This is a genomic window from Streptomyces verrucosisporus (assembly GCF_017114865.1).
GTDB lineage: Bacteria > Actinomycetota > Actinomycetes > Streptomycetales > Streptomycetaceae > Streptomyces > Streptomyces fenghuangensis.
Genome location: NZ_JADEYH010000003.1, coordinates 225,657 through 338,446 on the forward strand (window position 1 = coordinate 225,657; position 112,790 = coordinate 338,446).

The window sequence follows — 112,790 nt, forward strand, 5'->3', positions numbered from 1 at the left end:
GCGTGTTCACCACCGACGCGATGTGGTCGCGCCCGATGCGCATCGCCGCGCCGTAGAGCCTGCGCCACCCGGCCGACGGGTCGGCCTGACGCAGCTCCCACACCGCCGAGGTCTGCGTCACCGTCACGTCGTCCAGCACGCCCAGCGAACCGATCAGCACACCGGCCAGCAGCAGGCCGCGGATCTCGATGTCCGGGTAGAGGCCGTGCACCAGCCCTGTCTGGTCGTCGGTGTTGCCCGTCAGCGCGGCCCAGCCGATGAACGCCGAGCCCAGCAGACCGATCAGCAGCAGCGACACCAGGGTGCCCAGGACGGCGACGGAGGTACGGGCGTTGACGCCGTGGCACAGGTACAGCGTGGCCAGCATGATCGCGCTGCCGCCCACCACCGCCACCAGCAGCGGGTTGGAGCCCTGGAGGATCGCGGGCAGGATGAACAGCGTCAGCACCCCGAAGCTGACCGCCAGCCCCACCAGCGCCAGCACCCCGCGCAGCCGCCCGACGACTACGACCGCCAGCGCGAAGACGCCCGCCAGCACCACCATGGGCACCCCGCGCGCCACGTCCACCACGCTGTACTGGAACTCGCGCGGCGCGTCGGGCGCGTACGCCACTACCACGTCCTGACCGGGGCTCAGCCGGCGCGTGGCGTCCGGGGTGACGATCTCCGGGAAGGTGTGGCCCGCGTCCTTCCCCTCGGCGACCTCGACGGTGGCCCGCAGACAGGCGCCCTCCCCGGTGTCCTCCCCGGTGTCCTTCCCGGAACCTTCTCCGGAGCCCTCCGGGAGAGCGCCCGGACCCCCGCTTCCGCCCTCCTGCGCGCCTCCTGCGCCCCCACCGCCTCCGTCGGCGCCCCCCACGCCGCCGGGCGGCCGGGCGGCGCCCACCTCCTCGCAGTCGACCTCCTCGACCGCGGTGACCCGGGCGCCGAGCGTCTGCCGGTCGAAGCCGACACCGCTGGGCGAGCCCTCCCCCTCGGGCGCGCCGCCCGGCCACAGCACGACCAGCCCGGCGAGCACCGCGACGGCGAACGGGACCAGCACCGCCGCGACCACCTTGCGCAGCCGCGCCGAGACGGGGGCGGGCGGCCCGTGCGAGTGGCCGTGCCCGTGCGAGTGCCCGTGCGGCGTATGCCCGTGACCGGGCGGCGGACGCCTGGGCGGCGGGGCGGAGGGCGGGGCCGGCGGCACCCGCGGGGGAACCGGGGGACGGGACGGCGGGGGGAGCGGGGAGGAGGAGTCCACGGTCCGATCATCGCAGGCGCGGCACCGGGCACCCTGGCGCGCTCCCGGTGTCAGCCGTTAGCGTGGGGGGCGCTTTTGCACATCGCGGGAGCTCCGAGCACGGGGCTGAGAGGGCGCTGACCTCCGTGGACATCCACGGAAACGGCTGCGTCGACCGCCGAACCTGTTACCGGGTAATGCCGGCGTAGGGAGTTGGGTCTCATGACCACGCAGGACGCACGCACGCCCGAAAACGCCTCCGGGAGCGCCGAGGAGCGCGCGACCGGCTGGCACAAGGGCTATCTGAGCGGTTCGCGCCCCGACATCCGGGTGCCCGTCCGCCGAGTGCACCTGACCAACGGCCGCGACGTGACGCTGTACGACACGTCCGGCCCGTACACCGATCCGAACATCGACACCGACGTCCGCCGCGGCCTGGCGCCGCTGCGGGAGAACTGGATCATCGCCAGAGGGGACACCGAGGAGTACCCGGGCCGCGAGGTGCGGCCCGAGGACGACGGCCTCAGGCACACCTCGCCGCGCGGCGGGCTGCGCAACCTGGACGCCGTCTTCCCCGGCCGCCCCCGCCTGCCGCGCCGGGGACGCGGCGCCACCACCGCCGTCACACAGCTCGCGTACGCCAAGCGGGGCGAGATCACCCCCGAGATGGAGTTCGTGGCCGTCCGCGAGGGCTGCTCGCCGGAGCACGTGCGCGACGAGATCGCCGCGGGCCGTGCCGTCCTCCCGGCGAACGTCAACCACCCGGAGACCGAGCCGATGATCATCGGCAAGAACTTCCTGGTGAAGGTCAACGCCAACATCGGCAACTCCGCCGTCACCTCCTCCATCGAGGAGGAGGTGGAGAAGATGACGTGGGCCACCCGCTGGGGCGCCGACACCGTCATGGACCTCTCCACCGGCCGCAACATCCACACCACCCGCGAGTGGGTGCTGCGCAACTCCCCCGTCCCCATCGGCACCGTCCCCCTCTACCAGGCGCTGGAGAAGGTCGACGGCAAGGCCGAGGAGCTGACCTGGGAGATCTACAAGGACACCGTCATCGAGCAGTGCGAGCAGGGCGTGGACTACATGACCGTCCACGCCGGCGTCCTGCTGCGCTACGTCCCGCTGACCGCCCGCCGCAAGACGGGCATCGTCTCGCGCGGCGGCTCGATCATGGCCGCCTGGTGCCTGGCCCACCACAAGGAGAGCTTCCTCTACACCCACTTCGAGGAGCTCTGCGAGATCCTGCGCGCCTACGACGTCACCTTCTCCCTCGGCGACGGACTGCGCCCGGGCTCCATCGCGGACGCCAACGACGAGGCGCAGTTCGCCGAACTGCGCACGCTGGGCGAGCTGAACCGGATCGCCAAGTCCCACGACGTGCAGACGATGATCGAGGGCCCCGGGCACGTCCCGATGCACAAGATCAAGGAGAACGTCGACCTCCAGCAGGAGATCTGCGACGAGGCGCCCTTCTACACCCTCGGCCCGCTCACCACCGACATCGCCCCGGCGTACGACCACATCACCTCCGGCATCGGCGCGGCGATGATCGCCTGGTGGGGCACGGCGATGCTCTGCTACGTCACGCCCAAGGAGCACCTGGGCCTGCCGGACCGCGACGACGTGAAGACGGGCGTGATCACGTACAAGATCGCCGCCCACGCCGCCGATCTGGCCAAGGGCCATCCCGGCGCCCAGGAGTGGGACGACGCCCTGTCCGACGCCCGCTTCGAGTTCCGCTGGGAGGACCAGTTCAACCTGGCCCTCGACCCGGACACGGCCCGCGCCTTCCACGACGAGACGCTCCCGGCCGAACCGGCGAAGACGGCGCACTTCTGCTCGATGTGCGGTCCGAAATTCTGTTCGATGAAGATATCCCAGGACATCCGCCGCGAACACGGCGGCGACCTCGCCCTGGACCCGGAGGAGGGCATGAGGCGGAAGTCCGAGGAGTTCGCGGCGAGCGGCAACCGCGTCTATCTGCCGCTGGCGGACTGACTCCGGCTGGTCCTGGCCGGTCCCGGCCGGCATCGGGCGTCCGCGGTGGACCGTCCGCCGCCTCCGGCCCGTGGGGTCACGAGCCGGAGGCGGCCCGGGGGTGTGCGCTCAGTGGCCCCGGCACGGCGCTCCGGACCGTGTCAGAGGCCGTCCCCCCGTCGGCGCGGGCGCGGGCGTAGTGCGTCAGCGAGCGGCGGTACTCCGGCAGGTGGGGGACGAGGGCGGTGAGGGCGAGGGCCACCGCCTCCCGCTCCCGTCCGGCGTCGGCGAGAGCCAGGGAGAGGAAAGCGGCGACCGCGTCGTCCAACTCATCGGAGCGCAGGTCCCGTTCGGCCGTCAGCAGTGTGACGCTCTCCTCCGTCCGGCCCAGGTTGCGCAGGGTGCTGGCCAGTTGGATCACCGCACGTCGGCGCCGCCCGCCGGGCAGGCCGGCCGCGAGGGCCCGGCGGTAGAGGCCGGCGGCCTCCTCCTCGCGGCCGAGTGCGTCGTGGGCGGAGGCCAGGGGGTCGGGACCGCGCCATCGCCGCTGTACCGGGGGTCCAGATCGGTCACCGGCCCGGCGCCGCTTGCGGTCGTGTTCTCCATCCGTCCTCCTCGTGCCCCGCCGGTTCCCAAGGATCCCGTCGGTCCCTGCGGTCGGGGGCGTCTGCGGAGGTATGACGCCGGCCGCCGGCGGAACTCGTCGGCGGCCGGGGGAATCACCCGTTCGGTTCATCCGTGCGAGGAGCCTTCGGCCCGCCGGGCGAGCTTGCCGGTGACGTCCTCGGTCTTCTCGGCAGGAGGCGGGGAGACCTCGACCTCGGTGCCGAAGTCGCTGAACTCGATGACGGTGCGGATCTTCGCCTCGCTCGCCTCCCGCGACGGCGGCTGGGACCGGGCCCGGGAGTTCGACCGTGCCGCCTCGCCGTCGAGGGGGATCTCGAACTGCTGGCGGCGGATGCGGTCCTGGTCGTCGAGCCACAGATGCATCGGCAGGGAGTCGCCGAGCTGCTGCCGCAGGCGCTCGGCCTCGGCCGTGTCCCCGTCGGCGAGTTCGTCCACGTCGACGTTCACGCGGTAGTGGGTGGTCTCCACCCCGCCGATCTCCTCGGTGCCGACGCGGGTGGCGTCGTCGTCCAGGGTCCGGGCGTAGTCGAGGCCCTGGACGGGGTCGTTGACGCGCACGCCGCCCACGGTGCCGTCGCTTCCGGCGAGTTCCCGCAGGTCGACGCTGATCCACGGCTTGCCCACACCGAGCTGCTCCCGCGCCTGGTCCGGCAGCCGCTGGTAGAGGGTCTCGTCCACCACCCGCTGCTCGATCCGCTCGCCGCCGCCCGCCTCGACGGTCAGGTCGCTCGTGCCGTCGGCCAGGTCGACGGTGCCGTCGCCGGTGAGGGTCTGCTGCTGCCCGCCCATGGCGGCGCGCACCTTCAGCGTCATCCTCGCGGTCTCGGCCGCGACCGTCTTCTCGTGCGCGGTCCGTACGACCTCGGCGGCCGCTTCGTCGGCTTCCCCGCCGTCCCCGCCGTCCCCGCCGTCCCCACCTCCGGTCCCCGCATCCCGCTCGGCCTCGGTGCCGGTGGCGGTGCCGGTCTCGGCCTCGGGCCCGGTCTCCTGTCCGCCGCAGCCGCCGATCAGCGTCGTACCGGCCAGCAGTCCGGCCGCCGCCACCACACCCGTCCTGGTCCCGCGTGACACGCGCGCCATCGTGTCTCCTCCGCTCCCGTGAAGGGGTCGTCGTCCGATGCGCTACGCGTTTCCCGGGGCAGTCCCGGCAATCGTCCCGAACCGATCGGTTCAGGCCAATCGCCTTGTGGAGAGGTGGGGTCGGCGCGATCGTGCGGGGAGGTCCCGGGCGGATGCCCGGGACCTCCCCGCACCCGGGGTGCCGCCGCGGGCCGCCCGGTACCGGGCGGCCCGCGCTTCCTCCGTCCGGCCCGCGCCGGCCCGAGCGTGTGTCAGAGAGTGCTCTTGAACAGCAGGCGGTTGGGCGTGCCGCTGACGTTTCCGCTGATCACGTTGGCGGTGGCGTTGCTGATCAGCCAGTTGTTGACGGTCGAGGACGAGGCGTCGCCGTACGCGGACTTGTACAGCGCGGCCACCCCGGCGGCGTGCGGGGACGCCATCGACGTGCCGTTCAGCGCGGTGCTGCCGCCGCCCATGCGGGTGGAGGTGACGGATACGCCGGGGGCGTACAGCTCGGTGCAGGAGCCCCAGTTGCTGAAGGACGCCTTGCGGTCGGAGCTGTCCGAGGCGGCCACGGTGAGGACGCCGGAGGCACTGGCCGGGGAGACGTTGCAGGCGTTCTGGTTCTCGTTGCCGGCGGCGACGGAGAGGTGGACGCCGGAGTTGGCCAGGTTGGTGGCGGCCGTGTTCACCGCGGACGAGTAGCCGCCGCCCAGGGAGGCGTTGGCCACGGCGGGCTTGACGGCGTTCTGCCGGACCCAGTCGAAACCGGCGATGATGCCCGAGTAGGTACCGCTGCCCTGGCAGTTGAGCACCCGGACACCGCGCAGCGCCACGCCCTTGGCGACGCCGTACGTCGCGCCGCCGACGGTGCCGGCGACATGGGTGCCGTGACCCTGGCAGTCCTGGCCGTTGCCGCCGAAGGCGTCGAAGACGTTGCGTGCCCGGCCGCCGAAGTCGGGGTGCGAGGTGTCGATGCCGGTGTCGATGATGTACGCCGTCACCCCGGCACCGTTGCGGTTGTACGTGTAGGCGCCGTTGAGCGGGCGGTTGCGCTGGTCGATCCGGTCCAGGCCCCAGGGCGGGCTGTACTGGGTGGCGCTGGCGGTGACCTTCCGGTCCTCCTCGATCGCCGCGACGGAGGGGTGGCGCTGGAGCGCCTTGAGCTGGCCGTCCGTCAGCTTCGCGGCGAATCCGTTGAGCGCCTCGGAGTAGACGTGCCGGGTCTTGATGTCCCTGTCTCCGGCGAGACTCGTGGCCTTGGCGCCGGGCTTCAGGGTGACGATGTAGTTCCCCTCGACGGCCAGCGCGTCCGGGGCCTGCGCGACCTTGACCAGCGGTGCCTCGGCGCGCGCGGAGTCGGCGGCGGGGGCCGCGGAGGCGACGGCGGGTATCAGCGCGGTGGGGATGGCGAGCAGCAGCGCGCCCAGGTGCGTTCGTCTCATGGGGGTGCACACCTTCCGGTGGTCGGCCGGCGCTGTGGGTGCGCGCCGGCACGTTGAGGGGGGACACCGCGTGACGCGGCGGCGGCCGCCGGTTCCCGGTGCCGCGGCGCCACGTTAAGCCCGGCGGTCCGGTGCGGGGACCGGGTCGGAACCGGCGTGGCCGGACCCGGCCAGCCCCGGATACGGCCCCGTGCCGGACGCACTGTGGAGAAGGGCCGGGTCACGGGCTACTTTTTTGGCATGTCCGCTGACAGCGACGACGCGGCCGAGACCGGGACCGAGGCCAGGCAGGTCTACACGCAACTGGTCGGAACGCTCAGGGGCACCCGCGCGACACGAGTCCCGCAGCCGGAGGAGATGCCCGAGGACGTCAGGCGCTGGCTCGCCGAGCGCAGGCTCCTCGACCCCGAGTGCCAGGGGATCAGCTCACCGGAGAGGGCCCTGCGGGAGCTGTTCGGCGAGCAGCGCGCCTGGCTGCGGTCGGCCGCCGAGACCCTGGACCGCAACCTCCGTGCCGTCGACGACATCCTCGACCTGCTCCCGGAGTTCCGGGGAGCGGGGCACGAGAGCGTCGAGGTGGAGTTCGTCGAGGACCGCGACCGGCTCCGCAGGCGGCTGGACGAGTTCGAGCCGGTGGGGCGCCGGGAGGTGCTGTGCATGCGGACCGCCTTCCCCGGCCCCGGGGTGCTGGAGGCCAGCCTCGTCCACGACCGCCGCATCCTGGCACAGGGAACCGAGATCAGGATGCTGGCCACCGTCGGCGCGACGCGCGGGCCGGGGGCCGCCGCCTACCTCGACGCCCTGCGGGAGGCCGGCGCCCGGGTCCGCGTCGCCGCCGCCCTGCCCCTCTACCTCCACGTCGTGGACCGCACGGTCACGCTGATGCCCGCCGGTGACGACCCCCTGGGCGGCGACGGCGACGTGCTGCTGCGCAGTTCGCGGATCGCGCTGTGTTTCGCGCAGGTCTTCGAACACGAGTGGGACGTGGCGCTTCCCTACCCCGAGGGCGCGGGCCGGGCCCGGCCCGCCGACGGCTCCCACCCGGCCGACGGGTACACCGAGCAGGAGCGGGAGATCCTCGCCCTGCTCGCGACCGGCACCAAGGACGAGAGCATCGCCCGGCGGCTCGGCTGCTCCGAACGGACGCTGCGGCGGATGATGACCCGGATCACCGAGAAGCTGGGGGCGGGAAGCCGGTTCGAGGCGGGGGTGCGCGCGGCGCGCCTGGGACTGGTCGACTGAGTGCCTACGGCGCGTCGGCCTCCCGCTCGCCCGCCGTCCCGGCGGCCTCCGCGACCAGCGCCTCCAGCCGGTCCCCGTGGGCCCCGCGCCAGTAGACGCGGCCGCAGTCGCGGCAGCGGGCGAAGGTGTCGTAGGTGCGGCGGGTGCCGGGGCGGAGCAGATGCTCGACCTCGGCCTTCGGCACCTCGGCGAGGAGCCCGTTGCACGCCGTGCACCGCGTCCACGGCGCCAGCGGCAGGTCGAACCGGTCCAGGACGTCGGCGAGCTGGTCGTCCGGGCGCGAACCGCGCACGTAGGCGCCCATCCACAGCTGCCGCCGCATCAGCAGCCCGCGGTCCTGGGTCAGCAGGACGCGCCGCTCGGCGTTGGCCTGCTCGACGAGGGCGGGGTCGTCCATGTCGTTGTGGTACGCGGTGTCGGCGCCCGCCACCAGCCGCAGCCGCCGCGCCAGCGTGCCCAGGTGGACGTCCAGCAGGAAGCGCGGCGGCCCGTGGGGGATCCGCTGCGGGCGTACGACGGGCTCGATCCGGACCGTCCGGCCCGCCTCGGGGCGGTACGAGGGCTCCACCCGCCGCCCGTCCTCGCCGCTTCCGGGGGAGTCCTCCAGGACGAGCGCGCCCACTTCCGTCAGCGGGATGCCGGCGGACTGCACGACGTGGACGAGCGAGGAGGTGCCGTCGTGGGGCACGGGGAGGAGCTCGGTGCCGCGGTGGCGCGAGGGCAGGAAGATCCGCAGTCCGGGGGAGACGCGGAGGAGCAGTTCACGGGGCGGCGGTGTGCCGCCGGGGGGCTGTGGTCGGTCCGTCACCCTCCCCAGGATGCCAGCGCGGGCCCGCCGGTCCCACCGCTTTACGGACCCTGCCCCCGCCCCCGCCCCGGGCTCCTGCCCTGCCCCGGGCTCCGGCTTCCGGCCGTGACTTCAGTCGGGGGTCCGGTCCGGGTACCGGTCGAGGGGGTGCTCGGTGCCCCCGAAATCGGGGCTGGTGAAGTCAGGGCCGGTGAAGCGGGCCCCGGCGTCCGTGTCGCGGGGCGTCTCCCCGCCCGGGCTGGAGAAGCCCGGGTGGGTGTAGCCCAGTCTGGGGTGGCGGCTTTCCCGCCATGCCTTCCCTGCCCCCGGGGCCCCGGAGGTCTCCAGGGTGCCCGCGGTGTCCGAAGCCGGCCCGGCCCCTGCCGCCGGCGCGGCCAGCGCCTCGTGGAGGAAGGGCAGTACCCCGCGCTCCAGCAGCGCCGTGCGCCAGGCCGTGCGCGCCCGCGCCACCTCCTCGGCGAGTGCGCTCTGCCCGCTGGGGCCGCCCGCCCGGATCGCGCCGGCGCCGTGGCGCACCGCGGTGACCAGCAGTCCGACACACGCGGCCAGCAGCGAGGCGGCGGTCAGGGCGGCGAAGGCCCAGCCCGCGTCGCGCAGTTGCGCGGCGATGGACGGCTCGGGGTCCAGCACCCGCAGCAGATGGCCGGTCAGGAGGAAGATCAGAGCCGCGGCCCCGGCCAGTACGGGCGCCAGGACGGAGAGCGTGGCGAGCAGCCCGGCACCGCCCGGACCGGAACCGGAATCCCCGGGCGTACCCGGTGCCGCCTCCCGCGCAGGTCCCTGCGAGGAGGGCGCGTGGCCGGGCAGGCGCAGCTCGTCGCGGAGCGCCACGAAGTGCTCGTACTCCGCCGCCGCGCAGGCCGCGATCGCCGCGGCCGCGCCGATCGCGGCGGCGCGCAGCTGCTCGGTGTTCAGCCGCCTTCCGGCGGCCGGTTCGGGGCGGTCGCGTGCGGCGCGCAGTGCCTCGTCGAGGACGCGTTCGAACTCGGGGCGGTCCTCAGGACGCAGGTGCGGAGCGGTGTTCATGTGCATCCCCCGGTGCTCCGTAAGGCCCTGGGGCCGGAAACGGAGGAGAGCTCGCTTGAGACAGGGACCCGATGGTAGAGCGGTTCCTTCCGGCAGTGACAGGGTGTTTCCGGAAAACACGCGCCACCGCCGGGCGGTGTTCACCCTCGGGGCGGTGTGTACGGGTGCGTACGGGGAGGATCAAGCGGACACCGGGGGAGACAACGCTCAGGCCGGGAGGGGAAGCCGGGACACCAGTAGCTTTCCGGCCATGGTCACCCCGCCGTCCATGGCGATCGCGAGCGAGTCGGCGTAGACGTGCGGCCCGTGCACCTGGGGCGCGGCGTCCTCGCCGTCCTCGGAGCCGACCTCGCCCAGCAGGTAGGGGATCGGGCTGTGGCCGTGGACGACACGTCGCCCGCCGTAGGTGTCCAGCAGTTCGCGGGCCGCCATGGCACCGGCGTCGTCACGGAAGGCGAAGCGCTTGGTGAACTTGCGGAACAGGTCCCAGGTCTCGTCGGCGTCGTGGTGGGTGAGGGCCTCGGTGATCGCGTCGTTGACGCCGGCGATGGTGTCGCCGTACTCCAGGTAGGCGGTGGTGTCGGAGTGCACCAGCAGGTGGTCGTCGGCCAGGGCCATGGCGTCCAGCCGGGACATCCACTGGACGTGGTGCTCCTGGAGCCGCTCCATGTCGGAGCGCTGCCCGCCGTTGAGCAGCCAGGCCGCCTGGAAGGAGGCGGTGCCCGCACCGGAGCCGACGGGGGTGTCGCCGAAGCGCTTGGCGCCGATCAGCAGCAGCTCGTGGTTGCCCATCAGCGCCTTGCAGTAGCCGCCGGCGGCGGCGGCCTCGGCGGAGAGCTGCATCACCAGGTCGATGACGCCGATGCCGTCCGGGCCGCGGTCGGTGAAGTCGCCCAGGAACCAAAGCCGGGTGTTGCCCGCGGTCCAGTGGTCCTCGGTGTCGACGATCCCCTGGTTCAGCAGGGCCGCACGCAGCTCGTCCAGATAGCCGTGGACGTCGCCGACGACGTACAGCGGGCCCTGCTCGCCGCCGCCGGCGGCGGGGGAGGGCGTGTCGACCAGCGTGGGGGTGGGGACGGCGGGGGCCGCTCCGATGACGGGCAGGTCGCGCCGGGTGGGGGTGTACCCCTCCGGGTGCGGCTCGGCGGCGCCCGCCGCACCCGGACCCGCCGCACCCGGACCCATGACGCCTGAACCCACGGCACCCGGCCCCGTGAAGCCCGAATTCACCGGGCCCGAACCCGTCGCGCCCGCGCCGCCGTGCCACACGTCGGATCCCCGACCGGCCCCCTGAGTCATCGGCCCCTCCACCATCGCGCGCGCCTGCACCTGCCGGACCTCTCTCCGCCTCCCGAGGGTCGCCCCGTGTCGAGAGCCGGTCCCGGTGTCGTGGGCCCATCATAGGAACGCAGGTCGCGCCTTGTGACGCACCCGGGGGACGGCAATTCGGACCGGGTCCGGGCAGGAGCCGGTCAGCGGCCGGTTCGCCCCGGAATGAGCGGGCCCCTACGCCTGCCCGCGCTGTTCGGGGGAGCGGGGGGCGCTCACCGTCGTCCGCCGGCGCCGGCGCTGCGAGGACGTGCGGACGATCAGGTCGGTGGGCATGATCCGCTGGACGGGGTCGCCGCCGCCGGTGCCCTCGATGGCGTCGATCAGGAGCTGGACGACGGTGGTGCCGATGCGCCCGGGTTTCAGCGACAGGGTGGTGATGGGCGGCTCGGTGCCGGCGTAGACGGCGGACTCGCTGCAGCACACCAGCAGCAGGTCGTCGGGGACGCGCAGCCCGTAGCGGCGGGCGGCGGCGAGCAGGTCGGTGCCGTTGGGGTCGAAGAGCCCGTACACGGCGTCGGGACGGTCGGGCCGGGCCAGCAGCCTGTCGGCGGCGACGGCGCCGGCGCAGGGGTCGTGGGCGGGGTAGGCCTCGTACACCGGGTCCTGCCCGGCGCGTTCGCACCAGCGCAGGTAGGCCTCGGTGGACAGCCGGGTGTAGGTGTCGGTGCTGGTGCCGGTGAGCAGGCCGATACGGCGGGCGCCGGCGGCGGCGAGGTGGTCGAGCAGGCCGGTGACGGCGGCCTCGTGGTCGTTGTCGACCCAGGCGGTGACGGGCAGGTCGCCGCAGGGTCGGCCGTCGGAGACCACGGGGACGCCCTGGCGGACCAGCTCGGCGACGACGGGGTCGCGGTCGGAGGGGTCGATGACGACGGTGCCGTCGAGGGCGACGTTGGACCAGACGTCGTAGGGGCTCTGCCGGGTGCTGCCCGGGAGGATCACCAGGGCGTAGCCGCGGGCCAGTGCGGCGGAGGAGGCGGCGCGTGCCATCTCGGCGAAGTAGGCGAACTCGGTGAAGGTGAAGGGCTCCTCGCCGTAGGTCGTGACCGTCAGCCCGATCAGCCCGGACTTTCCGGTGCGGAGCGTGCGGGCCGCCGCGGAGGGGCGGTAGCCGAGCCGGTCGGCGACTTCGCGGACATGGCGCCGGGTGGCGTCGGGCAGGCGGCCCTTGCCGTTGAGTGCGTCGGAGACGGTCGTGATCGAGACGCCGGCCGCCGCGGCCACGTCCCGGATGCCCGCGCGCCCCAGCCGACGGCCGTGAGCCCGGCTCACCTGGTGCTTCCCTGCTGCTGTCATGGCGTGCTGATACTAGGGCCGCGCAGCGCCGTTTGCTGGGGTGTACAGAACAACGTCGGAAGAGACGATTCTGCAAGCCGCTCTGTGGTAACGACCATGGAAAAGGCGGGAGTTGAGCTTCTGCCTCATCGTTTCTGCTGATGCTTCACCGCTTGCCGCAGCAGAAGTGGGGATGTCTCAAAGCTGTCTCAACTCACCTTCACGGGCGATGCGCGCTACGGAGCGCGCCACCGGCGCACGCTTCTGCGAATGCGCCCCCTTCTTCCGGCCCCTACGCCGTTCCGGCGAATCCTTCTAAGGTGTGCAGCATTGGTGGTACGGGCGGCGGCACGGCCGCCCCACGACTGGCCCCGAAGGGTCGAGGAGGACCTGGCATGACGGAGATGGCCCCGAAACTGCGCGCGGTGCTGGAGGGTATCCCCACCTACAAGCCCGGCCGCCCGGCCGCCGATGGCCCCACGGCGTACAAGCTGTCCTCCAACGAGAACCCCTACCCGCCGCTGCCCGGCGTCCTGGAGGCCGCCACCGCCGCCGCCGGCTCCTTCCACCGCTACCCGGACATGGCCTGCGGCCTGCTGACATCGGAGCTGGCGCACCGCTTCGGGGTGCCGATGAGCCACATCGCGACCGGGACCGGATCCGTCGGCGTCGCACAGCAGCTCCTCCAGGCCACCGCCGGCCCCGGCGACGAGGTGATCTACGCCTGGCGCTCCTTCGAGGCCTACCCGATCATCACCCAGATCTCCGGCGCGGCCTCCGTCCGGGTGCCGCTGGACGCCGACGAGAGGCACGACCTGGACGCGATGGCCGACGCCGTCACCGAGCGCACGCGCCTGGTCTTCGTCTGCAACCCCAACAACCCCACCGGTACCGCCGTCCGCCGCGCGGAGCTGGAGCGCTTCCTGGACCGCGTCCCCCGCGACGTGCTGGTGGTGCTGGACGAGGCCTACCGCGAGTTCGTCCGCGACGAGGAGATCCCGGACGGCATCGAGCTGTACCGCGACCGCCCGAACGTCTGCGTGCTGCGCACCTTCTCCAAGGCGTACGGCCTGGCCGGGCTGCGGGTCGGCTTCGCCGTCGCCCACGAGCCGGTGGCGGCGGCGCTGCGCAAGACCGCGGTGCCGTTCGGCGTGAGCCAGATCGCGCAGGACGCGGCGGTCACCTCGCTGCGCAGCGAGGCCGCGCTGCTGGAGCGTGTGGACGCCCTGGTCGCCGAGCGGACGCGGGTGGTGCGCGAGCTGACCGCGCAGGGCTGGACGGTCCCCGAGACCCAGGCGAACTTCGTCTGGCTGCGGCTGGGGGAGCGCACGGGCGACTTCGCCGGGGCCTGCGAGGCGGCGGGCGTGATGGTGCGGCCGTTCGCGGGTGAGGGGGTCCGCGTCACGATCGGCGAGACGGAGGCCAACGACCTCTTCCTCAAGGCCGCACAGGACTTCCGCAGGGACCTCTAGCCACCTCTAGCCACCGCCCCCGGCCCGCCCGGGGACCAACGGCCCTCCGAGCAGGACTTTCGTTCCCTCCCACCCCCCGGTGGGAGGGAACGAACATAAGTGGGTCATACTTCTTGTGAATGTGAACTCATTCACGAGCGCGTGTGCTACGTCACACCATGTCCACTTTGGGAGAGTGCTGTGGACCTAGCTCTGGCCCCGGAGACCCTGGCCCGGTGGCAGTTCGGGATCACCACCGTCTACCACTTCCTCTTCGTCCCCCTGACCATCTCGCTCGCCGCCCTCACCGCCGGCCTCCAGACCGCCTGGGTGCGCACCGGCCGCGAGGTCTATCTGCGGGCGACGAAGTTCTGGGGCAAACTCTTCCTGATCAACATCGCGATGGGCGTCGTCACCGGCATCGTGCAGGAGTTCCAGTTCGGCATGAACTGGTCCGACTACTCCCGCTTCGTCGGCGACGTCTTCGGCGCCCCCCTCGCCTTCGAGGCACTGATCGCGTTCTTCTTCGAGTCCACCTTCATCGGCCTGTGGATCTTCGGCTGGGACAAGCTGCCGAAGAAGATCCACCTGGCCACCATCTGGATGGTCTCCATCGGCACGGTCCTGTCCGCGTACTTCATCCTGGCCGCGAACTCCTGGATGCAGCACCCGGTCGGCTACCGGATCGACCCCGAGTCCGGCCGCGCCGAACTCACCGACTTCCTCGCGGTGCTCACCCAGAACACAGCCGTGGCGCAGTTCTTCCACACCATGACCGCCGCCTTCCTCACCGGCGGCGCCTTCATGGCCGGCATCGCCGCGTACCACCTGATGCGCCGCCGCCACATCCCCGTGATGCGCACATCGCTGCGCCTCGGCCTGGTCACCCTCGTCGCCGCCGGCGCGCTCACCGCCGTCAGCGGCGACCACCTCGGCAAGATCATGTACGAGCAGCAGCCGATGAAGATGGCCGCGGCCGAGGCCCTGTGGGAGACCGAGGGGCCCGCCCCCTTCTCCGTCTTCGCCTACGGCGACGTCGACGAGGGCCACAACAAGGTCGCCGTCGAGATCCCCGGCCTGCTCTCCTTCCTCGCCCACAGCGACTTCGACACCCCCGTCCCCGGCATCAACGACACCAACGAGGCCCTCCAGGAGCGGTACGGCCCCGGCGACTACAAGCCCAACATCCCAGTCGCCTACTGGGGCTTCCGCTGGATGATCGGCTTCGGCATGGCCTCCACCGCCCTGGGCACCCTCGGCCTGTGGCTCACCCGCCGCCGCTTCCTCCTGGCCGAACACCACCGCACCACCGAGGACGAGGTCCCCAACCTCGCCCTCACCCCCAACCGGCTGCTGGGCCCCGCCATCGGCCGCCGCTACTGGCAGCTGGCCTTCCTCACCCTCGGCTTCCCGCTCATCGCCAACGCCTGGGGCTGGATCTTCACCGAGATGGGCCGCCAGCCCTGGGTCGTCTACGGCCTGCTGCGCACCTCCGACGCCGTCTCACCCGGCGTCTCCCAGATCGAGGTGCTGATCTCGATGACCGTCTTCACCCTCCTGTACGCAGTCCTCGCCGTGATCGAGGTGAAGCTCCTGGCCAAGTACGTGAAGGCCGGACCGCCCGAACTCACCGAGGCCGACCTCGACCCGCCCACCCGGATCGGCGGCCACGACAAGGACGACGCCGACCGCCCCATGGCCTTCTCCTACTAGGTCCGACCGAGGTTTCCCGATGGAACTCCACGACGTCTGGTTCGTCCTGATCGCCGTCCTGTGGACCGGCTACTTCTTCCTGGAGGGCTTCGACTTCGGAGTCGGCGTCCTCACCCGGCCGCTGGCCCGCGACCGCCGCGAGCGCCGCGTACTGATCAACACCATCGGACCGGTCTGGGACGGCAACGAGGTCTGGCTGCTGACGGCCGGCGGCGCCACCTTCGCCGCCTTCCCCGACTGGTACGCCACCCTCTTCTCCGGCTTCTACCTGCCCCTCCTGATCATCCTCGTCTGCCTGATCATCCGCGGCGTGGCCTTCGAGTACCGCGCCAAGCGCCCGGAGGAGAAGTGGCAGACCAACTGGGAGCGCGCCATCTTCTGGACCTCCCTGATCCCCGCCTTCCTGTGGGGCGTGGCCTTCGCCAACATCGTCCGCGGCGTCGCCATCGACGCGAACAAGGAGTACACCGGCGGCCTGCTGGACCTGCTGAACCCCTACGCCCTGCTCGGCGGCGCGACGACCCTCGCCCTGTTCACCTTCCACGGCGCAGTCTTCACCGCCCTGAAGACCGTCGGTGACATCCGCGTCCGGGCCCGCGCCCTCGCCGTACGCCTGGGCCTGCTCACCGCGGCCCTCGCCGTCGCCTTCCTCGGCCGGACCCAGCTCGACCGCGGCGACACCGCCACCCTGATCGCCCTGGCCGTCGCAGCCCTCGCCCTGCTCGCGGCCGTCCGCGCGATCGCCGCCGGACGTGAGGGCTGGTCCTTCACCCTCTCAGGCGTCACCGTCGTCGCGGCCGTCGCCATGCTCTTCCTCGCGCTCTACCCGAACGTCATGCCCTCCACGCTCGACCCCGCCTGGAGCCTGACGGTCACCAACTCCGCGTCCTCCCCCTACACCCTGACGATCATGACCTGGCTGGCCGCCCTGGCCACTCCGCTCGTGCTCCTCTACCAGGGCTGGACGTACTGGGTGTTCCGCAAGCGCATCGGCACCCAGCACATCTCCGACACCCAGCACCCGGAACCGGAAACCACCCGCACATGAAGCCCGTCGACCCCCGCCTGCTCCGGTACGCCCGCACCACCCGCGTCTTCCTCGCGGCCACCGTGGTGCTGGGTCTGGCCGGAGCGGGCCTGGTCATCGCCCAGGCCATGCTCATCGCCGAGATCGTCGTACGGGCCTTCCAGCACCACACACCCCCCACCGGACTCACCACCCCCCTCGTCCTCCTCGCCGCCGTCTCCCTCGGCCGCGCCCTGGTCTCCTGGCTCACCGAACTGGCCGCCCACCGCTCCTCCGCGGCCGTCAAGTCCGAACTGCGCCTGCGCCTGCTCGCCCACACCACCGCCCACACCACCGCCCGCCCGGACAGGCCCACCGGCGAACTGGCCAACCTCGCCACCCGCGGCATCGACGCCCTCGACGACTACTTCGCCCGCTACCTCCCCCAGCTCGCGCTGGCCGTCGTCGTCCCCGCCGCCCTGATCGCGCGCATCCTCACCGACGACTGGATCTCGGCGGCGACCATCGCCGTCACCCTCCCCCTGATCCCGGTCTTCATGATCCTGATCGGCTGGGCGACCCAAGCCCGCACGGACCGCCAGTGGCGCCTGCTGTCCCGCCTGTCCGGCCACTTCCTCGACGTCGTCGCGGGCCTGCCCACCCTCAAGGTCTTCGGCCGGGCCAAGGCCCAGGCCGAGAACATCCGCGCCATCACCGCCGACTACCGCCGCGCCACCCTGCGCACCCTGCGGATCGCGTTCCTCTCCTCCTTCGCCCTCGAACTGCTCTCGACGATCTCCGTCGCCCTCGTCGCCGTCGGCATCGGCATGCGCCTGGTCCACGGCGAACTCGACCTCTACACCGGCCTGGTCGTGCTGATCCTCGCCCCCGAGGCGTACCTCCCCCTGCGCCAGGTCGGCGTCCACTACCACGCCGCCGCCGAGGGCCTCGCCGCGGCGGAGGACGTCTTCTCCACCCTCGAAACCGACGCCCCCGCCCCCGGCACCGCCCCCGCCCCCGACGCGCGCACCGCCACCATCGCCCTGGACGGCCTCACCGTCCGCCACGAGGGCCGCACCACCGACTCGCTGCCCCCCACCACCCTCACCGTGGCCCCCGGCGAGAACGTCGCCGTCACCGGCCCCTCCGGCGCCGGCAAGACCACGCTGCTCAGCGCCCTCCTCGGCCTCACCACCCCCACCGCCGGCCGCGTCCTGATCGCCGGCCGGGACCTGTCCACCCTCTCCCCGGCCACCTGGCACTCCCAGATCGCCTGGGTCCCCCAGCACCCCCACCTCTTCGCCGGGACGATCGCCGACAACGTCCGCCTGGCCCGCCCCGACGCCACCGACGCCGAAGTCCTGCGCGCCCTCCGGGACGCCGGAGCCCCTGACCTCTCCCCGCACGCCCTCCTCGGAGAGGCCGGCACCGGCCTCTCCGCCGGCCAGCGCCGCCGCGTCGCCCTGGCCCGCGCCTTCCTCGCCGACCGCCCGGTCGTCCTCCTCGACGAACCCACCGCAGCCCTCGACATCGCCACCGAAGCCCGGGTCGTCGACGCGATCGCCCGCCTCACCCGCGACCGCACGGCCATCCTCATCGCCCACCGCCCCGCACTCCTCCCCCTCGCCGACCGCGTCATCCGCCTCACACCCACCGGCGCGACGGCGGCGCCCCCCGGCGCGAGCGGCGCGTTCGAGCCCGCACCCCCCACCCCCGAGGCGGACCACCCCACCCCCGGCGGCGCACCGGAGGAGACGGAGCCCCCCACCTCCGGGACGAACCACCCCGCTCCCGCACCCGGCGGCGTGCCGGAGGGGACGGGCAGGGACGGCCGTTCCGGACACTCAAGCGTGATTTGCGGCCAGTCGGAGCTCGCAACACGGTGCACGGCAACGGCCGTAAATCATGCCGTCCGGAATGGTCGTCCCGGACCGGCCCCGACCCCCGCACGCACCGCCCCCGCACGCACCGCCCCCGCACGCACCGCCCCCGCACGCACCGCCCCCGCACGCACCGCCCCCGCCCCCACCGGCGCACCCGCACCCGCACCCGGCGCACCCGCACCCGCACCCGGCGCCCCCGGAAACGCCCCCCACCCCCTCACCCGCGTACGCCGCATCGCGCACCCCCTTCGCGCCCGCTTCGCCCTCGCCCTGCTCCTCGGCTCCCTCGCCCTCCTCAGCGCCGTCGGCCTCATGGCCTCCTCCGGCTGGCTGATCTCCCGCGCCTCCCAGCAGCCCCCCGTGCTGTACCTGATGGTCGCCGTCACCGCGACCCGCGCCTTCGGCATCGGCCGCGCCGTCTTCCGCTACGCCGAGCGCCTGGTCTCCCACGACGCCGTCTTCCGCGTCCTGGCCGATCTGCGCGTCACCGTCTACCGCCGGCTGGAGCGCCTCGCTCCCGCCGGGCTGCGCCACACCCGGCGCGGCGACCTGCTCTCCCGGCTCGTCGCCGACGTCGACGCCCTCCAGGACTACTTCCTGCGCTGGCTGCTCCCGGCCGCCGTCGCCGCCACCGTCTCCCTGGCGGCCACCGTCTTCACCGGGTGGCTCCTGCCCGAGGCGGGAGCGGCCCTCGCCGCGGGCCTCCTGGCCGCCGGCGTCGCCGTCCCCGCGCTCGCCGCCGCGGTCTCCCGCCGCACCGAGCGCCGCCTCGCGCCCGCCCGCGGCGAGCTGACCACCCGCACCGTCGACCTGCTCACCGGCACCGCCGAGCTGACCGTCGCCGGGGCGCTGCCCCGCCGCACCGAGGCCGTACGCGACGCCGACGCCGCGTTGACCCGCCTGGCCGCCCGCAGCTCCGCCGTCACGGCGCTCGGCGGCGGGCTGTCCGCGCTCGCCGCCGGACTCACCGTCACCGCCGCCGCCTGGCTCGGCGCCGCGGCCGTCCACGGCGGACGGCTGGACGGCCTCCTCATGGCGGTGGTCGTGCTCACCCCGCTCGCCGCCTTCGAGGCGGTGTCCGGGATGTCGCTCGCCGTCCAGCACCGGCAGCGCACCCGCCGCTCGGCCGAACGCGTCCACGAGGTGATCGACGCCCCCGCCCCCGTACGCGAGCCCGAGGACCCCGCCCCGGCGCCCGAGGACCCGTTCCCCCTCACCCTCACCGCCCTCACCGCCCGCCACCCGGGCCAGGAGAGCCCGGCCCTGCGGGAGGTGGACCTCACCCTGACCCCCGGCCGGCGCGTCGCGGTCGTCGGCCCGTCGGGCTCGGGCAAGACCACCCTGGCCCACGTCCTGCTCCGCTTCCTCGATCCCGTCTCCGGCAGCTACACCCTCGGCGCGAACGCCCCCGCCACCCCCACCGACGCCCTCACCCCAGCCCCCACCATCGGCACCACCCCCACCGACGCCCTCACCCTCGCCCCCGACGCGGTACGCCGCCTCGTCGGCCTGTGCGCCCAGGACGCGCACATCTTCGACAGCTCCCTGCGCGAGAACCTCCGCCTGGCCAGGCCGCCGGCCACCGACGAGGACCTCCACGCCGCCCTGGCGGCCGCCCGCCTGGACGACTGGGTGGGCGAGCTGCCGTACGGCCTGGACACCCTCGTCGGCGAGTTCGGCGCCCGGCTCTCCGGCGGCCAGCGCCAGCGCCTGGCCCTGGCCCGCGCGCTGCTCGCCGACTTCCCCGTTCTCGTCCTGGACGAGCCCGCCGAGCACCTGGACCTGGCCACCGCCGACGCCCTGACCGCCGATCTGCTGGCCGCCACCGAGGGCCGCACCACCGTGCTGATCACTCACCGGCTGGCCGGCCTGGAAGCGGTGGACGAGGTGGTCGTCCTCGACGGCGGGCGCGTCGTCCAGCACGGTCCGTACGCGGAGCTGGCCCGGGCGGACGGCCCCTTCCGGCGGATGCTGGAGCGGGAGCGGGCCACCGGGGAGCCGGCCGCGGCCCGGGCCTGACGGGGGCACCGGCTCCCCGTCGCCTCCCGTCCCCCGCCGGCCTCCCGGCCGACTCCCCCACCGACCCCTCAGGCCGCCTCGTCCAGCCGCTTCCGCTGCCCTTCGTCCAGCCGCAGCTCCATCGCGTCGAACGCCTCGTCGAGCTGCTCGGTCCGGCTCACTCCGACGATCGGCACGACGGCCGGGTCCCCACCGGTCAGCCACGCCAGTACCACCTGGTTCGCGGTGGCCCCGGTCTCGGCGGCCACCTCTCCGAGCACGGCCAGGCGCCGCGCCGTGCCGGGGTGGTCGTAGTGCTCGGGCAGCGGGCGGTCGGAGCGGGTGTAGGAGCCCCACAGCAGTGAGGAGTAGGCCCACAGGTCCATGCCGGGCTCGCTGCGCGTGTAGTCGAGCGACTCGTCGGTCGCGAGCCGGTGCCCGCCCTCCGGCAGGACGACCCCCGGCCGCGGCTGGACGTAGGAGTGCCGCAGCTGCATCGCGGTCCAGCCCGCCACCCCCGCCTCACGGGCGAGCGCGCGTCCGCGCTCCACGCGCCAGGCGGCGTGGTTGGAGGCGCCGAGCCGGCGGGCGAGTCCGTCCGAGACCACCTCGCCGAAGGCGCCGACGGTCTCCTCCAGGGGCACCTCGCGGTCCTCCGCGTGCGCCCAGTACAGGTCGACCCACTCCGTGCGCAGCCGCCGCAGGCTCTCGCGCACCGCCCGGCGCACGACGGGCGCCGACAGTCCCTCGGCGGACTCCGGCCATTTCCCGGGCACGGTCGGCTGCTGGCGGACCTTGGTGCTGATCAGCACCCGGTCACGGACGCCGGGCCGGGCGGCCAGCCACTCGCCGATGACGGTCTCGCTCTGACCGCCGACGCCGGAGGGGTCGATCCAGAAGCTGTAGCAGTTGGCGGTGTCGATCCAGCGACCTCCCCGCTCGGTGAAGCGGTCGAGCAGCGCCATCGACGTGCCCCGGTCCAGCCGGGTGCCGAAGTCCATGGCGCCCAGGGCGAAATACGGTGCGTGGTGCGGTGTGTTCACCGGCGGTCCTCTCGTTGGTGCGGCGTCACCGCCGCGCTCGGAGGCCCCATGCTGGCGTTTGGAGAGCACTCCAGGGCAAGTGCCACCGCGCGGCCGGCCCGGACCGCCCGTGGCTTGAGCGCCCGTGGCCTGAGCGCCCACGGCCTGAGCGCCCACGGCCGAAACGTTCCCGCACCCGCACCGGCGTCCGCCTCCGTCAGCCGGCCGGCGGCAGTTCCAGCAACCGCTCGATGACGGCGGCCACGCCGTCCTCCTCGTTGGCGAGGGTGCGGTGCGTGGTCGCGGCCAGCACCGCCGGATGGGCGTTGGCCATGGCGTAGGAGGTGCCGGCCCAGGAGAGCATCTCCAGGTCGTTGGGCATGTCGCCGAAGGCGACGACCTCATCGGCCGCCACGCCGCGCTGCGCGCAGCACCGTGCCAGGGTGCTGGCCTTGCTGACGCCGGGGCCGCTGACCTCCAGCAGCGCGCTCGGGCTGGAGCGGGTGAACTCCGCGTGGTGGCCCGCGACGGTGCGGGCCATGCCCAGGAACTCGTCCGGAACCAGTGAGGTGTGGTGGGCGAGCAGCTTGAGCACCGGCTCGTCGGCGTACTCGGCCTCGTCCGTCAGCAGCTTCTCGGCCGGTGCGATCAGCGCGCCGGGGTCGAGGTGGAACTGCGGGTACTGCGGCTCGTAGTGGATGCCGCCGGTCCGCTCGACGGCGAAGCTCACGTCGGGGGCGGCGGTGCGCAGTTCCTCGACCACGGTCAGCGCGGTGTCGCGCGGAAGCTCTCTGACCTGCACGATCTGACGCCCCCGGTGCAGGTCGACGACGGCCGCGCCGTTGGCGCAGATCGCCAGGCCGTGCCCGTGCACATGGTCGCTGACCACGCCCATCCAGCGGGCCGGCCGCCCGGTGACGAAGAAGACATCGATTCCGGCCTCCTCGGCGGCGGCCAGCGCCGCGACCGTGCGGTCGGAGACGGACTTGTCGTCGCGCAGCAGTGTGCCGTCCAGATCGGTGGCGATGAGGCGCGGGCGTGTCATAGGGGGCGCGGGAGCGTGGGTCACGCTCCCCATGGTCCCGCATATGCCCGCACAGGCGTGCACAGAGGTGCCCGAATGAGCCATGGGACGAACGCAAGTGAAACCGGATGGACACGGACAGTCGGTCTCGGGTACACACGCCCATCCATGTAGGGAAAACGCTACGGCTTCCCGGAAGCCGCGCCGGGCATGGCGTGAAACGCACGCGCCTTCTCCGCTCCTCCGGCCCGCCTGTCCGGACGGGGCGCGCCGGACGGGGCGCCGGGAACCCGGCTCCGCTCAGCCGAGCCGGCCGATCGCCTCCGTGGCGATGCGCTCGAAGACGGCCCGGTCGGCGGCGAAGCCCGTACCGGGGATGGGCCAGTGGACCGCGATCTCGGTGAAGCCCAGTTCGCGGTGGCGGCCGGCGAAGTCCACGAAGGCCTCCACCGACTCCAGCGGGGCGTTCCCCTCCGGGGTGAAGCCGTGCAGCAGGACCTTGCCGAGGTCGGCCGTGTCCCGGCCGGCCTCGGCGCACGCCTCGCCGAGCCGCTCGATCTGCCCGCGCAGCGCGGCCTGAGACTGCTGAGGTGTCCCGGTGTCGAAGAGCTTCGGGTCGCCGGTGGTCACCCACGCCTGCCCGTACCGGGCGGCCAGCCTCATCCCGCGCGGCCCGGTGGCCGCCACCGCGAACGGCAGCCGGGGCCGCTGCACGCAGCCGGGGATGTTCCGCACCTCCCTCGCCGAGTAGAAGGCGCCCCGCCGCGAGACCGAGTCCTCGGTGAGCAGCCGGTCCAGCAGCGGCACGAACTCGGCGAACCGGTCGGCCCGCTCGCGCGGCGTCCACGGTTCCTGCCCGAGCGCGGTCGCGTCGAAGCCGCTGCCGCCCGCGCCGACGCCCAGGGTGATCCGGCCTCCCGAGATGTCGTCCAGCGAGATCAGCTCCTTGGCGAGCGTCACCGGATGCCGGAAGTTGGGCGAGGTCACCAGGGTGCCCAGGCGTATCCGTTCCGTGGCGCCCGCGGCGGCCGTCAGCGTCGGCAGCGCGCCGAACCAGGGGCCGTCGCGGAAGGGGACGCGCCAGGACAGGTGGTCGTAGGTGTACGCGGTGTGGAAGCCGAACTCCTCGGCGCGCCGCCACTTGGCGCGGCCTCCCTCGTGCCAGCGGTCGACGGGAAGGATCACGGTGCTCAGACGCATGCCACGACCCTAAGCCCCGGTGGTCGCGGGCAGCGCCGACGGATGACCGCAGGCGCGCATACCGTAGTATGCTCGAAGTATGGCGGACACGACACGCATCACGGTGACACTGCCGACCGACCAGGTCGCCGAGCTCAGGAAGCTCACCGACAACGTCTCGGGATATGTCGCCGAGGCGGTGGCACGTCAGCTGCGGCATCAGTTGCTCGGCGCCGACCTGCGGCGTCACCAGGAAGAACACGGGGAGTTCACCGACGAGGAGCTGGCCGAGGCCCGCTCCAGGATCTTCGGCACGGCCGACGCCGGCGGGTCGGTGGACGCGGCGTGATCGAGCACGTCGAGACCGTCGTCCTGGACTCACAGGGGCTCTCCGCCTGGATCGCCGAGGATCGCAAGATCCTCGGCATGTTCCAGGTGTTCCACACCATGGGGGCCGACCTCGTCATCGGCGCCAACACCATCGTGGAGGTCAGCCACGCGCGGGTGAACATGCCTCGACTGCGGTGGGCGCTCTCCCGCGTCAAGGTCGAGCCGGTGACCGAGGCGGCGGCGAAGGCGTCCGCGCAACTGCTCAAGACCGCGGGCCTGCACGGCCACAAGTACGCGATCGACGCGACCGTCGCCGAGGTGGCACTGCGTCAGCCGGGCCCGGTGGCCGTACTGACGTCCGATGTCGATGACATGGCCCGGCTGTGCGGCGATCGCGTCCGGCCCATCGGCGTCTGAACGGACGGCTGCGCTCACCGGTCGAAGGGATCTGCGCAGGTCAGACCGCGATGGGTGATCGAGGCTTGACCGAGGTCACCGGAGTGCCCGGGCGTATCCGCTCCGTGGTGCCCGCGGCGGCCGCCGGCGTCGGCAGCGCGCCGAACCAGGGTCCGTCGCGGAACGGGACGCGCCGGGACAGGTGGTCGTAGGGGTGCGCGGTGTGGAAGCCGAGCTCCTCGGCGCGCCGTCGGCCCGCGGCGGCAGCGGCGGCCGTCAGCCGGGCAGGCGCAGGTACTCCGGCGGTACGCGCGGCACCAGCCACACCCCGTTGTCGCTGACCCGGAACGCGTGCCCGTCCCGGTGCATCGCCCCGGCGTCCACCACCAGCACCACCGGCCTCCCGCGCCGCGCCCCCACGGCGGCGGCCGTCTCGCGGTCGGGCGAGAGGTGGACGTCGTGACGTGCCATCGCCCGCAGGCCGTCCCGCCGGATGTCGGCCACGTACCGCCCGACCGTCCCGTGGAAGAGGTACGGGGGCGGCTCGGCGGGAGGCAGGCCCAGATCCACGCCGACGGTGTGTCCCTGGGCGGCCCGGATGCGGTCCCGTCCGGGATCGAGCGTGAAGCGCCGCTTGTCGTTGGTGGCGACGACCTCCTCCAGCTCCTCGCGGGTGAGCCGGAAGCCGTGGCGTGCCGCGGCTTCCAGCAGTTCCCCGACACCCACCCAGCCGTGGGCGTCCAGGGTGAGCCCGATCCGCTCGGGAGCGTGCCGCAGATGCCGTGCGACGTACTTCGAGATCCGCCTGCGGCGCCTGTCGTCCATAACCGGCCAGGGTGTCCCGGGAGCCGTCGCGGCGCACCTCGTTCTCGCGTCCGCGGTCCTCACACCCGCCGGATCCGCGGGCTTCGCCCTCACGCCCGCGCCCGCACGTTGATCCGGGCGAACGCCCGCAGCGCGCTCGGCGCCAGCCGGGCCAGCACCACACCGCCCCACGCCTCCAGCCCCACCGGGACCACCGCCTTGTTCCGGATCACCGAGCGCAGCACCGTGTCGGCGGCCCTCTCCGGGGCGAACCTGCGGATCCGGTAGACCTGGAGGGCCCTCTTGCGGCGGAGGCCGGCGTCCCGCTCGTCGGTGCCGCGGAAACGCGTGTCCTCGATGATCGAGGTGCTGATGATGCCGGGGCAGACGGCCGAGACCCCGATGCCCTCACCGGCCAGGTCCGCGCGCAGTACCTGGCTGAGCATCAGCGCCGCCGCCTTGGAGGTGCAGTACGCGGGCAGGGCCCGGGTGGGCTCGTAGGCGGCGCAGGAGACGACGTTGACGATGTGGCCGCCCTGTCCCCGCTCGGACATCTGCCGTCCGAAGAGGCGGCAGCCGTGGACGGTGCCCCACAGGTTGGAGCCCAGGACCGCCTCCCAGTCGTCCGCGGTGTGCTCCAGGAACGGCCCGGCCGCCGCGATCCCGGCGTTGTTGACCAGTACGTCCACCACGCCGTGCTCGGCGGCCGTCCTGCGCGCCAGCTCCTCCATCGCCGCCCCGTCGGAGACGTCCACGGTCTCGGCCCACGCCTCCTGCGCGCCTGCCAGCCGCGCCAGCTCGGCCGTACGCGCCACCTCCTCGCCCCGGACGTCCACGGCGACGACCCGGGCGCCGGCCCGGGCGAAGGCCAGCGCCGTCTCGTGGCCGATGCCCCGGGCCGCGCCGGTGACCAGCACCAGCAGGCCGCCGAAGTGCTCCGCGTACTCCTCCTGCCGCGCGCGCCCCCGGCGCCCGCGCCGCCCGCCGCGCCGCACCGTCGCCGGTGCGCCCACCTCCCCGCCGCCGCGCGCCCCGTGCGCCCCGTGTTCTCCGTGCGCCCCGTACGCCTCGCACTCCTCGACGAACGAGCCGATCCAGTCGGCCAGCCGGTCGGGCCGGGTGCGCGGCGCCCAGTGGCCGGCGTGCAGGGAGCGGCAGGTCAGGCGGGGAGTCCACCGCTCCGCCTCGTCCCGCAGTGCGGGGGAGAGGAACGGATCCCCGGTCGGGGTGACGAGCTGCACGGGCACATGGGCGTAGGGGGCCTCGCGCGGCCGGAGCATCCGGGCCCGTACGTTGTCGCGGTACAGCCACAGGCCGTGCGCGGCGTCGCGGGGCAGCGAGGGCGCGGGGTGGCCCCCGCCCGAGATGCCCTCGGAGCGCCGCAGCATGCCCGGCCAGGCCCTGCCCAGCGGCCCCCGCCAGGCCAGTTCCGGCAGGACGGGCACATGCATCGCGTACACGTACCAGGAGCGGGCGCCCTGCCCCAGCGCCTGGGCCAGACGCCGCGGGGTGGGGCGGGTCAGCCGCCTGCGGAACCAGTGCCCGAAGTGGTCCAGGGAGGGCCCGGACATCGAGGTGAAGGACGCGATCCGGCCCCGGGTGCGCTCGGCCGTGGCGAACTCCCAGCCCTGCACCGAGCCCCAGTCGTGCCCGACCAGGTGCACCGGGGCTTGCGGGCTGACCGCGTCCGCGACCGCCAGGAAGTCGCCGGTCAGCCGCTCCAGCGTGAAGCCGCCGCGCAGCGGCCGAGGGGCGGCGGACCGGCCGCAGCCGCGCACGTCGTACAGCACCACGTGGAAGCGGTCCGCCAGCCGTTCGGCCACCGGCGCCCAGACCTCCTTGGAGTCCGGGTAGCCGTGCAGCAGTACCACCGTGGGACGGCGGTCGCCGTCCGCCGCCTCGCCCAGCTCGGCGACGCACAGCTCCACACCGTCCGCCCCGGGCACGCGCCGCTCCCGCGCGCCTCCGAGACCACTGGCCTCCGCCTCCATACGTGCCTCTCCTCCCACCACGCCCGGCACTCCCGCCCTCCGGGTAGCCGGTCTCCCCGGCATGACACCGGTCCCGGTCAGGACCTACCCCGCCGGAGGAGTCCTCAGGGGTATCTACGCCTCCAGAACGAGGAACAATCACGCCCCCGGGGTGAGGTGACCGGTGCCACGCGGTACTACGGTCGTGGGCGTGACTGTGATCGCGACCGAAAGCCTCAGCAAGCGGTACCCACGGGTGACCGCGCTCGACCGGCTCACCATGCAGATCGAACCCGGGGTGACCGGACTGGTGGGCGCCAACGGCGCGGGCAAGTCCACCCTGATCAAGATCCTCCTGGGACTGGCCCCGGCCAGCGAGGGCAACGCCTCCGTGCTCGGCCTGGACGTGGCCACCGAGGGCGGCGCCATCCGCGAGCGCGTCGGGTACATGCCCGAACACGACTGCCTGCCGCCCGACGTGTCGGCGACCGAGTTCGTCGTCCACATGGCGCGGATGTCCGGCCTGCCCGCCTCCGCAGCCCGCGAGCGCACCGCCGACACCCTGCGCCACGTCGGCCTGTACGAGGAGCGCTACCGCCCGATGGGCGGCTACTCGACGGGCATGAAGCAGCGGGTCAAGCTGGCCCAGGCGCTCGTCCACGACCCGCGGCTGGTGCTGCTGGACGAGCCCACCAACGGCCTCGACCCGGTCGGCCGCGACGACATGCTCGGCCTGATCCGCCGCGTCCACACCGACTTCGGCATCTCGGTGCTGGTCACCTCGCATCTGCTGGGCGAGCTGGAGCGCACCTGCGACCACGTCGTCGTCATCGACGGCGGGAAGCTGCTGCGCTCCTCCTCCACCGCCAGCTTCACCCAGGAGACCACCACCCTGGCGGTCGAGGTCACCGACACCGACGCCCACCCCGACGGCACCGAGGCGCTGCGCACCGCCCTGGCCGGGGCCGGGCTCACCGTGGCGCCCCCCGGCGCGGGCGGCGAGGGCCTGCCGGGCGCCGGGCACGTACTGCTGGTCGAGGCGGGCTCCGAGGCCGTCCACGACACCGTCCGCGACACGGTCGCGGAGCTGGGCCTGGGACTGGTCCGCATGGAGCAGCGCAGGCACCGCATCGCCGAGGTCTTCCAGACGCCCGGCACCACCGCGGGCACCGCCGCCGGCACCTCGGAGCAGGCCACCGGGCAGGCCGTGGAGCAGGCCGCCGAGAAGAGCACGCAGAAGGGAGGCAGCACCGATGCGGCCTGACACGGGCAACCACCCCGGCACCCATCCCGGAGCCGCCGTCCCCGCCCAGCGCGGCGAGGACGCCAGCATCCACAACATCGGCTACCGCCACTACGACGGCCCCCGCCTGGGCCGCTCCTACGCCCGGTGGTCGCTGCTGGTCCAGTCCCTGCGTGGCGCGTACGGCCTGGGCCGCTCCGCGAAATCCAAGGTTCTGCCGTTCATCCTGCTGGCCGTGATGGTCCTGCCCGCGGGCGCGATGGTCGCGATCACCATCACCACCGGCCTCGACGAGCTGCCGATGCGGTACAGCGAGTACGTGCTGGTGATGCAGCCGGTCATCGGCCTCTACATCGCCGCCCAGGCCCCGCAGTCGGTCTCCCTGGACCTGCGGTTCCGCACCGTGCCGCTGTACTTCTCCCGCCCGGTCGAGCGCGCCGACTACGTGGGCGCCAAGTACGCGGCCATGACCGCGGCGCTGTTCCTGTTCACCTCCCTGCCGCTGGTGGTGCTGTACGCGGGCGGGCTGCTGGCGAAGCTCGGCTTCGCCGACCAGAGCACGCAGTTCCTCCAGGGGCTCGGCTCCACCGCGGTGTTCTCCGTGCTCCATGCGGGTGTCGGCCTGCTGGTCGCGGCACTCACCCCGCGCCGGGGCTTCGGCGTCGCCGCGGTCATCGCGGTGCTCACCATTCCCTACTTCGCGGTCAACACCGTCCAGGCGATCGCGGAGTTCCAGGGCGGCAACGCCACCGCCGTCACCTGGCTCGGCCTGGCCTCCCCCGGCTCGCTCGTCGATGGCATCCAGTCGGCGTTCCTCGGCGGCACCTCCGGCTTCCCCGGCTTCCATGAGCCCGGCACCGCCGTGGGGGCCGTCTATGTCCTGGTCACCCTGGCCCTGATCGCCGGCTGCTGGGCGGCGCTGATGGCCCGCTACCGCAAGGCGGGCCTGTGATGACCGGGGCACGGGCGCGCAGGGCCCGGACGGCCCGGACGGCGGCGGTCCGGACGGCGAAGCATCGGACGAGGAACGAGAAGGCGGCCTGACCCATGACCACCATCCGCATCGACCATGTGTCCCGCTGGTTCGGCAACGTGGTCGCCGTCAACGACGTGACCATGGACATCGGCCCGGGCGTCACGGGGCTGCTCGGCCCCAACGGCGCGGGCAAGTCCACCCTGATCAACATGATGGGCGGCTTCCTGGCCCCCTCCACCGGTTCCGTCACCCTCGACGGCGCGGCGATCTGGCGCAACGAGCAGGTCTACCGGGAGATCGGCGTCGTCCCCGAGCGCGAGGCGATGTACGACTTCCTCACCGGCCGCGAGTTCGTGCTGGCCAACGCCGAGCTGCACGGCCTGCCCGACGCGGGCGAGGCCGCTCGGCGGGCCCTGGCCACCGTGGAGATGGAGTACGCCCAGGAGCGGAAGGTCTCCACCTACAGCAAGGGCATGCGGCAGCGCGTGAAGATGGCCTCCGCGCTCGTCCACGACCCGTCCGTGCTGCTGCTGGACGAACCGTTCAACGGCATGGACCCGCGCCAGCGCATGCAGCTGATGGAGCTGCTGCGGCGGATGGGCGCCGAGGGCCGCACGGTGCTGTTCTCCTCCCACATCCTGGAGGAGGTCGAGCAGCTCGCCTCCCACATCGAGGTGATCGTCGCGGGGCGGCACGCGGCCTCCGGTGACTTCCGGCGCATCCGCCGGCTGATGACCGACCGCCCCCACCGCTACCTGGTGCGCTCCAGCGACGACCGAGCGCTGGCCGCGGCCCTGATCGCCGACCCCAGCACGGCGGGCATCGAACTCGACTGGTCCGAACGCGCCCTGCGCGTCCAGGCGATCGACTTCACCCGCTTCACCGAGCAGCTCCCGCGCATCGCCCGCGAGCACGGGATCCGGCTCCTCACGGTCTCGCCCTCGGACGAGTCCCTGGAGAGCGTCTTCTCCTACCTCGTCACGGCCTGAGAACACCCGGGCCGCCGAGGAACCCGAGACCGCCTGAGAACCAAGGAGCCACACACCGATGTACGACCCCACGGTCGCCCGGCTCACCTACCGGGCCCTGCTCGGCCGACGCCGGGCGCTGATCCTGTTCGTCCTGCCCGCCGTACTGATCATGATCTCCGTCGCGGTCCGCCTGCTGGTGGGCGCCGACGACGCCGTCGCCAATCAGGTGCTCGGCGGCTTCGCGCTGGCCACCATGGTCCCGCTGATCGGCGTGATCGCCGGGACCGGCGCGATCGGCCCGGAGATCGACGACGGCTCGATCGTCTACCTGCTGGCCAAGCCGCTGAAGCGGCCGGCGATCATCCTCACCAAGCTGACCGTCGCCGTCGGCGTCACCATGGTGTTCTCCGCCGTCCCCATGCTGATCGCCGGATTCGTCCTCAACGGCAACAGCCAACAGATCGCCGTCGCCTACGCCGTCGCCGCGGTCGCCGCGTCCGTCGCCTACAGCGCGCTGTTCCTGCTGCTGGGCACGGTCAGCCGGCAGGCCGTCGTCCTCGGCCTGGTCTACGCGCTGATCTGGGAGGCGCTCATCGGCAGCCTCGTCCCCGGCGCCCGGACCCTCAGCGTCCAGCAGTGGGCACTGGCGCTGGCCGAGAAGACCGCGCCGGGCGCGGGCATCGCCTCCGACGTCGGACTGCCGGTCGCCGCGGTGCTGCTGGCGGTGGTGACCGCCGCCGGAGCCTGGTACGCCGGGCGGAAGCTGCGCACCCTCACCCTCGCCGGCGAGGAGTGACCGACCGCAGGTCACCGAATAACAGGCACCGAACACCGGATATCGGACGTACGAGGCCGGAGGGCACCGCCCTCCGGCCTCGTACGCTGGAAACATGGGCACGACACGGTGGCTGGACGACGACGAGCAGCGGACCTGGCGGGCGTTCCTGGCCGCCACCCAGCGCGTACGCGAGGAACTGGACCGGCAGTTGCAGCGCGACGCCGGGATGCCGCTGGCGTACTACCAGATCCTGGCCATGCTCTCCGAGGCGCCCGAGCGCACCCTCACCATGAGCCGGCTCGCCCGGACCACCCGCTCCTCCGCCAGCAGGCTCTCCCACGCGGTCGCCCGGCTGGAGGCCAAGGGGTGGGTCAGCCGGTGCCAGCACCCCGCCGACCACCGCACCACCCTGGCCACGCTGACCGACGACGGGCTGGCCGAGCTGGAGGCCATCGCGCCCGGTCATGTGGAGCAGGTCCGGCTCTCCCTGTTCGACCACCTCACGCCCGGGCAGACCCGGCAGCTCCAGGAGATCTGCCGGGCGGTGCTGGAGGGCACCGGCGAGGGCCCGGTGCCGGCGGACTGATACAGGCGTCCGCTCACGGAGCACCCGCTCGGGAAGCGCCGGTTCGCAGGACGCCCGCTCACGGAGCGCCGGTTCACAGACCGGCGAGCAGCCGCTCCAGCACGACCGCGATGCCGTCCGAGTCGTTGGACGCGGTCACCTCGTCGGCCACCGCGAGCAGTTCCGGGTGGGCGTCGGCCATGGCGACGCCGTGGGCGGCCCAGGCGAACATGGGGACGTCGTTGGGCATGTCGCCGAAGGCGATCGTGGTGGTGGCCGAACGGCCCAGGCGGCGCGCGGCGATCGACAGCCCGCGGGCCTTGGACAGCCCCAGCGGCAGCAGTTCGACGATCCCCTCGCCCGCCATCACCACGCTCACCAGATCGCCCGCGATCCGCCGGGCGGCGTCGGCCAGCGCGTCGTCGTCCAGTCCGGGGCGCTGGATGTACAGCTTGTTCAGGGGCTCGGCCCACAACTCGTCCGGATCGGTCCCGGCGACCGCGGGAAGCTTCTCGCCGACCGGCCGGTAGCCGGGCCCGAGCAGCACCTCGCCGTCCAGCCCGTCCCGCGAGGCGGCCAGGGCCAGCGGGCCGGTCTCCGTCTCGATCTTCTCCACCGCCAGCCGGGCCTGCTGCCGGTCGAGTGTGACGGAGGTCAGCAGCCGGTGCTCGCCCGCGTGGTAGACCTGCGCGCCCTGCCCGCAGACGGCCAGGCCGTCGTAGCCCAGCTCGTCCAGGATGTGTCTGGTCCAGGGCACGGCGCGGCCGGTCACCACGATGTGCGCGGCGCCCGCCGCCGTGGCGGCGGCGAGCGCGTCGCGGGTGCGCGCCGAGACGGTGTCGTCGCTGCGCAGCAGCGTGCCGTCGAGGTCGGTGGCGACCAGCCGGAAGGGGAAGCCCGGCGCTGCGGTACTCACCGGGACACGGGCTCCAGCACCTCGCGCCCGCCGAGGTAGGGGCGCAGCACCTCGGGTACGCGGACCGATCCGTCGGCCCGCTGGTGGTTCTCCAGCAGGGCCACGATGGTGCGGGGCACCGCGCACAGCGTGCCGTTGAGGGTGGCCAGCGGGCGCACCTTCTTGTCCTGGCGCATCCGGATGGACAGCCGGCGGGCCTGGAACTCGTTGCAGTTCGACGCCGAGGTCAGTTCGCGGTACTTGCCCTGGGTGGGGATCCACGCCTCGCAGTCGAACTTCCGCGAGGCGGAGGCGCCCAGGTCGCCGGTGGCCACGTCGATCACCCGGAAGGGCAGCTCAAGGCCGGTCAGCCACTGCTTCTCCCACTCCAGCAGCCGCTTGTGCTCGGCCTCGGAATCCTCCGGGGTCACGTAGGAGAACATCTCCACCTTGTCGAACTGGTGGACGCGGAAGATACCGCGGGTGTCCTTGCCGTACGAGCCCGCCTCGCGGCGGAAGCAGGGGGAGAAGCCCGCGTAGCGCAGCGGGAGCTTGTCCGCCTCGACGATCTCGTCCATGTGGTAGCCGGCGAGCGGTACCTCGGAGGTGCCGACGAGGTAGTAGTCGTCCTTCTCCAGGTGGTAGACGTTCTCGGCGGCCTGGCCGAGGAAGCCGGTGCCCTCCATGGCGCGCGGCTTGACCAGCGCCGGGGTGAGCATCGGGATGAAGCCCGCCTCGGTGGCCTGCGCGATCGCGGCGTTGACCAGGGCCAGCTCCAGCAGGGCGCCGACGCCGGTGAGGTAGTAGAAGCGCGATCCGGAGACCTTGGCGCCGCGCTCGACGTCGATCGCGCCGAGCGCCTGGCCGAGCTCCAGGTGGTCCTTCGGCTCGAAGCCCTCGGCGCCGAAGTCGCGAGGGGTGCCGTGCGTCTCGCGGACGGTGAAGTCGTCCTCGCCGCCGACGGGGACCTCGGGGTGGACGAGGTTGCCGAGCCGGACGAGGAGCCGCTGCGCCTCGGCCTCGGCCTCGTCGCGTTCGGCGTCGGCGGCCTTGACCGCGGCGGACAGCTCGCCGGCCCGCTTCAGCAGTTCGGCCTTCTCCTCGCCGGCGGCCTTCGGGATCAGCTTGCCGAGCTGCTTCTGCTCGGCGCGCAGTTCGTCGAAGCGGACGCCGGACGACCTGCGCCGCTCGTCGGCGGAGAGCAGGGCGTCGACGAGATCGACGTCCTCTCCACGGGCGCGCTGGGAGGCGCGCACACGGTCGGGGTCCTCACGGAGCAGGCGAAGGTCAATCACGCCGTCAGGGTACCGGGGGCGCGGGGCCCGCTCGACCCGATATGGCGGTACGTGGCGTTATGCGGCCTTTGTCTTATCCGGCGGAATGGAGATGGAGCGGGAGCGGAATGGGCGGGGAAGCCGTCAAGGGAATTCCCGCTGTCACCGTACAGAGGGGCGCGCGGGTACGGAGGTGGACGCAAGGGGCGGCGGCGCGAAGGTCCGCGCGAGGGCGCGCGGAAGGGTGTGTGCGAGGCGGTGCGCGCGAGGCCGGGCGGGGGCTCGGCCGGGTTCTGTCCGGGGTTCGGCGGGGAGGAGCGGCGATTGTTATCCACAGCCTCGGGGGATGCCGCCGAGTTTTCCACAGGGGCTATGGAAGCCCTGTGGAAGAAGGAGGGGGGCGCGCGTACGGGATTCGCGCTCGCCCATCGATTCCCCTCTCCCGCATCTCCTACACGTCTTTTCGGATGGAAACGCCACCCTCTCGGGTGTCGATCAATCGAATTGATCGGATGCGGAGTTTATGAGGGGTTGTGAACAAAAAAGAGAGAAAAGCAACTTTTGTCCGCAATGCCCGTTTGGTCGTTTCACGTTGTACACAGGACGGTCACCGGCCTTGTGGATAACTTCCGCGCGATGCCGCACACCCCTCAGGCGCGGCCGTCGACGCAGCGCGCCAGCCAGTCCGCCGCCTCCGCGAACTCGTCGTCCGTCGTCCCCCGCCGCAGCGGCGTGGTCTGCGACGGCTCCACGCCCGCCCGCGGGTACGACCCGAGGAAGCGCACCTTCGGGCAGATGCGGCGCAGCCCCATCAGCGCCTCGCCCACCCGCCGGTCGGAGATGTGCCCCTCGGCGTCCACCGAGAAGCAGTACCGGCCGATGCCCTCACCGGTCGGCCGAGACTCGATCCGCACCAGGTTCACCCCCCGCACCGCGAACTCCTGGAGCAGCTCCAGCAGCGCGCCGGGGTGGTCGTCGCCGAGCCACAGCACCACCGAGGTCTTGTCCGCCCCCGTCCGCGCAGCGGGCCGCCCCGGCCGGCCGACCAGCACGAAGCGAGTGGCGGCGTTCTCCGCGTCGTGGATGCCGGTCACCAGCGGCTCCAGACCGTACGTCGCCGCCGCGAACTCGCCCGCGAACGCCGCGTCGTACCGGCCCTCCTGCACCAGCCGGGCGCCGTCCGCGTTGGAGGCCGCCGACTCCCACTGGGCGTCGGGCAGGTGCTCCGCCAGCCAGCGGCGCACCTGCGGCTGGGCGACCGGGTGCCCGGTCACCGTCTTGACCGCCTCCAGAGCGGTGCCCGGCCGCACCAGCAGCGCGAAGGCGATCGGCAGCAGCACCTCCCGGTAGATCATCAGCGGCCGGCCGGTGGCCAGCTCGTCCAGGGTCGCGGTGACCCCGCCCTCGACCGAGTTCTCGATCGGCACCAGGGAGCCGCCCGCCTCCCCGTTGCGCACGGCGTCCAGCGCGGCGGGCACCGACACCATCGGCACCAGCTCGCGCGTGGCCGCCTCCGGGAGGGTGCGGAGCGCGGCCTCGGTGAAGGTGCCCTCGGGGCCCAGGTAGGTGTAGCGGCTCGCGGGTGACATGCCGTCCACAGTAGTCCGGCCGGGGGACGGGCAGCCCGCGGTCTCAGCCTTCGAACAGGCGCTGGCCGACGTACTCGCCCTCGCGCGCGCCGCCCGGCACCGCGAACAGCGCGCTCGCCTCGTGCCGGATGAAGCGGGACAGGGCGTCCCCCCGGTCGAGCTTGCGCTGCACGGGCACGAAACCCCGCACCGGGTCCGCCTGCCAGGCGACGAACAGCAGCCCGGCGTCCGGCGACCCGTCGTCGCGGAAGCCGTCGTGGTAGGAGAAGGAGCGCCGCAGCATCGCCGCGCCGCCGTTGGACGCGGGCGCCGTCACCCGTACGTGTGCGTCGGCGGCGATGGCCAGGCCGCCGTCCGGGCCCCGCTTCTCCAGGTCCACCGCGGTGGTCTCGGAGCCGCCCGACAGCGGGGCGCCGTCGGACTTGCGGCGGCCCACCACCTTCTCCTGCCCGTCGAGCGGGACGCGCTCCCAGTCGTCCAGCAGCATCCGGATCCGCCGCACCACCGCGTACGAGCCGCCCGCCATCCACTCCGGATCGCCGCCGGCGGGCACGAAGACGCGCTGCCCGAAGTCCTCGTCCGTCTCCTTGGGGTTGTTGGTGCCGTCGATCTGGCCCATCAGGTTGCGGGCGGTGCGGGGGGAGGCGGTGGCGCCCGGGGAGCGGTTGAAGCCGTTCATCTGCCAGCGCACCCGGGCGGTGCCGTCCGCCTCGCGCTGGAGGGCGCGCAGCGCGTGGAAGGCGACCAGGGCGTCGTCGGCGCCGATCTGCACCCACAGGTCGCCGTCGGAGCGCTTCGCGTCCAGTTCGTCGGCCGAGAACGGGGGCAGCGGGGCGAGGGCGGAGGGGCGGCGCGCGGCCAGGCCCGTGCGGTCGAAGAAGCTGCGGCCGAAACCGAAGGTGACGGTGAGGGAGGAGGGGCCGGCGTCCAGCGCGATGCCGGTGTCGTGCAGCCGGGCGGCGGGCTCCTCGCCCGCCATCAGCGCCTCGGCCGTCCGCGTCCAGCGGCGCAGCAGCGCGGCCGCCTCCTTCCGCCCGGCGCCCGGCGCCAGGTCGAGGGCGAGGAGGTGTCCGTGCGCCTGCGCGGGCTCGGTGATGCCCGGCTGGTGGTCGCCGCGGAAGGGGACTCGGCCGCTGCCGACCGTGGACAGGGCGGTGGGCGGCTCGGTGGCGGCGGCCGTGCCCAGCGCTCCGCCCGCCGCACCGAGCGCCAGCCCGGCCGTGCCGGCCGCGCCCACGGTGCCGAGCAGGCGGCGGCGGGAGGGGCCGGTGCGGGGGTCGGTGGGCCGCTCGGGGCCGGTGCCTGTGTCGGTTCCGGTGCCGTTGCCGTTGTCGGGGTGGTGTCTCATCGCTGCCCAGTCTCGGTTCTCGGGTGGTGCTCTGTTCTCGGGTGGTGCTCGGTGCCCGGTTGTCGGGCGGTACGGGGGCGGGTGGTGGCGGGCGCCGGTCAGTCGAGTTCGAAGGTCTTCCGCTCGGTCACCTGGTCGATGTCGGAGGTCCGCACGGTCACGGCGGCCTCCCAGGTGCCGGGCAGGGGGAGCTGGAGCCCGGAGGCGGACCACCGGCCCTCGCCGGTCCGCTCCAGGGTGACGGTCAGCGGGCCGACGTCCCGGGCGGGGAGGGTGAGAGCGACTCGTACCTCCGGCGCGTCCAGGGGCTCGCCGTCGGCGGTGGTGGTGCGCACCAGCAGGGAGTTGCCGCCGCTCCTGCCCGGGTCCAGCAGGAGCTGGGCCCGGCCCGCGCCGCCTGGGCCACCGGTGTCGAATGGGACGGTGAGGACCAGCGGCCCGCAGCGGTCGGAGCCGGACCCGCCCTGCCCCTGTCCGGCGGCGGTTTCGGACGCCGTACCGGAGGACGCCACGGCGGTACGGGCGGGCTCGGCCGCGGTGAGCAGGGTCGTCACGGCGAGGACGGCCGCCGCGACGGCCGCCTCGGCGAGCACCGAGCGCCGCAGCCCGGCGCGTGCCGGGTCGGCGTCGCGCTCCCGTCTGCGGCGCGCGGTCTCGACCGCGGCGCGCTGGCGGGCGAGCTGCGCGGCGCGCTCGGGGGTGACGTCCGGGCCCGGCTCGGGGACGGACACCGGCTCGGGGACGGGTTCCGGTTCGGGAGCGGGTCGCCCCCCGGGCGCGTCCGCCAGCGCGGCGGTGTGGCGGCGGGAGAACCGGGCGGCCCCGAGCAGCAGCGCCACCAGCGCGATCTTGACCAGCAGCAGCCGCCCGTACGAGGTGGAGGTCAGCGCCTCCCAGCCGCCGACCTGCCGCCAGGACTGGTAGAGGCCGGTGGCGGCGAGTACGGCCACGCAGCCGAGCGCGGTCCGCGAGAAGCGGCGCACCGCCTCCCCGGCCACCGCGGGTCCCCACCGCAGCGCGGCGAGCAGCGCCGCCAGACCGCCCAGCCAGACGGCGACGGCGAGCAGGTGGACGATATCGGCCGGTACCGCCACGGCGGTCTGGGGGCCGGTCGAGGCGTGCTCGGCCGCGGCCCAGGTCGCGGCGAGCCCCACGGCGACGGCCGCGCCGCCCACCGGAAGCCCGGTGACCAGGCCGCGCCGGCCCCGACGGCCTTCCCGGTCGCTGAGCTCGCCCCCGTCCGGCTCCTCGCCGCTTCGCCGGGCGTACGCCCCGAACAGCAGCGAGACGAACAGCCCCGCCGCCGCGAGCAGCAGCAGCCGGGACACCAGCGCCGTACCCGTCCTGGTCTCCAGCACGGTGCGCAGCGCGCCCGTGTCGAGCATGTCGCCCGGCCCGCCCGCGCCGGTGTACGGGACGCGCAGCAGCAGCGCCACGACGGTGGCGGCGGTCAGCGTGACCCAGCCGCCCACCACCAGGCGCCGCACCGCCCGCGCCCGGGCTGCGGCGGGCAGGCAGCCGAGGACGAAGGCCGCCCCGCCGACGAGCAGTACGAAGCCGGTGTAGGCGGCGTAGCGGGCGATGTCGTGGAGCACGCCGACCGCGCCGCCGCCCGGTTCCTCCTCCGGCACGGCGGCGGAGGTCTGCGAGGGGGCGCCGACGGAGAAGGTGAAGGCGCCGGAGATGGGGTGGCTGTCGGCCGAGACCGCCTTCCAGACGACGGTGTAGGTGCCGTCGGACAGCCCGTCGCGCAGCCCGGTGCCGTGGCGCACCTCGCCGCCCGCGGAGAGGTCCCGCACCCGGCCGGTGTCCGCGCGCCCGCCGTCGGGCGCCAGGACGCGGATGGCGTCCTCCGCCAGGGAGACGCTCTCGGAGAAGGTGAGCGTCACCTGCCGGGGAGCCCGTTCCACCACCGCTCCCCGCGCCGGGTCGCTGCCGGTCAGCGTGGCGTGCGCGGCGGCCGGCGCGGCGCCGCCGAGCAGCAGCGCCGACAGCACGCCGAGCAGACCGAGCACGCCGGACAGCCTGTGCGGGCCGGCCGGCCGTGGCAGGGCGCGGGGGGCGGTGGTGGTCATGACGGGGGTACCTGCCTCACTCTTCGGTGTGCCCGGTGTGCCCGGTGTGCCCGGTGTGCCCGGTGTGCCCGGTGTGCCCGGAGGTGTCGGGGACGTGGTTGACGGCCTCGACCGGGACCTCGACGGTGATCGGGTCGGACTTCTCGAAGCGCAGTTCCACCGAGACCTTCTCGCCCTCGGCGGGCTTGTGCTCCAGGTCCATGAACATCAGGTGGTTGCCGCCCCGGCTGAGCTCCAGAGTGCCGTTGGCGGGCACGGTCAGGGAGTCCACCCGCCGCATCCGCCCGCCGGTGGTCTCGTGGATCTGCACGTCGTCGGAGATGTCGCTGGCGGCCGAGACGAGCCGGTCGGCGGTGTCGCCGTCGTTGCGGACGACCAGGAAGCCGCCCGCCCGGTCGGCGGTGACCGGCTCGGGCACGTAGGCGCCCTCCACGCTCAGCTCCGGGGCCGGGGAGCCGCCGCAGGCGGCGGTGCCCGCGGTGAGCAGCGCGGCGGCCAGGGCGAGCCCGAGGGACCGGCGGCCGGAACGGGGGGTTCGGCGGTTTCGGCGGTTCACGGCAGCTTCCCCTGGGCGAGCGCGGGCAGGTCCTTCTCGTAGGTCTCGACGGGCACGTCCTCGGTGTAGAGGACGTGCGCCCGGTCGTCCTTCGGCAGGAAGGCCAGGACCTGGGTGCCGTGGGAGGAGACGATGTCGCCGTTCTCGTCCTCGACCGGCGGCTCCAGGGAGATGCCCAGGGAGCGGGCGCCGGCCTGGATCTTCTCGAAGTCGCCGGTGAGCCCGATGAAGTCGGGGTCCTGGGCGCGCAGCCACTCGCCGAGCGACTCGGGGGTGTCGCGCTCGGGGTCGGAGGTGACGAAGACGACCCGCAGCTTCTCCTGCTCGGACTCGGGCAGCTTTGACTTGGCGACGGCGATGTTGCTCATCGTCAGGGGGCACACGTCGGGGCAGTGGGTGTAGCCGAAGTAGATCAGCGTCGGGTGGCCCCCGGTCTCCTCGACCAGGTCGTAGGTCTCGCCGCCGGTGTCGGTGAGGACCAGCTCCGGCTTGTCGAAGGGGTTGTCCAGGACGACGCCCTGCTTGGGGCCGGTTCCCGCGTCGGCGGAGGCCGGGGCGTTGCCGGAGGTACCGGTGCCGTCGTCGCCGGAGGCGCCGCAGGCGGCGGTGCCCGTGGTGAGCAGCACGGCGGCCAGGGCGAGTCCGAGGGTGCGCCGGGGGTGGCGGCGCGCAGTGGGGTGCATGAGGGTTCTTTCTTCCTTGCGGTCTGCGGTGGTGCCTGCGGTGGCGGGCCGTGGCCGCGGGCCCGGAGGAGCCCGCCGGTGCGGGCGGGGCCCTCCGGGCGCGGCCGGGCGTCAGGAGGTGGTGCGGCGGCGTCCGGCCAGGACGCCGAAGGCGACGCCGGCGGCTCCGACGGCGATGCCGGTGACGGCGAGGACGCGGGCGGTGGTGTCGGAGGAGTCCGACGCGCCGCTCGCCTCGCCCTGGGCCGTGGTCTCGGTGGTGGTCCCGTCGGCGGCCCGGCCGGTGCCGGGCTCGTCGCCGGCGTCCGCGTCACCGCCGTGGCCGCCCTCGGTGGGCGGGACGAGGTTCAGCACGGGCGCCGGGTGCTCCGGCTCCTCGCCTCCCTCTCCCTCGGCGGGCGGCTCCTCGATCCAGCGCACGACCTCGTCGTTGCTGTACGTCTGGACGGCCTTGAGGACGAGCCGGTCGGTGTCCTCGGGGAGCTTCCCGACGGAGACGGGGAACTGCTGGAAGGTGCCCGGCTCGATGCCGCCGCCGGTCTCCGTCCACGTGATCCTGGAGGGGACCTCGGTGAGCTTCCGGCCGTGTGCCTCCACGGGCTCGGCCGGCTCGGTCTTCGTCACCTTCACCTTCCAGCCCGGCACCGGCTGGGGCATCACCGAGGCGAGCGGGTGGTCGGCGGGGAAGGTGACCTCCACCTTGACGGTGGAGGCGTTGTCCCGCTCGTTGGGGACCTTGACGTCGATCGTCGTGTAGCCGCCCTGCTCGGCCTCGCCGGGGTTGACGGAGATGTGGGCGGCGGCCGGCCCGGCGGCGGCGAGGGCCAGTGCGGCCGCGACGGCGCCGGCCGCGGCGAGACGGCGAACGGACGGCACGGTGGACGGCACGGCGGCGGACGGCACGGTGACCGGTGTCTGGGACTGCATGCTGAAGGACACTCCTCATCGGACATGGGAAGCTCTCCGGCCGCGACCGCACTTGGGTCGGGGAGGCGCTGCGCCTCCCGGCCGGACGAGCCCGGGCGTGGTGCGCGGCGGCAGGCGCACCCCACCCGTGCTCGGGGAGAGCGGAGGAGCGTGCGCTTCAGGCCGCGAGGGTCAGATCCCGCGCGGCGGCGGGCGGTCCGCGCCTGATCACCGAGTGCGCCGGCAGCAGGGACGCGGGCGGCACCGGGCCGCGGGCCGCGTCGGCGCGCGGGGCGCGCACCGGCACGGCGTCCTCGGGCAGCAGCCCGCGCAGCAGGGCTCGTACGCGGCGCAGCGCGGTGCGCAGGGCGCGTACGAGCAGCCCGCAGAGTCCACCGGTGAACCCGTGGAACCCGTCGAGCCCGTCGGCGAAGTGGGCCGACAGGCTCACCAGCCGCCACAGCGCGGCGTCGCCGCGGCGCAGCAGCCAGCCCATGGCGAGCGCGGCCAGCAGGTGGCCGAGCAGCATGGGTGCGGAGAGCAGCGACAGGGCGGAGTGCACGGCGTACCGCAGGCAGTCGGCCGCGCCGCCGACCACCGTGCCGGCCGTCGCACCGGCCACCGTGTCGGCGGCGCCCGCGGCGGTGTGCCCCGCGGCGGCGTGGCCGCCGGGGAGGGCTCCGGAGAGCCCGGCGTCGGCGACGATGCGGCGGGCCTCGGCCTCGCTCAGGGCGGCGGCGGCCCGGTCGTTGCACAGCAGCCGCCCGGCCAGCGCGATCACCCCGCCCTCTCCCCGGTCCGGGGCGGCCGGGGCCTGGGCGGTGTGCGCGGTCTGACCGCAGGAGAAGAGGAAGTGCAGAGCGATCTGCCCCAGGGCCAGCAGCCCCGCGATGCCCGGCAGCGAGCGCTCGCGTCCGGCCAGCGGCACGGCGGTGGCGAGCACGGCCGCGAAGCCGGCCAGGAGTGCCCACACCGGCAGGGACTGCCCGGCGGCGGACACGTGACCGGCCGCGGACAGCGTGACGCAGACCGCGGCGAACACCGCGGCCCGCAGCAGTCGCAGGTCGGCGGCGGCACGCGCGACGGGGGCTCTCATGGCCGGGCCATTATCTCATCACCCGTTCGGCGGCGACACGGGGCACCCTCACAACGCGGTTGACAACCGGACGAGGGGATCACCTCGTACATTTTCCGTACATTGCGGAACTCATCGGGTCCGCCGAATGAGGGGTAGCGCGCCGCCGCCGTGCTTACCGCCGCCGCCCCGGGCAATACGTATGCGTATGTCGAGCCGCAGCCAGGAGGCTGAGCATGAGCATCTGGTGGTCTCTCCACTTGCGGCGTGAGGCTGCGAGCGTCCCGCTCGCCCGGCGGCTCCTGCTCGGGGCGATGGAGACGGCCGGGGTCGATCCCGACGTCTCCTACGACCTGTCGATCGCGCTCTCGGAGGCCTGTGCGAACGCGGTCGAGCACGGCGGTCCCGGGGGCGGGGGGCCGGCGGGCGCCGGTGAGTACCACGTGACGGCGTACATCGATGACGACATGTGCCGCATCGAGGTGACCGATCATGGGCCGGGCTTCGTGGACGGGTACCGCAGCGCGCCCCGCGCCGAGCCCGCCGACACGACCGTCGGCGCGGCAGCCGGCACGGCCGCCGACGCCGTCGGTACGAACACCGCGGCGGACCTCGATACGGCGACCGCCTTCGGGCCGCTGTTCGCCAGGAGCGCGGGCCCGGCCCGCGACGGGTTCCGCGAGGAGGCGCGCGACGGGGTCCACACCGACGAGCACGGCCGGGGCCTGTTCCTGATCGAGGCCCTCGCCGACCACGTCGACTTCCGCAACCGTCCGGGAGACGGCGCCATGGTCTGCTTCGACAAGCTCCTCAAGTGGCGGAAGGACTCGCTGCTGAGGGCGTCCTGAGCGTGGGCCCGGCCGATTCCGCGGCCGGGCCCCCCGCTCTGTCCCGTGCTCCGTCCCGTGCCCTGTCCCGTGGCAGGACGGGAGCCCCGGGCGCCCCGGCAGGGGCGCCCGGACGTCAGCCCCGCAGGCGCGCCATCCACTCCTCGACCTCGTCCGAGCGGCGCGGCAGCCCGGCGGAGAGGTTCCGGTTGCCGTCCTCGGTGACGAGGATGTCGTCCTCGATGCGCACGCCGATGCCCCGGTACTCCTCGGGCACCGTCAGGTCGTCCGGCTGGAAGTACAGGCCCGGCTCCACCGTCAGGCACATGCCCGGCTCCAGCGTGCCCTCGGCGTACGCCTCGCGGCGCGCCGCGGCGCAGTCGTGGACGTCCATGCCGAGCATGTGGCCGGTGCCGTGCAGCGTCCAGCGGCGCTGGAGGCCCAGCTCCAGGACCCGCTCGACCGGGCCCTCCACCAGGCCCCACTCCACCAGCCGCTCCGCCAGCACGCGCTGCGCGGCGTGGTGGAAGTCCAGGTACTTCGCGCCCGGCTTCACCGCCGCGATGCCCGCCTCCTGCGCGTCGTACACGGCGTCGTAGATCTTCCGCTGGAGGTCGGTGAAGCGGCCGTCGACCGGCATGGTGCGGGTGACGTCGGCGGTGTAGAGGGTGTGGGTCTCCACACCGGCGTCCAGCAGCAGCAGGTCTCCGGAGCGGACGGGGCCGTCGTTGCGCACCCAGTGCAGGGTGGTCGCGTGCGGCCCGGAGGCGCAGATCGATCCGTAGCCGACGTCGTTGCCCTCCACGCGGGCGCGCAGGAAGAAGGTGCCCTCGATGTAGCGCTCGGAGGTGGCCTGAGCCTTGTCCAGCACGCGGACGACGTCCTCGAAGCCGCGCACGGTGGAGTCGACGGCCTTCTGCAGCTCGCCGATCTCGAAGTCGTCCTTGACCAGGCGCATCTCGGAGAGGAAGACCCGCAGCGCGTCGTCTCGCTCGGCGGTGGTCTTGTCGGCGAGCGCGGCCTCGACGCCCGCGTCGTGGCCGCGTACCACGCGCACGTCGCCGGACGCCTCGCGCAGCACGCCGGCGACGGTGCGCACGTCCCGGCAGGGCATGCCGTAGAGCTTCTCGGCCTCGGTGAGGCTGTCGCGGCGGCCCACCCACAGCTCGCCCTGGCCGTCCAGCCAGAACTCGCCGTTGCCGCGGTCGGAGCGGGGCAGCAGGTACAGGACGCTGTCGTGGCCGCCGTCCGCCCTCGGCTCCATGACCAGGACGCCGTCCTCGGTCTGGTTGCCGGTGAGGTAGGCGTACTCGACGGAGGAGCGGAAGGGGTACTCGGTGTCGTTCGAGCGGGTCCTGAGGTTGCCCGCGGGGACCACCAGGCGCTCGCCGGGGAAGCGGGCGGAGAGCCGCGCGCGCCGCTCGGCGGTGTGCGCGGCCTGCGGGACGGGGTCGAGGTCGCGCAGCTCGGTGTCCGCCCAGCCGGACTTCATGTTCTCGGCGAGCTCGTCGGAGACGCCCGGGTACAGGCCGTTCTTCCGCTGCTTGATCGGCTCCTCCGAGGTGGGTTCGCCCTGCTCCTCCGGGGTCTCCGGCGTCTGCTGGTCAGCCACGTCGCTGCCTCCTCCTGCTGGTGGTGTGGGCCGGGTGCGGGCCGACTCCCATCGTAGGTCCGGCCCGCTGAAGGCGGTCGGGGCCTGTGGACGCAGGCGCGGACAGAGCCTGTGGGCGGGGCCTGCGGACGGGCTCACAGGCGGGCCCGCGGGCGGGTTTCAGAAGCGGGCGGCCAGCAGCACGACGTCCTCGGCGTCCTCGCAGTCCCCGTACCCGCCCCCGTCCCCGGCACCACCGCCCGCACCGTCCCGGCCGCCGGGCAGCACCGTGCGCAGCAGGTGGTCCAGCAGCGCGTCGGGGTCGGTGCGTACGGCCGCGGCGGCGGCGACGGCGGCGGCCCGGAGCCGGGCGAAGGCGCGGTCAAGCGGCTCGCCGGTGCGGTGCAGCAGGCCGTCGCTGTAGAGCAGGAGCGTTTCCCCGGGCGCCAGGTCAACCTCGACGCTGGGCGCCTCCCAGCAGGCGAGCATGCCCAGCGGCGCGGAGAGCGCGGTCTCGACGACCTCGGTGCGCTCCGGGCCGACGATCAGCGGCGGGCAGTGCCCGGCCCCGGCCAGCACGACCCTGGTGCCCGCCCGCGGACCGCCCCGGGCCGGCGGCGTCCGCTCGGCGTACCCGAACAGCGCGGTCGCGGACCGGGCCGGCTCGGTCAGCCGCAGCAGCAGTTCCAGGTCGGACAGGACCGCGACCGGGTCCTCGCCCTCCATCACCGCGTACGCCCGCATCGAGGCCCGCAGCCGCCCCATCGCGGCCACCGCGTCCGGGCCGGAGCCGGTGACCCCGCCCACGCTCAGCCCCAGCGCCCCCTCGGGCAGTGGCAGTGCGTCGTACCAGTCGCCGCCGCCGCGCGGGCCGGTGCGGTGCCGTACGGCCAGCCGCACTCCCGGCACCCGCGGCAGCCGGGCGGGCAGCAGCCCCTCGCGCACGGTGTCCACGGCCGAGCGGGCACGGGTGAGGTCGACCTGGCGGGCGATGTGCTCGGCGGCGTGCCGCACGTACAGGCCGAGCAGATGGCGCTGGCGCTCGGTGGGCCGCGCGGGCTCGTCGTAGAGCCAGACGGCGGCGCCCAGCCGCCCGGTGCTCCGCGCGGTCAGGGGCACGGCGTGGCTGGCGGCGTAGCCGAGGCGGGCGGCGACCTCGCGGTGGCGGGGGTCGAGGTCCTCGTCCCGGGCGATGTGGGGGTGGGTGATCTCCCGGAGGCCGCCGGCGCCGTCCCCTCCGTCCCCGGCCCCGGCCTCGGGGAGCCCGTCGAGGAGGCGCGCGTGGGAGGCCGAGTCGCGCGGGAGGGTCTCGATGTGGCCGAGATCCGCCACTCCCAGGCCGAGTCCGACGGTGGTGTCGGGGCCGAGCCCGTCGCCAGGCTCCAGCGCGATCAGCCCGCGCCGGGCGCCCACCAGGGAGGCTCCGGCGCGCAGCGCCTCGTGCACCGCGCTCTCCAGGGTGTCGGTGCGCACCAGTCGTTCGGTGAGGTCGTGGAGGGTGGTGAGGTCGGAGATCCACCCGGCGAGGCGGTCCTGGACGGCCGCGAGCTGCTCGACGGGCCGTGCGAGGGCGGGGTCGTCGACGGCCGGTGGCCGGGGGGTGGGGGCGGGCTGCCGGTGGGGCGCGGCCGCGGCGGGCGGAGCAGTGTGCTGGGGAAGAGGCGAAGTTGGTTCGATTCCGGCCAGTTTCGGCGGCTGCTGGGCGCTCATGGGCGGCTGCCCTCAGTGCGGACCAGCGTCGTCAATAGCATCGCAAACCCCCATGTCGTGCTGCTCCGCTATCAATGTCTTCAGGTGTACACGCCGTGGTAACGGGTGTCCAGCATCGCCCCGGCAGGCCGCGGATGTGCCCGCCGACCGGTTTCCGGGCCGGGCCCGATCGCTGCTCCCGACGCATCCGAAGGCGTCGCGGGGGTGGTCACAAGCTTGGCCGAAAACGTACCCTGGGCCAGGCGGTGCGCGGTCGACTGACTCCCGTTACGGCAGCGCGTCATCACGATTGACGTGGGTACACGGTCACCCACGGCACGAGGGACCGGGCGGGCGAGCGGCGACCGGGTTCCGGCGGAACCCGGCGACGAGTCCGTGCGTCCCATCCAATGGGAACGAGGCGCGTCCTCGTACGCGCCGAGAGGACCGGAGCACGGCAGGCGGAGGACCGCCGGACGGTACGGCGGTACGGGCGGGCACGAGCGGCGTCCGGTGTGTGCCGTCACGCCGCGATCCGCGCCCGGTTCACGAACGCCCCGGCCACGGCCGCGGAGAACAGCACGGTGACGCACTGCCCGGAGGCCCGGGCGCGGTCACACGAGATCCACAGGTGTAACAGGTGTGAGGGACCGGAAGACCGCGATCGGCCTTCTGGTCCTGGTGAGTCCTTGTCAGTGTGCTTGTCGACGTTTTGTCGATCCATGGCGTTACGGAAAGGAACGAGCGCTGATGCGCGAGATCCTCGGAAGGCGACGCATGACCCGCTGGGCGCTGCGTGACGCGGCGCTCGTGTGCGCGACACGGTGGGGGTGGCCCGTGCTGCCCGGTGTGGCGCCGCGGGAGTCCAGGCGCCTGACCGCACGCCAGTCGGGGCAGCCTCGGGGGCGCTGCTCCTGTCCCCGGCCCGACTGCGTGGTGCCCGGTGCGCACCCCTTCGACCCCGAACTGCCGGCGGCCACCACCGACGAGCGCATGGTGCGCTGGTGGTGGACCAACCGGCCCGACGCGCCGGTCCTGCTGGCCACCGGTGGCCGGGCGCCCTGCGCGCTGAGCCTCCCGGCGGCCGCCGGGTCCCGGGCGCTGGAGGAGCTCGACCGGCTCGGGCTGCGCACCGGCCCGGTGATCGCGAGCCCGACCCGCTGCACACTGCTGGTGGCGCCGTACGACCTGGAGGAGCTGGGCGAGCTGCTCCACGCCCAGGACTGGGTGCCCAGCTCGCTGCGGTTCCACGGGGAGGGCGGCTACGTGGCCCTGCCTCCGTCGCGCACCGGCGCGGGGCAGCTGCGCTGGGAGCGGCCCCCGGCCGCGCTGGGCGTCGGCGCCCGCGCCACCCTGCGCGGGGGCGGCGTGCCGTGGCTGCCGAGGATGGAGCCGCTGGTGGACGTGCTGGTGCGGGCGAGCGCGGCCGTCCCGGACACGGGCAGCCGGCTGGCGTACTGACCGGCCGGCCCGGACCCGCGGGTCCGGGCCCCGCTCACTCGTACGGGTGGCGGTGCGCCGGGGTTGGAGGGAAACAGGCGGTCTGTCCGCCGGGACGCCTTCTTCGTCCCGGTATGTTCGGGCCGCCGAAGAGTCCTTTCCCTCCAGCGAGTTGCAGGTGGACCCCATGTACGAGCCGCGGCAGCGCGCCTCCAGTCTCCGTGTGACCGCGCTCGCCGCCGGGGTCGCCCTCGCGGCCTCCCTGCCGCTCACCGCCGCGACCGCCGGGCCTGACGAGCGACGGCCGGGCGGCGGGCGTGCGTCCCTCGCGAACGCCTCCGCCGAACACGTCGGCCCCGCCACCGCAGGGGCCACCGGCTCCGCGCCCGAGCGACCCCCGCTCCCCCTTCCGGACGGGCTCCTCTCCCGCGAGCCGTCCGAGCCGTCCGAGCCGTTTGGCGCGGACCTGTCGGAGACCTCGGCCTTCTGCGGCTCCTGGGCCACCTCCCCGCGAGGTCTGCGCGCGCAGACCTGCGTCCTGACGCGGGACGGCACCGTCTGGGGGCGGATGTACCACCGGAACGCCACGGGCGAGGCGCTGCACGGCGCCCTGAGCCTGCTCGGCCCCGGCGGGCAGGCGGTCGCCGCCCCCTGCGAACTGCCGGCCGGTGGCCGGGAGGGCGTGTGCGACACCCCGCACCGGCCAGTGAGGGGCGACCTCCCGGACGGCGGGCCCTACACGGCGGTGGCGGAGGTCGCGGCACCGGGCGGGGAGGGGCTGATGCTGCGTTCCGGCAGCGAAGCCGGCAGCGAAACCGGGGGCGCCGGCGAAGCGGGGAAGAGTGGAGACGGCAAAGGCGGCACAGAGGATGCCCGGACCACCGATCCCTCGCGGAAATCGGGGAGTTGAGCGGCCGCCCGCACGCTCCGAACCCGTATGCGGGAAGTGCGGGCATGAAAAGACCCGGTCGCTGGCGACGGGGGATGCACCAGCGACCGGGCTGCAAGAACCGTAACAAGTAACGGCCCGTTCGCAAATTCCACCGACGTCTTCCGGCCGCCGCCCTACCTGCGAGTACATCCCGCTGTGACGGGAATCACTTGCCTTTTCTTCCCTCATCAGCCGGAATTCGTCTCTCAGTTGAGAGTGATCTGGCGATTTGTGAATCCACTGCGCGCCCGGCGCTCCTCCGCGGTGAGCGGATCGGTGGACTCCAGCGCCTCGGCGAGCCGTTCCGCGAAGGCCGCGGCCGGCTTCTCGCACTCCCGCGCGCCCATCGCGCTCGGCAGATCCCACACCGGGACCATCAGGCCGTGCGCCCGGAAGGAGCCGACCAGCCGCGTGCCCTCGCCCAGCGACGACGCCCCCGCCGCGTGCAGCCGGGCGAGCGCGTCCAGCAGCCGCTCCTCCGGGTGCGGCATGACCCAGCGCAGGTGGTTCTTCTCCGGGGTCTCGCACCAGTAGGCCGCCTCCACCCCCTCCAGCCGGGCGGTGGGCAGGGCGGCCGAGTTGGCGCGTTCCAGCGAGGCGGCGACCTCCGGGCTCTGGTTGCCGGCGTCCTCCACCCAGAACTCGAAGCCGCTGTGCACCTCGGGCACGAAGGGCGCGTCGGGGGCCAGCAGGTCCTGCAGGCGCGGGGTGTCGGCGGGGATGCGCTCGGCGGCCACCGGGGTGCCCGGCTCCGCCGTCAGGGCCCGCCGCAGAACGTCGGCCAGATCGCGGCTGAGGTCGCCGGAGGGGGTGTCGTTCTGCACGCCCAGCAGCACGGCACCGTTGTCACGGCGCAGCGCGGGCCAGGCCATCGGCAGAACGGTGGCCAGTGTCACCGAGGGGACGTCCTCGGGCAGCTCCTCCCTCAGCTTCAGCGGCACCGTCGCGGCCGGCACCAGCTCGCGCAGCGCCACCCAGTCGCACTCCCCGGGCAGTCCCTCGAACGGGCGACGCACCAGCTCGGTCACCGCCTGCGCGGCGGCACGCCCGTGGCAGGCCTTGTAGCGGCGGCCGGATCCGCAGGGGCAGGGCTCGCGGGCGCCGACGACGGGGATCTCACCGTCGGCGAGCTGCGGCTTGGCGGCCTTGGTCTGGGGTCGGCGCTTCTTGGCCATGGGGTGGGGTCTCCCGGTCGTTAAGGACGCTGTCGGCGCGAGCCTAGCCCTTGGGGCCGGGGCGGCACGCGTACGCGGGGGAGACCACCCGGAACGACTGCCTCAGAGGTCCTCCAGGCCCTCCAGCTCCGACAGCTCGAAGCGCATCGAGGAGGCGAACGCGTCCTCCTCCGACGGCGCCACCACCGCCCACACCGTCACCCCGCCGTAGCCGTGGCCGTGACCCTGACCGCGCCCGCGACCGCCGCGGTCGTCGCGCACGCCCCAGTCGCGGGCGAGCGAGGTGATGATCGACAGACCTCTGCCGCCCCGCGCCGTCACCGACGGATTGGACGGCCGGGGTCTGGTCGGGCCCCCGCCGTCGGTGACGGAGACGCTCACCCCGCCGTCGGCCGTGCGGCCCCAGGCCGCGCGTACGCAGTCGCTCACGCCGATCGGTCTGGCGTGCCGGTACGCGTTGCTGAGAAGTTCGGAAAGAATGAGAACCGCGTCGTCCACGACGGCTTCCGGCGTACCGGAGCCGAGAAGCTCCTCGCGCATCCGGCGCCTCGCCGCACCCACGCCCGTGGGACCGTGGGGTACGGCCATCGTCGACGACGTCGGCGCCTCCTGTGCAACCACCAACGCCACCCCCGAGACCTCCTTGTTCGCCCCACGCCACGTGATGGATGCCCTTTCGCCCGGTGGCGGAAACCGCCCGACCCGGTACCGTGACGCAGCCCTCACCGCCCGTTCACCGCTGGTGGCTCCGAGTGCGCCGTGGTGCGCCGACCGCCCCGGCCCGCCTCCGCCCCGGCCCCGCACCAGCCCCGGAGCCCCCGCCCCGGTCCCGTCTCAGCCCTGGAACATCTCCTCCAGCTGGGCCAGTACGCGCCGGGGCCGGTTGGTGATGACGGCGTCCACGCCGAGCAGCGCGCACAGCTCCACGTCGGCCGGATCGTCCACCGTCCACACGTGCACCCGGTGGCCCTCCCGGTGCGCCCACGCCACGTACTCGGGGTGGTTGCGCAGGATCCGGATACTCGGCCCGGCGATCCCCACGCCCGGCGGCAGCCTCCCGTCGCGGTGACGCGGCAGCAGGAACTGCATCAGGTAGACGGTGGGGATCCACGGCGCCGCGGCCCGTATCCGGTGCAGGGAGCGCGCCGAGAAGCTCATCACGCGCACCGGGATGGCCGGATCGTGGCGGGCCAGCACCCGCAGCAGCTCCTCCTCCACCTGCCCCGCCCAGCGGGTGGGGTGCTTGGTCTCGACGGCCAGCTCCACCCGGCGCCCGGCGGAGGCCTGCTCCTCCACCAGACGCAGCAGCCGCTCCAGGGTGAGGACGGAGGTGTGCTCGCGGCTCTCGGTCTCGGGCGACTCCTCGTCGCCGAGCCGCCCCTTCCAGGAGCCGAAGTCCAGTTCGGCCAGTTCGGCCAACTCCAGCGAGGAGACCGCGCCGCGACCGTTGGAGGTACGGTTGACACGGCGGTCGTGGACGCACACCAGGTGTCCGTCGGAGGTGAGCCGCACATCGCACTCCAGCGCGTCGGCGCCGTCCTCCACGGCCCTGCGGTACGCGGCCAGGGTGTGCTCGGGGGCGTCCTCGGAGGCCCCGCGGTGGGCGACGACGGAGATGGGGCGCCGCGATCCCGGCGACCCCTGGGGCTGGTCAGGGCTCACCGCGTTATGGTGCCACCCCGCCCCGCGCGCGGCGGCCCGGGCGTCCGTCCGAACGGGTGCGCTTACGCCGGTCCGACGTGCGGTGGGAGAAGCTTGACGCCATACACCTGAATACACACGCCGTCCCCGGACAGACGTGTGACTGTCGTGTACCTGAGGAGAGAGCTGTGAGCACCGAGAACGAGGGCGCCGCCGGCGAGCACGCGGCCGGCGCCCCCGTGCCGCACCCGCCGGCCGACCGGTCCGCCGCGAACGGCGCCGCCGCGCCCAGGACACCGACCGACAGCCCGCCGGAGGACTACGACCTCCAGGCCCCCGTCCCCGCGCCCGAGCCCGAGGCGGCGCCGGGGGACGAGTCGACGACCCTGCTGCGGAAGATCGACCCGGAAGGCCCCGAGCCGCCGTCCCAGCCCGGCCACCAGCCCGCGCCCCCCGCTCCTCCCGCCGCGCAGGGCCACGCCGAGCAGGGGTACGCCGCACAGGGGCAGGCGCAGGAGTACCCGTCCCCGCAGCCCCCGCCGTCCCCGCAGGGCCACCACACCCCGCAGGACCCCTCCGCCGCGCAGCAGCAGCCCCCCGCCGCCTACGCCTCCCCCGCCCCCCACCCCTCCGCCGGGCAGTGGGGCGCACCGGGCGGCGGCTACGACGGCTACGGCACCCCGCCGCCCGCCCCGGGAGCCCCCGGCACCCCCGGCGGTGGCCCGGACTCCCCCTGGGGCGCGCCGCCCGTCGCCCCGCCGCCCCCGGAAGGCCAGAGGAAGAAGCGCCGCTTCGGCGGCCTGATCGCCGCCGTCGCGGCGGCGTCCCTCCTCGCGGGCGGCGTCGGCACGGGCGTCGGCTTCTGGGCCGCCGACCGCACGGACCGCGGCTCGACGACCATCTCCGCCGGCGACAGCCTCGAACAGGTCGACCGCGCCCCCGACTCCGTCGCCGGCATCGCGGCCAAGGCCCTGCCCAGCGTCGTGACGATCCAGGCCGAGGGCGGCGGCGAGAGCGGCACCGGCACCGGCTTCGTCTACGACCAGCAGGGCCACATCATGACCAACAACCACGTGGTGGCCAGCGCGGCCGACGGCGGTGAGCTGACCGCCACCTTCTCCGACGGCCGCGAGTACGACGCCGAGGTCGTCGGCCTGGCCCAGGGCTACGACGTGGCGGTCATCAAGCTGGAGAACGCCGGCGACGCCGAGCTCACCCCGCTGCCGCTCGGCAACTCCGACAAGGTCCAGGTCGGCGACGCCACCATCGCCATCGGCGCCCCGTACGGCCTGTCCGGCACGGTCACCACCGGCATCATCAGCGCCAAGAACCGGCCCGTCGCCTCCAGCGACGGCCAGGGCTCCAAGGCCTCCTACATGAGCGCCCTGCAGACCGACGCCTCCATCAACCCCGGCAACTCCGGCGGCCCCCTGCTCAACGCCAAGGGCGCGGTCATCGGCATCAACTCCGCCATCCAGTCGGCCGGCGGCGGCCTCGGCCAGGGTGCGCCCGGCAGCATCGGCCTCGGCTTCGCCATTCCGATCAACCAGGCCCAGCGCGTGGGCAGGACCCTGATCGAGACCGGCGAGCCGGTCTACCCGGTCATCGGCGTCCAGGTCGACCTGCGCGCCCAGGGCAACGGCGCCCGCATCATCGAGGACACCGACGACGGCAGCGAGCCCATCACCCCGGGCGGCCCGGCCGACAAGGCGGGCCTGGAGCCGGGCGACGTGATCACCAGGCTCGACGGCGTCCCGATCGACAGCGGCCCCACCCTGATCAGCGAGATCTGGTCCCACGAGCCGGGCGAGAAGATCTCCGTCACCTACATGCGGGGCGGCAAGCAGAGCAAGGCCGAACTGACCCTGGGGTCCCGCGAGGGCGACTGACGGACCGGCTAGGCTGTTCCCCACGCCGCACGGCGCGGCGTGGGGAGGCTTGCCCGAGCGGCCTAAGGGAACGGTCTTGAAAACCGTCGTGGTGGCGACACCACCGTGGGTTCAAATCCCACAGCCTCCGCACCTCACAACGGCCCCCGACCAGCCCACCCGGTCGGGGGCCGTCGGCGTTCCGAGAGTGTCAGTGGTCGGCGGCAGACTCGTCGGCATGAGTGGTCAGGTGCGCTTGAGGGACGTCGAATCGGCCGATCTGGAGGAGTTCCTCACGCAGGAGCACGACCCCGAGGCCGTGCGACGGGCGAACTTCCCACCCCGGGAACGGGATGCCTTCATGACCCACTGGAGAACGAGGGTCCTCGGCGATCCCACCGTCCTCGCGCAGGCCGTCACCGTCGACGGGGAACTGGCGGGCAACGTGGTGGCCTGGTGGGACGAGGGACGGCGCTTCGTCGGGTACTGGCTCGGCAGGCGGTACTGGGGCCGGGGCGTCGGCACGCGGGCACTGGAGCTGTTCCTGGAGCGGGAGAAGGCCCGTCCCCTGTACGCCGATCCCTTCGCCGGGAACACCGGCTCGGTGCGGCTGCTGGAGAAGTACGGTTTCCGGCGCACGGAGACGGTCCGGTACGGCGAGCACGAGCACATCGTGCTGGTGCTCGACAAGGCCCCCGCCTGAGCCCGTCACTCAACTCCGGCTTCCACGCGTCCGCCCCGTCTCACGGGGCCGACCGCTTCGAGACGCCGGCCGCCCCGGCCGCGCCCTGCGGACGAGCCGGTGCCCCGACCGTTACGGCCCGATAATCCGGTGGCCGGTTCCCGGCCCCGTTGCTACGGTGCTTCCGTCTCCGCCGCGGTGCCGACCGCGGGCGACCTCTGAAGCGTGTGCCCTGGAAAGCGGTTGATGTATGCCCCGGTCAGTGATTCCGAGCTCCCCTCGTCGCGCCGACAGCGCCGGGGCGACCGGGCCTGACCGCATGCGGCCGCTCGTGACCGGCCGCTGAGGCCCCCGCCCCGGACCCGAGGGGTGCTCGGTAGTTCCCTGCTGCTTCGTTCCACACCCTCGGCAAGGAGTATCCGGGTGTCACACGACAACCCCCAGCACCGCTCAGCCATGTCCTCGATCGACACCTTCACCTGCGTCCGCTGCGGACTGACCGTCGCCACGTTCGCGCCGGACGGCGGTCGGCGCGATCACTGCCCGAGCTGCCTGCACTCCCGGCACCTCGTCGACCACGTCGAGGGCGGGCCCTCGGACTGCGAGGGCCGGATGACCCCCGTCTCCATCGCGGTGCTGCGCACCGGCGACTGGATGGTCATCCACCGCTGCGTCCGCTGCGACGAGCTGACCTCGAGCCCGGTCCGCGGGGACGACAACCAGCTGATCCTGATGCGGATGGCCGTGCGTCCCCTGGCGCAGCCGCCCTTCCCGCTCGAAGCGTTCGGTGACCTGTGAGCCGGGCCCGATTGCCGCGACCGGAACGGCGCGGGAGGCGACCGTGACGCGGCGCGGACCCCGGCGAACGGGGAGAGGCCGGCCTCAGCGGCCCAAGGACGTGCTCCACGGACCGGCCGGCGCACGCGGTGACGCCTTCCGGTGCGTGGGCTGCCGGCTCGACGTGCCGCTCGCCGCACCGGGCACCGCTCATCGCAACCACTGCCCGTCCTGCCTGGTCAGCCTCCACGTTGACCGGCGGATACCGGGCGACCGGGCGGCGGGGTGCGGCGGACGCATGACGGTGCTGAGCCTGTCGGTGCGGCAGGACGGGGAGTGGACGCTCATCCACCACTGCCTGACGTGCGGTGAGCTCAGCGCCAACCGCATCGCGGGGGACGACAACGCGCTGGCACTGATCCGGCTGGCACTGCGTCCACTGGCGGACGCCCGCCTTCCGGTACGGGCCATGCTCACGCTGTGACACGGGGCGCCCGGCTGCCGCCGGGCGCCCCCTTCTCTCCGGGTGGGCCCGGCCCCTGTCGGCCGGGGGCGGCCCGCCGGCCGTCCCGAGGGTCGCCCGGTGCGCGCGTTGCGGTGGTTGTGCGTACCGACGGCCGGCGCGGGCCCTACTCTGATGCCCGGCACGCGCATCGATTCCTCCGGACCGGCCGACCCGAACGGGTCGGCCGGTCCGCCGTGCCGCCCGCTTCCCGCGGTCCGCGGCGGAGCGGATCGCCCGTCAGCCGCAGAAAGAGCACTCCGTGTTCCGCACCTACCTGTTGCCCGTCGAGGCCGCGGTCACCCTGTTCCCACTGGTCACCGCGGTGTTCCTGGTGCCGGCCGCCGTCCGCGGATACCGCAGGCGCGGCCGGGCGGGGGGCTGGCCGGTCCTGGTGTTCTACAGCTTCGTCTTCTACCTGCTCGCCGCGCTGCTGCAGACGGTGATGCCGCTGCCCGCCGACACGGGCGAGCACTGCACCACCGTCCACTACGCCACGGAACCGCAACTGGAGCCCTTCGCCTTCCGGGCCGCCATCTCCTCGGCAGGCGGCGGCGCCTGGTCACCCGGCACGCTGGCGGGTCTCGCCCCCGCGTGGACCGCCCTGCTCAACACGGTCCTGCTCCTGCCGCTGGGCGTCTACCTCCGCTACTACCTCCGGCAACGGCTGATCCGTGCGACGTTCACGGCTTTCGCCACCTCCCTGTTCTTCGAAACCACCCAGTACACCGGTCTGTGGTTCGTCTACGACTGCCCCTACCGGCAGTTCAACGTGGACGACCTCATGCTCAACACCGCCGGCGCGTGCCTGGGGTGGATCGCCGCGGCCCCTCTCGTCCGCCTGCTCCCCGTCAACGACCCGGACCGTGAACGCCGCCGCTACGCATGGCGCGTCACCCTCACCCGGCGGCTCCACGCCTTCCTCACCGACCTGGCCGGCTGGCTCATCGTCTGGACACTGGTCACCGGTCTGCTCGCCGTCGTCACCTCCTGGTACACCGGCCGGCACCACGCGCTGTGGATCGGCGCCGCCCTCGGGCTGGTCTGGTTCTGGCTGCTGCCGGCCGTCTTCGCGGCCACCCCCGGCAAGCGGGCCGTACTCCTGCGCCTCACCCGGCCCGACGGCGCCCGGACGAATCCGCTGCGGCTCACCCTGCGCGCCTGGATCGTCTACTGTCCCCTCGCCCTGGCCTGGGCCGCCCTGGCCTACCGCACCGGGTCGCTCGACCTCCCCGAACTCGTCGGCCGACTGCTCCCGCACCTCGCCCTGCTCGCGGGTGCCCTCGTCTGGGGCGGCCCGGCGCTGGCGGCCCTGCTGCGCCGGGATGGGGGCGTCTGGTACGAACGGTGGTCCTCCACCGTCAACACGGTCCTCCCCGACGCCCGTGAGTCCCCGGCCCCGGCACCGGCCCCGCGGAAGACCGAGGACCCGCGCTCCTCGGATCCCCGCGTTCCCGACGCCGGCCGGCACGTGTAGCGGCCGGGCGATGCCGTGGCGGCCGGCTCACGGAGCGAGGGCGTCCAGGTCCACCGGGGTGCAGTCGTGCAGCGTCATGACCAGCCGGTGTGCCAGGGTCCACCGGACCGCGAGGTCCTCGTAGGCCACCTCCCGCAGGGCGGTGTCGATCGGCTCCAGCGTGGCCGGGCGGTGGACGATCCCGGCCACGCCCCAGGCGTACGGCCGCCCCACCAGCGCGGCGACGTGCCCCTCCCGCAGCCGCGGGCACTCCCGTACGGAGATCCGGGCGCAGGGCACGCACACGGGCGGCGCCGTGGTCCGCTCGCCCTCCTCCACCGGGCGGCCGACGTCCCGCAGCACGAAGAGGCGCGGGCCGTCCTCCGCGGTGGGCCCGCCGCACACCTGGCAGAGCATGTGCCGCATGGCCCTTCGCTGCCGCAGCGTGTGCACCGTGTGGTAGCGGGGGTGCCCCTTGCCCCGCGCGAGGGTCTGCCGCATCCACAGCACCCCGAGCCAGTCCCGGTCGTACGCGCCCTCCCCGGCGAAACCGATCCCCTCGCCGCCCGCCCCCACCCGCCGCACCAGGGGCGGGCGGCGCACCCGCTCCCGGCTCCACGAGGCGATGTAGGGAACCGTGCTCAGCCGGTCGGTACGTGGCTGCGCCGACTTAGCGGCGGGCTCCACCGGGCTTCCCTCCGCCCCCGCCGGGCGCACCCCGGAACCCCCGTGCCCGTCCGCAGAGCACGCACGCCCCTCCCCGATCCGCTCATCGACCCCTTGTGAGAAGGCGCTCCCGCCCATGTACGCCCTTCCTGACGCTCGGTCCCGTACTCACGGACACGTAACCGCGTGATGACTCCGGGCGGTACCGCGGGCGGAGCGGCAGCGCGTGAAACCCATGAAAGACCGCGTGGACGCGGGGGTGGACAAGGGCGGAACCGACCGCATCCGCACATGACGAGGGGCCCCTACGGCGGTAGGGGCCCCTCGTCTCTGTCGGCAGGGTGACCTGGCGGGCAGCCCTGCCGGGAGAACCGCTCAGTCCGCCACGCTACGTGTTCACGCCGCGGTGGTCGGCCCACGCCCGGGAAGCGTCCGCCATGGCCCAGAGCCACGAGGCATCCGGCTTCCGGTCGGCGAAGGCGCGGTACATGAGCGCGTTGGCCCGGGCGAAGGCGTCGACGGCCTTGGGGTCCGCATCCACCCATGCCGCACAGCCGGAAGCCCAGGACCCGGCGGACTCGGGGCTGTGCCCGGCCGCGATGAGCTGCACCACCAGACAGGCCGGGTCGATGAAGCCCGCGCCACGGGTGGGCCAGGACCAGTCCACGGCCCAGGCGGTGTGCTCACCGATCACCATGTTGCCGGGGTTGATGTCGGTGTAGAGCAGGTCATCACCCCGGAGGAGGGCGGCCTGCCCCTCGTCTCCGGCGAACCGGTCCCACCGGGTCTCCGGCCACTCCCGTGCGACCTCGGGGAGGTCCAGTTCCCCGATCCGGTCCACCAGACCGACGACGGTGGGCAGGTCGGGAGAGCCCGGCGAGAAGTCGGCCGCCCGCCCCTCCACGGCGTCGAAGCCGAGCACGACCCACGCGTCGTTCTCCGCATGCCATCGCAGCGTGGGGGAGAGGGGCCGTACGGCCGGGTTGATCAGCCGCTCCCGCACGATGGAGTCGCGCCGGCCGCCGGGCCGGTTGGGAACCGCCTTGACGAAGAACGGCCCCTTCTCGCACTCGACCACGGTGGCGACGTCCGAGCTGTGCCCCCCGGTGGTGGGGCGGACGTCTGCCAGTTCCCCCGTGTGCGGGCGGATCAGCTCCTGGAGGTCGGCGGCGAGAAGGGGCGTGTCCATCGTCCTCAGTTCCTCGGAGTGCACGAGCTGCCCGGAAAGCCGGGCGTGCACTCCTCGTCGTCGGGGCCGCAGGGGTCGTTCCTCCCGGCCGCGCCCTGGATGGCCGTGGTGGCGCGGGTCATGGCGTCGCCGCCGAGGATAGCGGCGAGCGGGGTGTGCTTGACGTTGCCGACGCCCATCCAGCCGGAGAACACGCACGGGGACACCTCCCCCGTGGGACCGATGGCGGCCACGCCCGATCCGCACCGGCCACAGAGCTTGGCCATGTCGGGAACCTGGTCCTGCTGTCCGCCCCGCCCGAAGGGCCGGACGTGATCGAAACCGATCCGCTCCACGCCCAGGGCTTCCAGGTCCCGTCGGGCACCTGCGGCCTGGTCCTCGTCGCCGGTGACGACTCCGACGCGCAGCGGGATGCCGAGCCGGACGGCCCTGGCGATGTTCTCCCGCGTCCTTCCGTGGGAGCGGCGGCCGGTCATCGCGTTGTGGGTCTCGGCCCGGCCGGAGTAGTAGGAGGTGGCCAGCGCCAGGCCCTTGCGCCGGAAGATCTCCCAGCACTCCTGGGAGACGTGCACGAGGTTGCTGTAGACCTCCACCTCCAGACCGGCGTTCAGCGCGTGGTCCACCAGGGCCGTGAAGTCGGGGTGCATGGTCGGCTCACCACCGATGAACTGCACCCCGCGCACGCCACAGGCCGCGGCCTGGTCCAGAACGCCGACCCAGTCCTCACGGGACATGGTGCCGTGCGATCCGCTCGGGCCGGAGGAGTTGTAGCAGTGCCCGCAGGCGAGCTGGCACTTCCGCGTCAGGTCCAGCCATAGAAGCCGGGTGGTGGCTTTCCGCATCAGTTGGTTCTCGACGATCGCTGTCATCGGTTCTCCCCTCCTCGTCGGATGGCGGCATCTGCCTGCCGACCAATCACTCCACTTACGTAATCACTTGGTTACCCTGCGCGGTACCGTGAGAAGGAGGGCAGGGCTTGAAGCCCTTGAAAGTCGGCTGATCTGGGGGAGCCCGTATGGCGACGAGAACACCGAACGAGGGGCTGCGGCGCGTCCTGACCGAGAGTCAGTGGTCGCAGTCCCAGCTCGCCCTGGCGGTCAACCGTGTCGGGGCGGAGGCCGGGGTGCCGCTGCGGTACGACGAGTCCGCGGTGAGCCACTGGCTGAGCGGCACCCGGCCGCGCAAGGCCGTGCGCCCCTTCCTCCGTGAGGCCCTGTCACGTCGGCTGCGCAGGCCGGTCACCCTGGCCGAGATCGGTCTGGAGGCCGAGGAGGCGAGCGGTGGCGCGGATACCGTGGAAGCACTCATGACCCTCGGGAGGAGCGACATGGACCCGTCCCGCAGGAGCGTGCTGGGCGTCGGCCTGTTCTCCGTGGCGCTGACCGTCCCCGGCTGGCAGGACGTGGTGGGCCGGATGGAGGCGGTACGGGCCGGCCGCACTGTGCGCATCGGGCGGCCGGAGGTGGACATGGTGGTCGCCATGACCGAGCGCATCAGTGAACTGGACGACCGGTTCGGCGGCCGTCACGCCCGGCCGATGGCCGCCTCGTTCATCGTCAACACCGTCTCGGCGTACCTGCGCGCCGACGCCCCCGAGCCCGTGCGCAAGGACATGCTCTCGGCCGCCTCCGACCTGTGCTATCTCACCGGCTACATGGCCGTGGATGAGGGCCTGCAAGGGCTGGCCCAGCAGTACTACCTCAAGGCCCTGGAACTGGCCGGCGCGGCCGAGGACCACCTGACGTACTGCACCACCCTGCGCGGCATGAGCGTCCAGGCCGCCGACCTCGGCCACGGCCCGCAGGCCCTGCGCCTGGCCGACGCGGCAGCCGCCGCCTCTCCGCAGGCCGGGCCGCGCATGCGCGCCTTCCTCACCGGCCAGCAGGCTTATGCCGCTGCCCAGACCGGCGACCGCCGCACCGCCCTGGCCCATCTCAAGGACGCGGAGACGGCGATGGAGAAAACCGAGTCACCCGCCGGGCTCTCAGGCCGGTACGACCCCGCCGCGCTCGCGGATCACACGAGCCAGGTGCGGTACGAACTCGGAGACATCAGCGGGGCGGTCAAGGCCAAGGCGGAGTCCAACGAGCTTCGGCAACCGACGCAACGCAGGAGCCGGGTGCGGAACCTGGCGATCGCCGCCGAACGGCAGATGCGGCTCGGTCACCTCGAAGAGGCGTCCGCGACCTGGCACTCCGCTCTGGACGAGTATCCACACGTCCAGAGCGGGCGGGTGGACGCCCGCATCCGCACCATGGCCTCGCTGATCCGCCCCCACCTCCGCAACCGGCACGCCCGCGACCTCCACGACCGCACAAGAGCGGTAGCTCCCTCCGTCCTGCGTGCCTGAGGAATCACCGAGGCGACACACCAGGTCCCAGCCTCTTGCCACACGCCGCAACGACACGCACAGAAAAGCCAAGCACGGCCACTGTCAACCATCGGCTGTGACCTCGACGGCTACGGGCATGGCCGATCAGCTCTGCTCGCGCGAGCGCCGGTCATCGGCGCCGATGTTCGGAGCCGATGGACGAAGTGGACGAGGTTTCTCCCGCTCCACCTGCAATGCAGAGGGCGCCGCAGCAGGCGCATCCCGCCTCGAAGTGACCTCCTTAACCACCTTTTGCGCCGCTTGTTCCGGGTCTTCGTGTTCCCATACGCGGATGACGAGCCAACCGGCTTCGCTCAGTACCTTATTGGTATCAGCGTCGCGGGCCTGATTCTTGGCAATCTTTTCGTGCCAGAATTCTGTGTCTTTCTTGGCGGGCCGGTGGTGTTCTGGACAGCCGTGCCAGTAGCAACCGTCGACGAAGACGGCAACGCGGGCCCGGGAGAACACCACGTCGGCGGTCCGGCGTAGGTCGGGTATCGGCCTGACACCTACGCGGTAACGCAACCCGTGCCTGTGTAGTGCGGATCGCAGTAGCTTCTCGGGCTTCGTGTCGCGTCCCTTGTTGGCGGACATGACCGCGCGGGATGCTGGAGAAGACGCCCACGACCCGGGAGGGAGGGCCTCAGTGGTCACGTAACCGGCGGCGCGCGCCATCTTCCACGCCTGTGCGAGGTTCGCGGCACGCGTTGCGGCGTCCACTTCACCGATGTACCGCTCCTGAGTCTCGCCTTCCTGTGACCATCGCAGGTAGGCCCGGATACGACGGGTGCTGCGATACAGGCGCAGTGCAATGGACGCGCGCGCGTATTGGCCCTCGCCGAGGTCGACGGCGCGCGCTAGACGACCGCCGGCAGCCCGGTCTTGCTCGGCCGCGCGGGCTTTCCTACCCACTCCCATTCTCGGCTTCCAGGCTCGGTCGGAAGGCATCCGATCCTTCCAACGACTCTGCCCACCGTCCGTGGTTTCGGTCACTTCCGCTTCTCCGGGTCCTCCAACGCCCTAACAGACTTGAGAGCGTTGGCAACGGCATTCGCGAAGGCCGTCCCGAGCTTGACGGGTACGGCGTTGCCAAGTTGCCGCATCTTCTCTCCTCGCGGCCCATCGAGGACCCAACGGTCCGGGAACGTCATGACTCGGGCGGTCTCGCGCACGGTCATGTACCGGTATCCGGTTCCGCCACCGGCGTTAACGAAGTTGGGGTCGTCGAGCTGCATGACGGATTCGCCACCGGGCACACCGTGCACACCCGCCTTCACTGTCTTTGCAGGCCGGTCCAGCACGTTCGGGGTGTGACCCGTGTACATGCGCGCGCCAGGCCATCCGATGTGATCGGGGATTTCCCCCACTACGAGCTTCTTCTCAACGGCTTCCTCGGTGACGTACGGAAGTGGCTTGCCCTCGTTCTCGTCGATTCCTGCGATGGCGTCACGCAGGGTGCGCCACGGCTCCAGTTTCAGCTTCTCCTTGACTTTCTTGTTCCCGTAGTCGAGTTTCGGAAGGTTGGCGATGACGCGCTTGCGGACATCGGCGGGAACGCTTTTATGGCGTTTCGTCCAGTACGGTCCGCCCTCGCGCATAGAGTGGATCAGTGACTCCTCGGAGTGTGTCTCCTTAGGCATGAAGTCGTCCCAGTTAACTCCGAGGTCGGCGCGAAACGCGACAATGATCACCCGGTTTCGAATTTGAGGTACGCCGTAGTCGGCTGCGTTGACCGCCACTTCCTTGACGACGTATCGCTCCGAAGGATCAACCGATTCGTTGGCGATCAACTTTTCAAGGACATCATTGTGGTCTTCCCAGGCGGCGCTCTTGTCGCGCTCCACGAAGGGGAGCGTCAATTCATTTAGGATATAGTTGAAGTAAGGCCTAAAAGACGGCCTAAGGAGACCGCGAACGTTCTCACAGATGACCGCCTTCGGCCTCAATTCTCTAATGGCACGGAACATTTCCGGGAACATGTTCCGCTTATCCTCCGTGCCCTTGTGGACTCCACCCAGGCTGAAGGGCTGACAGGGCGGTCCGCCCGCGAGGATGTCGACCTCTTCGGTGATGTGGTCGGTGAAGCTGATGGCGCTAACGTCGCCAGGGACGAGCGGCCATGGCTTCTCCGGCTCCTTGAGGTCCGGTGGGTTGTTACGCAGGGACTGGCACGCCCGTGGGGCTAGCTCATTCACCAGGAGCGGACGGAAGCCCGCAGCGTGCACAGCCATCGCGAGGCCCCCGCCGCCAGCGAACAGCTCAACACACGTCCCCACGTCTTGGCGTACTTCTCGCAGTTCAGACATGAGAGAAGCGTACCGCGGAGTTCGTGATCACGGTGCCACTTCAAGGAAGACACACCTCATGCGCCCGTTTTCACCGGCTAAGGTGATGCTGATCACTTGACCGAAAGGAGCCCAGGCGTTGCCGCTGGACAACCATGCCGAGTTCAGGCTGAGCATCACGAAGGCGCTCGGCGATCAGTTGGCCGCAGCCTTGGAGGCGCTAACTCCGGCGCCCCTGACCGAGGAGAACATCAACAGCCTCCCTCGCCACAAGGGGGTGTACCAGCTCTACCAGCATGGCGAACCCGTGTACATCGGGAAGGCCGAAGTCGCTCTCGGCCAAAGACTGAGGAAGCATCTCAAGAAACTTAGCGGCCGCATGAACATCCAATTGGAGTGGATGTCCTTCAAGGCGCTGTCCGTGGACGAGGACTTCGCAGCGGTAGCTCCCGAGAAGCTCCTCATTGACAAGTTTCAGGAGGATGGCCAGGCCCCTTGGAACGAGAACGGCTTCGGCATCAACGACCCGGGGGTTGAGCGGGACACCACAGTCTTCGGTGAAGATCACTTCGATCAGATCTACCCTGCCAACCTTAACTGGGTGATACGCGACCTTCCTCAAGGACCTCAAAGCCTTCGCGCCGTCTTGAAGTTCGCCAAGGCGACACTTCCCTATACGTTCAGGTACGCGTACTACCGAACCAACAGGGAGAGCTTCTATGACCAGTTTGAGGTGGCTATCGGACAGTCGGAGATGACCGCGAACGAGTTCTTCCGTTTCGTGAGTTCCCAGTTGCCTGAAGAGTGGCAAATCATGGTGCTTCCGGGGTACGCCGTGATGTACCCAAGAGAGCTGCGCTCGCGGAGTGCGCGAAAGCACTATATTGCCGGTCAGGAAATCGCCGAATACTGGTTTAAGTGCGATGACTGCGACGGTACGGGAACTGTGAATGTCCCGGATGGTCCCGACGATTCTGTCGCTGTCCCTGTCAAGTGCCCCGATTGCAATGGAATAGGTGCCTGGGAGGGTGAGGAAGGCGATGAAGGGAAGGGATATGTTCGAGTTCCGAACTGAGGTATCTGAGGGTGTGTCTTCGGTGAACCCGAACGGCTAGTTCGTCGCACTCGACACGGTTCCCCGGCGGCAAGGCCATTCGGGTTAATATGCGGAATCTGGTGGTGCGCAGGTCGCGGAACTTGTCCTGGAGTGCTCGGATATCGATCGACATAGCGGTGATATATATCATTTGCGCTGGTCTTCTTGCGGCCAGACCTTGGCGGCTGGCATGGGGCACTCCACATCGGGTTTCGGTGGCGTTCACCGCACACCTGGACGGGCTTGAGGTCTAGGAAATCGGCTGGGCATGCTGAGAACACCATCGTCGGCGGCCGTGAGATCAACGTAAGCGTTGTTCGACTGTGGAACGGACCTTCGGTACCCACGGCTGCGATCCAGGAGTGAGAGTGGCCTGATCGAACTTGTAAGTTGGCGGTCAGCCGACTGCGGTGCTGTGCTCGCTACATCGTGATCAGGCTTGGGCGGGCATCTGGACGCCCGTACGCCAGGATGCGTGGCAGCACTTCGCGCATGCGTGCCACGTCCGGCGTCGGCGCACGGAGCAGGGCCTCGATGATGGGGTCGGTCAGACCGAGGTCGTCCAACGACGCGGGGTTCAAGGTCACCCGCAGCACATCGCCGCTCAGTTCCACTTCGCGTACACAGCCGTAGGCGGTGCCCTGGTCAGGCGTGACGAGGCAATGCGTGTCCATACCCAAGGACACTTCCTGCGGGCCGGGCTCGTCGAAGTCGCACATGAACAGCAGCGAGAAGGCGTCCTCGTCGTCCGACTCGGCCACGCCCGCCATCATGCAGTCGTCTTCGTTGGGGTCATCCAGCCCGCAGGCGACCCGCGCCGTGAATCTGTACGTCATGCGCGTGTTCTAGCACCAGGGACCGACAGTCGGGACAGCGGCCAGAGAGGGGTCGGCCCATGCGGTGGTCGCGAATCGGGTTGGCTTCCGGTGCCCCCGCCGTAGGGCGCTCCCATCTCCGCTGACGGGGGACGGCTGGTCAGGGCTTGAGGGCGGTGGCGAGGAGGGTGCCGATGTGGCCCGGGGTGGGGGCGTCGAGGACGCGGACCTCGGTGTCGCGGAAGCCGGCGCGGGTCAGGAAGCGTGTCCAGACCTGCGGCTTGTAGCTGTAGCGGTAGGTGAACATGGCCGGACCGGCGAAGCCGCCCTTGTACATGCCCTGCGGGCCGTAGGCGCCGGGGATGGCGGGCGGGTGGGAGAAGGCGAAAACGCCGCCCGGATTCAGCCGGGCGGCGACCAGCGGGAAGAGGCGCGAGGGGTCGGTGAACCAGGCGGCGCCGAAGACCGAGTACACCGCGTCGTAGGTCGCCCGGTCGTCGGCCAGGAACTCCAGCGCCTCCGCGCACACGAACTCCACCCCCAGCGGTCCCCAGCGCTTCGTGGTGTTCTCGACCATGACGGGTGAGAGGTCCACGCCCTTCGCCCTGACGCCGCGCTGGGCGAGGTGGGCGAGCGCCCGGCCGGTGCCGCAGCCGATCTCCAGCACGCTGGCCGGGTTCCCGAGGATTTCGGTCCCCGGGCCGTGCCCTCGGTACTGCGTCCAGTTGAAGACGGGCTCGGCACCGGTCACGTCGTTGCGGGTGCTGCTCGCGTAGGCGTCCCAGAGGTCGCGTTCGGCCGCGATGTCGTGCTGTACGGGCAACTCGTTTCCTCGGTCGTGTGGTTGGGGAGCACCTGTCCCCGCCCGGGTGGGCGGGGACGGGTGGGGGGCGGCGAGGCTCAGGTGGTTGTCGCGCCGGTGAACTCCGGGACGGGGTTGTCCGGGGAGTCGAGCCAGACCGTGTGCCGGTGGCCGTCCACCGTGAGGCCGAAGCGGGCGAAGCCGGGCTGCCCCTGTTGGTACCACCAGCGCCAGGCGGACTCCAGCTCGTGCCAGAGGCGGCGGGGACCGGCCTGGACGGTCCGGAACCCGGTCCGGCCCCTCTCGTAGTCGGCGGTGGCCCAGCTCGTCAGGCCGGTGTCGTGCAGCCACAGCCGGTAGGAGCCGCCCGGTCCGCCGGCGACCCGGCAGAAGAGGTCGGGCACCTGGACGCCGATGGCGAACATGTGGATCCAGTCCCCCACGTCATCGGGGGAGAGCGTTGTCGTGGACTCCGCGCCCCCGGCCGGCCACTCGCGCCCCCCGAGGTACTCGCTCGTCGGAGGCAGCCTTCTGCGCTGCTCGCGCAGCCGCATGAACGCGGACGAGCCGGTGAACGGCCCGGAGGCCGACCCGTCGTCCCGGACCGTGAGCCGGACGATCCCCTCGCCGCCGTACACCGGCCCCCACGGCGCGACGACCACCGCACCGGGCCGGGCCTGCCCGAGCCACTGCGAGGGAATGTGCCCCACCGAGCAGGTAGCGATGATCCGCTCGTAGGGCGCCCCCTCGCCGTACCCCTCGGTGCCGTCGCCCACGACGACGCGGGGCGAGAAGCCCGCCGCGGACAGCCGGGCGCGGGCCTGACCGGCGACGCCCTCGTCCACCTCGACCGTGACGACGTGGCCGTCCCCCAGCCGGTGGCACAGCAGCGCCGCGTTCCACCCGGTCCCCGTGCCGATCTCCAGTACCCGGTCGCCGGGCCGTACGTCCAGGTCCGCGAGCATGGAGAACACCATCGTCGGCATCGAACTGGAGGAGGTCGGGGTACGGCCCCGCCCCGGCCCGGTGTACACACCGTCGTCCCACTGGGTGGTGATCGGCGCGTCCGAGTAGACCGCTTCCCACCACAGGTCCGGGGACTGCGAGCGGACGACCCGGTCGTCCTGCCGGTTCATACCGGCCCGCCCCGGCCAGATCATCTCGGGTACGAACAGGTGGCGCGGCACGGCGTGGAACGCCGGCAGCCAGTCGGCGGTCAGCGCGCCCTTCTTCTGGAGTCCGGAGGCCAGCCGCTCGGGACCGGCCTCCACCGTCGTGTCCTCGGCCACCTCAGCGGCCGTCCGCCGGGCCCTGGCCGTCGTTGGTGTTGCCGCCCTCGTCCGAGCCGCCTCCGCCGTGCTTGTTGCCGGAGTCGCTGTCGTCCTGCGGGTTGCCCGCGTCGGCCCGGGACGTCTGCATGGGGTTCATGGGTTTCCTTACGTTGAGGGTTGTTTCTGCGTGTACGTGCGCCCGTCCCGTGGGAACGGGAGCCTGCCGCCCCGGTCACGGCCGTCCTGCGGGACGCGGCCGGGGCGGAGTCGGTGGGGCGGCCTGTGCGGTCGCGTGGATGCGCCGGTACACCCGAAGTTCTCCGGTGGGCGGCAGCACCAGCGGCCAGGCCGCCAGGCGGTAGTGGGCCGTCTCGTCGTGGGCCGCGACGGTGTAGGACCAGCCCTCCCGCAGCACACCCAGGGCGTTCTCCCGTTCCGCCTCGGCGCGCGCCCACTCCCGTATGACCGAGCCGGGATCGGGGGCGCCCTCCGCCCGGACGGGACGCAGGCAGGCCGGGGGCAGCCACGGGGCGCCGGGGCCGGGGTCGAGCGCCCTGGCGACGCGTTCCGCCTGCCCGCGCATCCACCGCACCGCCAGGCGCGGGGTGGGAGCCAGGTGCGAGCCGAGCATGATCCGGGAGGGCCGGCCGGGGGCGCTCGCAGACAGCTCGCACCAGAAGCGCATCCAGGCGGCGGCCCGCGTCACGGCATCCGGCCGGCGCGGTTCGCGGCCTTCACACGGGCGCTCAGCAACTCGGCCCGCGTGGCCGGGCGCAGCACCTCGGGCAGGGCCGCCCATTCGCGGCCCCCGCCGACGGGGCGCAGGAGGTAGTACGCGGCGTCCCTGTCCTGGAACTCGCCCACGGTCCTGCGGATCTCGTCGTAGAGCGCTTCACCCTTGGCGGGCTCGTCCGTGGCCATGTTCTCCAAAGCTCCCTCGCTCCTTCCCGTGCGCGCCGCATCGCCCGGCGGGCGGAAGGCCGAAACCGATCGCGTTCTGTGCACAGCCAACTGCGCGGGGTGCCTGTCCGGGTACGGTTGAGGGGAGGCAGGACGATGAAACCCATGAACACGCGGGGGGTTGGCGTGGCCGAGGCATCCCACGGCAGTCGCAACTCGGGGCTTGAGAACCTGCTCGAACAGGCGCGATGGTCCGGGACGCGGTTCGCCCACGCCGTGAACCGCGCGGGCGCCGAGGTCGGCCTGACGCTGAGGTACGACCAGTCGGCGGTCTCCCACTGGCTTCGGGGAACGCAACCGAGGGAGCAGGTCAGGCCCGTCGTCCTCGAAGTACTGGGGCGCAGGCTCGGGCGGCCTGTCACGTACGCGGAAGCGGGCTTTCGGCGGCCGAGGAGTCAGAAAGGCGCGGAAAGCGGAGACACTGCCGAATCTCTCCTGGATCTCGGAAGGACCGACATGGAACCCAGTCGCCGCGGTGTGCTCACCGCAGGGCTGTACTCCGCCACGCTCGCCGTCCCCCTGTTCTCGGACCAGGCGCACGCGGAGGAACGTACGCGCCCCACCCGGCCGACGACCCGTATCGGCGAGGGCGAGGTGGCGACCGTGCGGACCATGACCGACCGCATCGCCGACATCCTCGACGAACTGGGCGGCGGTCACGCACGGCCCATGGCCGCCGCCTTCCTGGTCAACACCGTCGCACCGTATCTGCGGGCGTCGGCGACCGAGGCCGTCCGCAAGGACCTGCTCTCCGCCGCGTCCGACCTGACGTACCTCACGGGCTGGATGGCCATGTACGAGCGCCGGCACGGGCTCGGGCAGAAGTACTACCTGCAGGCGCTGAACCTCGCCCGCGAGGCCGGTGACCACGTGACGTACTGCCGGACGCTGCGCGGCATGAGCCTCCAGGCCTCGAACCTGCGGTACGGGAAGAAGGCGCTGGAGCTGGCCGACTCGGCGGCCGAGGCGGCTCCCGAGGCGGGGCCGCGCCTGGTGGCCTTCCTCCGGGGCCAGCAGGCGCACGCCGCGTCCATGGTGGGCGACAGGCGGCAGGCGTTCCAGCGGCTCGGGGAGGCCGAGACGGCGCTGTCGAAGGCGGATTCGCGACGGGAGGCGATCGGCGGCTACGACACCTCCGCCTACCAGTTCCACGTCGCGCACGTCCTGTACGAGACGCGGGACCTGCCGGGGTCCATCGCGGCGCTGAAGGCCTCGCTCCGGGCGAAGCCCGAGCAGGAGCGGCAGGGGCGCCTCCACGCGAACGCGGTACTGGCGCAGCGGCAGTTCGAGTACGGGCACGTCGAGGAGGCCTGCGCCACCTGGCACACGTTCCTCGACGACTACGGGATGCTGTCCACGGCGCGGGGGGACGAGCACTTCGAGACCATGCGCCGCCGCATCGCGTCCCGCCGCAGGCTGCGCGCGGTCCGTGAACTGGACGAGCGGGCCCGGCAGGTGGCGGTTATGAAGGGGCAGAACGTGCCACAGGGCGCGGCGTGACGGGAGGAGCGGCGGGTATGACCCAGGCCGAGGGCGCGAGGCTGTTCCGTGAGTCCTGGATCGCAGGCGTTCGCGAGCACTTCCCCGGCGAGCCGAAGCCCGGCTATGTGACGCCCCGGGAGGAGACCCCGCAGTGGGAGCGCGAGGCCGCCGGGGCCGTCTACGAGCAGGTGCGGCAGTTCCTCGAACTCAGCGGCGGTCACGCCTCGCGCCTCACCCGGGAGCAGAAGGGCCGCTACGTCGCCACGTGCTGGATCGCCCAGACGTTCAGGCACTTCGAGGACCCGAAGCCGGGGTACGTGGCCGACTGGGCCGACCTGCCCGACTGGCAGAAGGAGACCGGCGCGGACATCTTCGAGGCCATCGAGAAGACGCTGAACTGACGGTCTCCGGGGCGGTGTCGCGGTTGTTGCGGTCGCCGTCCGGCGTCAGGACGTGCCCGGGCGGGTGCCGGACCGCCCGCGCGTAGTCAGGGTCCCCGGCCCGGTCGGCCTTGGCGATCAGGTTGGCGCCGTCGCCGCCCTCGCCCGCCTGGAGGTGCTGGACACCGCTCCATACGGCGGGGTGGAGGGTGGCGCCCCGTTCCCAGTCCGGGTCGCCCTGGGCGTGCCTGCGCTCGCGTTCTTCCTCGAAGTGCCCTGCCCACTCGGCGAATCCGCTCGTGTCCATGTGTGGTCTCCCCCTCCGGGGCGCGTTCGTCGTGTGCCCTCGAAAGGGACGACGCGCCCCAAGGGCCGTGCCGTTCCACTGCCGGCCGGTGGGGGCGCCTGGCTCCGGACGCGGGGCGCGCGGGGAGGGCGCGGGCGCTGTGCGGCGGAGGCGCGTACGGGCGTGCGAGGGGCTTGCCGGTGGTGTCCGCCCTGCTGCGGATGGGTGGGAAGGGGGTATGCGGTTGTGTGGGGGGTTTATCGACACGTCGTCATTCTTGCGAGTGGTTGAGACGTTGTGGGTGGTTCGCCGGGATCTCGTCGGGCAGTCTGAGTTCGCGACGTCGCTGCGACAACCTCAGGCACACGCTCCGGAAGGACAGAACATGGCACGTACCCGCATCACCCGGTTCGGGGCCGTGGTGGTGCACGCGCTTCACGGGCTCGGATGAGCCGACGGGCGCCGGCCGGGCGGGGAACCGGCCGGTGTCCCGGGAGAAGGAAGGGATGGGGCGGAGCGGCCGCACTCGGTGCGGCCGCTCCGCCGTTGTGCGCGCGGCCGGTGCGGGCCGGTGTGCGGGGGGCGACCCCGAGACGGTACGGGGGTCCGTCCCCCTTCCGGGGGTGGACGCGGCGGCCCGCCTCCGCCCTGAGAGGGACCCGGCACCGGGACCTGGGGGCGATCCGGGGCGAGGGGCGCGGATCCTAGCGTTGGGCCATGACCACGCATGGGACGGCCGCGACCGTGACGCCGCTGACCTTCACCTCGTACGTACGGGCCCGCGGGCCGGTGCTGCTGCGCACGGCGCGCTCGCTCACCGCCAGTCCGAGCGACGCCGAGGATCTGCTCCAGACGGCGCTGACCAAGACCTATCTGGCCTGGGAGCAGATCGAGGACCGGCGCGCGCTCGACGGCTACGTGCGCCGCGCGCTGGTGAACACGCGCACCTCGCAGTGGCGCAAGCGCCGGGTGGACGAGTTCTCCTGCGAGGAGCTGCCGGAGCCCGAGCCGGTGCCCGGCCCCGACCCCGCCGAGCGGCAGGCCGTGCGCGACGCGGTGTGGCGGGCGGTGCTGGCGCTCCCGGAGCGGCAGCGGGCCATGGTGACCCTGCGCTACTACGAGGACCTGAGCGAGGCGCAGACCGCGGCGGTGCTCGGGGTCTCGGTCGGCACGGTCAAGAGCGCGGTGTCGCGGGCGCTGGCCAAGCTCCGTGAGGACCCGCGGCTCCTGGCGGACGTGCTGGGCGGCGAGACGGAGGGGGGAGCGCGGGGTGCTCGAGGGGCGGCGCGGGGGAGCGCCGGCGGGGACGGGAGCGGCCCGAGGGGACTGAGGGGCGCGGGAGGCTTCGAGGGGGAGGCGGCGGCCGCCGCGTAGCGGCGTGTCCGGGGGAAAGACGGCGACATATCCGGGTCCGGCCTAGTGACATACCGACCGGTCGGTGGCAGGCTTCCCGCAACGACCGCGCCGCCCGCTCGCGGCGGCGGCGCACGTATATCTCGTTCACGGGAGGCCCCGGTGCTGAGCACGATGCAAGACGTACCGCTGACCGTCTCGCGCATTCTGCGACACGGAACCACGGTGCACGGAAAGTCGCGGATCACGACCTGGACCGGGGAAGGCGAACCGCACCGCAGGACGTTCGCCGAGGTCGGCGCCCGCTCCGCCCAGCTCGCCCACGCCCTGCGCGACGAGCTCGGGGTGGCCCCGGGCGACCGCGTGGCGACCCTGATGTGGAACAACGCCGAGCACGTCGAGGCGTACTTCGCCATCCCGTCCATGGGCTCGGTGCTGCACACCCTCAACCTCCGGCTGCCCGCCGAGCAGCTCGTGTGGATCGTGGGCCACGCGGCCGACAGGGTCGTGCTGGTCAACGGCTCGCTGCTGCCGCTGATCGCGCCGCTGCTGCCCAAGCTGGAGCCGGTCGAACACATCGTGGTCGTCGGCCCCGGCGACACCTCCCTGCTGGAGGGCTGCCGCCCGGCCGTCCACGAGTACGAGGCGCTGATCGAGGGCCGGCCGACCTCGTACGACTGGCCCGAGCTGGACGAGCGCGAGGCCGCGGCCATGTGCTACACCTCCGGCACCACCGGCGACCCCAAGGGCGTCGTCTACTCCCACCGTTCCATCTACCTGCACTCCATGCAGGTCAACATGGGCGAGTCGATGGGTCTGACGGACGCCGACACCACCCTGCCGGTGGTGCCGATGTTCCACGTCAACGCCTGGGGACTGCCGCATGCCGTCTTCATGACCGGCGTCAACCTGCTGATGCCCGACCGCTTCCTCCAGCCGGCCCCGCTCGCCGCGATGATCGAGGCGGAGAAGCCCAGCCACTCGGCGGCCGTGCCCACCATCTGGCAGGGGCTGCTGGCGGAGCTGGCCGCCAACCCGCGCGACATCTCCTCCATGAAGAACGTCACCATCGGCGGCTCGGCCTGCCCGCCTGCCCTGATGCGGGAGTTCGGCGAGAAGTACGGGGTCACCGTCACCCACGCCTGGGGCATGACCGAGACCTCCCCGCTGGGCACCGTCGCCCACCCGCCGGGCGGGCTGAGCGAGGAGGAGGCGTGGCCGTACCGCGTCAGCCAGGGCCGCTTCCCGGCCTCCGTCGAGGCGCGGCTGATCGGCCCGGACGGCAGCGAGATGCCGTGGGACGGCGGGTCCGCCGGTGAGCTGGAGGTGCGCGGCCCCTGGATCGCCGGGGCGTACTACGGGGGCGCGGACGCCGAGCCCCTGCGCCCCGAGGACAAGTTCAGCCCCGACGGCTGGCTGCGCACCGGCGACGTCGGCGTGATCACCCCCGACGGCTATCTGACGCTGACCGACCGCGCCAAGGACGTCATCAAGTCCGGCGGCGAGTGGATCTCCTCGGTGGAGCTGGAGAACCACCTGATGGGCCACCCGGCCGTCGCCGAGGCCGCCGTCGTGGCCGTGCCCGACGAGAAGTGGGGCGAGCGCCCGCTGGCCACGGTCGTCCTCAAGGAGGGCGCGGGCGAGGTGTCGTACGAGGACCTGCGCGAGTTCCTCTCCGGCAAGGTCGCCCGCTGGCAGCTGCCCGAACGGTGGGCGGTGATCCCGGCGGTGCCGAAGACGAGCGTCGGCAAGTTCGACAAGAAGGTGATCCGGGCGCAGTACGCGCAGGGGGAGCTGGACGTCACACAGCTCTGACCGCGCGCGGCGCGCGGTGACCGCGACGCGCGCACGGATCGGGACGCGGCGGCGGCCCGGACGGGTGGGTCCCCGTCCGGGCCGCCGCCGCGTGCGCGGTACGGGCGTCCGGGGCGGGGTGCCGGGCCCGGCTGTGCCCGGCCGGGACGTCGGGCGGGGCGCCGAGCGGTGCGGGGATCACGGAAACGGCCTGGCGCTCAGGCCGCGTGAGCCGAAGGGCGGGGCGCAGGGTCCGCCGCGTCCGGCAGACCATCCGGCAACCGGTATCCGGTACCCGGCACTCGGCGAGCGCGTACCTTGCCGGAATCCGGCATGCCGGGAGCAGGCGGTACCGCCGTACCGTGGCGGGCACGTCCCCGGCCGGTACCGGCCGGGGCGGATGTGCGGCGAAGGGAGAGGCGCGATGTTCTCGGTGGCCTGGGGGGTGTTCGCGACGGCCTTCGGGTGGATCGTCGCGACGGATTTTCGGGGCGCCGCTCAGCGCTTCCACAGGCTGTCCCACGCCGCCATGCCGTTCGGCGACGCCGACGCGCCGGTCATGGGTGTCGGTTTTTTCCGCTTGCTGGCAGGGGTGTTCGCCCTGATCGGCCCGGTCGTTCTGGCCGGCGGGTTCATGGACGTGTGGAGCGGTGAGGTGGAGCCGTTCGGTCTACCCCCGGTTCCCGTCTGGTTCGTCGTGGTGGAGGCGGCGGTCATCGGCGCCGTGCTCTGGAGGGCCTGGCGGCGCTCCGGGCTGCTGCGCCGTGAGTGGGAGGCCGGCAACGGTCTGCGGCGTGCCGCCGTCGCCGGCGTCACGGCGTCGCTCGTCGCCTTCGTCGTGACGCTGGGCTTGGGCGGGGGGACGTGGATGATGGCCAGTTGGCTGGCCGGCGGCCTGTGCGGGCTCGCACTGCTGCTGGACGATCGGCCCGGCAAGCCGTCGGGCACCACAGCGGCCTCCACGGACTCACCGGCCTCATGAGCGCCTTCGCCGAGGCCGGCGGCTCGCCGGGGCCGTACGCGCCGCCGGGTGACGCGCGGTGGGCGGCCGAGGCGGAGGGCCGCAGGCCCTCGGCCGTGGGGCACGTGGGCAGCGAGGCATCGCCGAACACCGCGCCATCGCCTGAAGCGGTGTTCGGGCATCGCCACTTGCCACGGGAGGACCGTGCCCGGCCACTTGGCCGGGCTCCGCAACGCGAGTGCCTTCCTCCGTTCCGTCCGTGGTCCGGGCCGAACGGCTAGCCCGGGGTGTTCGCGCGGCCCCCGGCGCGTCCTCCGGCCTGGCCTTCGGCGTAGGCCAGGGCGCTGGGGGTGAGGCGGCCGACGATCGCCGGGGCCTCCCGAACGAGCGTGTCGTCGGTGAGCGCCTCCACCATGAACAGCGCGAAGTCCACCCGGCGCGTCATGTCGCTGGCCAGCACCGGGTCGCCCACGTGCCGGCTCCACACGGGCAGGCCCTGGCTCTCGCCCTCCTCCAGGCTGCTGCCGCGCACCACGGTCCACCGGGTGTCGCTGGCGAAGACGCGGCGGCACGCCTCCACCTGGTCGTCGATCTCGACGTAGCGCACGAGCCTGCCCACCCGGGCGGCGGCCCTGACGCCCAGCTTGAACATGGGCGAGTACCTGTCCTTGCCGTCGCGCGTGATGTGCCAGCCGCAGGAGAAGACCAGGCGCGCGCCCGGCCGCGCGTGGTCGAGCACCGCCTGCGCCGTGCCCGACGAGTACTGCCGCACGCCCCAGGGCACCAGCACCGTCAGCACCCCGTCGCATCCGGCGACCGCCCGCCGGATCACCTCCCGGTCGTTCGTGTCCCCGGGGATGATGGTCATCCGGCCCTCGAATTCGGCCAGTTTCGGCACGCTGCGCTCCCGGCACACGCCGACGACCTCGTAGCCGCGCTCCAGCGCGTGCCGGACCATGTACTGCCCGAGCTTTCCCGAGGCTCCGACGACGCACACCTTCTTCATCCGATCCGTGTCCATGGCCCAGCCCTTCCGCCGGAGTCTTCGGCGTTTCCGCCTTACGTTGTAAGTTACGCTAGCCTTACGTCGTAAGGTGGTCAAGCGGAGCGAGAGGAGAAGGCGGATGCGCGAGACGGGAAGGGGCCGGCGCGGGGCGCCGGAGCGCACCCCGCTCAGCCGGGAGCGCGTGATCCGCGCCGCGGTTGCGGTGGCGGACGAGAGGGGGTCGGCCGCGCTCACCATGCGGGCCATCGCCGAGCCGCTGGGCGTCGAGGCGATGTCGATCTACCACCATGTGTCGGGCAAGGAGGACATCCTCGACGGCATGGTGGACGCGGTGTTCGACGAGATCGAACTGCCGCCGCGCGGCACGGACTGGAAGAGTTCGATGCGCCGGCGCGCGGTCTCCGCCCGCGCCGTCCTCCTGCGCCACCCGTGGGCCGTCGGCCTGATGGACTCCCGCTCCCGGCCCGGCCCGGCCACCCTGCGCCACCACGACGCCGTCATCGGAGCCCTGCGCGCCGGGGGGTTCTCCGTCCGGATGGCCGCGCACGCCGTCTCACTGATCGACAGCTACCTGTACGGCTTCGTGCTCCAGGAGCTGAGCCTGCCGTTCACCGGCTCCGCCGAGCAGGAGGAGGTCGCGGGCGCGATCCTGCGCGAGATGCCCGCCGACGCCTACCCCCACCTCGCCGAACTGGCCGCCGAGCACGTGCTGGGGCCCGGCTACGACTACGCCGGGGAGTTCGGCTTCGGCCTCGCCCTCATCCTCGACGGCCTCCACCCGGACGAGACAACGGGCACCTGAACAGGTGCCGAACGCGGACTAGTTGGCTCCTATCTTCGCCAGCAGGTCCACGATGCGCGACTGCACCTCCGGGCTCGTGGACCTCTCCGCGAGGAAGAGGACCGTCTCGCCGGACGCCAGACCTGGCAGCTCCGCCTCGTCGATGGAGGCGGAGGTGTAGACGACGAACGGCGTGCGGTTGAGCATGCCGTTCACCCGCAGCCAGTCGATGATCCCGGCGCGGCGGCGGCGCACCTGCATCAGGTCCATCACCACCAGGTTCGGCCGGATCTGTGCCGCGAGCTGCACCGCCTCCGCGTCCGAGGGGGCGTGCGCGGTCTGCATGCCGCGCCGGCCCAGCGTCGCGGCCATGGCGTCCGCGATGGCCGCGTGCTCCTCCACCAGCAGCACCCGCGGCGGGTGCTGCTCGCTGTCGCGCGGCGCGAGGGCCTTGAGGAGCACGGCCGGGTCCGCGCCGTACGCCGCCTCGCGCGAGGCCACCCCCAGACCGGCCGTCACCAGCACCGGCACCTCGGCGGCGACGGCCGCCTGGCGCAGCGACTGCAGGGCGGTACGGGTGATGGGGCCGGTCAGCGGGTCCACGAAGAGGGCCGCCGGGTACGCCGCGATCTGGGCGTCCACCTCCTCGCGGGAGTGGACGATGACGGGGCGGTAGCCGCGGTCGGTCAGGGCCTGCTGGGTGGAGACGTCCGGCTCGGGCCACACCAACAGCCGCCGGGGGTTGTCCAGGGGCTCGGGCGGCAGCTCGTCGTCGGCCGGCAGCGGCACCTGGCCGCTGCCGGCGGTGACCTCCACGGCGCCGCCCGGACCGTCCAGGTGCTCCGGCCCCTCGGCCCCGGCCTCGGGCGCGCCGATGGCGAACTCCCGCCCGCTGTGGGTGTGCTGGGCCGGCGGGTACTGGGGCTGCGCCTGCGGCGGTGCGGCGGCGATGGCCGCGGCGGCCGCCTCGGCGGCGCGCTCCTTCTCCGCCGGCGGGGCCGCGAGCTTGCGGCGGCGGCCCGGACCGGCACTGGTCTGCGCTGGTGTGGGGGTGGGCGTGGGTGCGGGGCCGGGCGCGGGCGCCTGGGCCGGAGGCTGCGGCGCGGGAGGAGCGGCAGGCGCGGGTGCTGCGGCGGGCGGTGCGGAAGGCGGCTGTGCCGGGGGCGAGGGCTGCTGGACCGCGTGCTGACCGGTGTGCTGCTCATCCGCCTGCCGGGCGAAGGGCACGCCCTGGCCGAGGGTGCGCACGCTGACGCCGGAGGTCTGCTCCGGCGGCGCCGCCTCGCTGCCCGGCATCGGCAGCGCACGCCGCCGCGGCGCCGCCTCGGGCGGCACCGAGCCGCCCAGGATGGGGCTGCCCGCGACCACGGTGAGGTCGGCCTGCGCGGACTGCTCGGCGCCGTCCGCACCGTTCGTGCCGCCCGCGCCGTCGTGTTCGGGGTGCTGGGCGTGTTCGGGATGCTGGGCGGGGGCGTGCTGTTCGGGCCCGGGGGCCTGCTGCTCGGCAGCGGCGGGAGCCGGCCGCGGCGTCTCCTCGGGCGGCGGTACGCGGCGGCGCCGGCCGGTCGGCCGCTCCTCCTGGACGGCCTCGGCCCCGGTCCCGGGCTGCTGGGCGGGCTGGTGCTGCACGGGCTGAGGCTGCCCGGACCGCGGCTGTACGGGCTGCAACCGCGGCTGCGCGGGCGGCTTCCCGGGCTGCGCGGCCGCCGGGTCCGCCGGGTCCGCCGGGTCCGCGGCCGGTCCCGGAGCCGGGGTCGGGCCGGGCGGCAGCGCGAACGCCGCGCGCCCCGGCGCCTGCGCGGGGGCGGCCGGGGCCGGCGCCTCGGGCCCGGCGGCGGCCCGGCGGGCCCGCCGGCCGGTGCTCTGCTGGGGGAACCGGGACAGCGCGGACGCGTCCGGGTCGTTCGGGGAAGGCCGCTGCGCCGACGGCAGCGCGTGCTCACCGCTGTTCCCGGCGCCCCCGGTGTCCTCCGCGGACTCATCGCCCTGGGCCAGCGCGCGCCGTGCCCGGCGGCGTCCGCCGCCGGGCGGAATCGCCCCGGCGCCGCTGCCGTCGTCCGGCACGGAGGTCCCCGCCGGGTCCGGGTCCGGGGCCGGGGTCGGGCCGGGCGGCAGGGCGATCGCCCCGCCACCGGCGGCCTCCGCGGCGCCCGCCGCGTGTGCCGCGGGCGTACCGCGCACCGGCTGCGACGGCACGGGCATCACCGTCGTCTCGCCCCCGCCCTGGGCGGCCCGCGCCTCCTGGTCCTCCTGGGCGGCCCGCGTGTCCAGGGAGCCCTGCGTGTCCTTCGGCCCCTGCTCCCCACGCGCCTCCTGGGCGCCCCGCTTCCTCCGTGCCGCCGCCTTCCCCGGGTCGGGGGAGCCGACCGGCACCTCCAGCACGTAGGCGCTGCCGCCCCCGGCGCCGGGCACCTGGTGGGTCTGGAGCACACCGCCGTGCCGCCGCACGATCCCGCGCACCAGCGGCTCGTGCACCGGGCTGCCGCCGCCGTACGGGCCGCGCACCTCGATGCGCACCACCTCCCCGCGCTGCGCGGCCGCGACCACGATCGTCGAGTCGCCGGAGGCGGGTCCCTGAGCGTTGCCGGTGGCGTCCACGCCGGCCACGTCCGCGACCAGATGGGCCAGCGCCTGCGCCAGCCGTACCGGGTCCACCTCCACATCGACCGGCGGGGCGTGCACCGCGAACTGCGCGCGCCCGGGCCCGATCAGCTCGATCGCGCCCTCCACGCCGGCCGACACCACCTCGTCCAGCGGCACCGTCTCGCGCGCGAGCCGCTCGGCGCCCGCGTCCAGCCGCTGGTAGCCCAGCACGTTCTCCACGAGCGTGGTCATACGCGCGTAGCCGGCGGCCAGGTAGTGCAGCGTCTGGTTCGCCTCCGGCCACAGCTGCCCGGCCGGATCGGCCGCCAGCCCGCCCAGTTCGCCGCGGAGCTGCTCCAGCGGCCCGCGCAGTCCGCTCTCCAGCACGGCCAGGAGCTGTTCGTGGCGGGCGGCGAGGGCGTCGTAGGCGGTGCGGTCGGTGAAGGCGAGCACCGCGCCGACGAGCTGGTCGCCGTCGCGCACCGGTGCGGTCGTCATGTCGACCGGCACCGCGCGCCCGTCCTTGGTCCACAGCACCTGCCCGCGCACCCGGTGCTTGCGCCCGGAGCGCAGGCTGTCGGCGAGCGGCGTCTCCTCCCAGGGGAGCTGGCTGCCGTCGGGGCGCGAGTGGTGGACGAGCGGGTGGAGCCTCTGCCCGCCCAGCTCACCGGCCCGGTAGCCGAGGATCTGGGCCGCGGCCGGGTTGACCAGGACGACCCGGCCCTCGGTGTCCACACCCACCACGCCCTCGGCGGCGGCGCGCAGGATCATCTCGGTCTGGCGCTGCTGCCGGGCCAGCTCGGCCTCGGTGTCGACGGTGCCGGTGAGGTCGCGGACGACGAGCATGAGCAGCTCGTCGCCGGTGTAGCTGTTGCCGTGGTCGGCGAAGGCGGCCTCGAAGGACGACTCGTAGGGGGTGCGCCCGTCCTCCAGGTTGGCGCTGGTCACCTCGACCATGAACTGCGTTCCGTCGGTGCGCCGCGCCACCATCCGCGTCGGCTTGGTGCGGGGCTGGGGGGCGTCGTCGGGGCGGCGCATCGAGCCGGGGATCAGCTTGGAGTCGAAGTCCGGGAGCAGATCGAGCAGTCCGCGCCCGACCAGGGCGGTGCCCGGCGACTCGAAGACCTCCAGGGCGATGCTGTTGGCGTTGACGACCGTGCCGTTGCAGTTCACGAGGAGCAACGCGTCCGGCAGTGCGTCGAGTATGGCTGCGAGGCGAGCAGCGCCTCGGGATGGCCTGCTGCTCACGACGACGCATCCTCCCTGCTGACCAGCTGGTGCACCGTGGCAGCGCCGGGACCGGGCCGGGACCGGGGACCGGTGCGCCGCCCTTCCGCGCGTGCCACTTGAGGGGAAGTCTACGGCCAGCGATGGCGGAAGCCACGGCGGATGCGTGGGGAGGGTGCGGAGAACGCGGGCCCGGGCGGGGCCCGCGTATGACGTCCGTCACTTCACCGGTTCCGCCGGGAGTGTCTCCGGGGAGTCCGCCGGGAGGTCCTGCGCGAGCTCCCGCGGGCCGGGGAGGGCGGGCACGAGGGCGTCCCAGCGGGCGATCTCGCAGCCGTCCGTGCGCCGGAACGAGGCGTCCACCCGCTGCCCGTGCCACACCCCGGTGATGCGGGCGGTGGCCTGACCGCCGTGGATCTGGGCGCACATCGCGTCCGCGGGGACGGGCCGCCAGGGGTCGCGCGGCCCCTGGGAGGCCCGGTCGACGGCGTCGCAGGCGGCGATGGCCTCGGGGTGGCTGCCGCCGGCGGGGTGGCAGTCGAGGGTGTGCGTCCGTCTGGTCGGAGCCCCGCCCCCGCGTGCCCCGCGCGGCGCCGTGTGCGGTGCCGCGACGCCGTCCGGGGAGGCGGAGACGGTGATGGTGAGCTGGTCCTGCCGGGCTGCCGGCATGACGGGCTCAGGCATGGGCATGGGCGCGGGCCAGGGGCGTGCGGAGGCGGAGACCGGCGCGGTGGCGGGGTCGGAGGCGGCGGAGGCGGGGGCGAGCACGGTGGCGAGTACGGCGGCCCCGGTGAGGACTGCGGCGGTACGGCGGCGTGGCATGGCGGCTCCTGCGAAGGTGTGGTGCGGGCGGACCCGCGCGACTGCGGGTTCTTCCCTCCCCCTTCCAACGCGCCGCCGCGCACGCCGTTGCGCACCTCCACCCGCCCGCCGCACCACCCGTGCCGCCACCAGGGGCAAAGCCCTTTGCCGCAGGACCCGCCAGCCGGGTAACGTAGGCTCCGATTGGAGACAGCCCCCGGGCTGTGCCATCATCAGCACACACGTCGCGGTGACGCGGCGCGTGGGGAGGCTTCGCCTAGTCTGGTCTATGGCGCCGCACTGCTAATGCGGTTTGGGCCTTAAAGCCCATCGAGGGTTCAAATCCCTCAGCCTCCGCTTCGATCATCACGATCACCGAAGCCCCGGCCCGTGCGGCCGGGGCTTCTTCCGTCCCGGGGTCGCCGACGGGGCCGCGGCGGAGGGCGCGAGCGCCTTCCGTAGGGCATCTCCGCAGCTCAGGTGGGGTTGACCGAATGGATTTCACCTCTGGGCGGAGGTCATGTAATGTTGTTCCCGCAACGCCGACCGGCGAGAGGAAAGCCGGGAAGCCAAGCGCTCGTAGCTTAACGGATAGAGCATCTGACTACGGATCAGAAGGTTGCAGGTTCGAATCCTGCCGAGCGCGCAACAGGTGAGAGGCCCCGCCGGATACGGCGGGGCCTCTTCTGTATGTGCCGGGCCGTGGTGGCGTGGGCCTGCGGTAGCCCACCGGGAGGCAGTCGTTCACCCGGAACGGGGATTTGTCGTACCGCGATGTTTCACGGGAAACATTCGTCCCCGTCCAGCGGGCCGGGCCGGGCGAGGGTGCGCCGGAGGCGTTCGAAGGCCGTGGGGCCCGTGTGGTGCGTGAGGGCATCGCGAATCCGCAGGGCGCACTCAGCCGGGCTCGCGGTCGTGGTGTCGCACTCGGTGTCGTAGACGCCGTGGGCGTGCACGAGACCCAGTTGATGTTCTGCCAGGCCGGGCGGACGGTCGCCGCGAGCCCTCTCGCGCCGTCGCAACTCCTCCGGGGAGCAGTGCACACCGACGAGGAGGACGTTCCGCGGCTCGAACAGGGCGAGGCAGTCCAGCAGCCGCCACCGTTCACTCAGGACGTGGTCGACCAGGATGTCGTTTCCGGCCGAGGCCATACCGGCGACCGCCCGGTGAAACCCCTCCCAGGTGCGTCTGAGGACGGCCGGCAGTTCGGCCGGGTCCATCTCCTTCTTGGTCCGCATCCCGTGGAAGGCGTCCACGGGCATGTGGAACCAGGAACCGTCGAGGAGCTGGAGGAGCTCCGTGGCGATGCTCGACTTTCCGGAGCTGGAGGTGCCGTTCAGGAAGACGATTCTTCCGCTGTCCATGGGGTGATCATGCCCCACAGGCCGGAATCGCGGGTGTGGTTCCGGCCTGTGGGGGGCATTGGGGGTCAGGCGGAGGGGCCGGGGTCGGCGGCGGTGGGCGCAGTCGGCTGCCGCTCCTGCTTCCCGGCGTCGGTCCGCTCGTCGAGCCGGGTGCGCAGCGGCACCTCCTTGACGAACAGCACCAGCAGCAGCGCGATCACCGCCATCGGTGCGGCGTAGAGGTAGATGTCGGCCACGCCGTGGCCGTACGCGCTCTCGACGACCGTGCGGACCGGGCCGGGGAGGGCGTCCAGGTCCGGGATGGCGCTGCCGTTGCCACCGGTCGCGCCCTCGGGCCTGACGCCCAGCTTCGTCATGCCGTCGGTGACGTAGTCGGTGATGCGGTGGGCGAGCACCGCGCCCAGCACCGAGACGCCGACCGCGCCGCCGAGGGAGCGGAAGAAGGCGAGCACGGAGCTGGCCGCGCCCAGCTCCGAGAGGGCGACCTGGTTCTGGGTGGCCAGGACGAGGTTCTGCATCATCATGCCGACGCCGGCGCCCAGCAGCGCCATGAAGACCGCGATCCGCCAGTACGGGGTGTCGTACCGCATCGTGCCGAGCAGGCCGAGCCCGGCCGTCAGCAGAACGGAGCCGGCCACCAGCCACACCTTCCAGCGGCCGGTGCGGGTGATGACCAGACCGGAGACGGTGGAGGAGACGAACAGCCCGCCGATCATCGGGATGGTCAGCACGCCGGACATCGTGGGCGACTCGCCGCGGGCGAGCTGGAAGTACTGGCTGAGGAAGACGGTCGCGCCGAACATCGCGATGCCGACGAAGAGCGAGGCCAGCGCGGTGAGCGTGATCGTGCGGTTGCGGAACAGCCCCAGCGGGATGATCGGCTCGGCGGCGCGCGACTCGGTGACGACGAAGGCCAGGATCAGCAGGAGCGAGGTGCCGACCATCGTGTACGTCTGCCAGGACAGCCAGTCGTAGCTGTTCCCGGCCAGTGTCACCCATATCAGCAGCAGGGAGACGGCGGCGGTGATCTGGGAGGCGCCCAGCCAGTCCACCTTCACGTTCTCCCGCTTCACCACGGGCAGGTGCAGCGTCTTGCGGAGCACGACCAGGGCGAGGACGGCGAAGGGCACGCCGACGTAGAAGCACCAGCGCCAGCCGAGCCAGGAGGTGTCGGTGATCACGCCGCCGAGCAGCGGCCCGCCGACGGTGGCGACGGCGAAGGTCGCGCCCAGGTAGCCGCTGTAGCGGCCGCGCTCACGCGGGGGGATCATCGCGGCGATGATGATCTGGGACAGTGCGGCCAGGCCGCCCGCGCCCAGGCCCTGCACCGCCCGGAAGGCGATCAGGGTGCCGGTGTCCTGGGCCAGGCCGGCCCCGGCGGAGGCCAGGACGAAGAGCGCCAGCGCCGACTGCACCAGCAGTTTCTTGCTGTAGAGGTCGGCGAGCTTGCCCCACAGCGGGGTGGAGGCGGTCATGGTCAGCAGCGCCGCCGTGACCACCCAGGTGTACGCGCTCTGGCTGCCGCCCAGGTCCGAGATGATCCGGGGGAGGGCGTTGGAGACGACCGTCGAGGACAGGACGGAGACGAACATGCCGAGCAGCAGACCGGACAGCGCCTCCATGATCTGGCGGTGCGTCATGGGCACCTGCTCGGCACCTGGGGAGGGACGGTCGCTCTCGCCCTTGAGCGCCTTTGAAGGTGTGGACGTTGCCATGCGCTCCTTGCTTTCCGTGTCTCTTCCGGCGTCGGGCGGCGTGTCCGGCACGCCGTGGGGCCGCGGCCCGGACGGCTGCGCCCGGGCACGGCGGTGCGGCCTCGGTGGTGCGGGCCCGGCGGTACGTGCGGTGCTCGGAGTGTGCCGGGGGCAGTGTGTACGGGGTGTGCGGTCGGTCAGTCCTGTGCGGCGGCCGCGCGGTCCGGTGGGAGGGGACGGGCGCCGCGGGGGGCGGTACGGCAGCCGCAGCCGCAGTCGCCGAAGCTCGCCCGCAGTCCCGCCAGCAGCTCGGTGAGACGGGCCACGTCCTCCTGCGGCCAGTCGCCGAGGAGGTGCGCGAGCGTCTCGCTGGTACGGCGGTGCATCTCGGCCAGCATCTCCTGGCCGCTTCCGGTCAGCCGCAGCAGCCGGACACGGCCGTCGAGGGGGTCGGGCCTGCGGTCGACCCAGCCGCGCTCGACGGCGTACGCGACATGGCGGCTGGTGACGGACATGTCGATGGCCATCAGGTCGGCGAGCCGTGTCATCCGCATCTCGCCGTGCCGCCCCAGCAGGGTCAGCACGACGGCCGGTGCGGGCGGGCAGTCGTGCGGCAGATTGCGGGCCAGCTCGCGCCGGACGGTGCCGACGGAGCCGAGTTCCCGGGCCAGGTCCTCGTAGGGGGTGTGTGCCGTCACCCGGGTCCTCCTCCTCGCGTCCGCAGAAATCGTTGCTCAATGCAAGCGTATGTTCGTTGGTTGCCGCAAGCAAATGAATTCGGGCGTGAGGGGGCAAACACTTCCCCAAGAAAGGGTGCGTCCCGCGCCAAGCCCCGCGGTGGCCGCCGTGCGGACGGGTCGGGGACGTGACCGGGGGTGACCGGCGACCGGCCTGTTCGCTAGGGTCCGGAGGCATGGCTCACAACCCTCATGCACCCCAGGGTCCGGCAGGCGGTCACGACCCGGCCGGCAGCACCCAGATGTTCCGCGCCTTCGTCGACGAGGAGGGGCCGCGTCCGCCCGCCGCGACGCAGTCCTCCGGCCCCAGGGTCGGCCTGATCGTGGGGATCGTCGCGGTCGTGGCGGTCATCGCGGCGGTCGTCTGGTTCGCCCTCTCCTGATCGTTTCCGGGCGGGACGGCCCTGTGCCGGGCCGCCCGGCGGACGCGGGCAGCCGCCGGGACGGTCTCACACCGTCCCGGCGGCTGCCCGCGTTCACGCGGCGTTGCCCGCGCGGGCCGTCACTCCTCCGAGATCAGGCCCTCTCTGAGCTGGGCGAGCGTACGGGTCAGCAGCCGTGAGACGTGCATCTGGGAGATGCCGACCCGCTCGCCGATCTGCGACTGCGTCATGTTCCCGAAGAAGCGCAGCATGATGATCTGCCGTTCGCGCGGCGGGAGTTTGGCGAGCAGCGGCTTGAGCGACTCGCGGTACTCCACGCCCTCCAGCGCGCTGTCCTCGTAGCCCAGCCGGTCCGCGAGGGAGCCCTCGCCGCCCTCCTCCTCCGGGGCGGGGGAGTCCAGGGAGCTGGCGGTGTAGGCGTTGCCCACGGCCAGCCCGTCCACCACGTCCTCCTCGGACACCCCGAGGGCGGTGGCCAGTTCGGCCACCGTCGGGGAGCGGTCGAGCTTCTGCGACAGCTCGTCGCCGGCCTTGGTGAGCGCCAGCCGCAGCTCCTGCAGGCGCCGGGGGACGCGCACCGACCAGGAGGTGTCCCGGAAGAAGCGCTTGATCTCGCCGACGACCGTCGGCATCGCGAACGTCGGGAACTCCACACCCCGTTCGCAGTCGAAGCGGTCGATGGCCTTGATCAGGCCGATGGTGCCGACCTGGACGATGTCCTCCATCGGCTCGTTGCGGCTGCGGAAGCGGGCCGCCGCGTACCGCACGAGCGGGAGGTTCAGCTCGATGAGGGTGTCTCGGACGTAGACGCGTTCAGGGCTGTCGGCGTCGAGCGCGGCGAGCCGCTGGAACAGGGAGCGGGAGAGGGTCCGGGTGTCGATGGCGTCGCAGTCTGAGGGAACGTACGGCGCTTCGTCGGCCTTGGTGTCGGGCTCGGCGAGCACCTTCGAGCTGCCCAGTTCTACGGACATGCCACCCCCTTGAGGTCGCGGACGGATCGCGGCGGCGCCCTCGGGTGTGAGGGAGGCACCTCCCGGTCAATACCGGCGGCGCCGTCGCGGCAAACGCACTTCTCGCAGAATGTCACAAGTCAGCAACACGACGTAGCCCCTTGTCGATAAAACTGCACAGTTCGGGATGGGGATGCGTCCGTACGAGTGTCCCCCGCGGGGGTTACGCGTCGATGGAGTTTGCGGCACGGAGCCGGGCGAAGCTCCGCGACAGCAGCCGGGACACGTGCATCTGCGACACCCCCAGCTCCGCGCTGATCTGCGACTGCGTCAGGTTCCGGTAGTACCGCAGCAGCAGGATCCGCTGCTCCCGCTCGGGGAGCTGGACGAGCAGGTGCCGCACCAGGTCACGGTGCTCCACGCCGTCCAGGGCCGGGTCCTCGTAGCCGAGCCGGTCGATCAGCCCGGGCATGCCGTCCTCGCGCTCCTGGGCGGCCTCCAGGGATGTGGCGCGGTAGGCGCGCCCGGCCTCCAGGCAGGCCAGGACGTCCTCCTCGGCGATCCGCAGCCGCTCGGCGATCTCGGCGGTGGTGGGGGAGCGGCCGTGCAGCACGGTCAGGTCCTCCGTCGCGCCGCTGACCTGCACCCACATCTCGTGCAGCCGGCGCGGCACGTGCACGGTGCGGACGTTGTCGCGGAAGTAGCGCCGGATCTCACCGATGATCGTCGGCATCGCGAAGGTGGGGAACTGCACCCCCCGGCCGGGGTCGAAGCGGTCGATGGCGTTGATCAGGCCGATGGTGCCGACCTGGACGATGTCCTCCATCGGCTCGTTGCGGCTGCGGAAGCGGGCGGCGACGTAGCGGACGAGGGGGAGGTTGGCCTCGATAAGGGCCCCGCGCACCCGTTCGTGCTCGGAGGAGCCGGCCTCCAGCCCGGAGAGCCGCTCGAAGAGCACCTGGGTCAGGGCGCGGGTCTCCGCGCTCCGACGGCTGGGCGCCGACCCAGTCGGGGTCCGGGGAAGGGTCTGCGAGACCGCCACCGTTCGTCCAACCCCTTCACGGTTGTTCCATCCGGCAAAAGCGGTCATAGCATCACAAGGTATATGCACTGTGGGCAAGCACCGCATAACTTCGTGTTGTTGCGGTGCGCGCACGGCGGACGGCCGTCCGGGGGGCGGCCGCGGGACGGCGGGGCGGTGCTCGTGACGGTGGTGCTCGCGAGGGCCGGCCCGTACGTACGGGCCGTACGGACGACCTGTTCAGTTCACCAGTTCGGACATGAAGGTCCCGACGCCCTTCGCGGCGCTGGAGATGCCCTCGAAGCCGATGCCGACGAGTTCGGCGGAGCGGTCGGGGGAGGTGATGATCGAGTACAGGATGAAGACGAGGAGTATGTAGAGCACGACCTTCTTCACGTCCACGGCGCTTGCCTCTCCCCGAACATCCCCGAACATCCCGGGCGTCTCCGAACGCAGGACCGCCCGAGCGGTCGCGAGAGTCTAACCGGCGGCGACCGGCGCTCCCAGGGGTTGCGCGGGTGGTCCCGTCCGCGCCGGAACGGCGGAGGCGGAGCACGGCGAAGGGCCCCCTCTCGAGGGGGCCCTTCGACTGCCGCGGTAGCGGTGGGATTTGAACCCACGGTGGAGTTGCCCCCACACTCGCTTTCGAGGCGAGCTCCTTCGGCCGCTCGGACACGCTACCGGGAGAGAGCCTAGCCCATGGTCGGGCGTGCGCCGAAATCGGTTCCCCGGGAAGTGCCCTCCCGATCCTCCGCGGCCTCCCGCGGCGGCCGCGGAGCGGTGCGGGAAGGGGCGCGTGAGGGCGTACGGGAGGGAGCGCGGAAGAAGTCGGTGAGCAGGGCTCCGCACTCCCGCGCCAGCACTCCGGAGACCACCTCGGGCCGGTGGTTGAGCCGGCGGTCGCGCACGACGTCCCACAGGGAGCCCGCCGCGCCCGCCTTCTCGTCCACCGCTCCGTAGACGACCCTCTCCAGCCGGGACAGCACGATCGCGCCCGCGCACATCGTGCACGGCTCCAGCGTCACCACCAGGGTGCAGCCCGACAGCCGCCACTCGCCGACCGCCCGGGCGGCCTCGCGGATCGCCACGACCTCCGCGTGCGCCGTGGGGTCGCCGGTCGCCTCGCGCTCATTGCGGCCGAGCCCCAGGACCGCTCCGTCCGGGCCCAGGACGACCGCGCCGACGGGCACGTCACCGGTCCCGGGAGCCCGTGCGGCCTCGGCCAGGGCACGGCGCATCGCCGCCCGCCACGGGTCGCGCAGCGGGTCGGCCGCCTCGTCGGGGAAGCGCCCGGGGACCGGGGGCTCCGGGGGCCCCGGGTGAGGTGCCTGCGGGTTGGGCGGAAGGCTCATGCGCCCAGTGTCCCCGTCCGCCCCGGCCCCGTGTACGGCGGGCGGGCACGGCGGCGGGACCCCGCGGGACGCATGGGACATGCGGGGTCGGTGTGGCTTACGAGGGGAAGGGCGTCAGGTGCGGTCGACGGCTACCGGACGGCCTCCAGCATGTCGGTGCAGCCGAGCGCGTCGGCGATCTCGGTCAGCGCGTCCTCGGAGGTCAGCGAGAGCAGGGCGGTGCCGTCCATGCCGAAGTCGGCCAGCAGTTCGACGTCGCCGACCGGTCCCGCCGGAGCGGCGCCGGCGGCCTGCGCGGACGCGCCTCCCTCGTCCTCGTCGTCCTCCGTGTCGCTCGGCGGCTCGCCGTCCTCCGTGCCGTCGAGGTCCACGAGGAGGTCGAGATCCTCCTCGCCGCCCGGTTCGCGGCCGAGGAGTTCGTCGGTGAGCAGGATCTCCCCGTAGGAGCTGCGTGCGGCCGCGGCCGCGTCCGAGACGAAGATGCGGGGATCCTCCTCGCCCTCCACCCGGACGACGCCGAACCAGACGCCCTCCTGTTCGATGCAGACCAGGACCGGCTCATCGTCCTCGGCGGCCTCCCGGGCCAGGTCGGCGAGATCGGCCAGGGTCTCGACCTCGTCGAGTTCCGTGTCGCTCGCTTCCCAGCCGTCTTCGGTGCGCGCGAGCAGTGCGGCGAAGTACACCGTGACTCTCCCACTGGTTTCAGGTGCCCGAGTGCTGACGGGACCGCGCCCCGCCCAAACGGAATCGTGGCAGAAACCGGCGCCGAGCGAGAGGTCTTCGACCGTGCGTCGCGTGGGTGTTGCGCCGGACTACCAGCGAAATGTCCTCATCCGCATCGCCTGGCGCATGCGCGCGGCGCGGGCGCGGCGCGGCTGCACCCGTTCGCGCAGCGCCTTGGCCTCGTTCAGTTCGCGCAGGAAGACCGCCCGGCGGCGGCGGCGCTCCGCGTCGTCGTCCTGGGCCGTCCGGGTCGTCCGGACCGCGGGGCCGCCGGCGGCCCGGGTGTCCGTACGGCGCTCCCCGGCCCTCCGGCGGTCCCGCCGGCCCTGGTCCTGGCCTCGCTGGTCCTCGCGTATGAGTGCCCGACGGTCGTCGGGGTTGTCTTCGTGCTGCTGCCTCGGTCCGGTCATACGGCCCACCTCCGGTCGTACCTGTTCACTGTCCCCCGAAATGGCGCCTGTACGCCAGTGCGAGCCGGGAAAGCGGCTCGGCTACTGTCGACGGCATGCGGATTCACGTCGTCGACCACCCGCTGGTGGCGCACAAACTCACCACGCTGCGCGACGAGCGCACCGACTCCCCGACCTTCCGGCGCCTCGCCGACGAGCTGGTGACCCTGCTCGCCTACGAGGCCACCCGGGACGTGCGCACCGAGACGGTCGGCATCCGGACCCCGGTGACGGCCACCACGGGCGTGCGGCTGTCCCACCCGCGTCCCCTGGTGGTGCCGATCCTGCGGGCCGGGCTGGGGATGCTCGACGGGATGGTGCGGCTGCTGCCGACCGCCGAGGTGGGCTTCCTGGGCATGATCCGCGACGAGCGCACCCTCCAGGCGTCCACGTACGCCACCCGGATGCCCGACGACCTCTCCGGGCGCCAGGTGTACGTCCTGGACCCGATGCTGGCGACCGGCGGCACGCTGGTGGCGGCGATCCGGGAGCTGATCCGGCGCGGCGCCGACGACGTCACGGCGCTCTGCCTGCTGGCGGCGCCCGAGGGCGTGGAGCTGATGGAGCGCGAGCTGGCGGGCACGCCGGTGACGGTGGTGACCGCCTCGGTCGACGAGCGGCTCAACGAGGACGGCTACATCGTCCCCGGTCTGGGCGACGCGGGCGACCGGATGTACGGGACGGCCGGCTGACCCGGCCGCAGTGTCCGCCCGCCGGGGTGCCCGCCGGAGCGCCTACCGGCAGGCCGACGCGGAGGGCGAGGAGGAGGGGGAGGCCAGGGCCGCCAGGGCCTTGCGCACGTCCTTCTCCCCGGCCAGGGCCTTGAACGCCTTGCCGATCACCAGGTCGATCTCCCTCTCCGCGGCGTTCTTCTTCCCGCTCCCGGCCTTCCCGGCGTCCCCGGAGGTCTTGCGCTCGACCGCCCTGACCTCCGCCCCGGGCAGCTGGGTGAGCAGGACGTCGAACGCGCCGTTCCCGTACGCGGCGGGCGGGCCCATCAGCAGCCCGGCCTTCTTCACCTTCTTGTCGAGGGAGGCCGGGGCGTTGGCCACCTCGCCGATGGTGAAGCCGCGCTTCTCCAGCGCGTCCGCCGTCTTCCGGGCCAGCCCGCCGCGGGTGGTGGCGTTGTAGACGTTGACGGTGATGGTGGACGGCTTCGGGAGGGCGTCGGGCGAGGCGCCGGATTCCTCGGCGGAGCGCGCCGCGGCGGCGCTCGCGCCGCCCTTCGCGCCGTCCTCGTCCTTCCCGCCGTCGCCGGCCGGCTCGCACTCGCCGCCTTCGCCGGCGGCCCGCACCGTGGTGCCGCCGCCCGTGAAGGCGTCGAGGAGCTGCACGGTCCCCCAGGAGAGCACACCGAGGGCGGCGGTCGCCGCGACCGAGGCGGCGACGATCCTGCGGCGCCTGCGCGGGCGCCGCATCCGCGGGTAGCGGTCACCCGTGATGCGGTACTTGCCGCCCATGCCGGGGGGAGTGAGCATGCTCATGGGCGCAGCGTAGTGCGGAGACGGCGTAATGCCTACTAAACGATCAACGCGCACACCGCAGTCGGCCCCGAAAGGGCCAACGTGTCCCGCACGGCGGTGCCCGGGACGTCAGCGGGTGCCGGTGGGCGCCGGCGGATCGGCGGACGGCGGCGGGCGTCAGTCGAGTTCGAGCACCCGGGCGTGCAGCACCTGCCGCTGCTGGAGGGCGGCGCGCACGGCGCGGTGGAGGCCGTCCTCCAGATAGAGGTCTCCGTTCCACTTCACGACGTGCGCGAACAGATCGCCGTAGAAGGTGGAGTCCTCGGCGAGCAGGGTCTCCAGGTCGAGCTGCCCCTTGGTGGTGACGAGCTGGTCAAGACGCACCGGGCGTGGGGCTACATCCGCCCACTGGCGGGTGCTCTCCCGGCCGTGGTCGGGGTACGGCCGTCCGTTTCCGATTCGCTTGAAGATCACACGGAAAGCCTACCGGCCCGGCGGCGGGGGACACAGCCTTCCGGCGGAGGGTCGGGGCGTGTCCCGGCTCCGGGGCGCGGGCGGACACGGGCCGGCGCGCCGCCGGGCCCGCGGCGCACAGAGCGCAGCGGGCGCCGGGGCGTGTGCCCCGGCGCCCGCTGTGGGGTGCCGTCACGGCCGTACGTTCCGTGGAACGCCGGACCGCCAGAGCCTCAGGAGGTCAGAGCTTCAAGAGGTCAGGCCGTGGTCGTGGTCGTGCAGACCGCCACCGCTGCCCGCGGTGCCCTTGGTGGGCTCGAAGGGCACGTCCTCGGTGAGGGAGGAGGTGTCCCAGGCGTAGTTGCCGACGGCGTTCGCGATCACGTCGACGTTGACGCCGAGCGCCTTCTTGCTGACGTTGCCCATGTCGTCGCACGCCTGGTGGTAGCACTCGTCGTACGCGATACCGGCCTCGCCGCCCCACAGAGCGGCCTCCTCCTCGCTCTTGATGCCCTCGGCTCCGGTGAAGGTGCCGCCGGAGGGGATGCCGGCCTCGATGAACGGGCCGTAGTCGGAGCGGCCGGTGAAGTCGGTGCCGCGCGGCTCCTCGCCCTGCGAGCGCATGAAGGTGTTGATCGCGTGCTCGATCTGCGCCGAGCCCTCGGGGCCCGGGCCGGCGCCGACGCCGTCGGAGTCGTCGCCGTCGTAGACGAACAGGCCGTAGTTCGGCGAGGCGATCATGTCGAAGTTGAGGTAGAGGGCGATCTTCTCGCGCTCGGCCTCGGGCAGGCTGGTCACGTAGTGCTCGGAGCCCTGCAGACCCACCTCCTCGGCGGACCACAGCGCGAAGCGCACCTTGTTGGCGTGCTTGCCCTTGCGGTTGGTCTTGGCGAACTCGAGGGCGGTCTCCAGGATGCCGGCGGAGCCGGAGGCGTTGTCGTTGATGCCCGGGCCGTCGGCGACGGAGTCCAGGTGGGCGCCGAACATCACCACGTTGTCCTCGTCGCCGCCGCGGGTCTCGGCGATGACGTTGGGCGTGGAGCGGGTCTCGTGGAACTCGCGGATCTCCATGTTGACGGTGACGGTGCCCTGGGCGACGTCGGCCGCCAGCGCCTCGCCGGCCTCCTGGGTGATGCCGCCGGTGGGGATGCGGCCGGCGGAGGCCTCGCCGAGGGTGCCGTTGAGGTCCCCGTCGGTGTTGTTGTAGATGATCGCGCCGACCGCGCCGGCGTCGGCGGCGTTGGCCTGCTTGTCGGCGAAGGTGCAGCCGCCGCGCTGGATCAGGGCGATCTTGCCGGTGAAGTCGCCGGCGGCGAAGTCCTCGGCGGTGCAGCCGGTGGTGCCGTCGGCGTCCACGGGCACGGCCGCGAGGGCGGCCTCGACGCCGCCCTCGGGGGTGCTCGCGGTGTACGTCATCAGCTTGATGGGGACGTCGCGCTGAGTGGGGCTCAGGACCGACAGCTTCTCCGCGAGCGTCTCGCGGTAGACGAAGTCGAAGTTCTGGTAGGTGACCTCGTATCCGGCGAGCTTGAGCAGGGTGCCGGCGTACTTCGCGGACCAGTCGTAGCCGGCGGAGCCGGCGGCACGGTTGTCGTCCTTGGCGTCGGCGATCGCCTGGAACGCCCGCAGGTGCCTCATGGCGCCGTCCGCGTCGGCCTTCTTGACCAGCTGCCTCGCCAGCCGCTCACCCTGCTTGCCGGGGTCGGGCTTGGCCACGGCGGAGGTGGCGGTCGCGGCGAGCATCAGGGGGGCGGCGAGGGACGCGGCGGCGGTGGCCGCGATGATTCTGCGCTTCCTGCCTCTGGAGAGAGGTGCGTGCACGGGAGGATCCTTCCGGTGCGGACAGCTGGGACGGGCTGTTCGACGTGGGGGATTGCCTGTCCGGGTTGCGGACGTGGTGGAAGGGAAGGTAGCGACTGGAGGGCGCTGAGGGAATGATCCCGGCACAACTGGCCCGTTTTGGGGGAAGTGATCCGCCCGCACGCCGGGGCCAAACCCGTCCGATCCCGGGAACAGAGGACACCGCCCCCCGGCCGCCGCCTTCTCCCGGCGCCCGGTCGGCCGCTGATTACCCGTCGGCCGCCGGCCACCGGTCGCGGGGGAACCAACGGTCGATCAGCTCGTTGCGGAACACGCCCGCCGGGTCGAAGCGGTCCAGCAGCGCCCGGAAGTCGTCCCAGCGAGCGTACGAGGCGCTCAGCGCCTCCGGGTCCGCGGACGACAGCTTCCCCCAGTGGGGGCGCGCGTCGAAGGGCGCGAGCGCCTCCTCGACGCGGAGCAGCACGGGGGCGACGGCGGCCGCGTCGGACGTCCAGGTGAAGTGGAGGGCGACGCTGTCGCGGCCGTGGGCGGGGCTGAGCCACTGGGGATCGGCGGCCACGGTGCGTATCTCGGAGACCTGCAGCACGGGGGCGAGCAGCGCTCCGAGCTCCCGCAGCGCCGCGAAGGCCTCGCCCGCGCGGCCGGCCGGCACGAAGTACTCCGACTGGAGCTCGTCCCCGGCGCTGGGCATGAACCCGGAGCGGAAGTGCGGCAGCCGCTCGTCCCAGGGACCGGGCACGCCCCGCTGCTCGGTGGCGTTCGAGGTCGGCATTCCCTCGATCGGGTGACGAGGGCCGTCGGCGGGGCGGGCGCCGGTCCAGGAGAGGCCGGGCAGCGGATCACCGGTGCGGCGCTTGGCCCACACCCGCGCCGGGCCGGCCCAGTCGGTGAAGGCGCTGACGCTGTAAGCGGCGCCGAACACCTCCTCCGGGCGCTGTGTCAGCACCTCCCAGGGCAGCCCTTCGTGGACGTACTGCTCCACCTCGAACGCCGGGCACGCGTCGAGGGTCAGGGCGGTGACCGCGCCCAGGGCGCCGAGCGATACCACGGTCCCCTCGAAGCCGTCGTCGCCGCGCGAGACGGTGACCTGCGATCCGTCCGCCGTGACCAGCTCCACCGACCGCACGGCTGCGGCCAGCGTGCCGCCGGTGTGCCCCGAGCCGTGGGTGCCGGTGGCGTACGCCCCGGCGAGGGTGAAGTGCGGGGTGGAGGGGAGGTTCGGCAGGGCGAGCCCGTGCCGCCGCAGCACCGGGCACAGCTCGCCGAACCGGACCGCACCGGCGACGCGGACGGTGCCGGAGGCCGGGTCCGCCTCGATGGCGCGGGGCAGGTCGTCGAGGGTGATCAGATCGCCGTCCGTGTCGGCGATCCGGTTGAAGGAGTGGCCCGAGCCCAGCACCCGTACGCGGTCGGAGGCCGCGACGATCTCGCGCAGCCGGTCCGTCGTCGCCGGGCGGTGCAGGGTCCGGGCGGCGAACTCGACGTTCCCGGCCCAGTTGGTCGGCCTGGTCGGTCTGGTCGGCGTCGCGGACATGGAGTCTCCGGATCTCGTGGGGTCGATCGGCCGTGCGAGCGTATGTCACCTGTGCGGCGGCCGGGTGGAGGCGGTGAGGGGACGGCTGTGGCGCGGCTGCTTCCGGCCCGCGGCGGTGGGTAGGCGGACACGGCCGAAGAGGGAGGAGGCCGGCGCCGTGGCGGACAGAGCACTCGTACTGGGCAGCGGCGGGCACGCGGGCGGGGCGTGGCAGGTGGGGGTGCTGGCCGGCCTGGCCGCCGCCGGTGTGGACCTCACCGACGCCGACACGGTGATCGGCACCTCCGCGGGAGCGGTCGTCGGTGCCCGGCTGGCGGCCGGGGAGCATCCGGAGGAGCTCCACCGGCGGCAGTCGGGGGCGGCCGGACCGGAGTCGGCCGCCCGGGAGGAGGCCGGTCCGCAGGCGCGGATCACTCCCGGCGCGGCCCTGGGCTTCCTCCGCGCGCAGCTGGGACGGCGCACCCCGGAGGCGGTGGCGCGGCGGCTGGGGCGGATGGCGCTGAGGGCCAGCACCTCCTCCGGGGAGGAGGTGCTGGAGGCGATCGCCGCCCTGCTGCCGCAGCGGGAGTGGCCGGACGCGCTGCGCGTGACGGCGGTGGACGCGCACACCGGTGCGCTGGGCGCCTTCCGCTCCGGCAGCGGCGCCGACCTGCTCCGGGCGGTCGCCGCGAGTTGCGCGATGCCGGGCCTGTGGCCGCCGGTCGCCCTGCGCGGGCGGTGGTGGATCGACGGCGGCGTGCGGTCGACGACCAACGCCGACCTGGCGCGCGGCCACCGGCGGGTGGTGGTGCTCGCCCCGCTGCCCAGGGCGTTCGGGCCGGGCCCCCGGGCCGAACGGCTCGCCGCCCGGCTGCGGGCGGAGGGGGCGGAGGTCGCGCTGATCGTCCCGGACGCCGCAGCCCGCCGGGAGCTCGGCCGCAATCCCCTGGACGTCTCCCGCCGGGCGGCCTGCGCACGCGCGGGACGTGCGCAGGCCGCCGCCCACGCGCGGGCCGTGGGCGGCGTCTGGCAGGGCTGAGCGGACGGCTGCCGGTGACCGGCCGGCGCCGGGCCCTACCGGCGGCCGGGCACGCGCGCGCCGGGCACGGGCACCCGCGACCAGTCGGTGCCCGAGCCCAGGTGGAAGGACGGGTACGCGGGCTGGTTGTACGTCGTCTGCTGCCGCGCCACCTCGACCCGGTACTGAGGGTCGTGCATCAGCGTGTACAGCTTGCGGTCGGTCACCTCGGTGCCGGTGTAGAGCCGTACCGCCGAGCTGTCGGCGGTACGCACCAGCAGTTCCTCGCGCCAGTCGCCGAGGACGTCGGCCACCAGCGAGGGGTTGCCCTTGGTGCCGTTGTTGGTGCGGGTTCCCCCGGCGGTCAGCAGCGTGCCGCGCCGCCAGTCCCTGATCACCGGGGTGTCATCGCCCGAGCCTTCCACGATCTGTGTGGTCATGTCGGCGGCCCAGCGGATGCTCATGTTGGTGCCGGGTGTGGCGCCGCCGAGCCGCTCGCCGTCCGCGCTCCACAGGCCGACGCCGTGCGAGCCCCAGGTCTCCAGGCCCGGACGGTCCGGGTCGACGTCGCCCACCATGCCGCGGCCGGTGTCCACGCCGGTGTAGGCGCCGTACAGCACCTCGCCGGTGGCGGCGTCGCGCAGCGCGTGGCCGTAGGGGGCCCAGCGCCCGCCCTCGTGGACGGTGTGGATCTCCAGGCCGGGACGGTCCGGGTCGACGTCGGCGACGTGCATGGCGTCGCCGTGACCGAGTCGCACGCTCCGCCCCGGCACGGCGCTCCGCGGCGGCCCCTCGGCGAAGGAGCTGTAGAGGAGGGAGCCGTCGTCGTCGAGGGTGGCCGCGCCGTAGACGATCTCCTGGCGGCCGTCGCCGTCCACGTCCGCCGCGCTCAGGGAGTGGAAGCCCTGGGTGGTGAGGGAGCCGTACTCGGGGTCGGTGCCGTCGACGCCGTGCGGGGAGTCGTCGAAGGGGTTGGACATCGGTGTCCAGCCGCTGTCGGCGAGCCACTGGCGCTTCAGGCGCTTTCCGTTCCAGCGGTAGGCGGCCACGGTGGCGCGCGTGTAGTAGCCGCGGGCGAAGACGGCCGAGGGGCGCCTGCCGTCGAGGTAGGCCACGCCCGCCAGGAAGCGGTCGACGCGGTTGCCCGGCTCGATGCGGCTCATGGCGTAGTCGCCCCACATCAGGCCGTCGTCGTGCCGTCCGGGCTCGTAGCGGACGGTCTGGAGCTCGCGGCCGGTGGCTCCGTCGAACACCGTCAGGTACTCGGGGCCGGTGAGGACGAAGCCCTCGAAGGCGCGCAGGTCGTTGCGGGAGCTGCGGGAGGGGGCGTAGACGTCGATGAAGTGGTCGGCCAGGTCCTCGGCGGCGGTGCGGGAGAGCGGGTAGTCGTGGCGCGGCCCGATGCCGAAGGCCGCCTCCAGGGTGGCGGGCCACCGCCCGGCGGTCACCTCGGGGTGCTCGTGCCAGCCGAGGAACGTCCCCACGAGGTGCTCGCGGTAGTCCGCGGCGCTCATCCGGTGGTCGTCGCGGTGGGAGTGGCCGGCGCGGACGTCCTCGCGCGGCATGGTGATGTACCGCTCGGAGACCACGCGCCCGTGCCGGTCGTAGCGGATGCTCTTGGTGCCGGGCGCGGTCCTGACCATCATCTCCGCACGCCCGTCGCCGTCGAAGTCGTAGACGGGGAACTGGGTGTAGTGGGCGCCCGCGCGGATGTTGACGCCCAGGTCGAGGCGGTGCAGGAGGGTGCCGTCGAGGCGGTAGGTGTCGATCAGGACGTTGCCGGTGTAGCCCTTCTGGGAGACGTCCTTGGAGTTGGAGGGGTCCCACTTGACGACGTACTCGTAGCTTCCGTCGCCGTCCACGTCGCCGACGCTCATGTCGTTGGCGGAGTAGGTGTACCTCTCCCCGGCGGGGGTGACGCCGTCGGCGGGCTTGCGCAGCGGCAGTTCGGTGTAGGACCGCGACCACGGTGTGATTGCCTGGCCGCGGCCCCTGTCGCGGACCTCGCGGCCGTCGACGACGGGGACGACGCGGTACTCGGAGTCGGGCGGGGCGCCGCGGTCGAGGTGGTTGGTGCTGTCGGTGACGGTCGCCACGGGCTCGCCGTCCCGGTAGACGCGGAAGTCCGGGCCGGCCATGCCGGTGGCGGTGGAGCCGATGGTCTCGGTGCCGAGCAGCCGCCAGCTGAGGAAGACGCCCTCGCCGGTGGCGACGGCGACGAGGCCGCGGTCGAGCTTCTCGAGCTGGACCGCCCGTCCCTTGCCGCGGCCGCCGCCGGGTGCCTCGCCGGAGGGGGCGCCGGCCTGGGCGGCCGGGGCGCCGGTGGCGAGCAGTACGGCGGCCAGCAGGACGGATGTCCGCCGCCGCGGCCCGGAGGCGGTGCGTTGCCGGGTTCGCCCATGGGGTCGTCTCATCGCGCGGTCCTTCCCGCCCTCGGCCGGACCCGTCAGGGGCGGGAAGGGCGTGTCGATACGTTGCCGGTATACCTTGATACGTTTCAATTGATTCGTTTCAAGGAGCGGGCGAGACGGTATGGGCAGGGGGGTGGGCCGTCAAGACCCCGCGTCAGGACTCGTCGTCAGCCTGCGGTTTTCCGGAACCGGCGGGCGGCACGGAGGTACGGGGACGCGGCGGCGGGGCGGCCCGCACCCGGACCGCCCCGCCGCATCCGCGTCGGTCCGCGCGGCTACGCCGGCACCTTCTGCTTCTTGTGCCCGTTGCCCGCCTCGGGCTTGAGGAGCACCTTCGTCCAGCCCTCGTCGCGCTTGTCGAAGTGCTGGTAGGCCTCGGGCGCCTCCTCCAGCGGGACCCGGTGGGAGACCACGAAGCTGGGAGTGGCGCGGCCGGCGATGATCATGTCGCGCAGTTGGCGGTTGTACGACTTGACGTTCGCCTGGCCGGTCCCCATCCGCAGGCCCTTCTCGAAGAACTTGCCGATCCGGAAGAGCAGTTCGCCCTTCTTGGCGCTCTCGCTGGGGCCGCCGGGGTCGGCCGGCACGTAGAGCCCGACCACTCCGAGCATCCCGGTGGGGCGCACCGCCTCGACCAGGGTGTTGAGCACTATCGCCGGCTGCTCCTCGCCCTCGGCGACCGTGGCCTGGTAGCCGACGGCGTCGATGCCCTTGTCGGTGCCCTCCCCGTTCGTCTGCTCCTTGATCTGCTCGGCGGCGTCGCCCTTGCTGTAGTCGATCGGGATCGCGCCGATCCGGCCCGCGAGGCGGAGCCGGTCCGGCTGCTTGTCGACGACGAAGACGCGGGAGGCGCCGCGCAGCACCGCGGAGTAGGCCGCCATCAGGCCGACCGGTCCGGCGCCGAACACGCACACGGTCTCCCCGGGGGAGACCTGCGCCAGTTCGGTGGCGTGGTAGCCGGTGGGGAAGATGTCGGCGAGCAGGGCGAAGTCGTCCTCGTGCTCGGTGCCCTTGGGCAGTTGCAGGCAGTTGAAGTCCGCGAACGGCACGCGCAGGTACTGCGCCTGGCCGCCGGTGTAGGGACCCATCGACACATAGCCGTAGGCGCCGCCCGCGAAGCCCGGGTTGACGGTCAGGCAGAAGCCCGTACGCCCCGCCAGGCAGTTCTTGCAGAAGCCGCAGGCCACGTTGAACGGCATGACGACCCGGTCGCCCTTCTTCACCGTGGCGACGCCGGAGCCGGTCTCCTCCACGACCCCCATGTTCTCGTGGCCGAACACGATGCCCGGCTCCGCACCGGTGCGGCCCTCGTACATGTGCAGGTCGGAGCCGCAGATCGCGGATGTGGTGACCTTGACGATCACGTCCGTGGGGTCCTGGATCCGGGGATCGGCGACCTCCTCGACGTCGACGCTGAAGGGTTCCTTGTAGACGACGGCTTTCATCGCTGCCTCCTCACGGCGCGGCGCGCGTCACATGCGGGTTGTTCCGCCCGTACTTCGCATTCCGTCCGGTTCGACCGGGCGGGTGTCCGTGGCGGAGGGCGGTGAAACCTGCCGGAGCGCACGCCGGGCGGGAGAGCGCGCCGGGGTGCGCCGGAGGTGCGTTCGAGAGGCGTCGTGGCGACAAAAGGAACTAATCTGGCATGGGAGCCGGTCGACCGGGGGTGATGCCCGTGTACTCAGTGCCGCCCCGGTGCGTGCTGGCGGTCACCGACCTCTCCGAACCGGCCGGCGAAGCCGTCGGCCGTGCGGCCCGGCTCGCCGCGCGGCTGCTCGTGCTGTACGTCGCACCGCCGGACGTGACCCCGGACCTGGTGGAGTTCGCCCGGCTGCGGCTCCGCTCCCACCTGCGCCGGCACGCCCGCGCGGTCCCGGCGGCCCGGGGGACGGTGCGCACCGGCAGGGTCACCGCCGTCGTACCGGACGAGGCCGGCGGAGAGGGCGCCGATCTGCTGGTGCTGGGGGCCCGCGGCCGGCACCGGCGCGGCGGCACCGGGCTGGGCGGCATCGCCGGGAGCCTGGTGCGCACCGGCGAGGTGCCGGCGCTGGTCGTCAGACGGCCGCCGGAAGGCGCGTACCGGAAGGTCCTGCTCGCCGTCGACGAGTCCACCGCCTCCCTCGCCGCGGCCCGTACCGGTACGGGGCTGACCCCCGGCGCGGAGCGCCTGCTGGTCCGCTGCGTCACCGTTCCCGGCGAGCACCTGCTGCGCATGCGGGGCGTGCCGGAGGAGGAGCTGGAGCGGTTGCGGCGCACCCGCACCGAGCAGGCCCGCCCGGCCGCCGAGCGGATCGCGGCGGACCTGGCACCGCGCCCGGCGCGTGTCCTGGTCGCTCCGGGCCGCCCGCAGGACGCCGTACCCCGTCTCGCGGGAAGCGGGGGGGCCGATCTGGCCGTGGTCGGTACGGGCACGCGCTCGGCGGCCGGCTACGCCGTGCTGGGCAGTGTCGCCCAGCACGTGGTGTCCGAGGCGCCGTGCGACGTGCTGGTCGTCCCGGGGCCGAGGCCGGGGCCGGGGCGATGAACGCATTCCCGCAGCGAACGAACCAGTGATCGGACCGGGCCATGGATCCGTACGACTTCCCCCTCGTCGCCGCGGTCCTGGCGATCTCCGCCGCCGTGGGCCTGCTGGCGACACTGCTGAAGCAGCCGCTGATCGTCGCCTTCATCGGCGTCGGCATCCTGGTCGGCCCCGCGGGCGCGGGCTGGGTGGAGGCCGAGGGCACCGTCGAGCTGCTGGCCCGGCTGGGCATCGCGGTACTGCTGTTCCTGGTGGGGCTCCGGCTCGACCTGCACCTGGTCCGCACCACCGGGCCCATCGCGCTGGCCACCGGGCTCGGCCAGGTCCTGTTCACCTCGGTGATCGGCTTCCTGATCGCGCTCGCGCTGGGCATGGACACGGTGACGGCGCTCTACGTCGCGGTCGCGCTCACCTTCTCGTCCACGATCATCATCGTGAAACTGCTGTCCGACAAGCGCGAGCTGGAGCAGCTCCACGGCCGCATCGCGGTGGGGTTCCTGATCGTGCAGGACATCGTCGTGGTGCTGGTCATGATCGGGCTGACCGCGTTCGGGCAGCGGACCGGCGGCGAGGGCGGCATGGCCGCGGAGATCGCCCTGGTCTTCGCCAAGGGCCTGGGCCTGCTGGCCGGCGTCGCCGCGCTGACCCGCTACGTCCTGCCCGGCCTGCTGCACCGGGTCGCCCGCTCCCAGGAACTGCTGGTGCTCTTCGGGGTGGCCTACGCGGTGTCGGTGGCCGCGCTGAGCGAGTGGCTCGGTTTCAGCTCCGAGGTCGGGGCGTTCCTGGCCGGGGTCTCCCTGGCCGGCACCCCCTACCGGGACGCCATGGGCGCCCGGCTGGTCAGCCTGCGCGACTTCCTGCTGCTCTTCTTCTTCCTGGAACTGGGCGCGCAACTGGAGTTCACGGACGCGGGCACGCAGATCGCCGAGGCGCTGGTGTTCTCGGTCTTCGTGCTCGTCGGCAACCCGCTGATCGTCGTCGTGATCATGGTGGCGATGCGCTACCCGGTCCGGGTGGGTTTCCTGGCGGGGCTGACGGTCGCCCAGATCTCGGAGTTCTCCCTCATCCTCGCCTCCCTCGGCTACAGCCTCGGGCACATCACCGGCGCCACCGTCAGCCTGATCACCGTCGTCGGCCTGGTCACCATCGGCGCCTCCACCTACCTGATCCTCTACTCCCAGCAGATCTACGGGCGCCTGGAGCGGTGGCTGGGCAGGTTCGAGCGGACCGGTGCCCGCCACACCGAACCCACCGACGCCCACCGCGACGCCGACATCGTCCTCTACGGGCTCGGCCGCTTCGGCGGCCTGCTGGCCGACCGGCTCAGCCGGGCCGGGCACCGGGTCCTGGCGGTGGACTACGACCCGCACCGGGTGGCGCGCAACGAACGGGCGGGGGTGACCGCCGTCTTCGGCAGCGCCGAGGACGTCCACTTCCTGGAGTCCCTGCCGCTGGCCCGGGCCCGCTGCGTGGTGTCCGCCATCCCGGTGGCGGACACCAACCGGGCGCTGCTGCACGGGCTGCGCCACCACGGGTACCGGGGCGTCACGGCCGTCACCGCCCACAACCGGCGCGACGCCGAGCACCTGCGCGCCGAGGGGGTCGACCTGGTCATCGAGCCGTTCGCAGCCGCGGCCTCGGACGCGGCGGCGGCCCTGGACGGGCTGCTGCGCGACTGACACGGGCGCCCCGGTACCCGGGGGCTCCGCCGTACCGCGCCCGCCGTACCGCCGGGCGCGCCGCCCGTCACACGGGACCGCGCCGGTACACCGACAGCGCCCAGATGACCAGGGCGCACAGGGCGATCAGCACGATCGACCAGATCGGGTAGTACGGCAGCGACAGGAAGTTCGCCACCAGCAGGAGCGAGGCCATCACCACGCCCGCGACCCGTGCCCACAGCGCACCCCGGAACAGGCCGGCGGCCACCGCGATGCTCACGGCCCCCAGGATCAGGTGGGCCCAGCCCCAGCCGGTGGTGTCCCACTGGAAGGTGTAGTCGGGGGTGGTGAGGAAGACGTCGTCCTCGGCGATGCCCATGATGCCGCGCAGCAGGTCCAGCACACCGGAGATGACCAGCATGACGGCGGCGAAGACCACCAGTCCGCCGGCCAGGTCCTGGGTGTTGTCCGCGTACTGCCGCCGATCCGTCTGTGCCATCGGAAGTCACCTCGTCTCGCGGGTGGGGCTCCGGGCCTCCGGCGCTCCGCCCGCGCCCGGCGGTGGGGAGCGGGAGGCGGCCGCCCTCGTTCCCAGTATCGTGCGGCGGCACGGGGGCGCAAACGGACGTCCCGCCCGCGCCCCTCGTACCCTGTCCCCGTGCCGTCCCCCCGTCTGCGCCGCGTCGCCGTGCTGGTCCTGGAGGGTGCCAAGCCGCTCGACGTCGGCATCCCCGCACAGGTGTTCACGACCCGGGCGAGCATGCCGTACGAGGTGCGGGTGTGCGGGGCCGCGCCCGGCCCGGTGACCGGCGGCGACGGCCTGTCCTACCACGTCGTCCACGGCCTTGAGGCACTCGCGTGGGCCGAGACCGTCTTCATCCCCGGCTACCGGTTCCCCGACCGCGACGCCCCGCCGCCGGCCGTCGTCGACGCGCTCTCGGACGCCCACGCCCGGGGCACGCGGCTGGCCGCCATCTCGACGGGAGCCTTCGCGCTCGCCGCCACGGGCCTGCTCGACGGCAGGCGCGCCACGACGCACTGGCACTACACGCGGGCGCTCGCGGCGAGGCACCCCCGCGTCCGGGTCGACGAGAACGTCCTGTTCGTCGACGCGGGCGGCGTACTGACCTCTGCCGGGGCCGCTTCGGGCATCGACCTGTGCCTGCACATCCTGCGCGGCGACCTCGGGGTGGCCGCGTCCAACCACGCGGCCCGGCGCCTGGTCGCCGCACCCTACCGCAGCGGCGGTCAGGCGCAGTACGTGCCGCGCAGCGTGCCCGAGCCGCTGGGTGAACGGTTCGCCGCCACGCGCGAATGGGCGCTGCACCGGCTCGGTGAACCCCTCACCCTCGAACTGCTCGCCCGGCGGGCAGGGGTCTCGCCGCGCACGTTCTCGCGGCGCTTCGCCGAGGACACGGGCTACACGCCGATGCGGTGGGTCATGCGCGCCCGCGTCGACATGGCCCGTGAGCTGCTGGAACGCTCGCAGCGAAGCGTCGAGCGGATCGCCGCCGACGTCGGCCTGGGCACCGGCGCCAATCTGCGGCTGCACTTCCGGCGCGTCCTGGGCACCACACCGAGCGAGTACCGGCGCACCTTCGCCCGCGGCGGGTGACGCGGGCGCCCCGCCGGGTGGCGCGATCCTCGCGGACCCTGGCGATCGCGCCGCTGTCACGGACCGGCGCCGCACGCGAGGCTGGTGGCGAACCGGAGGAGGCCACCCATGACCCGTATCGCCATCAACGGATTCGGCCGTATCGGCCGCAACGTGCTGCGCGCACTGCTGGAGCGTGGCAGCGCCCTCGAAACCCTCGAGATCGTCGCCGTCAACGACCTGACGGAGCCCGCCACCCTCGCCCGGCTGCTCGCCTACGACACCACGGCCGGCCGACTCGGCCGCCCGGTGAGCACCGACGGGGACACCCTCGTCGTGGACGGCCACCGCATCGTGGTCCTCGCCGAGCGCGAGCCGGCGAAGCTGCCCTGGGACGGGCTCGGCGTCGACATCGTGCTGGAGGCGACCGGCCGCTTCACCTCGGCCGGGGCCGCCCGCGCCCACCTCGACGCCGGCGCGAAGAGGGTGCTCGTCGGGGCGCCGTCGGACGGCGCGGACGTCACCCTCGCGTTCGGGGTCAACACCGGGGCGTACGACCCGGCCGCACACACGATCGTCTCCAACGCCTCGTGCACGACCAACGCCCTCGCACCGCTGGCAGCCGTACTCGACGAGCTCGCCGGGATCGAGCACGGCTTCATGACGACGGTGCACGCCTACACCCAGGAGCAGAACCTGCAGGACGGCCCGCACCGCGACGCCCGCCGCGCCCGCGCCGCCGCCGTCAACATCGTGCCGACCACGACGGGCGCCGCCAAGGCGATCGGACTGGTGCTGCCGAACCTCGACGGCAGGTTGTCGGGCGACTCGATCCGCGTGCCGGTCCCGGTGGGCTCGATCGTCGAGCTGAACACGACCGTTGCCCGCGAGGTGACGCGAGAGGAGGTGCTGGGGGCGTACCGCGCCGCCGCGGAGGGGCCGCTCGCCGGCATCCTGGAGTACTCGGAGGATCCGCTGGTGTCGTCCGACATCACCGGAAACCCGGCCTCGTCGGTCTTCGACTCGGCCCTCACCCGCGTCGACGGCCGCCACATCAAGGTCGTCGCCTGGTACGACAACGAGTGGGGCTTCTCCAACCGGGTGATCGACACCCTCGAACTCCTCGCCACCCGCTGACGCGCGCCGGGGCGGCCGGTCCGCCGTCCCCGGGGCCGTGCCGGGACGGCGGGCGCGGGCTGGGAGAATGGCGGGCATGGACATCCGGCGCAGAAACAACGTCACCGTCACGGGCAACCCGCGAGGGCCGGCCGTGGTGCTGGCGCACGGCTTCGGCTGCGACCAGAACATGTGGCGGCTGACGGTGCCGGCGCTGGCCGAGGACTACCGGGTGGTGCTGTTCGACTACGTCGGCTCGGGCCGCTCCGACCCGTCCGCGTTCCGCGAGGACCGCTACGCCTCCCTGGACGGCTACGCCCGGGACGCGGTGGAGGTGTGCGAGGCCCTCGACCTGCGCGACGCGGTGTTCGTGGGGCACTCGGTCAGCGCGATGACCGGCGTGCTGGCCGCCGGCATGGCGCCGGAGCGCATCGGGGCACTGGTGATGGTCGCCCCCTCGCCGCGGTACATCGACGACGAGGGCTACCGGGGCGGGTTCAGCGCACAGGACATCGACGAGCTGCTGGCCTCCCTGGAGGCGAACTATCTGGGCTGGTCGGCCGCGATGGCGCCGGTGATCATGGGAACGCCGGACCGGCCCGAACTCGGCGAGGAGCTGAGGAACAGCTTCTGCGCCACCGATCCGGACATGGCCCGCGTCTTCGCCCGGACCACCTTCCTGTCGGACTCACGCGACGACCTGGGAAAGGTGAAGGTGCCCACGCTGGTGCTGGAATGCGCCCAGGACGCCATCGCCCCCCGGGAGGTCGGCGCCTTCGTCCACCGGGCCGTCCCCGGATCGGAGCTGGTCACGCTGGAGGCGGTCGGGCACTGCCCGCACCTGTCGGCGCCCGAGGCCACCAACGCGGCGATCACCGCGTTCCTGGCGGGCCTGCGGTGATGTGCCGTTCCGGGCGGCAGCCCGACCCGCACGAGGCGGGGGGGAACGACGCCGGGAACGCCGCGTTCGCCGCCCTGCTGGAGGACAGCGCGGAGGAGCTCTACGAGACCGCGCCGTGCGGCTACCTGTCCACGCTGATGGACGGCACGATCGCGAAGATCAACGCCACGCTGCTGGGCTGGCTCGGCCTGGAGCGGAGCGCGGTGGTGGGCCGGATGCGGTTCACCGATCTGCTCACGGTGGGAGGCAGGCTCTACCACGAGACGCACTTCGCGCCGCTGCTGCGCATGCAGGGCGAGATCGGCGGTATCGCCCTGGAGATCAGGGGCGCGGAAGGCGTGCGAATACCGGTCCTCGTCTCCTCGGCGGTGAAGTACGGCGGCGAGGGTGAGCCGCTGCTGATCCGCACCACCGTCTTCGACGCCCGCGACCGCCGCTCCTACGAGGAGGAACTCCTGCGGCGCAAGCGGGAGGCGGAGGCGGCGCGCGAACAGGCGGAGGCGGCGCGCGAGCAGGCGGAGACCGACCGCGTCCGGCTCCAGGAGGCCCTCGCCACGCTCCAGCAGAGCCTGCTGCCCGACGTGCTCCCCGACGTCCCCGGACTGGAGGCCGCCGCCCACTACCACACGGCCTCGCCCGAGAGGCTCGGCGGCGACTTCTACGACCTGTTCGCCGTGGACGGCAAACGCTGGGCGTTCTTCCTGGGCGACGTGTGCGGCAAGGGCCCCCAGGCCGCCGCTGTGACGTCGCTGACGCGCTACACCCTGCGCGCCGCGGCCCTCCACGACCCCGATCCCGTCGCCGCCCTGTCCACCCTGAACGCCGTGCTGCACGAGCGCTACACCGGCGGCGACCCGCGCTACTGCACCGCCGTCTTCGGCCTCCTCGAACCCGACCCCGCCACCGGGCAGGTCGCCGTCCGCATCGCCGCCGGCGGTCACCCGCCGGCCGTCGTCCTGCGGGCCGACGGCCGAGCCGACTTCCTGCCCACCCCCGGCGGTCTCCTCGTCGGCATCCTGTCCGACCCGCGCTTCGTCTCCGCGAGCACCGTCCTCGCTCCCGGCGACACCCTCCTGCTCTACACCGACGGCCTCACCGAAGCCCGTACCGGCGAGGACCGCGCCACCCTCTACGGGGACCAGGCCCTGCTCGGCTTCGCCGCGGGCCAGGCGGGCAAACCCGCCCGTGACGTCATCCGGGCGCTGACCGGCCTGCTCGACGACTTCGGTGACGGCCTGGACGACGACACCGCCCTGCTCGCCCTCGGCGTCCCTGCCCATCCCGCTCCCGATCCGGTAACGAAGAACGCACGATGAGCCCGTTGAAGATCACCACCCGGAACGCCGCGACCGGCCCCGTCCTCGAGGTCACCGGCGACCTCGACTACGCCAGCGCCGGCGGACTGCGTGAACTGCTCCCCACGCTCGCCCTGCGACCGGGGCAGCGTCTCGTGGTGGACCTGGCCGGTCTGGAGTTCTGCGACTCCAGCGGCATCACCGCCCTGATCGCCGCCCGCAACCACGCCCACGCGGCCCGGGCCGACGTCGCCCTCGCCGCCGTCCCCGGCAACACCCTGCGCATCCTGCGTGTCGTCGGCCTCGACCAGATTCTCCCCATCCACCCCGACAGCGAGACCGCCACCCGGTCCTGACGGGGGCCGCGCCCGCGCGACCAGTCCGAACCGGGACCGGAGCCGCCGGCCCCCCGTCCGCGGCGCGGCGGTACTCGGCGTTGACGCGCTGGGCTTCCCCGACCCGCCCGTGCCCGTCGACCGCGGGTGTCAGGCTTGGGGGCACGGCGGAACTCAAGGGGCGGGGGCGGGGCCTGTCCCTGAACCTGGACCGGCTGGTGCGCGACTGCCGGGCGGTGTTCGCCACCGGCACCGGTCCTCTCCAGCCCCGGGATGCCGCCTGGGTCACCGCCTCCGGCGGCCTGACCCTGCCCCCGCTGTGGCAGGCCGGGGAGGCCGACGCCGAGGGCCGCACCCTTCTCGTCCTGGGCGGCGACCGCACGGTCGGCACCTTCCTGCGCGCCCACCCGGCCACCGAAACGCGCCTGCTGGTGGCGTACCCGGCGGCCGACGCGTACAAGGTCGAGGAGATCCGCGAGGACCCCCGGGTCACGCTCCTGCCCGTCGGGCATCTGACGCTGGGGCCCGGGGAGGGCGCCTCCGTGTCGGCGGAGGTGGCGGGCAGGAGCGGTGAGCGGCGGGCGGTCGTGGCGGACGCCGCCTACCTCAGCATCGGCAACGCGCCGACCGCCCCGCCCGGCGATCTGGTCCGCGGTGCGGACGGCTACTGCCCGCCTACCGAACAGCATCCCCGTGTCATCGTGGCCGGTGATCTGCGCTCCGCCCGCTTCCAGCGGATCATGACGGCCCTGGGTTCCGGAGGCGAGGCCGCACTGCACGCCTACTACGCGACCAGGGAACCGATCACCGAGAGCTGAGACACACCGCCACGAAGCCGACCGCGGCAGCGATGACGGCGACGCCTTTCCGGAGCCTCCGGAGGGCAACTGAGACGGAGATTGAGACGGAGCACGTCGAAGGGCCCCACCGCGAACGGTGGGGCCCTTCGACAACATGCCCGGTGAGGCACTGGCGGAGGATACGGGATTCGAACTCGTGAGGGGTTGCCCCCAACACGCTTTCCAAATGTTCGCCTGGGGGCTCGGCGACGGATGGGGTCGTTCTGACCTGGGACGGAGCCGGGAGTCGGACGGTTGATGAACGGCTCTGGACGGGGGTGAACGAGACCAGAAATGAGACCGGAGTGCCGGGTCACACCTTCTTGACGACGATCGACTCCGGAACCAGCTTCTCCAGGTCGTCCACGTCCGAGGTGAAGATGGTGACCTGCCCCTTCTGCTGGCGCGCGATGACGGCGAGCACCGCGTCGATCGCGTACTTGTGGCCACGCGGCTTGGCATCCGCCAGCAGGCGGCGGGCCTGGCGGGCCTCGTTCTTTCCGATGCCGGCGACTCGGAGCCGCGAGAGCACCCAGTCCCAGCGCTGTTCGGTGGTTCTGCCGTCGTACGCCTCGATCAGCGTCAGCGGAGATGTCACCACCTCGGCTTCACCTCCGGCCGCGAGGCCGAGCCATGCCATCATCTTCCGGTCGCCGCGCACGGCCAGGACAAGGCTTCGCAGTCGAGTACGAAGACGCGCAGTGGTCGCCGGCCCGGCTCACCGGCCCGCTTCTTCACGCGGCCTCTCCCGCGCCGTGCGTTCCGGCGGTGCGACGGCGCTCGTGCTCGGCGTCGAGCCCCTCCAGTTCCTCGAACGCTGCCGTGTGCTCCTCCTCGGTGAGGGAGCCGTGTTCCTCCTGCAGCCAGTCGGACAGCTCCCGCAGCCGGTCCCGGTCGCGCTTGAAGCGCAGCGCCTCGGCGACGTACGCCGACAGGCCCCGCTCCGCCGCCTCCGCGCGGATCTCGTCCAGGAGATCCGCGGGAATCGTCACCGTTACCTTCTTCGTCGCCATACAAGAGGCCATACTCCTGGTATCGCCCTGCTTACCAGTGCGTTCTGTGACCGCCGGATCGGCGATCAGGCGGTCGTGGCGGGACGTGGGCTGCCGTGGAAGACCTGTCCGGTGTGCCAGGAGCGGTGGGCGGCGGCGATGGGACGGATGCCTGGCCGGGGACCTATGACCGGACGGCCGGCGAGCGTGATGACGTGCTCGCGGGCGGCGGTACTGCGGCCGACGAAGCTCTGCGAGACCAGGATGCGGTGGCCCTCGCCGATACCGAGAACGCCCTTGTCGAAGAGCTTGTGGTGCAGCGAGCACAGGCACAGCCCGTTGTCGATGTCGTCCGGTCCGCCGAACGCCCACCAGCGCACATGGGCGGCCTCAAGCCCGACCGGCACCGCGCCGATCCTGCCGTCGTACCCGCAGAAGGCGCACTGGTACTCGTACGCCGTCAGGACCATCTCCCGCATCCGCCGGTCCCGCTGCCTGCGCGCGGCCGAGAACCGTCCGGTCTCGGCCTCCTCCAACTCCAGGCCGACGGCTTCGCACAGCTCGCCGTGGAGGGAGGGCGGGAAGTTCAGATCGAGCAGCACCCGAGTCATCCGGCCGAGCAGGGACGGCTCCCGCCGCAGTGCCGCCCGCAGCTGAGGCGTCAGCCGCCCGGCGGCCCCGGTCGCCCGCAGCTCCCTGACTCCGGTCCCGGGGCTGCCCGTCCCGCGCTCGGTGCGCACCTCCCACACCCCGTCACTCACCAGGTGGTGGAAGGGATAGGCGGGCGTCGTCCGGTTACCGGGCCCGTACTCGGCGAGCAGCCGCCGCAGGTCCTGCTCCACCGCGCTGTACCGCAGCTCGCCGTCGGCGTCCTGCTGAAACCGGCTGAGCGCGTACAGGAACAGCAACGGCTTGTGCGGAGCCCGCACCCCACTCCTCGTCCACTGCCTCAGCTGCGCGGTGCGCTCGACCCAGTCCATGACCGGCGATCGTAGTGGCGGCCGGTCGAACGATGGTCCGTGCACGGGATGGGTCAGTGGGCCATGCCGAGGGCTACGCGGGCATGACGCCGAGGACGCGGGAGAGGGTGAAGACCCGTTCGTCCTCGCGCAAATGGCACCAGGCATACAGATGGGGCGGGTCGAGATCGAGCTCGCTGAGGGTACGTACGGTCCGGTTGCCCGAGGCGGCGACGTACTCGACCGTGATGGCCGTGCCGGCGTCGACGGCGTGGGCGAGCTGGCGGACATCGCTGTACGTCAGGTTCTTCGCGTACCCGGCGATGATCTCCTCGGTGTCCGTGCCGTAGGGGACCCCGGTGCCGAACGGGTCGGGATCCGGAAGTGCCGACGGGGCGTCCCGCAGCCTGGCGGCCAGGGCGCTCAGGCCGACGTCCACCGGGGTCTCGGCCGGCACGGACCGCCGTCGTTGGCCTGGGAGCGGGGTCGGAGCCGGGGCGGAGGCACGTCGGTGCCGGGTCTTCTCGACGCGTACGGTTCCGTCGGCCTTCTCGGCGACGGGGGCATAGCCGGCGGCCCGGAGCGCGGCGAGGGTCTTGTCGAGCGGAGTCCGGCAGACCAGCACGGTCGGCGCCAGCTGCCGCAGCCCGAGCTCGGCGAGCTTGCGGTGGGCGGCGAGTTCGGCGAGGAGGGCGGGTTCCTCGCCGTGGATCACGCAGGCCGCGGGCGCGATGCGCATACGGCCGTGGGCGCGCGCGGTGTCGTGGATCAGATACGACAGCGGCTGGGGAAGGGCGCCGACGGCGACGTCGGCCAGGTCGGCGGTGATGGCGTCGGGTGTACGGCCGGTGTCCAGGGCGCCGCGGATGGTGCCCGGGCTGAACCGCCACACGGATGCCGTGCCGACGGCTTCCCGCTCTGCGACGGCGTCCAGCAGGGCGGACAGGCGGGCTGACGGTGTGCCGGTGACGACGGCGGTGAGGTCCGCGCCGAAGCGGGCCGTGCTGGTGGCCGTCGGCAGCAGCCGCCGACTGGCCGCGGCCAGTGCTTCGCCGTCATCGGCCTGCAAGGCGGCACCGATGCGGGACAGGGAGCCGCGGGCCATCACACCGAGTAGTTCTGCTTCACGGACCACGGAGGCGAAGGGCGTGGCGTCCTGGGGGAGTGGATGGGCGAACGGACGGTGCCAGGCGACGAGCGGCCCCAGTTCCACGGGGCTCCGCACCCCCTGGTCCGCCGGGAGCGCCACCGCCGCGGCGAGAAGCCCGTCCCGGGCCTGCACACAGCCGCCACAAGGTGGTGTTCCGGCGAGTGCGGGCAGCGCCTTGCCGTCCTCGTCGCGGGCCTGGGCCGGGGTCCGCGGCAACGTTCGCCACGCCTGGAGAAGCGCGGTGAGCTGCTCCGCCGGTTCCCGCTCCGCCCAGGCGTCGTAACCTTCCGTCGCCGCGACCCGGTCACCGTCCCGGGCCAGCAGCCCGGCGTCGTACGCCGTCTCCAGGACAAGGCGTACGACGATGTCGTCGCACCGCGCGGCCTTGGCGATCCGGGACAGCTCACGCGCCCCGACCCCTCCGGACTTCAGACGGGCCGGCGGAGACGCGGCGCACGCCGCCAGAACCGAGGCGGCGTGGGCGGCGAACGCCGTGGCGGCTGCCGCCGCCTCCCGCTCCACCTCCGCCTCGGTGACGGACACCGTCCGCACGATGGGCGGGCACGGCTCGAACGGGGCGTGCCAGTCGGCCCCGCGCAGCGCGAGCGCCACCTCGGCCGGCATGCGTGCGGGCCCGTACCCGGAGTACCGGTCCTGGACCAGCAGCCCCCGCTCCAGCGCCCACCGCGCACCCGGTCCGGAGTCGGCCCGTGGGGCCCCGAGCATCAGGAACTCCGTCTGTTCCTGCCTCTGTTCACCCTGGTGACGGGCTCGCCGCTCAAGCAGCTCCCGAGTGGCCACAGGCGCCGCCGCAACCACCGCGGCCACCCGCTTCGGATCACTGTGGTGTTCCAGCAGGGCGGCCAGCCGATCTTTCCTGGTGGTGCCGGGAGCTGGGATGCCCAAGGCCACCAGCATGCGCCGCAGTTCCTCGGAGGTCGTGTCCGCCAGCAGCCGGGCGAGCGGCGCGTCCAGCCCCAGCGGCGAATCCCACGCCTGCCGCAACGGCGCCGTCATGTGGAGCAGCCCTTGGCCGTCCGGCCAGACGAGCGCGTGATCGGCCAGTGTCTCCAGGGCCGCATCCAGCCGGCGATCGGTCTCCGTTTCGGCCACGTCCAGCAGGTCGGCCAAAGCGGCCCGTGGAACGGGTCCCAATGCCGCCAGCGCCTCAGCCACCTGCAGCTGTGGCCGCGCGAGCTCCGCCAGCACTGGGGCCACCGACGCCGGACGCTGAAGGCGGTCCGCGAGTTCGCCGAACGATCGTGGCTCCGGCGGGGACACGGCATCCGGGCGAGTCGCCAGGACTCGCTCAAGTCGGCCGACTTCCAGACCACTCAGCCACGAGGCCAGAGTTGATCCGCTGGGCTTTCCGATGGGGCACCTCACAAAGACGACGCCGTTGACCTTGGAACCGGAACCGGTCCTGCGCACGCTCCAGAATGGCGCATCGCGGGGGGACCTGTGTCCTGCGGCGGCAGGAAGCCGATGGTGAGTGAAGGGCGTTGTCCTGTGGATCGACCCACCAGTGGCAAAGCTATGCGGCGAAAAGCGCTTTATGTCGGAAATAAACGAGACCAGGACTGAGACCACAGCATGCCGAGAACCCCGGCCGCTGAGCGGCCCGGGGTTCTCATTTCGCCTGTTCAGGCGGCTGCGGAGGA

99 protein-coding genes, 4 tRNA genes and 3 pseudogenes (1 of these 106 only partly in view) are annotated in these 112,790 nt (G+C 72.9%); 43 read left to right on the top strand and 63 right to left on the bottom strand.

Annotated features, from left to right (window positions below; all coding sequences use genetic code 11):
* On the bottom strand, positions 1–1,243 hold the 5' portion of the coding sequence (locus tag IQ279_RS06725; RefSeq protein WP_372445086.1) for a YibE/F family protein. The gene continues 278 nt to the left of window position 1, outside the view; 1,243 of the gene's 1,521 nt are visible here — the first part of the coding sequence; its start codon is at positions 1,241–1,243; the stop codon falls past the left edge of the window.
* A 201-nt stretch (positions 1,244–1,444) separates the two neighbouring features.
* Between IQ279_RS06725 and thiC the strand changes: the two genes are divergently transcribed.
* On the top strand, positions 1,445–3,226 hold the full coding sequence (gene thiC, locus IQ279_RS06730; protein WP_206347384.1) for a phosphomethylpyrimidine synthase ThiC: 1,782 nt from the start codon (positions 1,445–1,447) through the stop codon (positions 3,224–3,226).
* A gap of 76 nt (positions 3,227–3,302) precedes the next feature.
* Here the strand turns inward: thiC and IQ279_RS06735 are convergent, their stop codons facing one another.
* The 3 genes from IQ279_RS06735 to IQ279_RS06745 form a co-directional block, all read right to left on the bottom strand.
* Positions 3,303–3,941, bottom strand: coding sequence for a tetratricopeptide repeat protein (locus IQ279_RS06735; RefSeq protein WP_206347385.1), 639 nt, complete (start codon positions 3,939–3,941; stop codon positions 3,303–3,305).
* On the bottom strand, positions 3,938–4,912 hold the full coding sequence (locus IQ279_RS06740; protein ID WP_206347386.1) for an SCO4651 family lipoprotein: 975 nt from the start codon (positions 4,910–4,912) through the stop codon (positions 3,938–3,940). The genes IQ279_RS06735 and IQ279_RS06740 overlap by 4 nt, the downstream gene beginning before the upstream one ends.
* 251 nt (positions 4,913–5,163) lie before the next feature.
* Positions 5,164–6,336: a S8 family peptidase gene (locus IQ279_RS06745; protein WP_206347387.1), complete on the bottom strand. Its 1,173-nt coding sequence runs from the start codon at positions 6,334–6,336 to the stop codon at positions 5,164–5,166.
* A 240-nt stretch (positions 6,337–6,576) separates the two neighbouring features.
* Here IQ279_RS06745 and IQ279_RS06750 point away from each other — a divergent pair, with 240 nt between their 5' ends.
* Positions 6,577–7,578 carry a helix-turn-helix transcriptional regulator gene (locus tag IQ279_RS06750; protein ID WP_206347388.1) on the top strand — a complete coding sequence of 334 codons (1,002 nt, stop codon included), beginning with the start codon at positions 6,577–6,579 and terminating at the stop codon, positions 7,576–7,578.
* A gap of 4 nt (positions 7,579–7,582) precedes the next feature.
* Here the strand turns inward: IQ279_RS06750 and IQ279_RS06755 are convergent, their stop codons facing one another.
* The 4 genes from IQ279_RS06755 to IQ279_RS06770 all read right to left on the bottom strand — a co-directional run bounded on the left by IQ279_RS06755 (position 7,583) and on the right by IQ279_RS06770 (position 12,037).
* Positions 7,583–8,386 (bottom strand): Mut7-C RNAse domain-containing protein, encoded by an 804-nt coding sequence (locus tag IQ279_RS06755; RefSeq protein ID WP_307792245.1) that lies wholly within the window; start codon positions 8,384–8,386, stop codon positions 7,583–7,585.
* Positions 8,387–8,497: 111 nt separating this feature from the next.
* Positions 8,498–9,412: a hypothetical protein gene (locus tag IQ279_RS06760; protein WP_307792246.1), complete on the bottom strand. Its 915-nt coding sequence runs from the start codon at positions 9,410–9,412 to the stop codon at positions 8,498–8,500.
* Between the two features lie 207 nt (positions 9,413–9,619).
* Positions 9,620–10,726 carry a metallophosphoesterase gene (locus IQ279_RS06765; protein WP_206347506.1) on the bottom strand — a complete coding sequence of 369 codons (1,107 nt, stop codon included), beginning with the start codon at positions 10,724–10,726 and terminating at the stop codon, positions 9,620–9,622.
* Positions 10,727–10,918: 192 nt separating this feature from the next.
* A complete protein-coding gene (locus IQ279_RS06770; protein WP_206347390.1) occupies positions 10,919–12,037 on the bottom strand; it encodes a LacI family DNA-binding transcriptional regulator in 1,119 nt (372 codons plus the stop codon).
* Positions 12,038–12,411: 374 nt separating this feature from the next.
* Between IQ279_RS06770 and hisC the strand changes: the two genes are divergently transcribed.
* From hisC to cydD, 4 genes are all read left to right on the top strand, one after another.
* On the top strand, positions 12,412–13,488 hold the full coding sequence (gene hisC / locus IQ279_RS06775) for a histidinol-phosphate transaminase (RefSeq protein ID WP_206347391.1): 1,077 nt from the start codon (positions 12,412–12,414) through the stop codon (positions 13,486–13,488).
* Positions 13,489–13,668: 180 nt separating this feature from the next.
* Positions 13,669–15,180 carry a cytochrome ubiquinol oxidase subunit I gene (locus tag IQ279_RS06780; protein ID WP_206347392.1) on the top strand — a complete coding sequence of 504 codons (1,512 nt, stop codon included), beginning with the start codon at positions 13,669–13,671 and terminating at the stop codon, positions 15,178–15,180.
* A 19-nt stretch (positions 15,181–15,199) separates the two neighbouring features.
* A complete protein-coding gene (gene cydB, locus IQ279_RS06785; protein ID WP_206347393.1) occupies positions 15,200–16,228 on the top strand; it encodes a cytochrome d ubiquinol oxidase subunit II in 1,029 nt (342 codons plus the stop codon).
* The gene (gene cydD, locus IQ279_RS06790; RefSeq protein ID WP_206347394.1) at positions 16,225–20,088 is read left to right on the top strand and encodes a thiol reductant ABC exporter subunit CydD; all 3,864 of its coding nucleotides are present in this window, start codon (positions 16,225–16,227) and stop codon (positions 20,086–20,088) included. The genes cydB and cydD overlap by 4 nt, the downstream gene beginning before the upstream one ends.
* Positions 20,089–20,156: 68 nt before the next feature.
* Here the strand turns inward: cydD and IQ279_RS06795 are convergent, their stop codons facing one another.
* From IQ279_RS06795 to IQ279_RS06805, 3 genes are all read right to left on the bottom strand, one after another.
* On the bottom strand, positions 20,157–21,068 hold the full coding sequence (locus tag IQ279_RS06795) for an aldo/keto reductase (protein WP_206347507.1): 912 nt from the start codon (positions 21,066–21,068) through the stop codon (positions 20,157–20,159).
* Between the two features lie 238 nt (positions 21,069–21,306).
* Entirely contained in the window at positions 21,307–22,167 is an 861-nt protein-coding gene (locus IQ279_RS06800) for a Cof-type HAD-IIB family hydrolase (protein ID WP_206347395.1), read from the bottom strand.
* A gap of 246 nt (positions 22,168–22,413) precedes the next feature.
* Positions 22,414–23,313, bottom strand: a complete 900-nt coding sequence (locus IQ279_RS06805; protein ID WP_206347396.1) for an LLM class flavin-dependent oxidoreductase — start codon at positions 23,311–23,313, stop codon at positions 22,414–22,416.
* A 79-nt stretch (positions 23,314–23,392) separates the two neighbouring features.
* Between IQ279_RS06805 and IQ279_RS06810 the strand changes: the two genes are divergently transcribed.
* Both IQ279_RS06810 and IQ279_RS06815 read left to right on the top strand, forming a co-directional pair.
* Positions 23,393–23,641: a type II toxin-antitoxin system CcdA family antitoxin gene (locus tag IQ279_RS06810; protein WP_206347397.1), complete on the top strand. Its 249-nt coding sequence runs from the start codon at positions 23,393–23,395 to the stop codon at positions 23,639–23,641.
* Positions 23,638–24,039, top strand: a complete 402-nt coding sequence (locus tag IQ279_RS06815) for a DNA-binding protein (protein WP_206347398.1) — start codon at positions 23,638–23,640, stop codon at positions 24,037–24,039. Before IQ279_RS06810 ends, IQ279_RS06815 begins: the two co-directional genes overlap by 4 nt.
* A gap of 255 nt (positions 24,040–24,294) precedes the next feature.
* Here IQ279_RS06815 and IQ279_RS06820 read toward each other — a convergent pair whose 3' ends face one another.
* Both IQ279_RS06820 and IQ279_RS06825 read right to left on the bottom strand, forming a co-directional pair.
* Complete coding sequence (locus IQ279_RS06820) at positions 24,295–24,843, bottom strand: RNA 2'-phosphotransferase (protein WP_206347399.1); 549 nt, start codon at positions 24,841–24,843, stop codon at positions 24,295–24,297.
* Between the two features lie 89 nt (positions 24,844–24,932).
* Positions 24,933–26,813, bottom strand: a complete 1,881-nt coding sequence (locus IQ279_RS06825; RefSeq protein ID WP_206347400.1) for an SDR family oxidoreductase — start codon at positions 26,811–26,813, stop codon at positions 24,933–24,935.
* A 196-nt stretch (positions 26,814–27,009) separates the two neighbouring features.
* On the opposite strand from IQ279_RS06825, the gene IQ279_RS06830 reads away from it, so the two are divergent.
* From IQ279_RS06830 to IQ279_RS06850, 5 genes are all read left to right on the top strand, one after another.
* Positions 27,010–28,056 (top strand): ABC transporter ATP-binding protein, encoded by a 1,047-nt coding sequence (locus tag IQ279_RS06830; RefSeq protein ID WP_307792251.1) that lies wholly within the window; start codon positions 27,010–27,012, stop codon positions 28,054–28,056.
* Positions 28,046–28,987 carry an ABC transporter permease gene (locus tag IQ279_RS06835; protein WP_206347402.1) on the top strand — a complete coding sequence of 314 codons (942 nt, stop codon included), beginning with the start codon at positions 28,046–28,048 and terminating at the stop codon, positions 28,985–28,987. Before IQ279_RS06830 ends, IQ279_RS06835 begins: the two co-directional genes overlap by 11 nt.
* A 95-nt stretch (positions 28,988–29,082) precedes the next feature.
* Positions 29,083–30,000 (top strand): ABC transporter ATP-binding protein, encoded by a 918-nt coding sequence (locus IQ279_RS06840; protein ID WP_206347403.1) that lies wholly within the window; start codon positions 29,083–29,085, stop codon positions 29,998–30,000.
* A gap of 58 nt (positions 30,001–30,058) precedes the next feature.
* On the top strand, positions 30,059–30,778 hold the full coding sequence (locus IQ279_RS06845; RefSeq protein WP_206347404.1) for an ABC transporter permease subunit: 720 nt from the start codon (positions 30,059–30,061) through the stop codon (positions 30,776–30,778).
* A 94-nt stretch (positions 30,779–30,872) separates the two neighbouring features.
* Positions 30,873–31,346: a MarR family winged helix-turn-helix transcriptional regulator gene (locus IQ279_RS06850; RefSeq protein ID WP_206347405.1), complete on the top strand. Its 474-nt coding sequence runs from the start codon at positions 30,873–30,875 to the stop codon at positions 31,344–31,346.
* 73 nt (positions 31,347–31,419) lie between these two features.
* Here the strand turns inward: IQ279_RS06850 and IQ279_RS06855 are convergent, their stop codons facing one another.
* The 9 genes from IQ279_RS06855 to IQ279_RS06895 form a co-directional block, all read right to left on the bottom strand.
* A complete protein-coding gene (locus IQ279_RS06855) occupies positions 31,420–32,241 on the bottom strand; it encodes an HAD family hydrolase (protein ID WP_206347406.1) in 822 nt (273 codons plus the stop codon).
* Positions 32,238–33,515 carry a serine--tRNA ligase gene (serS, locus tag IQ279_RS06860; RefSeq protein WP_206347407.1) on the bottom strand — a complete coding sequence of 426 codons (1,278 nt, stop codon included), beginning with the start codon at positions 33,513–33,515 and terminating at the stop codon, positions 32,238–32,240. Before serS ends, IQ279_RS06855 begins: the two co-directional genes overlap by 4 nt.
* 629 nt (positions 33,516–34,144) lie before the next feature.
* Positions 34,145–35,083 (bottom strand): prephenate dehydratase, encoded by a 939-nt coding sequence (gene pheA / locus IQ279_RS06865; protein WP_206347408.1) that lies wholly within the window; start codon positions 35,081–35,083, stop codon positions 34,145–34,147.
* A gap of 43 nt (positions 35,084–35,126) precedes the next feature.
* The gene (gene efeB, locus IQ279_RS06870; protein WP_206347409.1) at positions 35,127–36,431 is read right to left on the bottom strand and encodes an iron uptake transporter deferrochelatase/peroxidase subunit; all 1,305 of its coding nucleotides are present in this window, start codon (positions 36,429–36,431) and stop codon (positions 35,127–35,129) included.
* Positions 36,432–36,529: 98 nt separating this feature from the next.
* The gene (locus IQ279_RS06875) at positions 36,530–38,506 is read right to left on the bottom strand and encodes a copper resistance CopC/CopD family protein (RefSeq protein WP_206347410.1); all 1,977 of its coding nucleotides are present in this window, start codon (positions 38,504–38,506) and stop codon (positions 36,530–36,532) included.
* 16 nt (positions 38,507–38,522) lie between these two features.
* Entirely contained in the window at positions 38,523–39,062 is a 540-nt protein-coding gene (locus tag IQ279_RS06880; RefSeq protein WP_206347411.1) for a copper chaperone PCu(A)C, read from the bottom strand.
* A complete protein-coding gene (locus IQ279_RS06885; RefSeq protein ID WP_206347412.1) occupies positions 39,059–39,745 on the bottom strand; it encodes an SCO family protein in 687 nt (228 codons plus the stop codon). Before IQ279_RS06885 ends, IQ279_RS06880 begins: the two co-directional genes overlap by 4 nt.
* Positions 39,746–39,856: 111 nt before the next feature.
* Entirely contained in the window at positions 39,857–40,672 is an 816-nt protein-coding gene (locus IQ279_RS06890; protein ID WP_206347413.1) for a YcnI family protein, read from the bottom strand.
* 157 nt (positions 40,673–40,829) lie between these two features.
* Positions 40,830–41,747, bottom strand: coding sequence for a hypothetical protein (locus IQ279_RS06895; protein ID WP_206347414.1), 918 nt, complete (start codon positions 41,745–41,747; stop codon positions 40,830–40,832).
* A gap of 215 nt (positions 41,748–41,962) precedes the next feature.
* Here IQ279_RS06895 and IQ279_RS06900 point away from each other — a divergent pair, with 215 nt between their 5' ends.
* Complete coding sequence (locus tag IQ279_RS06900) at positions 41,963–42,574, top strand: ATP-binding protein (protein ID WP_206347415.1); 612 nt, start codon at positions 41,963–41,965, stop codon at positions 42,572–42,574.
* A 115-nt stretch (positions 42,575–42,689) separates the two neighbouring features.
* Here IQ279_RS06900 and IQ279_RS06905 read toward each other — a convergent pair whose 3' ends face one another.
* A complete protein-coding gene (locus tag IQ279_RS06905; RefSeq protein ID WP_206347416.1) occupies positions 42,690–44,165 on the bottom strand; it encodes an aminopeptidase P family protein in 1,476 nt (491 codons plus the stop codon).
* Between the two features lie 159 nt (positions 44,166–44,324).
* Positions 44,325–45,854: a PP2C family protein-serine/threonine phosphatase gene (locus IQ279_RS06910; protein WP_206347417.1), complete on the bottom strand. Its 1,530-nt coding sequence runs from the start codon at positions 45,852–45,854 to the stop codon at positions 44,325–44,327.
* Positions 45,855–46,583: 729 nt separating this feature from the next.
* Here IQ279_RS06910 and IQ279_RS06915 point away from each other — a divergent pair.
* On the top strand, positions 46,584–47,294 hold the full coding sequence (locus IQ279_RS06915) for a bifunctional DNA primase/polymerase (RefSeq protein ID WP_206347418.1): 711 nt from the start codon (positions 46,584–46,586) through the stop codon (positions 47,292–47,294).
* Positions 47,295–47,460: 166 nt separating this feature from the next.
* Positions 47,461–48,183: a hypothetical protein gene (locus IQ279_RS06920; protein ID WP_206347419.1), complete on the top strand. Its 723-nt coding sequence runs from the start codon at positions 47,461–47,463 to the stop codon at positions 48,181–48,183.
* A gap of 227 nt (positions 48,184–48,410) precedes the next feature.
* On the opposite strand, the gene IQ279_RS06925 is transcribed toward IQ279_RS06920, so the two are convergent.
* The 3 genes from IQ279_RS06925 to IQ279_RS06935 all read right to left on the bottom strand — a co-directional run bounded on the left by IQ279_RS06925 (position 48,411) and on the right by IQ279_RS06935 (position 51,041).
* The gene (locus IQ279_RS06925; RefSeq protein ID WP_206347420.1) at positions 48,411–49,379 is read right to left on the bottom strand and encodes a DUF5926 family protein; all 969 of its coding nucleotides are present in this window, start codon (positions 49,377–49,379) and stop codon (positions 48,411–48,413) included.
* Between the two features lie 102 nt (positions 49,380–49,481).
* Positions 49,482–50,009 carry an ATP-binding protein gene (locus IQ279_RS06930; RefSeq protein ID WP_206347421.1) on the bottom strand — a complete coding sequence of 176 codons (528 nt, stop codon included), beginning with the start codon at positions 50,007–50,009 and terminating at the stop codon, positions 49,482–49,484.
* A 204-nt stretch (positions 50,010–50,213) separates the two neighbouring features.
* Positions 50,214–51,041, bottom strand: coding sequence for a glycerophosphodiester phosphodiesterase (locus tag IQ279_RS06935; RefSeq protein WP_206347422.1), 828 nt, complete (start codon positions 51,039–51,041; stop codon positions 50,214–50,216).
* Between the two features lie 167 nt (positions 51,042–51,208).
* On the opposite strand from IQ279_RS06935, the gene IQ279_RS06940 reads away from it, so the two are divergent.
* The 6 genes from IQ279_RS06940 to IQ279_RS06965 all read left to right on the top strand — a co-directional run bounded on the left by IQ279_RS06940 (position 51,209) and on the right by IQ279_RS06965 (position 56,326).
* Positions 51,209–52,909, top strand: a complete 1,701-nt coding sequence (locus tag IQ279_RS06940; RefSeq protein WP_206347423.1) for a S1C family serine protease — start codon at positions 51,209–51,211, stop codon at positions 52,907–52,909.
* A gap of 43 nt (positions 52,910–52,952) precedes the next feature.
* A tRNA-Ser gene (locus tag IQ279_RS06945) sits at positions 52,953–53,039 on the top strand.
* Between the two features lie 87 nt (positions 53,040–53,126).
* Positions 53,127–53,591, top strand: a complete 465-nt coding sequence (locus IQ279_RS06950) for a GNAT family N-acetyltransferase (protein WP_206347424.1) — start codon at positions 53,127–53,129, stop codon at positions 53,589–53,591.
* A 435-nt stretch (positions 53,592–54,026) separates the two neighbouring features.
* Positions 54,027–54,368 (top strand): RNHCP domain-containing protein, encoded by a 342-nt coding sequence (locus IQ279_RS06955; protein ID WP_206347508.1) that lies wholly within the window; start codon positions 54,027–54,029, stop codon positions 54,366–54,368.
* 43 nt (positions 54,369–54,411) lie between these two features.
* Positions 54,412–54,831 (top strand): RNHCP domain-containing protein, encoded by a 420-nt coding sequence (locus IQ279_RS06960; RefSeq protein WP_206347425.1) that lies wholly within the window; start codon positions 54,412–54,414, stop codon positions 54,829–54,831.
* Positions 54,832–55,111: 280 nt separating this feature from the next.
* A complete protein-coding gene (locus IQ279_RS06965; protein ID WP_206347426.1) occupies positions 55,112–56,326 on the top strand; it encodes a VanZ family protein in 1,215 nt (404 codons plus the stop codon).
* 27 nt (positions 56,327–56,353) lie between these two features.
* Here the strand turns inward: IQ279_RS06965 and IQ279_RS06970 are convergent, their stop codons facing one another.
* The 3 genes from IQ279_RS06970 to IQ279_RS06980 form a co-directional block, all read right to left on the bottom strand.
* On the bottom strand, positions 56,354–56,992 hold the full coding sequence (locus tag IQ279_RS06970; protein ID WP_206347427.1) for a hypothetical protein: 639 nt from the start codon (positions 56,990–56,992) through the stop codon (positions 56,354–56,356).
* Positions 56,993–57,359: 367 nt separating this feature from the next.
* Positions 57,360–58,160, bottom strand: coding sequence for a hypothetical protein (locus tag IQ279_RS06975; RefSeq protein ID WP_206347428.1), 801 nt, complete (start codon positions 58,158–58,160; stop codon positions 57,360–57,362).
* A gap of 5 nt (positions 58,161–58,165) precedes the next feature.
* Positions 58,166–59,029: a radical SAM/SPASM domain-containing protein gene (locus tag IQ279_RS06980; protein ID WP_241027695.1), complete on the bottom strand. Its 864-nt coding sequence runs from the start codon at positions 59,027–59,029 to the stop codon at positions 58,166–58,168.
* 146 nt (positions 59,030–59,175) lie between these two features.
* Between IQ279_RS06980 and IQ279_RS06985 the strand changes: the two genes are divergently transcribed.
* Entirely contained in the window at positions 59,176–60,510 is a 1,335-nt protein-coding gene (locus tag IQ279_RS06985; protein WP_206347429.1) for an NsdA family TPR-like regulatory protein, read from the top strand.
* A gap of 126 nt (positions 60,511–60,636) precedes the next feature.
* Here IQ279_RS06985 and IQ279_RS06990 read toward each other — a convergent pair whose 3' ends face one another.
* Positions 60,637–61,524: a very short patch repair endonuclease gene (locus IQ279_RS06990; protein ID WP_307792247.1), complete on the bottom strand. Its 888-nt coding sequence runs from the start codon at positions 61,522–61,524 to the stop codon at positions 60,637–60,639.
* A complete protein-coding gene (locus IQ279_RS06995; protein WP_206347430.1) occupies positions 61,521–62,837 on the bottom strand; it encodes a DNA cytosine methyltransferase in 1,317 nt (438 codons plus the stop codon). Before IQ279_RS06995 ends, IQ279_RS06990 begins: the two co-directional genes overlap by 4 nt.
* Before the next feature lie 118 nt (positions 62,838–62,955).
* Here IQ279_RS06995 and IQ279_RS07000 point away from each other — a divergent pair, with 118 nt between their 5' ends.
* The gene (locus tag IQ279_RS07000) at positions 62,956–63,891 is read left to right on the top strand and encodes a GIY-YIG nuclease family protein (protein WP_206347431.1); all 936 of its coding nucleotides are present in this window, start codon (positions 62,956–62,958) and stop codon (positions 63,889–63,891) included.
* A 443-nt stretch (positions 63,892–64,334) separates the two neighbouring features.
* Here the strand turns inward: IQ279_RS07000 and IQ279_RS07005 are convergent, their stop codons facing one another.
* From IQ279_RS07005 to IQ279_RS07030, 6 genes are all read right to left on the bottom strand, one after another.
* Positions 64,335–64,748, bottom strand: coding sequence for an Imm10 family immunity protein (locus IQ279_RS07005; protein WP_206347432.1), 414 nt, complete (start codon positions 64,746–64,748; stop codon positions 64,335–64,337).
* A gap of 139 nt (positions 64,749–64,887) precedes the next feature.
* Positions 64,888–65,550, bottom strand: coding sequence for a class I SAM-dependent methyltransferase (locus IQ279_RS07010; RefSeq protein ID WP_206347433.1), 663 nt, complete (start codon positions 65,548–65,550; stop codon positions 64,888–64,890).
* Between the two features lie 77 nt (positions 65,551–65,627).
* Positions 65,628–66,818, bottom strand: coding sequence for a methyltransferase domain-containing protein (locus tag IQ279_RS07015; protein WP_206347434.1), 1,191 nt, complete (start codon positions 66,816–66,818; stop codon positions 65,628–65,630).
* Between the two features lies 1 nt (position 66,819).
* Positions 66,820–66,957: a hypothetical protein gene (locus IQ279_RS07020; RefSeq protein WP_206347435.1), complete on the bottom strand. Its 138-nt coding sequence runs from the start codon at positions 66,955–66,957 to the stop codon at positions 66,820–66,822.
* A gap of 75 nt (positions 66,958–67,032) precedes the next feature.
* Positions 67,033–67,506, bottom strand: a complete 474-nt coding sequence (locus tag IQ279_RS07025) for a hypothetical protein (RefSeq protein WP_206347436.1) — start codon at positions 67,504–67,506, stop codon at positions 67,033–67,035.
* Positions 67,503–67,721, bottom strand: a complete 219-nt coding sequence (locus IQ279_RS07030; protein ID WP_206347437.1) for a hypothetical protein — start codon at positions 67,719–67,721, stop codon at positions 67,503–67,505. Before IQ279_RS07030 ends, IQ279_RS07025 begins: the two co-directional genes overlap by 4 nt.
* A gap of 144 nt (positions 67,722–67,865) precedes the next feature.
* On the opposite strand from IQ279_RS07030, the gene IQ279_RS07035 reads away from it, so the two are divergent.
* The gene (locus IQ279_RS07035; RefSeq protein WP_206347438.1) at positions 67,866–69,260 is read left to right on the top strand and encodes an NsdA family TPR-like regulatory protein; all 1,395 of its coding nucleotides are present in this window, start codon (positions 67,866–67,868) and stop codon (positions 69,258–69,260) included.
* A 17-nt stretch (positions 69,261–69,277) separates the two neighbouring features.
* Positions 69,278–69,643: a hypothetical protein gene (locus IQ279_RS07040; RefSeq protein ID WP_206347439.1), complete on the top strand. Its 366-nt coding sequence runs from the start codon at positions 69,278–69,280 to the stop codon at positions 69,641–69,643.
* A 67-nt stretch (positions 69,644–69,710) separates the two neighbouring features.
* Here the strand turns inward: IQ279_RS07040 and IQ279_RS27795 are convergent.
* Positions 69,711–69,929, bottom strand: a pseudogene (locus IQ279_RS27795) (ferritin-like domain-containing protein); the annotation flags it as partial.
* A 696-nt stretch (positions 69,930–70,625) separates the two neighbouring features.
* Here IQ279_RS27795 and IQ279_RS07045 point away from each other — a divergent pair.
* The 3 genes and pseudogenes from IQ279_RS07045 to IQ279_RS07055 form a co-directional block, all read left to right on the top strand.
* A pseudogene (locus IQ279_RS07045) lies at positions 70,626–71,135 on the top strand (SigE family RNA polymerase sigma factor); the annotation flags it as partial.
* A 288-nt stretch (positions 71,136–71,423) separates the two neighbouring features.
* A complete protein-coding gene (locus IQ279_RS07050) occupies positions 71,424–73,076 on the top strand; it encodes a long-chain fatty acid--CoA ligase (RefSeq protein ID WP_206347441.1) in 1,653 nt (550 codons plus the stop codon).
* 403 nt (positions 73,077–73,479) lie between these two features.
* A complete protein-coding gene (locus IQ279_RS07055) occupies positions 73,480–74,037 on the top strand; it encodes a hypothetical protein (RefSeq protein ID WP_206347442.1) in 558 nt (185 codons plus the stop codon).
* 256 nt (positions 74,038–74,293) lie between these two features.
* Here IQ279_RS07055 and IQ279_RS07060 read toward each other — a convergent pair whose 3' ends face one another.
* Positions 74,294–75,037 carry an NAD(P)-dependent oxidoreductase gene (locus tag IQ279_RS07060; protein WP_206347443.1) on the bottom strand — a complete coding sequence of 248 codons (744 nt, stop codon included), beginning with the start codon at positions 75,035–75,037 and terminating at the stop codon, positions 74,294–74,296.
* A 103-nt stretch (positions 75,038–75,140) separates the two neighbouring features.
* Between IQ279_RS07060 and IQ279_RS07065 the strand changes: the two genes are divergently transcribed.
* A complete protein-coding gene (locus IQ279_RS07065; protein ID WP_206347444.1) occupies positions 75,141–75,824 on the top strand; it encodes a TetR/AcrR family transcriptional regulator in 684 nt (227 codons plus the stop codon).
* Between the two features lie 18 nt (positions 75,825–75,842).
* Here the strand turns inward: IQ279_RS07065 and IQ279_RS07070 are convergent, their stop codons facing one another.
* The gene (locus IQ279_RS07070; RefSeq protein WP_206347445.1) at positions 75,843–79,634 is read right to left on the bottom strand and encodes a PAS domain-containing protein; all 3,792 of its coding nucleotides are present in this window, start codon (positions 79,632–79,634) and stop codon (positions 75,843–75,845) included.
* 198 nt (positions 79,635–79,832) lie between these two features.
* On the bottom strand, positions 79,833–80,435 hold the full coding sequence (locus IQ279_RS28465; RefSeq protein ID WP_206347446.1) for an SSI family serine proteinase inhibitor: 603 nt from the start codon (positions 80,433–80,435) through the stop codon (positions 79,833–79,835).
* A 245-nt stretch (positions 80,436–80,680) separates the two neighbouring features.
* On the opposite strand from IQ279_RS28465, the gene IQ279_RS07080 reads away from it, so the two are divergent.
* Both IQ279_RS07080 and IQ279_RS07085 read left to right on the top strand, forming a co-directional pair.
* Positions 80,681–80,771 (top strand) — tRNA-Ser (locus IQ279_RS07080).
* A 216-nt stretch (positions 80,772–80,987) separates the two neighbouring features.
* Positions 80,988–81,060: transfer RNA gene (locus IQ279_RS07085), tRNA-Arg, on the top strand.
* A gap of 133 nt (positions 81,061–81,193) precedes the next feature.
* On the opposite strand, the gene IQ279_RS07090 is transcribed toward IQ279_RS07085, so the two are convergent.
* The 3 genes and pseudogenes from IQ279_RS07090 to IQ279_RS07100 all read right to left on the bottom strand — a co-directional run bounded on the left by IQ279_RS07090 (position 81,194) and on the right by IQ279_RS07100 (position 84,170).
* On the bottom strand, positions 81,194–81,778 hold the full coding sequence (locus IQ279_RS07090; RefSeq protein ID WP_206347447.1) for a chloramphenicol phosphotransferase CPT family protein: 585 nt from the start codon (positions 81,776–81,778) through the stop codon (positions 81,194–81,196).
* 83 nt (positions 81,779–81,861) lie between these two features.
* Positions 81,862–83,418: pseudogene (locus IQ279_RS07095) on the bottom strand (MDR family MFS transporter); the annotation flags it as partial.
* 251 nt (positions 83,419–83,669) lie between these two features.
* Positions 83,670–84,170, bottom strand: a complete 501-nt coding sequence (locus IQ279_RS07100; protein WP_206347449.1) for a MarR family winged helix-turn-helix transcriptional regulator — start codon at positions 84,168–84,170, stop codon at positions 83,670–83,672.
* A 215-nt stretch (positions 84,171–84,385) separates the two neighbouring features.
* On the opposite strand from IQ279_RS07100, the gene IQ279_RS07105 reads away from it, so the two are divergent.
* Positions 84,386–84,592: a hypothetical protein gene (locus IQ279_RS07105; RefSeq protein WP_206347450.1), complete on the top strand. Its 207-nt coding sequence runs from the start codon at positions 84,386–84,388 to the stop codon at positions 84,590–84,592.
* 119 nt (positions 84,593–84,711) lie between these two features.
* Here the strand turns inward: IQ279_RS07105 and IQ279_RS07110 are convergent, their stop codons facing one another.
* From IQ279_RS07110 to IQ279_RS07140, 7 genes are all read right to left on the bottom strand, one after another.
* Positions 84,712–85,563: an RNA polymerase sigma factor SigF gene (locus tag IQ279_RS07110; protein WP_206347451.1), complete on the bottom strand. Its 852-nt coding sequence runs from the start codon at positions 85,561–85,563 to the stop codon at positions 84,712–84,714.
* A gap of 202 nt (positions 85,564–85,765) precedes the next feature.
* Positions 85,766–86,632 carry an RNA polymerase sigma factor SigF gene (locus IQ279_RS07115; protein WP_206347452.1) on the bottom strand — a complete coding sequence of 289 codons (867 nt, stop codon included), beginning with the start codon at positions 86,630–86,632 and terminating at the stop codon, positions 85,766–85,768.
* A 171-nt stretch (positions 86,633–86,803) separates the two neighbouring features.
* Positions 86,804–86,998 (bottom strand): hypothetical protein, encoded by a 195-nt coding sequence (locus IQ279_RS07120; RefSeq protein WP_206347453.1) that lies wholly within the window; start codon positions 86,996–86,998, stop codon positions 86,804–86,806.
* Between the two features lie 160 nt (positions 86,999–87,158).
* A tRNA-Ser gene (locus tag IQ279_RS07125) sits at positions 87,159–87,245 on the bottom strand.
* A 10-nt stretch (positions 87,246–87,255) separates the two neighbouring features.
* A complete protein-coding gene (tadA, locus tag IQ279_RS07130) occupies positions 87,256–87,915 on the bottom strand; it encodes a tRNA adenosine(34) deaminase TadA (RefSeq protein WP_206347454.1) in 660 nt (219 codons plus the stop codon).
* Positions 87,916–88,046: 131 nt separating this feature from the next.
* A complete protein-coding gene (locus IQ279_RS07135; protein WP_206347455.1) occupies positions 88,047–88,598 on the bottom strand; it encodes a tRNA adenosine deaminase-associated protein in 552 nt (183 codons plus the stop codon).
* A gap of 129 nt (positions 88,599–88,727) precedes the next feature.
* A complete protein-coding gene (locus IQ279_RS07140; RefSeq protein WP_372445087.1) occupies positions 88,728–88,994 on the bottom strand; it encodes a hypothetical protein in 267 nt (88 codons plus the stop codon).
* A gap of 149 nt (positions 88,995–89,143) precedes the next feature.
* Here IQ279_RS07140 and upp point away from each other — a divergent pair, with 149 nt between their 5' ends.
* Positions 89,144–89,779 carry a uracil phosphoribosyltransferase gene (upp, locus tag IQ279_RS07145; protein ID WP_206347456.1) on the top strand — a complete coding sequence of 212 codons (636 nt, stop codon included), beginning with the start codon at positions 89,144–89,146 and terminating at the stop codon, positions 89,777–89,779.
* A gap of 42 nt (positions 89,780–89,821) precedes the next feature.
* On the opposite strand, the gene IQ279_RS07150 is transcribed toward upp, so the two are convergent.
* The 4 genes from IQ279_RS07150 to IQ279_RS07165 all read right to left on the bottom strand — a co-directional run bounded on the left by IQ279_RS07150 (position 89,822) and on the right by IQ279_RS07165 (position 94,358).
* The gene (locus IQ279_RS07150) at positions 89,822–90,571 is read right to left on the bottom strand and encodes a LytR C-terminal domain-containing protein (RefSeq protein WP_206347457.1); all 750 of its coding nucleotides are present in this window, start codon (positions 90,569–90,571) and stop codon (positions 89,822–89,824) included.
* A 156-nt stretch (positions 90,572–90,727) separates the two neighbouring features.
* Positions 90,728–91,024, bottom strand: a complete 297-nt coding sequence (locus tag IQ279_RS07155) for a type II toxin-antitoxin system VapB family antitoxin (protein WP_031508611.1) — start codon at positions 91,022–91,024, stop codon at positions 90,728–90,730.
* Positions 91,025–91,252: 228 nt separating this feature from the next.
* Positions 91,253–92,746 (bottom strand): M28 family peptidase, encoded by a 1,494-nt coding sequence (locus tag IQ279_RS07160; protein ID WP_206347511.1) that lies wholly within the window; start codon positions 92,744–92,746, stop codon positions 91,253–91,255.
* A gap of 325 nt (positions 92,747–93,071) precedes the next feature.
* On the bottom strand, positions 93,072–94,358 hold the full coding sequence (locus IQ279_RS07165) for an FAD-binding protein (RefSeq protein ID WP_206347458.1): 1,287 nt from the start codon (positions 94,356–94,358) through the stop codon (positions 93,072–93,074).
* Between the two features lie 157 nt (positions 94,359–94,515).
* Here IQ279_RS07165 and IQ279_RS07170 point away from each other — a divergent pair, with 157 nt between their 5' ends.
* On the top strand, positions 94,516–95,376 hold the full coding sequence (locus IQ279_RS07170) for a patatin-like phospholipase family protein (RefSeq protein ID WP_206347459.1): 861 nt from the start codon (positions 94,516–94,518) through the stop codon (positions 95,374–95,376).
* A 35-nt stretch (positions 95,377–95,411) separates the two neighbouring features.
* Here the strand turns inward: IQ279_RS07170 and IQ279_RS07175 are convergent, their stop codons facing one another.
* Both IQ279_RS07175 and IQ279_RS07180 read right to left on the bottom strand, forming a co-directional pair.
* Positions 95,412–97,769 carry a rhamnogalacturonan lyase gene (locus IQ279_RS07175; RefSeq protein ID WP_206347460.1) on the bottom strand — a complete coding sequence of 786 codons (2,358 nt, stop codon included), beginning with the start codon at positions 97,767–97,769 and terminating at the stop codon, positions 95,412–95,414.
* A gap of 272 nt (positions 97,770–98,041) precedes the next feature.
* A complete protein-coding gene (locus tag IQ279_RS07180) occupies positions 98,042–99,211 on the bottom strand; it encodes a glutathione-independent formaldehyde dehydrogenase (protein ID WP_206347461.1) in 1,170 nt (389 codons plus the stop codon).
* A gap of 200 nt (positions 99,212–99,411) precedes the next feature.
* On the opposite strand from IQ279_RS07180, the gene IQ279_RS07185 reads away from it, so the two are divergent.
* Both IQ279_RS07185 and IQ279_RS07190 read left to right on the top strand, forming a co-directional pair.
* A complete protein-coding gene (locus tag IQ279_RS07185; protein WP_206347462.1) occupies positions 99,412–100,290 on the top strand; it encodes a universal stress protein in 879 nt (292 codons plus the stop codon).
* 41 nt (positions 100,291–100,331) lie between these two features.
* Positions 100,332–101,966: a cation:proton antiporter gene (locus IQ279_RS07190; protein WP_206347463.1), complete on the top strand. Its 1,635-nt coding sequence runs from the start codon at positions 100,332–100,334 to the stop codon at positions 101,964–101,966.
* Between the two features lie 67 nt (positions 101,967–102,033).
* Here the strand turns inward: IQ279_RS07190 and IQ279_RS07195 are convergent, their stop codons facing one another.
* Positions 102,034–102,447 carry a DUF7144 family membrane protein gene (locus IQ279_RS07195; protein ID WP_206347464.1) on the bottom strand — a complete coding sequence of 138 codons (414 nt, stop codon included), beginning with the start codon at positions 102,445–102,447 and terminating at the stop codon, positions 102,034–102,036.
* Positions 102,448–102,606: 159 nt separating this feature from the next.
* Here IQ279_RS07195 and IQ279_RS07200 point away from each other — a divergent pair, with 159 nt between their 5' ends.
* The 6 genes from IQ279_RS07200 (at position 102,607) to IQ279_RS07225 (ending at position 108,007) form a co-directional block, all read left to right on the top strand.
* Complete coding sequence (locus tag IQ279_RS07200) at positions 102,607–103,563, top strand: GlxA family transcriptional regulator (protein WP_206347465.1); 957 nt, start codon at positions 102,607–102,609, stop codon at positions 103,561–103,563.
* A gap of 108 nt (positions 103,564–103,671) precedes the next feature.
* Positions 103,672–104,679 carry a type I glyceraldehyde-3-phosphate dehydrogenase gene (gene gap / locus IQ279_RS07205; RefSeq protein ID WP_206347466.1) on the top strand — a complete coding sequence of 336 codons (1,008 nt, stop codon included), beginning with the start codon at positions 103,672–103,674 and terminating at the stop codon, positions 104,677–104,679.
* 76 nt (positions 104,680–104,755) lie between these two features.
* Positions 104,756–105,559 (top strand): alpha/beta fold hydrolase, encoded by an 804-nt coding sequence (locus IQ279_RS07210; protein ID WP_206347467.1) that lies wholly within the window; start codon positions 104,756–104,758, stop codon positions 105,557–105,559.
* Positions 105,559–106,875 carry a PP2C family protein-serine/threonine phosphatase gene (locus tag IQ279_RS07215; RefSeq protein ID WP_206347468.1) on the top strand — a complete coding sequence of 439 codons (1,317 nt, stop codon included), beginning with the start codon at positions 105,559–105,561 and terminating at the stop codon, positions 106,873–106,875. The genes IQ279_RS07210 and IQ279_RS07215 overlap by 1 nt, the downstream gene beginning before the upstream one ends.
* Positions 106,872–107,210: an STAS domain-containing protein gene (locus tag IQ279_RS07220; protein WP_206347469.1), complete on the top strand. Its 339-nt coding sequence runs from the start codon at positions 106,872–106,874 to the stop codon at positions 107,208–107,210. Before IQ279_RS07215 ends, IQ279_RS07220 begins: the two co-directional genes overlap by 4 nt.
* Before the next feature lie 80 nt (positions 107,211–107,290).
* Positions 107,291–108,007 (top strand): NAD(P)/FAD-dependent oxidoreductase, encoded by a 717-nt coding sequence (locus IQ279_RS07225; RefSeq protein WP_241027696.1) that lies wholly within the window; start codon positions 107,291–107,293, stop codon positions 108,005–108,007.
* 334 nt (positions 108,008–108,341) lie between these two features.
* Here the strand turns inward: IQ279_RS07225 and IQ279_RS27810 are convergent, their stop codons facing one another.
* The 4 genes from IQ279_RS27810 to IQ279_RS07245 all read right to left on the bottom strand — a co-directional run bounded on the left by IQ279_RS27810 (position 108,342) and on the right by IQ279_RS07245 (position 112,515).
* On the bottom strand, positions 108,342–108,629 hold the full coding sequence (locus tag IQ279_RS27810; RefSeq protein ID WP_307792248.1) for a hypothetical protein: 288 nt from the start codon (positions 108,627–108,629) through the stop codon (positions 108,342–108,344).
* A 133-nt stretch (positions 108,630–108,762) separates the two neighbouring features.
* On the bottom strand, positions 108,763–109,041 hold the full coding sequence (locus IQ279_RS07235; protein WP_206347470.1) for a CopG family transcriptional regulator: 279 nt from the start codon (positions 109,039–109,041) through the stop codon (positions 108,763–108,765).
* Positions 109,042–109,106: 65 nt separating this feature from the next.
* Positions 109,107–110,000, bottom strand: a complete 894-nt coding sequence (locus IQ279_RS07240) for a phosphorothioated DNA-binding restriction endonuclease (RefSeq protein ID WP_206347471.1) — start codon at positions 109,998–110,000, stop codon at positions 109,107–109,109.
* A gap of 73 nt (positions 110,001–110,073) precedes the next feature.
* Complete coding sequence (locus tag IQ279_RS07245) at positions 110,074–112,515, bottom strand: helicase-associated domain-containing protein (RefSeq protein WP_372445088.1); 2,442 nt, start codon at positions 112,513–112,515, stop codon at positions 110,074–110,076.
* Positions 112,516–112,790 lie beyond the last annotated feature (275 nt).

What these genes read in the sequence shown, in the direction of transcription:
- IQ279_RS07065 (WP_206347444.1), top strand. Translation starts at nt 75,141, where the DNA reads ATGCGCGAGACGGGAAGGGGCCGGCGCGGGGCGCCGGAGCGCACCCCG.
- IQ279_RS07055 (WP_206347442.1), top strand. Translation starts at nt 73,480, where the DNA reads ATGTTCTCGGTGGCCTGGGGGGTGTTCGCGACGGCCTTCGGGTGGATC.
- IQ279_RS07115 (WP_206347452.1), bottom strand. Translation starts at nt 86,632, where the DNA reads ATGACCGCTTTTGCCGGATGGAACAACCGTGAAGGGGTTGGACGAACG.
- IQ279_RS07240 (WP_206347471.1), bottom strand. Translation starts at nt 110,000, where the DNA reads ATGGACTGGGTCGAGCGCACCGCGCAGCTGAGGCAGTGGACGAGGAGT.
- efeB (WP_206347409.1), bottom strand. Translation starts at nt 36,431, where the DNA reads ATGAGACACCACCCCGACAACGGCAACGGCACCGGAACCGACACAGGC.
- IQ279_RS06890 (WP_206347413.1), bottom strand. Translation starts at nt 40,672, where the DNA reads ATGCAGTCCCAGACACCGGTCACCGTGCCGTCCGCCGCCGTGCCGTCC.
- IQ279_RS06910 (WP_206347417.1), bottom strand. Translation starts at nt 45,854, where the DNA reads ATGAGCGCCCAGCAGCCGCCGAAACTGGCCGGAATCGAACCAACTTCG.
- IQ279_RS07105 (WP_206347450.1), top strand. Translation starts at nt 84,386, where the DNA reads ATGGCTCACAACCCTCATGCACCCCAGGGTCCGGCAGGCGGTCACGAC.
- IQ279_RS06845 (WP_206347404.1), top strand. Translation starts at nt 30,059, where the DNA reads ATGTACGACCCCACGGTCGCCCGGCTCACCTACCGGGCCCTGCTCGGC.
- IQ279_RS06745 (WP_206347387.1), bottom strand. Translation starts at nt 6,336, where the DNA reads ATGAGACGAACGCACCTGGGCGCGCTGCTGCTCGCCATCCCCACCGCG.
- IQ279_RS07235 (WP_206347470.1), bottom strand. Translation starts at nt 109,041, where the DNA reads ATGGCGACGAAGAAGGTAACGGTGACGATTCCCGCGGATCTCCTGGAC.
- IQ279_RS07120 (WP_206347453.1), bottom strand. Translation starts at nt 86,998, where the DNA reads ATGTTCGGGGATGTTCGGGGAGAGGCAAGCGCCGTGGACGTGAAGAAG.
- IQ279_RS06995 (WP_206347430.1), bottom strand. Translation starts at nt 62,837, where the DNA reads ATGTCTGAACTGCGAGAAGTACGCCAAGACGTGGGGACGTGTGTTGAG.
- IQ279_RS07175 (WP_206347460.1), bottom strand. Translation starts at nt 97,769, where the DNA reads ATGAGACGACCCCATGGGCGAACCCGGCAACGCACCGCCTCCGGGCCG.
- hisC (WP_206347391.1), top strand. Translation starts at nt 12,412, where the DNA reads ATGACGGAGATGGCCCCGAAACTGCGCGCGGTGCTGGAGGGTATCCCC.
- IQ279_RS07165 (WP_206347458.1), bottom strand. Translation starts at nt 94,358, where the DNA reads ATGTCCGCGACGCCGACCAGACCGACCAGGCCGACCAACTGGGCCGGG.
- IQ279_RS07150 (WP_206347457.1), bottom strand. Translation starts at nt 90,571, where the DNA reads ATGAGCATGCTCACTCCCCCCGGCATGGGCGGCAAGTACCGCATCACG.
- IQ279_RS07180 (WP_206347461.1), bottom strand. Translation starts at nt 99,211, where the DNA reads ATGAAAGCCGTCGTCTACAAGGAACCCTTCAGCGTCGACGTCGAGGAG.
- gap (WP_206347466.1), top strand. Translation starts at nt 103,672, where the DNA reads ATGACCCGTATCGCCATCAACGGATTCGGCCGTATCGGCCGCAACGTG.
- IQ279_RS07215 (WP_206347468.1), top strand. Translation starts at nt 105,559, where the DNA reads ATGTGCCGTTCCGGGCGGCAGCCCGACCCGCACGAGGCGGGGGGGAAC.
- IQ279_RS06980 (WP_241027695.1), bottom strand. Translation starts at nt 59,029, where the DNA reads ATGACAGCGATCGTCGAGAACCAACTGATGCGGAAAGCCACCACCCGG.
- IQ279_RS06760 (WP_307792246.1), bottom strand. Translation starts at nt 9,412, where the DNA reads ATGAACACCGCTCCGCACCTGCGTCCTGAGGACCGCCCCGAGTTCGAA.
- IQ279_RS07190 (WP_206347463.1), top strand. Translation starts at nt 100,332, where the DNA reads ATGGATCCGTACGACTTCCCCCTCGTCGCCGCGGTCCTGGCGATCTCC.
- IQ279_RS06885 (WP_206347412.1), bottom strand. Translation starts at nt 39,745, where the DNA reads ATGCACCCCACTGCGCGCCGCCACCCCCGGCGCACCCTCGGACTCGCC.
- IQ279_RS06820 (WP_206347399.1), bottom strand. Translation starts at nt 24,843, where the DNA reads ATGGACGACAGGCGCCGCAGGCGGATCTCGAAGTACGTCGCACGGCAT.
- IQ279_RS06765 (WP_206347506.1), bottom strand. Translation starts at nt 10,726, where the DNA reads ATGGTGGAGGGGCCGATGACTCAGGGGGCCGGTCGGGGATCCGACGTG.
- IQ279_RS07220 (WP_206347469.1), top strand. Translation starts at nt 106,872, where the DNA reads ATGAGCCCGTTGAAGATCACCACCCGGAACGCCGCGACCGGCCCCGTC.
- IQ279_RS07060 (WP_206347443.1), bottom strand. Translation starts at nt 75,037, where the DNA reads ATGGACACGGATCGGATGAAGAAGGTGTGCGTCGTCGGAGCCTCGGGA.
- IQ279_RS07030 (WP_206347437.1), bottom strand. Translation starts at nt 67,721, where the DNA reads ATGGCCACGGACGAGCCCGCCAAGGGTGAAGCGCTCTACGACGAGATC.
- IQ279_RS07035 (WP_206347438.1), top strand. Translation starts at nt 67,866, where the DNA reads ATGAACACGCGGGGGGTTGGCGTGGCCGAGGCATCCCACGGCAGTCGC.
- IQ279_RS07090 (WP_206347447.1), bottom strand. Translation starts at nt 81,778, where the DNA reads ATGGACAGCGGAAGAATCGTCTTCCTGAACGGCACCTCCAGCTCCGGA.
- IQ279_RS06750 (WP_206347388.1), top strand. Translation starts at nt 6,577, where the DNA reads ATGTCCGCTGACAGCGACGACGCGGCCGAGACCGGGACCGAGGCCAGG.
- IQ279_RS06900 (WP_206347415.1), top strand. Translation starts at nt 41,963, where the DNA reads ATGAGCATCTGGTGGTCTCTCCACTTGCGGCGTGAGGCTGCGAGCGTC.
- IQ279_RS06800 (WP_206347395.1), bottom strand. Translation starts at nt 22,167, where the DNA reads ATGGGGAGCGTGACCCACGCTCCCGCGCCCCCTATGACACGCCCGCGC.
- IQ279_RS06740 (WP_206347386.1), bottom strand. Translation starts at nt 4,912, where the DNA reads ATGGCGCGCGTGTCACGCGGGACCAGGACGGGTGTGGTGGCGGCGGCC.
- upp (WP_206347456.1), top strand. Translation starts at nt 89,144, where the DNA reads ATGCGGATTCACGTCGTCGACCACCCGCTGGTGGCGCACAAACTCACC.
- thiC (WP_206347384.1), top strand. Translation starts at nt 1,445, where the DNA reads ATGACCACGCAGGACGCACGCACGCCCGAAAACGCCTCCGGGAGCGCC.
- IQ279_RS06825 (WP_206347400.1), bottom strand. Translation starts at nt 26,813, where the DNA reads ATGGAGGCGGAGGCCAGTGGTCTCGGAGGCGCGCGGGAGCGGCGCGTG.
- IQ279_RS06840 (WP_206347403.1), top strand. Translation starts at nt 29,083, where the DNA reads ATGACCACCATCCGCATCGACCATGTGTCCCGCTGGTTCGGCAACGTG.
- IQ279_RS06920 (WP_206347419.1), top strand. Translation starts at nt 47,461, where the DNA reads ATGTACGAGCCGCGGCAGCGCGCCTCCAGTCTCCGTGTGACCGCGCTC.
- IQ279_RS07040 (WP_206347439.1), top strand. Translation starts at nt 69,278, where the DNA reads ATGACCCAGGCCGAGGGCGCGAGGCTGTTCCGTGAGTCCTGGATCGCA.
- IQ279_RS06835 (WP_206347402.1), top strand. Translation starts at nt 28,046, where the DNA reads ATGCGGCCTGACACGGGCAACCACCCCGGCACCCATCCCGGAGCCGCC.
- IQ279_RS06735 (WP_206347385.1), bottom strand. Translation starts at nt 3,941, where the DNA reads ATGAACCGAACGGGTGATTCCCCCGGCCGCCGACGAGTTCCGCCGGCG.
- IQ279_RS06975 (WP_206347428.1), bottom strand. Translation starts at nt 58,160, where the DNA reads ATGGACACGCCCCTTCTCGCCGCCGACCTCCAGGAGCTGATCCGCCCG.
- IQ279_RS06805 (WP_206347396.1), bottom strand. Translation starts at nt 23,313, where the DNA reads ATGCGTCTGAGCACCGTGATCCTTCCCGTCGACCGCTGGCACGAGGGA.
- IQ279_RS06915 (WP_206347418.1), top strand. Translation starts at nt 46,584, where the DNA reads ATGCGCGAGATCCTCGGAAGGCGACGCATGACCCGCTGGGCGCTGCGT.
- IQ279_RS07210 (WP_206347467.1), top strand. Translation starts at nt 104,756, where the DNA reads ATGGACATCCGGCGCAGAAACAACGTCACCGTCACGGGCAACCCGCGA.
- IQ279_RS07195 (WP_206347464.1), bottom strand. Translation starts at nt 102,447, where the DNA reads ATGGCACAGACGGATCGGCGGCAGTACGCGGACAACACCCAGGACCTG.
- IQ279_RS07110 (WP_206347451.1), bottom strand. Translation starts at nt 85,563, where the DNA reads ATGTCCGTAGAACTGGGCAGCTCGAAGGTGCTCGCCGAGCCCGACACC.
- IQ279_RS06950 (WP_206347424.1), top strand. Translation starts at nt 53,127, where the DNA reads ATGAGTGGTCAGGTGCGCTTGAGGGACGTCGAATCGGCCGATCTGGAG.
- IQ279_RS07160 (WP_206347511.1), bottom strand. Translation starts at nt 92,746, where the DNA reads ATGCTCGCCGCGACCGCCACCTCCGCCGTGGCCAAGCCCGACCCCGGC.
- IQ279_RS06895 (WP_206347414.1), bottom strand. Translation starts at nt 41,747, where the DNA reads ATGAGAGCCCCCGTCGCGCGTGCCGCCGCCGACCTGCGACTGCTGCGG.
- IQ279_RS06875 (WP_206347410.1), bottom strand. Translation starts at nt 38,506, where the DNA reads ATGACCACCACCGCCCCCCGCGCCCTGCCACGGCCGGCCGGCCCGCAC.
- cydB (WP_206347393.1), top strand. Translation starts at nt 15,200, where the DNA reads ATGGAACTCCACGACGTCTGGTTCGTCCTGATCGCCGTCCTGTGGACC.
- IQ279_RS06925 (WP_206347420.1), bottom strand. Translation starts at nt 49,379, where the DNA reads ATGGCCAAGAAGCGCCGACCCCAGACCAAGGCCGCCAAGCCGCAGCTC.
- IQ279_RS06850 (WP_206347405.1), top strand. Translation starts at nt 30,873, where the DNA reads ATGGGCACGACACGGTGGCTGGACGACGACGAGCAGCGGACCTGGCGG.
- IQ279_RS07185 (WP_206347462.1), top strand. Translation starts at nt 99,412, where the DNA reads ATGGGAGCCGGTCGACCGGGGGTGATGCCCGTGTACTCAGTGCCGCCC.
- IQ279_RS28465 (WP_206347446.1), bottom strand. Translation starts at nt 80,435, where the DNA reads ATGCCACGCCGCCGTACCGCCGCAGTCCTCACCGGGGCCGCCGTACTC.
- cydD (WP_206347394.1), top strand. Translation starts at nt 16,225, where the DNA reads ATGAAGCCCGTCGACCCCCGCCTGCTCCGGTACGCCCGCACCACCCGC.
- pheA (WP_206347408.1), bottom strand. Translation starts at nt 35,083, where the DNA reads ATGTCACCCGCGAGCCGCTACACCTACCTGGGCCCCGAGGGCACCTTC.
- IQ279_RS06795 (WP_206347507.1), bottom strand. Translation starts at nt 21,068, where the DNA reads ATGGACTTCGGCACCCGGCTGGACCGGGGCACGTCGATGGCGCTGCTC.
- tadA (WP_206347454.1), bottom strand. Translation starts at nt 87,915, where the DNA reads ATGAGCCTTCCGCCCAACCCGCAGGCACCTCACCCGGGGCCCCCGGAG.
- IQ279_RS06770 (WP_206347390.1), bottom strand. Translation starts at nt 12,037, where the DNA reads ATGACAGCAGCAGGGAAGCACCAGGTGAGCCGGGCTCACGGCCGTCGG.
- IQ279_RS07020 (WP_206347435.1), bottom strand. Translation starts at nt 66,957, where the DNA reads ATGAACCCCATGCAGACGTCCCGGGCCGACGCGGGCAACCCGCAGGAC.
- IQ279_RS06810 (WP_206347397.1), top strand. Translation starts at nt 23,393, where the DNA reads ATGGCGGACACGACACGCATCACGGTGACACTGCCGACCGACCAGGTC.
- IQ279_RS06985 (WP_206347429.1), top strand. Translation starts at nt 59,176, where the DNA reads ATGGCGACGAGAACACCGAACGAGGGGCTGCGGCGCGTCCTGACCGAG.
- IQ279_RS07005 (WP_206347432.1), bottom strand. Translation starts at nt 64,748, where the DNA reads ATGACGTACAGATTCACGGCGCGGGTCGCCTGCGGGCTGGATGACCCC.
- IQ279_RS06955 (WP_206347508.1), top strand. Translation starts at nt 54,027, where the DNA reads ATGTCCTCGATCGACACCTTCACCTGCGTCCGCTGCGGACTGACCGTC.